Origin of the sequence: Paenibacillus donghaensis (assembly GCF_002192415.1) — a bacterium.
Classification (GTDB): domain Bacteria; phylum Bacillota; class Bacilli; order Paenibacillales; family Paenibacillaceae; genus Paenibacillus_AQ; species Paenibacillus_AQ donghaensis.
In genome coordinates this window covers 57,672-173,014 of sequence record NZ_CP021780.1, presented here as the reverse complement: position 1 = coordinate 173,014, position 115,343 = coordinate 57,672, and the positions used below count along the sequence as shown (strand labels likewise).

Genomic DNA, 115,343 nt, shown 5'->3' with positions numbered 1-115,343 from the left:
GATACTCCAATAGCTGTAATAAGTACGGCGATACGTGATGCCTTGCGCAGTGGCTTGTAAGCCAAACGTTCAATCGAGATGCCAAGCAGCGCACTGACAGTCATGGAAATGGCAAGCGAGAGGATCAGGACGATAACCGGCGGGAAACCCGCGTTGGCCAAATTTCTGGCACTGAACAGTCCGATAAACGAACCGACCATAAAAACATCGCCATGAGCAAAATTGATCAGCTTGATAATTCCATAAACCATGGTGTAACCAAGGGCGATCAGAGCATAAATGCTGCCTACGGAAATTCCGTTAATTAACTGCTGAATGAAGTACTCCATCGCCATCCCCTTTTCCCCATAATAATCAAAATTCCCCTTTCTCCACCTTACATTCTTTTTCTTTCTGTATGATGTTATTTATATTAACACAGCCCTATATTTACGTCACTAATAAAACCCATTATTACATAAAAAATTCATTATTTAGAGTTAGATAATATAACATAATAAGTAATATATATGGGAGTTTAGCGTTACGCGATGCCTAAAACGATGAATTTCGAAGAAAATCGGAGGAAAAACGAGTTGGAGTGTTTTTGAATTTTTTCCTTTTACAATAGAATACTTTATTTTCGCGTAAATAATATAACATTTGTCTCTTCACAGCTTCTGTACGTCAATTAATTAAAGTGGCAGATCGATCCCTCCCAAACCCTCCCTTCCAAGGGAGGGCCCCAAAGGGTTGCACCCTCTGGACACCGGCAAGTTTGGCGAACAAGTCTGGCGGTACGGTGATTAGGATGCTGGCTGCTGGGAACGCTTATCCCTGCGGGACCGCTTGGACGTTGCTGGGGACGGCGCTCTATCCCTGACGGGATGTCCGCCGGGTGATAAGGTCAAAGGCGGGCTGTTCCTGCGGAATGCGCAAGACCTTAAAGGCAAAGGCCGGCTGTTCCTGCGGATTGCGCAAGACCTTTAAGGCAAAGGCGGGCTGTTCCTGCGGAATGCGCAAGAGCTTAAAGACGAAGGTAGGCTGTTCCTGCGGAATGCGCAAGACCTTTAAGGCAAAGGCGGGCTGTTCCTGCGGAATGCGCAAGACCCTTAAGGCGAAAGCGGGCTGTTCCTTCGGAATGCGCAAGACCTTTAAGACGAAGGCAGGCTGTTCCTTCGGAATGCGCAAGACCTTTAAGGCAAAGGCAGGCTGTTCCTGCGGAATGCGCAAGATCTGATTCAGACCCGGATCAAATTCCTGTAAAAATACAGGAATTTCCTCTACTATTCTCCTTATTCGCTGAATTCCTGCAATAGTACAGGTTTTCTGGCTGCTGCTTCTAAAAACCAGTGCTGATGGTATAAATTCCTGCACTTTTGCAGGCTTTGGGTTCCGAAGAGCGTTTTCGCACGAAAAAAACTGTATAATTGCAGGCATTTAGGGCAGCAGGTGACTATAACGGTCCGTTAAGCTTGAACCAACTAGATTATGCCTGCCCTGCTTCGGGACACGCATACACAAAAAAGCCCCCGGCAACGGGAGCTTCACTTGTAAAGATTAATCGAACGGAGAGAGAGGGATTCGAACCCTCGCACCGCTTACGCAGTCTAACCCCTTAGCAGAGGGTCCCCTTATAGCCACTTGGGTATCTCTCCAAAAAATAATGGCTCCCCGAACAGGACTCGAACCTGTGACAACTCGATTAACAGTCGAGTGCTCTACCAACTGAGCTATCAGGGAACAATAATTATGTGAACATGAAATAATTTATCATGATTTCCAGGTCTAGTCAAGCCTGATCACAAGTATTGTGAGATCGGTTACATTCAAGCCGCATTATCCCCCCAGCCTTCAAGGGATTGGGAGGATCTACTGTCTGCTGCCTCTAATCTACGAACAACCCCGGCATGCTCATATAACGCTCGCCAGTGTCGGGAGCAATACACAGCACCCGCTTGCCGGGGCCAAGCTTGCGGGCTATGGACAATGCCGCCCAGACGGATGCTCCCGAAGAAGGTCCTGCGAGAATCCCCTCCATAAGCGCCAAATCGCGTGTTGTCTGGATTGCATCCTCGTCCGCCACCTGAATAATCTCGTCATATACCGCTGTGTTCAGAATTGCCGGAATGAACCCCGGACTGGTTCCGACCAGCTTATGCGGGCCGGGTTGACCCCCGGACAACACCGGGGAACCAAGCGGCTCCACCACCACAACATGCAGCTGCGGCAGATGCTCCCGCAGCGTCTCTCCTGTTCCGGTAATCGTTCCGCCCGTGCCTGCCGTGGCCACAAAAGCATCCAGCTTCCCGCCGGTCTGCTCCAGAATCTCAAGAGCGGTCGTGCGGCGGTGAATATCCGGGTTGGCCTGATTCTCGAACTGCTGCGGCACGAAGCTGCCTTCGATTCCGGCTTGCAGCTCCAGCGCTTTGGTGATCGCGCCCGGCATCCGCTGCGCCGCAGGCGTTAACACAACCTCCGCACCATAAGCCTTCAGCAAATTAATCCGTTCCCGGGTCATATTATCCGGCATGACGAAGATGGCCCGGTAGCCCTTGGCTGCCGCATTCATCGCTAGGCCAATGCCGGTATTGCCGCTTGTCGGCTCGATAATCGTTGCCCCCGGCTTCAGCAGTCCGTGATTCTCTGCTTCTGCGATCAGGTTGAAGGCCGCACGGTCCTTCACGCTTCCGCTGGGATTAAATGATTCCAGCTTGACCCATACTTCAGCCGCCGGCCCGCTGACCATCCGGTTCAGCCGGATTACCGGTGTATCTCCAATCAGCTCATAGATATGATTTACAACTTTGCCCATAGACTCCGGTCACCCTTTCCGAAACTGCGTTGATATTATATGAAGCTTAACACCATTCGCCGTCCAGCGGAAGCTTCACCCGTTCGGTCAGAGATTCCCGTCCCAACCGTGCTGCCAGCATCTCCCGGGTCACCAGGCAATGGTTAATGGCATCCATGTGGACCGCAATCACTGAGGTGTACGGCGCATAAGCGCATAACTTCACTACATCCTCTTCATCCATTGTAATAGGGTCTCCGGTTACAAACCGCGCCCCGCCGGCATTAACCACCGTTACTTCTGGTGCATACTGATCCAGCACCTCTTGCACCTCATCACACCAGATGGTGTCGCCTGCCACATATAATGTAGGTTCGCCTGCTTTTTGAAAAAGAAAACCCGAAACCCGTCCCATCACTGCACCGATATCCCCGGTCCCATGCCGTCCACCTGTGCGGGTGAGTGTAACTCCGCGGAAAGAATAGGTGCCGCTGATTTCGGTCACGTCTGTGAAACCCTGGGCAGCCAGCACCTCTCCATTGCCCTCCTGGCACAACAATGGAAGTTCAGCAGACAGTCTGGCTGCCGCTGCCGCGTCCCAGTGATCCTGATGCAGATGCGTAACCAGTACCACATCAGGCTGCAGCCACTGCTCTACCAGCCCTGGGAGCGGCACCAGCGGATTCCTCCGCTCATTCTCTGTATTGATAATAGGCGGGTTAGCCCCGGCCTCACTGAACATCGGATCGATCAAAAAAGTAACGCCGCCATACTCCACCCACAGCGCTGCGTTGCGAATCAACTGTATTTTCATCCTAACCCCTTCTTCCCTGAATGTATCTTCTGATACAATCAATTATAGACTGGAGAGGAAACTGGTTTATACAAGCCGCAGAAAGAGAACTCCCTGTTCTGCTTTCACCATGAAAGGAATTATGCCCCGATGAACAAAAACCAAATCCAGGTAGATGAAACGGATCTGCAGATTCTGAGCTATCTAATCGAAGATTCCCGGCTCAGCCATAAGGAGCTTGGCGTGCTGGTGCATATGACCGGCCAGGCTGTAGGCGCGCGCATCCGCAGGATGCAGGATAACGGTGTAATTGAAGGCTACACGATTCGCTACAGTCCGGCTGCACTGGGGCAGAACCTTCAGGCTTTTGTCACGGTGTTTCTGGGATCTAATACGGTCCACTCGGCCTTCCAGGAGTTTGCGAGAAATGAGCCGTCTGTACAAGAGGTCTTCCGCATCAGCGGGGAAGGCTGCTATTGGATGCGGGTGCGCAGCGCAGATCAGGAGGAGCTTAATCTGTTGCTGGACAAACTGCTGAAGTATGGGAACTACCAGGTCAATCTGGACATCGGACAAATGAAATAGAAGAGGAGGATCGGATGAGATGAAACCTGCTATAGAACCACCCAAGCTGCCGGAGCCTGACACGCTGCTGCCGCAGCAGATTGATTCCCTGTACACGAAGCAGGAAATCAGCCACTGCCTGATCAGCAATTGCACAATTGAAGCGCAGGAGGCGAGCCGGGTTTCTTTTGACACCGTCGTGTTCAGAAACGTAACGATATGCGAATCCGAGCTAAACGGCATTGAGCTGATCGATGTGATCTTCGAGAATTGCGATCTGTCCAATGTTAGTTTCACGGACGCGATCATTCACCGCACCGAATTCCGCCGTTGCAAAATCGTCGGCACCGACTTCACCCGGGGGCGGTTTCAGAACGTGCGGATAACGGACTGTACGGGGGAGCTGGCTACCTTCCGGTTCGCCCGTCTGAAGCAGGTGGGCTTCGAACAGAGCAGCCTTGAGAGCGCCGACTACTACCAGAGTGATCTGCAGAAGGTCACCTTCTCCGAGTGCAAGCTGGACCAGGCTACCTTCTCGGGCTGCAAGCTGAAGGGCATCGACCTCAGTACCTGCGATTTCAGCGGGCTGCATGTGGAGATTGCCGACCTGCAGGGCTGTGTGATTTCTGCGCAGCAGGCGGCCTCTTTTGCCGGATTGTTGGGGCTTGTTGTGCGTTGAGGTATGGGGAGAAATAGTGTGAGTACAGCGTAGATTAGAGGGAGCAAAATATGAGCACTAAGCACAGCGTAAGAGCAGCGTGAGCACTGAGCACAGCGACGCTTACCCCTCCAACGCCTGCAGCTTCAGCTTGCCGGAACATTTGCCGCAGCGGTATTTCTTGGGGTCCACCTTACGTTTGCGCGGATATTCGGTGCCGCAGGCTATACATACCAGCTTGTAGCGGTAAGGCAACGTACGCCGTGCTTTGGCCCCGGACAGGGTCTGGCAGTAGCGGCTGCCACCGACCTGGGCCAGCAGATTCTTGAAATCGGCGTCCCGGTGCATATACCCTCGCTTGGCCAGATGAAGATGGTAATGGCACAGCTCATGTTTAATGATACGCTCTGTCTCTTCACGGCCGAACTGTGTAAGCTGAAGCGGATTAATCTCAATATTATGGCTTTTGGTAAAATAACGCCCTCCCGTTGTCGACAACCGGCTGTTGAAGCTGGCCTTGTGCCGAAACGGTACACCAAAGCTGTCCTGGGACACCTGTTCAATCCACAGCTGCAGCTCTTCATTGCTCATCATTTGCATAACGGTCGTTCACAAGTCCTTTCCAGGGGGATTCCACTCTCTACTTGAATTGTAACTTGTGCATAGGCTAAACTGTCAAGAAGGAAGACAAGACCGGAGGGAGAATAACGAAATGCCCAAAATGCGTTATGTAATTCTGCAGTACAAGCAAGAACTGCAATTCGTCGAAATGCCGGAGGAATACGCCTACCAGCTAAGCGCGCTGAATCTGCGCCTGAATAAGGAAATCGACAAGCTGACCGCCGACAATGTACCCGATCTGCCGCTCGCCGTGGCCGAGTGTGATGCGCTAGAGCTGCTGCGCGAGGAGCATTCGCTGCAATCGGGGCTGGATTATATCAATCTGCTGGAGGGCGCTTTTGCCGCTGTTCAGGAGGAGCATTATCCGCTGATCTCGCTGCTGACGGAGATCCGCGCCCTTCAGGCCCAGCTCGAGCAATGGTACGAAGAGGAAGAAGAAAACGTCTTGTAAACTGCACCCCTGGGCATCCTTCTCCATATGCTAACTTACGTAAGCATGCCAGAGGAGGGATACCCTTGCCGCAGTGGCTCTGTCATCAAATGATGAAAGCATATTTCAGAAAAGACCGCCGTCAGATCAAGCTTCTGAACGAGTGCTGGTTCTTCTACCGTAATTCCGCCGAATCCCGGAATGAGACCAATTCATAGCAAACGAATGTAGAGCGGCCATCTTCCTGTGGGAGGTGGTTGCTCTTTGGTATGAGGATGGTGGGGGCGAGTTGAATAAGGGATATATCCCTTATTTTTTGCGTGATAGGGACTGTGGAGAGTTTTTTATGGGATTTATCCCTTACTTTTTGCTCGATAGAGCCTGTAGAGAGATTTTTATGGGATATATCCCTTACTTTTTGCTCGATAGGGACTGTGGAGAGTTTTTTATGGGATTTATCCCCTACTTTTTGCTCGATGTGGCTGGGAGAGTTTTTTTAGTGTGTTAAGCTAATATTCCGGCGTCTGCTCGCGTTCCAGCATATTTAGAGGCATTTTTGCCTCTTAGTCCGACGTTTGTCCCACCGCCAACACATTCAGAGGCATTTTTGCCTCTTAGTCCAGCGTTTGCCCCACCGCCAGCACATTCAGAGGCATTTTTGCCTCTTAGTCCAGCGTTTGTCCCACCGCCAGCATATTCAGAGGCATTTTTGCCTCTTAGTCCAGCGTTTGCCCCACCGCTAGCATATTCAGAGGCATTTTTGCCTCATAGACCGACGTTTGCCGGTCACCTTCCGCATGACTCTGCAGCGGCAGCGTGCGACTTCCCACTTCCGCCAGCATATTCACCAAATACAAAACCATCCCGCATTTGCTTTCGCAAGGGATGGTTTTTGCGCGCTTTTGACCAAGTTATGTGTGCAGTATCATTTAGAACATAGGGAAGACATAACGCACCAGGAAGAACAATACTCCAAAAATAATGATGATATAAGCGGCATATTTGATGAAGGTAGCGGCGACAAGGCTGGAATCCGACTTCTTCTGCACCTCTGTATGCTCTACCTCAACGCTGCGGTCTTTGTAACGTGGTTCCATATTTCATCTCTCCCTTCGACTGATCAAGTTAGCATCCATTAACCTGCCGTCCTCCCCGTTGAAACAAAAAGCCACACTTCGCTCTGCCCCCGGAATAGGAACTGCGAAGATGCGGCTTAGACAACATCAGATTATTAACTTCATATCCATGCATTCATTACCAAGAGCTTAATGGTTAGTCAAAAACGCGCTTGGAAGGCCAGGACCCCTGCAGCTTGCGGACCAAAACGATCTGTCCGGTGTGATAAGCATCATGCAGAATCAGGCTCATCACCTCTTCCCCCGGCGCATGGCCGGAGCCTCCCCAATCATAGGCGCCTTCCTCCAGCGCTTCGATTACTTCGCGCAGTGAAGCATGCACGCTTTTTAAATCAGCCACGGCTTTCTCCCACTCTGCCTCACCATGGACTGTCACGGTAAACGTAACATCATTGTTCTCCGCTTCGGGCGGCTTAGCCAAGCCTTTGAGCTTGTGCAGCAAACGTACCTTGTAATAGGTCAGATGGTTAACCGTCTCCCAAATGGAATTGGCGGCTCCCCCTTCGGGCTTCCAAGTAGCCTGCTCACTGCTTACTCCCTCCAGCGCATGGCTTAACGGCGGCGACCAATCCTCGATATCCATCGCATAATCCCAGTTCTCCAGCAGCACTTCACTGATTTTGTTCTGCATAACAACCTCCTGTATGATTGAAATAGGTCTATTCAGAATACAGCTATCTAGTCTATCTAGAATGTAGCATAAACTACCGAGGTGTTCAAGTAACTAGCTAAAACTAATTTTAAAGGTTACAATACACAGATAAGAAACAGGTGCGGAGAGGATGGATGGGACATGCCGTGGGAAGATTTCATTAACAGCTACTGGCGGGATTGGCGGAGCGGCGACCGCAGCAAGGACCAGGACAAGCTCACGGACGCAGACTGGATAACGAATTGGCTGCAAAAAATTCAGCTGGAGGCAGCCGGCATGCCGGACGTGGAGGTGCTGGAGCAGCTGCGGACGCTTCGGGCGCTGATGCTGCGGCTGGTGCAGCAGCTGGTAGAAGGCACTTGGCCCGGGCGGGAGCAGCTGGAGCTGCTTAATCCCTATATGGGCCAAGGACCAGTGGTACGCCAGCTGGCGTGGGCGCCCACTGGCGAGGCTGAACTGCAGCTGCAGCCGCAGCGCAGCGGCTGGGAGCAGGTGATGGCGGAGGTTGCGGCTTCTTTTGCCGCAGCACTGCTGGACAAGGAGTCCTCCCGGTTCCGCATCTGCGATAACCCGGACTGCCTGTGGGTCTACTACGACGATACCCGCAACCGCTCCAAACGCTACTGCGACGACAAGGCCTGCGGCAACCTGATGAAGGTGCGCCGGTTCCGCGCGCGCAAAAAAGCCGAGGCAGACGGAAGCCCCGGCACTACAACAACAAACGCTACAACCGAGCCATAATACGCAGGGGAAGGCTCGCTGGCGCGGTTCAGAGGCATTTATGCCTCTCTTTTCGCCGCATACCGCCATACGGGCGCGGTTCAGAGGCATTTATGCCTCTCTTTTCGCCGCATACCGCCATACGGGCGCGGTTCAGAGGCATTTATGCCTCTCTTTTCGCCGCATGCCGCCTCGCTGACGCGGTTCAGAGGCATTTATGCCTCTCTTTCGCTCGCATGCGGCCGCTGACGTGGCGCCGCACGGTCGCCTCAGGCGCGCCTCTCATCCCAGCTCGACAGTCTGGCGCACATAATCCGCCAGACTGTCGAGCTGATTCCATACCTCGCTGCCGCCGGAAGCGGACACTTCGCGCGCAGCAGGAACCATCGACAGCTGGGCGGCGACCAGCTGTTTGCCGGGATGCTCTCCGGCCAGCCGGAGCAGGCCGCTGGATACGGCCTGGTTGTACTCCTCTTTATGGCCTTGCATAATTAGAGGGAAGGTATCCTCCAGCAGGGCCGCTTCGGCCTGCAGGTCAATCCCCTGCTGCGCGGCGAACCGCTGCAGCTGCTCCATCGTTCCCGCCACGGTTGCGGGATTCGTGAACGCCAGCACCATAGGGCGTGCGGCTGCAGAAGCCAGCTTGCTGAATAGCGGGTCTTCAATCCGGATGACCGGCACTGCCATCCGGTGAAGCTGCTCCTTATATACAGCACTAAAAAAAGTGCAAGTAATCAGGATGGCATCCACATGACTGGAGGCGATCCAGTCCAGCGTCTGCGCCACCTTGCGCTCCGCTACGGCAGGAGTGAAGTCGCTGTCCGCTTTGATCCGGTCAAGCCCGGGATCTACATAATGCACCAGCTCCGCGCCACCAGCGCCAAGCGCCTGCTCAATCAGCTCAATGTTGGTATAATGGGCATGGTAACAGCCAATCGTTGGCAAGTGAATCCCCCCTTTAGAAGTTCAGAGCATTGTAACCGATGGGGAAGCAGGTTGTAAACCTGACGTCAGGAGGAGACAAACAGACTGTGAACAGAACGGTATTACTAGTAGATGATGAAGCTGAGATTGTGGAGCTGCTGCAGATTTTCCTGGAAAAATACGGCTTCCGCACGCTCATTGCCCTGGATGGGGAAGAAGCTTGGGCACTGCTCCAGCAGCATAAGGTAGATCTGGCTGTAGTGGATATTATGATGCCCCGGCTGGGCGGGATGCAGCTGCTCCGGCGGCTCCGCGCGGAATACAAGCTGCCCGTGATCATACTGTCGGCCAAAAATCAGGACAGTGACAAAATCCTCGGCCTGCAGCTGGGCGCCGATGATTTCGTTACCAAGCCGTTTAATCCGCTTGAGGTGGTGGCCCGCATTCAGGCTATGCTGCGGCGGACCTACGAATTCAATGAACCCGCGCCACCGCTCGCGCCGCAGACCCCGCAGCGGGTCAGCATCGGCCCCCTTACGCTGGACCCGGCAGAATTCACCGTCTATAAGGACGGCGAAATGATCCTGCTCACGGCGCTGGAATATAAGCTGCTTAGTCTGCTGATGCTGGCCCCGGGGAGGATTTTTACCAAAAAACAGCTATTCGAACATGCCTGGTCCGAGGATTATTATGAAGATGCGAATACGATTATGGTCCATCTCTCCCGGCTAAGGGCCAAATCGAGGACAATCCCAAACAGCCGGTATATATTCGCTCGATCCGCGGTATCGGCTACAAGTTCGCCCGCAGGGAGGAGTTCCGGTGAAGAAGCGCAGGCTTTTTGTTAAACTCATGCAATCTTATCTTGTGTTTACGTTCGCCATGGCTGTGGTCACTGTTGTGCTGCTGCTGTTCGCCGTCTCCTTCACTTCCGCTACGGTCGAAATCACGCTCGGCGGGCTGCTGCTGTTCCTGCTGCTGCTTGTCATCAACGTCTGGCTCTATGGTCTCTGGACTGCCACAAGAATTACTAAACCACTGGAGCAAATTGCCGGAGCTATGCAGCAGATCACACATGGACGATACGATCAACGTCTCCATTATGAAGCGGACTACGAATTCTCCGTCATTCAGCAGCGTTTCAACGCCTTGGCGGAAGCTCTGGAGCTGGCCGAAGCGGACAACCGCCGCCTGGAGAGCAGCAAGCAGCGGATGCTGGCCGATCTCTCGCATGATCTCAAAACACCGCTGACCACCATCCAGGGCTACACCCAGGCGCTGCAGCTGGGACTTGCGGACAACCCTGAGCAGAGCCGGCGTTACCTACAGCTGATTGAACAGAAAACCAAACGGATGGATTCGCTCATAGATGATATTTCCAGCCTCTCGAGTCTGAACAGTCCCGGTTATCCTCTGCTGATCGCCCCGAATGATCTGGCTGAGCTTCTCCGTGAGCTTGCCGCCGAATATTACGACCTGTTCGAGGACAAGCAGTTTACGTTCATAATGGATGTGCCTGAAGAAGAATTGCTGCTGCCTTGTGACTTCAAGCTCATCCGCAGAGCGGTCTCGAACCTGCTCACCAATGCGCTGAAGCATAATCCTCCCGGCACACAGGTGGAGGTCAAGCTGAGAGCTGCGGGCTATAACGTTATTTTGTCTGTTGCCGACAACGGAATCGGCATTGCTGATTCGCTGGCGGAGAGTTTATTTGAGCCTTTTGTACGCGGAGATGATTCCCGGACCAGCGGCGGCGGCACCGGTCTCGGTCTGGCGATCACCAGCACCACTGCCGTGCTGCACGGCGGAGAGCTGGTGCTGGACCGCACCGGGAGAACCACCTGCTTCCGCTTAACGCTCCCGCGTTACCGTCCGCGCGACCTAGAATAAATGGACCGACAGCATGTTCCAATAGAGCAGATATCCGGTATGAATCAAGGCAACCAGCGCCAGCAGAGAGCGGCCTATCGCCGGCAAACTTCCCTTAGCCAGCCCCCGGCCGTTCAGCACAAGCAAGGCGATGGCTGCCGCTAGCGCGATCAAGGGCAGCGAACAAAGCCCTAACCGGTAGGAGGCCGAGAAGCCGTAGATCATGCGGGTTAGTCCGTAGAGCAGCTGAACTGGCAGATAGATCACAAAAACGGAGGCTATCAGCAGAATCAGGCGAGAGACGGGCGGGCGACTGGTGGTGGTGCTGCTTCTAACCCAACGGATGACATACCGGACGAGCCATGCCAGCAAGACAATGACCCAGAACAGTCCCAGTCCGGCATATACTGCCAGCAGAACAGCCGGGCGTTCCACGAAGGAAGTCGCATCCATCGTTGTCTCGCCGATGCCGGTCATTTGCCATTCGCCGTCCTGGCTGTGAAACCAGACCTTGCGCTGGCCACCCTGCTCCTGGAACACCCCTTCGGCCAAGGGCAGAAATAGCTTCTCTTCCACCCCGCCGCTGCCATCGGGATAATTCCCGCTGATCTTCAGCTGTCCATCCATTGCCTCGACCTCGAACCCCGCTCTCTCAAACAGCCTTAGCCAACGGCCCCAGCCCTGCTGTGAGCTGATCCGGTAGGTGTAGCGGCCTTCATAGGGTTCGAGCGCTCCCGCTGTCTGTTGAATTACAGGCTCGGAGCCTTGCTCTCCGACCGGCAGCAATCCAGTAATCGCGTCTATGGCCTGCTGATGCAGCGGTACGTCAGAGTTCGCCGTGTTCACAACGATAAAGATTCCCAGCTTCTCTGAAGGAATAAGCGCCATCTCGGAGACAAAACCTTCGACTTCCCCCGTATGGTAAATCATCGGCAGCCCATTTTTCAGCTCGCCTCTAAAGAATCCGTAGCCGAACCCGTCCAGCAGCGGATGTGCGGTGAATTGCAGCTCGTGCATCTGCTGGATGGCCGAGGGGCTAAGGATCGATTGATTTTTATAGCGGCCCTCATTCAGATGGGCAATCATATAAGGGGCGAAATCCAGCGGCGTTAGGCTGAGATCCCCTGATCCTTGAATATTGAGATACTGGTAGCTGATTTTCTGATATCCTTTCTCGGTATAATCATACGAAATGGGCATTCCCGGACTATCCTCCGCCAAGCTGAGCGCAGCACTATCCATCTCCAGCGGACGGAAGAGATGCTCCTGCATATAGGCTTCCAGGCTCTCCCCCGCCGATTCCTCAATTAACTTCCCCACTAAGCCATATCCTACATTATTGTAATCAAATTGAACGCCCGGCTCCCGCACCGGAGGCTGACTGTCCACATATTCACGAAAAAAATCATCCGCAGAAATTCTCTCCTGCTCCGTCTCCGCCACTGTATGGTAGGCGCTCTGATCCAGTCCCGACGTATGTGTCAGCAGCTCATGCAATGTGATCGGCTGAGCCTCCTCATAAAGCGGGATCTGAAATGAAGTCAAGCTCTGGTTAATGTCGCTCTTCAGATCAAGCTTGCCCTGCTCCACCAGCTGCATCGCAGCGGTTGCCGTCAGAGATTTGGTAAGTGAACCCACACGTATCTGGGTAACCGCAGGGTCCAGCGGAACCTGGCGCTCTACATCCGCATAGCCATACCCCTTGCTGTAGAGCACCTTATCTCCCTGCGTCACGACAAGCGCCGCGCCCGGAATATGCCCCTGCTCTATGCCTTGGTTCATCACCGTATCTACCTGCTGCGCAATCTGATCCGCAGTGAGTGTGCTACCAGCCGGCACAGCGGCAAGCGCTGTTACAGACCCACCCGTTCCAGTCACCGCATCTACCTGAGGGGTCCAGCCACTTGTGATAAGCCCCGCCGCCAGTATCGCCATTCCTGTAATCCTTCCTAATTTAAACAAACCCGCCACTCCCTTTTTATTTTTGGCAAAACCATAATCATCCTCACTTCAGCATAGCCTGCTACCCTGTCACCTCTATTACACCAATCTTACGTTAACCTTAAGATTTCAGAGCAGTGGGGCAAGGATGGGGAGGGTAACCTTACATTTCTTTAACCCTTTTGACGACACAAAGGAATAATATGGAATATATGACCTATACCTAACAGGAGGATCACTCATGTTTATCATCATTATTTTCACAGAGACGCTGGTTAGCTTTATCACTTATTTGCCGCTGCTGGTTCTGACCCAATGGAGCCTTGCCCGGATCAGCACCCGGCACAACGATACTGCTGCGAAGTGGCATATCACCGGAGTGTATATGTTCTGCTTTTTTCTGATCGCCATGCTGTCCGTGACCGGGATTCCCTCTATCAGTTCCTTGAAGTTGCACGGTTCCATCAATGCAATCCCTTTCGCAGCAATCACCGGCAATGCTATTCAATACCTCCAGAATTTCCTACTCTTTATCCCGTTCGGTGTGCTGCTGCCGTTGTTATGGAGCCGTTTTGCGTCGTTTAGCCGCACATTGCTGGTCGGTTTCCTATTCTCCCTGGCCATCGAGTGCATTCAGCTCTTCAGCTACCGTGCAGCAGATATCGACGATCTGATGATGAACACTTTAGGCGCAATTGCAGGCTATGGCTTATTCAGAGGATTACATAGAAGCTTCCCGAATTTCGTGCAGGCTTGCCGCCGGAAAGATCAACGCAGTGCGCCCTCTCACTGGCTTATGGAGTATGAGGCGTATGTGTATATCGGGGTGGTTTGGTTCGGAATGTTTGTTGTGAGAGGAATCCTGTCTGCGGGGTTTATGTGGTGGTTTGGTTGGTAGGTTATGGATATGAGATAGCGTAGTAAAAAGCCCATTAGCCACGTTTTGTGGGTGGTGGGCTTTTTGGGTGGGGCGGGTATGCGGGCAGGGGTATTCTTTATGCAGAGTTGATGTGAGATGGAATCCGGGCTCCCGTATGGGGGAGCGCCACCTTCATCTGTCCAGCCATGTATTCTTGCGTGGTTCAATCCACGCTCCCCATGCGGGAGCGACCCTTGCCCAATACCTTTGAGATATCCTTGGCATTGTTTCAATCCATGCTCCCTCACGGGGAGCGACCATCAAGTACGGCCAAAGAGCGGACAACACATTTGTTTCAATCCACGCTTCCGTACGGGGAGCGACTACAACTTAACTGCAAGAGTAACGATAATGGCGTGTTTCAATCCACGCTCCCGCACGGGGAGCGACCTTCTCTAGTGTATCAAACCAGATGTTTACTGTTGTCAGAAGAAAATAAAGTATTAGACTAGATATGCTGCTCCAATCGGTTTTTTAATTTTAAAAACCAACAGATTCTATAAAATAAGTATTAGACTGACCCCAACAAAAAAAGACAGCGGCAGCCCGGGACGAGAAAATAAAGTCCTAGACTGCCACAGTTTTATTGAACTAACGGTAGCAATAGGTAAGCCTTTGATACGATCTCCAGCTTTTCCCCTGCTCCACACGGAGCGTGCGAGTTTCCCCGCACTCCGCGTTCCCTCTAACAAAATGTACTAGATCATAAGTTCCTCGTTACTCATAGATTTGGGAAGGTTAGACTGGTTCTAGTCCGTATTTATTACGGTACTGATTGATTTTGATTTTCATCAAGTCAGTGATACCCCGTCTATTTATGAGTACTTCGATCGTCTCTTTGTGAGTATGGTGGATAAGCTCATATACCTCTTTGTGGAGAATGCGCAGATTGTTGAATTTGTCGCTTCCACCGAGATATAATGGCATATAGTGGTGACAGTAGACGTCTGATGCGAAAAGATACATCCCTGTGATTTCGCATTTCCCCATCTTCATACTGTACCGACTTATACGATTATCCATATACTCCACACTCTGGCTCGGGATGCTGGATTCCATCAAAGAAAGTATTTCTTGACGTATATCCGGACGAAGCTTTTTGTATATTTGTTCTCTTCCTGCCGTTGTATAAAGTGAAAGACTTTGACTGAAGTTCATCGTGTTCTTTGTTTTCACGTTGGCAAGAGGATATAAGTATACACCTGCTACTTTGAACGTTCTGTAACCCCTGCTGTAGAATTTGTTGTATGTTGGTGGCGGGTTAGTAGGATGTTCGTATTTCCCGATTTGTTTCAGACGATTATACATGAAGGCTCGCAGGTCATAGGCAAGACGTGAGAACTCAACACTGACATGGGTTGCCCGACTGAAGTAGTTGTGGATTCCCAAAACAAAGCTATTAAAGAGTGCTGCATTTAGGGCAATTGGAGACGATCTCAACTTCTGAATGCGCTTTTTGGCTTCCATCTTGATCTTCTGCTTTTTGTTATTTCTAATGCCTGTATGCGCTACTCTCTTTTCACCCTTTACATTCGCTCGGATCGTGAATCCTAGAAATTCAGATTCTCGCTTTCGTAAATTTACAATTTGCGATTTCTCTGGCGAAACTTCCAGTTTCAGACGATATTTTAAATAGGAAACGACAGCATGATACCACTTGTAGGCAGTCTTGTAGTCTCGACAGATGATTTTGAAGTCATCGGCGTAACGCACCATATATCCTTCTTTGAGGGAAGTGCGATTTTTCGTATACAATTCACCACTTCTTGTCTTGTGAGGTTGAGTCAGGGGGAAGAATTCCCATTGACCAGCCACCCAATGATCCAAGTCATTGAGGACGACATTTGAAAGTAATGTCGACAACAGACCCCCTTGAGGTACACCCTTTGTAGGTATACCTTATCCATCGATTTCTGCTTTCAGCATCTTGGAGATGCACGCTAACACCTTTCTATCCTGAATCCCCATGTTCCATAGCTGCTTCAATAGCAACGTGTGATTCACATTGTCGAAGAACCCCATGATGTCGATATCTACCACATAGTGCATTTGTGCCCGATTCACAAGAAATTGTATTCTTGCCATCGCGTGGTGTGTAGACCGTAGTGGTCTGAAACCATAACTATGTTTGTAGAAATGAGCCTCAGCTATGGGTTCAAGCACTTGCTTGAAGCATTGCTGAATGATTCGATCCAGTATACAAGGAATGCCGAGCGGTCGCCATTTTCCGTTGTCTTTTTCTATAAATTCCCGTCTGACTTTCTTAGGGCGATACCATTTTAGATTGTTTTGGATTTCACTTACTAGTTCATCTTCGGACGATTTTTCAATGTCTGTGATGGTTTTTCCATCTGTTCCTGGCGTCTTTGATCCTTTATTCGATTTCATTGTTCGATAAGCCAGCCGAATATTTTCTCTAGATGTGATTAGATCGTAGAGATGCGAGAAAGATTCATGATTGCCAGCTCTTTCGTGCAAATCTGTGAAAGGTTCCGTCATGCCGTAGTACTCCCAATTTCGCAAAGCTTGCACTGTGGCATCAATCCTTTTGAGGTGATGTTCCCACATTCTTACCCGACCGGCGCAATTCACGTTTGGAAAATGATCGTTCTTATCTGTTAGACTTGGGGCTGTTCTTCCACTCCCATTACAGGAGATTCATCAGTCGTGCCCCTGCCCTCACAAAGCTTAATGCATTTCGGCCCGTGCCTTATTGCAACCGTCTTGGGTAACAGCCCTTGTTGCGACGTGCCTTGCTTTCCAAGTCCCTTACAACCTAGCCTTTTTTTTTTTTTTTGTTCTGGACTTAGGTGCTTCCTCTGGGCCTGTGAGCAGGATGCCTCCTTAGTTTGGCATAGCGTATTTCATAGGGAAAATTTTTACTTTACGCCACTCACCCCATCGTAGGATGGTACATAAGTTTCCTTATGCTCTAACTATAGACCTGTACATTCGGAAGTTCGTCAGTTCTTTTCTATGAACATTCTCACCATATCCAGCTTTTCAGCCACGCGGCATATCCGTCAGCATACCTTTTCTATTCGAATGGCTCTAGCCTTTGTTCTGCCGAATCTACCTGTACTTCAAACCCCATAACCTGTCAGTCATGACGCATGCAGGAGTATTGGTGGGATGGTTTCGGGATACATGGTTCCGTCATTCCCATCCTCGGTTGTAAAGTTAGGATTCTATGAGACTTTGAATCCCCTGTTTTTCGCACTATGTAGTGCTTATACAGAACTTGTCATACTTTCCCGTTAGCCATGCATGCAGCGCAAGCGACGCACCACAGATGAGGGAAGTAATTCCGTTCTTCCATGGGAGCTTAATTAGACAAGTCATTTAAATATTTGAAATTTTTAAGCATTCTTCGACCTGGTCCTTACCCTTTCGACCAGATCAATTATCTAAAGGAAGTCTTGAGGTATATTCCGGGCCCATTCGTTCGAACACTCGATCCAATTGTCTGGTTAGATAAGGCGAAACGACACCAATACCAGCCGTTGCTTCTAACAAGGAAAAGGTTTGTCCACCCCACGGGCCTTGGGGATCAAACACTTGTCTACCGACTTGTAAGCCTTCTGCTATCATAGATGTATTCAAGCGTTCCAATCCTTCTCTAAACAGCCAGACCGGTAGCAGTTTGTTCCTACGCCGGGACCATTCTGCCAAGAATGACATGCCGCGCAAAATATCATATTCAAAAAACCTTGGAAAGCAAGGCTTCAGCCATTCCATATCGATGACGTCCCCATTTTGTTTAGAACATACAAGACGATGTTCAATTAAATAACGTGCACCTTCGTCTAAGAAAACAGCTTCCTGTTCAGTAAATTCACGGTCAGTATGCCATAAGATAGCTTCAAGCGGAGGCAATGTTGAAACAATAGAGCTTTTTTTAGAATGAGTATAAGCTTCAGGATCGCAGTTCAGTCCACCATCAGGTAGCTGATGCTTTAAGAGCCATTCACGAATCCAAGGTAGTTCCTTGTCCAAATCACAACCATACGCCATTAGAATCATATAGTACACGGCAAGTTCACAATGGCAGCAATCCATCTTCATCTTATCACTTTCACTTGTTGGATGGTCATTGGCGGATATAATAAAAGTTGGCCAGACCTGGGTTTTGAGTAGATGTTTAGCTCTTTCAATAGCGGACTGGGGGATCCGTTTCACCTCTCCCATTTCATAAAGAGCAGCCATATGCCACCAAACTCCATCCCATTTTCGACGAGTGCACTCGCCGTGAGCCATCGTAAAATGCGGTGCAAATTCAAGAAACTGTATAGATTCTTCGATTGCCAGTCGAATAGTTTGATTAGTTTCCATCTGGTACCTCCTTTTTAAGTACTTCTACCTCACTCAGTTTAGCAAATACCTCACGTCGTATTCCTTTCCAAGCTTCAACATTCGATATGTTATTAAACTATCCTGCCCGTTAGCTTAATGAGGAGCAACAGTCTAATACTTTATTTTCTCAGTCTACAACTTTATTTTCCGAGTCTAACACTTTATTTTCCAGTCCATTACTTTATTTTCTTTCCACAACTGTAGTGTTTCAATCCACGCTCCCTCACGGGGAGCGACGACCAAACGGCCCTTGTCCACCAGCGGATTACTGGTTTCAATCCACGCTCCCGCACGGGGAGCGACACCAAAGCACACAACCATCTGCATCCGACAGAGCTGTTTCAATCCACGCTCCCGCACGGGGAGCGACGGCTACACCGTCCAAGGCCGTACCACCGGCCGCACAGTTTCAATCCACGCTCCCTCACGGGGAGCGACCCGATCATATCCGCGAATGTGGACGGGTTAATGCTGTTTCAATCCACGCTCCCGCACGGGGAGCGACGGGCGTGAATGTGATCCCCCCGGGACACTGTGGCAGTTTCAATCCACGCTCCCGCACGGGGAGCGACGTTCACGGACGTTGTGACCACCGGCGGCAGGGCGTGTTTCAATCCACGCTCCCGCACGGGGAGCGACATGAACGTAAACGAGATTGGAATTAAAAAGGCCGGTTTCAATCCACGCTCCCGCACGGGGAGCGACTACGAGCTCTTGGATTGATTAACGGATTAGATACGGTTTCAATCCACGCTCCCGCACGGGGAGCGACGGCCACGATTTCGGACTGCTCTGCCGCTACTGCAGTTTCAATCCACGCTCCCGCACGGGGAGCGACGGTTCAAGCTGCGCGCAGAGCTTGGGAAGAAGAAGTTTCAATCCACGCTCCCGCACGGGGAGCGACAGGTACCCAAAACAACCCTTACAGGACAAGGGCTGGAAGAGCCAAAAGTGCGAACCTCACGAATCTCATTGTAACTTGTCTTTACTTTAACGCGCAATATGCCATGAACCCTTGTAACATATAGGGTGCGAACCTCCCGGGGATTTCATGTGCGCTTGAGGTTCGCACTTTTTAGCCCATCTACTTGATTGTGTGACCACATTCGCGCCGTTGGTTCCTCTTCTATTTATGCATTCTCCGCAACATATTCATATTCTTCTATATCAAGCACAAAAAAACAAACTGGCTGCTAGAGAAAGGTTCGAGCTCAACCCCGCTGCAATTGTAAGAAACAGTCCTTTAGCAAGCTCCCGTTTTCAATTCCATTGCTTTGACGTCAATCACAGTCTTTGCTTGTTTCAAGAAGTTAAAGCCAAGAATAGCATCGATATCCATGCCATAATCCATGTTTCCGATTTCGACTTGAAACTCCTTTAACATTGATTCACCCACTATAATAGAGTCCAGACACTTAGTGTACACATATTCTACACCACCTACGCCCCGTATCATATCAACAGTATCATTTTCTTCAGGGACCATGCCTATTGCTTGTACCACATCCGCATTCAAAAGAGTGCTAGCAGAACCAGTGTCAAGCAGCACCTTCTCCAATTGTAACTCTCTTCCCCTAAACACTACTCTCATGCTCACAAAAGGAAGCCCATACTTTTCTGTAATGTTCATCTTGGCCCTCTAATTCCTACATATCGCTCGCGTGCCACGACCACTGGACGAGAGGTATGAAAAAAACAATATTCACGGTGCGGGTCCTTCCGGTGCAATTCACTGTACCGTTTTAAAGCCTCGCTCGAGTCCTCATAGGAATCTATCACAGCCATCTCTTCAATAAAACGTTGGCCTTCTCGGGAATAGGCTCTGGTTGCCTCAAGAACAACCCATTCATTGGGAAATCGTTCCTTAACTTCATCCCATCGCATCTTGGACACCTCCAGTTAAATAATTACCATTATTATAACATGTCGGTTTGTATCTAAAGCCAGACTCAGGCTGATCGCTGAAACTTTTATACAACGGTCCCTCCTTAGGCATCAATCCACGCTCCCACACGGGGAGCGACAGCGATTTTCACCCAAAAAAAGGAGTTAAACCCTATTCTAGGTCTAAAATATCACTTCATTCTCCAAAACCAAATCAACGAATCTCCCGGCGATTTCATGTGAGCTATACATTCGCACCTGTAAATTGCAAGGGTATTAGCTATATATCGCCTGTCCAATTAAACATGTTTTTCTATTTGGACTCCCTTGCCTTCAGCTGTGTTGGCTGTTACACGTATATTCTTTTAAATACGTTTCAATCTAAATTTCATAGCAGATATAATCACAATCGTAATTACGGTAAAGAAGATAAAGTTCTTCAAGGAACCGTGAGTCATGTATGTATTAATCCCAAGAACGAACCAACTTAAGAACACAATCCCTAAAAACATGGTTAACATACTTTTCACGGGATGCTTAGATTTTTTAGAAATCAGAACAACCAAACCAAGGGCAGAAAGAGCAAAAATTCCAAAGAATCCACTAATAATAAGAGTGATTAAGAACGTTGACATTATTCAATAACAACTCCTTCCCCAGGATTTCATGTGCGCTTCACATTCGCACCTGTAATTGCTCCTCTATTACATTCTCCACATCAAACCCAAACCCTTCTGCTTCAAGCGATACGAACCTCCCAATGAAATCCATACACGCTTCTGCCTCTCACTTTTGCTTATTCGTTTAACTATCATATAATATGTACATAATAAGTGTAACGACATATACTAATATTATCTATGAAACATTGATTTATCAGTATTTATTCATGTAAAAGGTGGTGTACTCTTTGACTTATTCATTCTGCTACAAACATTTCGACACTGTGGAGAACAGACTGGTTTTTCAACCGAATCTAAATCCTTTCGATTATGAAATCTACCAGCTCATTCTTGAGGCCGAGAGAAACATAGGTGCACTCGCAAGACTGGGTCTCAAAAGCCACCCCCTAAAGCCCACCATTCTGCGCAACTCGCTCGTGCGAACCGCACATTTCACCACCAAGATTGAACAAAACAAACTGGAATACAAAGAGGTAGAGCAGGTATTTCAGGATTACAAAAAAAATCCGCTCACCATTAAGCAGAAGGCGCAGATTGAGGTCAAAAACGTTTTTGAAGCCTACGGGTACATTTATAGTTTAGACCCTAAGCATGATTTCTCGGATATGGATGAACCCGTGCTTAAGAAAATCCAACAGCTGCTGATGAATGATTTGACCGGCTACCCGGACGGCTACCGAACCATTCCCGTGGCGCTGCATGATGGGGATGGTCATGTGAGCTACCAGCCTCCAGCTTTTACCGAGGTTCCGCGTCTGATGCTGGCGTATTTCAACTGGCTGTACACCAGTGTCACTGGCTACCCTAATCCTTATGAAACTACCGTCTCTAATTCGGACAAAAAAATACACCCGCTGATCATCTCCGGCATTACTCATCATTTGATCGGTTATGTTCATCCTTTTCCGGATGGGAACGGAAGGACGGCCCGCGCGTTTTCTACATTGGTTGGATTGATCCACAAGGATCTGGCTACAATTAAGGATGCTTTTAGTGTGGAAGAGTTCTTCGACAAGAATATTGAGGATTATTACGATACGCTGATGGCGGCGACGCAAGGAGATTTGAAGCCCTTTATCGTGTTCTACCTGGAGTGTGTGAATGCGTCGCTCACTAAAGTTCTGAAGGAGTTGCAGCGGTACGACAGGATCAAACATATTCGCGAGCTGTTGGGCAAAGGCCATGCCAGAACGATGTTCGAGCTGATCAGCACGATGAAGGATGGGGAGATTTTTCACAGAGAGCTGTTCGACAACACCCTCGATGCCTCGCCCTCCAGCATAGCCAAAAACATTGCCAAGCTCAAAGAGCTAGGTGTCATCCAGCCAGCCGACGGGCGCGGGGAATATTCTGTTTGTATTGTGGATTAGTATTAGGGGATTAGGTGGAGGTTGAAAAAAGCACAGTTGCCCCTTGGGTGCACTGTGCTTTTTTGCGTTCGGCGATTCTGCGTGAGAGAGTGGAATCTAGCGTGGCTGCTGACTGTTCCGTGAACAGCGGATGCGAGACATAGCAGGTATTTCATTCCACGCTCCCGTGTAGGGAGCGACTGAGACTGGTCAATTCTTATCTAATTCATTTGGTATTTCAATCCACGCTCCCGCATAGGGAGCGACTGGCGTACATCATTTCATACGGCGTCATGCTGGATATTTCAATCCACGCTCCCGCATAGGGAGCGACTTAATTTGCATCATGCTTGCTGACCATGATTCCGATTTCAATCCACGCTCCCGCATAGGGAGCGACAGGGGACGGGAGGCGGCAAGACACACGCAGATTTATTTCAATCCACGCTCCCGCATAGGGAGCGACCTGAGTTTGTAATTAGTAATGAGGTCATTCAGGTATTTCAATCCACGCTCCCGCATAGGGAGCGACGTATATCTTCCATTATTGGATGCAAACGGTAATATTCAAATCCACGCTCCCGCATAGGGAGCGACAATCTCTATCTAAGCTTATTGCAATCCTACCATCCTCATTTCAATCCACGCTCCCGCATAGGGAGCGACTCCATCTTTAAAGTTAACGATTCTGGAACCTATATTTCAATCCACGCTCCCGCATAGGGAGCGACCAGCCAGCACATGCCGGGCACACCATTAAGTTATTTCAATCCACGCTCCCGCATAGGGAGCGACTTCAACAAACCACTCACAATGGTAAAGATCATCATATTTCAATCCACGCTCCCGCATAGGGAGCGACGTACCACGAAGAGTCATTGCGTGCGGATATCGCAATTTCAATCCACGCTCCCGCATAGGGAGCGACACTTGAAAAGGACTCTTTACTCTTAGCACTTAAATTTCAATCCACGCTCCCGCATAGGGAGCGACGTTCTGCACAATATCTGATGCATAAATGCTATTACCATTTCAATCCACGCTCCCGCATAGGGAGCGACGTAGATGCGGAATATCTGGAGCCGGCTCACAAGGAGATTTCAATCCACGCTCCCGCATAGGGAGCGACGTGCTGGCCTTGGACGATATCAATAACCTAGACAAATTTCAATCCACGCTCCCGCATAGGGAGCGACCCCGTAGTTGTTGGTGTGCCGAACATCGTACTTCCATTTCAATCCACGCTCCCGCATAGGGAGCGACGCAAGAGCTTGATTTTTTCGTGCTCAGTCTTTACATTTCAATCCACGCTCCCGCATAGGGAGCGACGCATGTTCCCACCGGGTAGCAGCGGGTTCGGATAATTTCAATCCACGCTCCCGCATAGGGAGCGACAGGAGCAAACAACGTAAGAACGATGGAGTTTATTGATTTCAATCCACGCTCCCGCATAGGGAGCGACGGAGTTTAGCCTTTAATTCATCCATAACTCAAAATTTCAATCCACGCTCCCGCATAGGGAGCGACGAACATTTTATCGTTCAAATTCGCTTTACATTATTATTTCAATCCACGCTCCCGCATAGGGAGCGACTCCAAGTACACGCGCAACGGCATCCAGGAAGAATTTCAATCCACGCTCCCGCATAGGGAGCGACTATGGCATCATGTTGGATGATGAAGCGATCGGGATTTCAATCCACGCTCCCGCATAGGGAGCGACGGCCTTCGCGGCTATCAAAATCATTGGAAGCATACGATTTCAATCCACGCTCCCGCATAGGGAGCGACTGCGATTTTCGACTAAAAATAGGATAAAAACCCTTTTAATGAGTCGGAAAATCACTTAATTCTTAAATACATAGGCTAACATATCCAACAATCATACAAATAATGTAATAAATCTGGTGCGAAGGACCCGGGGATTTCATGTGCGCTATACATTCGCACCACTTAGTTAAAGCTCGTTCAAGCCAAAATTCTTTTTCTCAATTGCAACAAGCTACACCATCTATTGTACTCCATTTCGTATCAGGCAAATAGTACCCTTCCACTAACAACAGTTTCCTTCTCAAAATTTCTATTGATAGATACTTTTGGAGCAATGTTGCCCAGATATCGCCGATGATCAAGGATGTGATAAAATATCAGGGACGGTCATCCAAAACGAAAGTTATATTCAACCGCTAAACTCGCTCAAAATGTCTATGATAAGCATCGAACTGCTCATGCTGCAAGCCTTGAATCCGGAATCAACAGCAAGTTCCACTTTTCGTCGAGCGTCTGTTCCAAAAAAACACTCCATACCAGTTACGGAGACGAAAAAATTGCCACTTTATTTGTTATAGCATTACACTCAAATCAATACTTCGGCTATATATTAGGGCAAGCAAAAACGACCAAGCCATGGCTCGGTCGTTTTTACTATGTAATTCTTTTTATGAGGAAAGGTGTGCTGGTACGATAGATATCTCATTCAAGCACCTTTGTTATCCCTTGCGCCCTCTCTGCTTTTTCTATAGCTTCAATTAAGTGGTTTGCCATTTACGTCCGAGCGCATCAGTGAGATGATAGTAATGTATTGCATCCTGTGATTCGTCTAATTCCGGCCAGACCAAATTCTTTTTTGTGATATCAAGAATAGCTTGAGTATTAAGTTTGCGAGGGCGACGTTTGGACATATGGCTTCCTCCGTTTGTTTGCTCTCTAGGATATTTGTAAGAGCGTACCAACAAAATTCTCACATCTAAATTGCACGTTTAAAGTTCAACATCTACATCAACAATATACTATATGAACTTTAAAAGTGCAACTAATTCTAATTTCCGGAGGAGCACCATGGAATTTAACGATTACACTCTTTACTGCAACTTGGACACAATATTAAAAGAGCGTGGTATATCTGTATTAAAATTGTCCAAAGAGATTGGGCACAGAAGATCAACGATCATGGAATTAATGCATAACACCAATATGGAAAAGAAGAGAATTTCAGCGGAACTGATAATGAAGTTATGTCTCTACTTTGAAGTCAGTCCTAACGATTTGTTCGATGTACGCCGCAAGGAATAAACTGAGATTGTGAAAAAAAGCACTGAATTTCTGCTGACTAAGCGGAAATTCGGTGCTTTTTATTATCTTGGTCCTCTCGCCTAAAATACTATATAACAATACTTGAAAGTTACACCCTGTCTGTTTCAATCCATGCTCCCACAGGGGGAGCGACAAAACTGGCCCATCCGTCCGAAACTGTCGGCCTGATTTCAATCCACGCTCCCGCATGGGGAGCGAAAGTGATTTTCTACCAAACCACACTCCCGTACGGGGAGTGACAGGGCAGGGGGGCTTATTTTCTTATTGCCAAAAACGATTTCAATCCACACTCCCGTAGGGGGAGCGACTGCTTGATATCCCGACCATTGTTGACACGATAGCAATTTCAATCCACGCTCCCGCACGGGGAGCGACACAACTGCCAAGTGTAATCCACGCCGAACAACGGGTTTCAATCCACGCTCCCGCACGGGGAGCGACTGTCCGTCAAATTCAACAACTGCATATTCTCCTTCATTTCAATCCACACTCCCATACGGGGAGCGACCAGTTCGGGACATTTGCCGCCCACCAGCCCAACTATATTTCAATCCACACTCCCATACGGGGAGCGACACCTTAAGTTTGACGGCAGCGGTAACCCTTATGTATTTCAATCCACACTCCCATACGGGGAGCGACGACGACTATATCAAGGAGCTGCTGCTTGACAGGACATTTCAATCCACACTCCCATACGGGGAGCGACCATCCGGGTTGAAAACGATCAACCCCCCTGTGAGATTTCAATCCACACTCCCATACGGGGAGCGACAAAATCTGTATATTTAACGTTAGCCATAATGATTATTTCAATCCACACTCCCATACGGGGAGCGACACACGGTCTTGGTCGAATTGCTTTTGTACTCTCCATTTCAATCCACACTCCCATACGGGGAGCGACCACATTTCCGACTGACTGACGTAGCCACGGCACGAATTTCAATCCACACTCCCATACGGGGAGCGACAGCGATTCCCGGCCAAAAAATGGTGTTAAATCCTATTTTAGGCCTGAAATATCACTTCATTCTCCAAAATCATATCAACATGCTCATTCAGCAGGCTCATTGAATCCAAATACTGTAATAAATTCGGTGCGAATCTCCCGGGGATTTCATGTGAGCTATACATTCGCACCAGAAAATTGCAAAGGGCATTAGAAATATATCGGTTACCAAATTATACCCAACTAAACGTTACTTTTCTATCTGAACTCAATTACCTTCAACTGTTTTCTACTGATCTCTAAATCTTTACCTTTGTTCACTCCACTTCCCCATAATGATCCAGGATCTCTCCATATTCACTTATTAGGCCATCGTGGAAACCCCAACCATAATTATAAGTATTGTCGACTGCAGCTTTTAGTCTTTTTTGGAATACTTGGTACAGCTCTATGTCATCATAATCAATAAGCTTGCCGATGAGCTGAGAGTACACGGACTCCATACTATTATAGAATCTTTCGTCGATATCGCCATAATCTGTGGTGAACTGCACACCCTGTTCGACGTAAAAGAGCATCAGATCAATCTGCTTGGAAAAATCATCGGTAAGCTTGCTAAATTCAGTGATTGCTTTTTTGGCTTGTGCCAGTCTCATTTTAGGCATGCCACGTTCTGGATAGAACTCATGGGCGATCTTCCGCTTCGCCTCTTCAAAAAGCTGATTCAATGCTTCCTCCGGTCGCAATTTCAGCTGAAAATACTTTTTCACATCATCGTTAAGTTTATAGCAGTCCATAATGATGGAGATTAGCTCCGGCTGGGGAGTTCCTTTTAGGTATTCCTTCAATTCAGGCAACGGCAGTTGTGGTTTCGACATAGCAATCTACCTTCCTATCTACTATTTATAAATGCACCTTACTATTACAACCTCATTCTAATCTATCCTTCGCTCGCTTTAAATAGTTTCAATCTACTGCACAGGGAGTGTCAAGCCTATTGCGAGTTTAGTTGCTACTTAAGTCCCATCCGAGGAGTTAAAATACTGTCATGAAACATTCGAAGCAATTAGATGCGAAAGTGCAACTAATTTCAGCCAGATCGTGAGCCAACAGGTGTTTAAGTGCGAATCTGCAACTAATTTCGAGTAAATCAAGCCTCTTACGCTCAAACGCCCAAATTAGGTGCCTTTTCGCATCTATTTCCTCCAAAATAGGAAAAAACCGTCATTTAGATGCAGTTTCACAACTAATTAATGATTCATACTTATAACGCCACCACAGAGCGAGTTTTCGATGTTTCTCTTCATACCAAGACCCAGGAAGTAAGCTGGTTTTGAACAAAAAATCCTGCTCAATCCACGGCTCCCGCACAGGGAGCGACTAGAGGCGCTAAACTGATTTATAAATGGTTGGCTGTTTCAATCCACGTTCCCGCACAGGGAGCGACAGGTACCCTTGCCAACCCTTACAGGACAAGGGTTGGAGGTGCCGAAAGTGCGAACCTCATGAAACTCATTGTAACTTGTCTGTACTTTAACGTGCAATATGCGATGAACCCTTGTCGCATATAGGGCACGGATCTCCAAGGGATTTCAGGTGCGCTTCTGGTTCGCACTTGTCAGCAGCATCCTTCAGGAATTAAGCCGCACGTTTCAGGTGTTAACTGTCCGTCCTGAGTCCTCTCTGCTACTCACGCCTGCAGCGCATTGCGCACACTGAGGATGTATTTGGCCTGATCGAGCGGGTTCACGCCCCGGCGGGTGCGTTCGGCGATGACGTCGGGTGGGCAAGGCTCGTAGCCGGCAAAAAAAGAAGTGAACGTGCTCCGCCCCTTCGTATAGGAGCTGAGGCTTGTGGGGTAATCGAGCGAGGTGGCCAGCGGCAGCCGGCCCTCGATAACCATCCGCCCGCCCTGCAGCACGGGCGGGTCGAAGGTGCCGCGCATCTGCACCAGGTCGTTCATCACACGGCCGCCGTTCTCCTCGGGCACGACGATGCGCACCTGTAGGATCGGCTCCAGCAGCGTGGTGCCGGTATGTGCCAGCCCGTCCATGATCGCCATCGGTGTGGCCACGGCGAAATCGAGCGGATGGGTATGCCATACATGATGCTGCCCCTCGGTCAGCGTCACCTTCAGGTCGGTGACCTCCCAGCCGCGCAGCCCCTGCTGGAGCGCCTCCGGCACCCGGCGGGCCGTCTCGTTCTGGTACTGCGGCAGCAGGTCCGAGCTTCGCACCTGCGAATCATAGACCAGACCGCTGCCGGGAGGCCCCGGCTCGATCAAGAAACGCAGGATCGCCCAACACGGCTTCGGCATCGTATAAGCCACGAATCCTTCACCTACGCGGCTCGGGGTTTCCTTATAGATCACGGACGGCGCGCCGAAAGTGATCTGCAGGCCGTAACGCTCCTCCAGCACGCTGCCCAGAATCTCCAGCTGGATCGGCCCCATCACCTTGATGTGCAGCTCGCGTTCCTCCGGCAGCCACTGTGTATCCAGCAGCGGATCTTCGTCAGACAGCTCCTGCAAGGCAGTGATCACCCTATGGCTGTCGGTATCCGCCGGCCAGAAGACTCGCACCGTCAGCAGCGGCACGGCAAGCTTGGCCTCCTGCGGCACCGCGCCGGGATGACCGAGCACATCGCCGATCCGCACGCCCGGCAGGCCATACAACACGGCGATGTCTCCCGCCTCCAGCGTTCCGGCATCCTCGGTGCGGCCACCCTCCACCTTGCGGATCTGTGTCACCTTGCCTTGTGCCCCGCTGGTATGGTTCAGTACCGTGTCCCGATTGCGGATGGCTCCCTCATACAGCCGCACGAAAGCCATGCGGCCCATGCTCGGGTCGCGCTGGATATTGTAGACAATACCGGACACTGGCTGTGCCGCATCCCCACCCGCCCGGGGCAGATAATCCAGCATGGCATCCAGCAGCGCGGTGATACCCAGCCCTTTGGCAGCAACGCTGTAGACCAGCGGAAACAGCTCGCCCCGGGCCGCCTTCTGCTGCAGCTGCCTCTTCCAGTCCGGCAACTGCAGCGGATTCCCTGACATATAAAACTCCAGCAGCGCCTCGTCGCGCTCGGCTAGGGCTTCCAGCAGTTCGGTCTGCGCAGCGACATCCGCGCCGTCCGACCACAGATCCTCTGCTCCTCTATAAGCCTGTTCTTCCCCTACAGGATGCTGTACAGGGATGATATCCGCCGACAGGTAATTCCGCGCATCCGCCAGTACGGCGGCGGGGGCGGCGCCGATCCGGTCCATTTTGTTCACCAGAATCAGTGTTGGAATCCCCAGCTTGCGCAGCGCACTCCAGATCATCTCGCTCTGTGCCTGCACGCCCTCCACCGCCGAGAGAATCAGCACCGCACAATCCATCACGCGCAGGGAGCGCTGCACCTCGGACAGGAAATCGACATGCCCCGGCGTATCTACCAGGTTGATCTGCACCCCTTTCCAGCCAAAAGAAGCCAGCGCCGCCCGCACCGAAATCCCCCGTTGCCGCTCCACCTCCATCGAATCGGTCAAGGCTGTGCCGCTATCCACACTGCCCAGGGCGCGGATGCGTCCGCTTTCATACAGAATATGCTCGGTTGTGGTCGTTTTCCCTGCATCCACATGAGCAAAAATACCCACATTCATCCGTTCGATCCCCTGCTGCTGAGTCATCTATCTTCTCCTTAATCGGCTTGATTTTGAAATGGTTACTTCCACTGTTACTACTTAGGCTTCGGTATGATGCGGACATCGAAGACTCTGCTCCTTGGCCGTATTCTAAGTTTGAACCCTTGATTTAGTTGCGCAAACACATCTAATTGGCGGTTATTTTCCTTTGTGGAGGAAATAAATGCGAAAACGCATTCTAATTTGGGCTTCTGAGCGTAATAGGCGTGATTTACTCGAAATTAGTTGCAAATTCGCACGTATTCGCCTCCTGATGGACGATTCCTCGGCTGTAATTAGTTGCAGTTTCGGTTACTACTTAGGACCCGGGTTTTTCCCATATAGATTTGAGCGTCTAAGTCCAAACACGTAGGTGGCTATGGGGAAAATCTACCATTAACTCCCAGCTAGTGTTTGGTTTTCATGACATATAGGGAAAAGTTACCATTAAATTGTCTTTCGAGGGCATTATGAAGCGGATAGCACGTAATTAGCGGTAGAAACTCCCTATACCCCATAGTAGTAACCATCCACTACTCTTCATACTAAGCGATCCTTCGGGGCCGTTCCACCCCTGCCTTTGAATTGATTTATGCAAGGCCGCGCGGGTATGTAGTTACTGGTGACGTTATTTCAGGAAGGTCTATTTGCTAAATCGGAACCTGGACGAGGCCAACGAAACGAAACGCCAGACAGATTGAATCGATCGGGGAGTGCGGTTGTGGCGGCTGTGATGTATCCCGACCGGAGGAGCTCCGGCAGGGCATTGGCGCGTCAGTTTAGGCTTCTTCCAAGGCGAGTCAAGTCGTTTTTATGAAGATGGCCGCACTGGAACTGGCAGGATACGGCATCCGCGTAATGCGGCACGGAGATTTATGTGGATGGGGCGGAATCACTGCTGCGGGGGTAAGCGTATCCGCAAGCCAAGATATTTTCGCAAATGTGTGATTAGCTGCAACATTTCTTGGCAAACTACCATCTATGAAGATAGAGGTGATGCACAATGAAGAAGACAAATCTTACAATGAGCGCTAAAAAAATGACTATAGCGTGCGGAATTCTGGCAGCCAGCTTATCGTTTGGAGCATCGGCATTTGCATTCTCCGACCTGAAAGGCGATCCTGCGGAAGCTAAGATCAACGCTCTGTATGACGCCGGCGTAATCAGTGGAGTAACCAGCGACAAATTCGCTCCGAAAGCCAAAGTCACTATGGCTCAGGGTATACAATTCCTCGTCAAAGGACTGGAGCTGTCCCCGCAGCCAAGCATTGGCAGCAGTTCGGCTACGGCCAGCACTTTTTTTGACAAGGTTAGCGACAACTCGTGGTATGCTTCCTCCTTCCTGATTGCCAAGCAGAACGGCCTGTCCCTGGCGCAGAATGTAGATCCGAATGCTGAGATGACGCGGGCACAATTCGCCCACCTGCTGACTCAGGCCCTGCAGAGCAAAGGGGATTTCCCTGTTACCAGAATGTATGTAGAGGTCGCTGATGGCGGCAAGCTCTCGAACGAAGTGATGAACAGCATGCAGATTCTGCTGAACACGCGGATTATCACACTGGACAACGGGAAGTTCCGTCCGATGGATACCATTACCCGCTCCGAAGCCGCTGTTATGATCCATGATGCCGCCGATTTCGCCGCACGTGTGATCGAACCTTCCGAACCCGAACCGATGCCGGTCAATAACGCCGATACAGACGTTGCACTGGAAAAAGTGGCTGAAGGCGTCAACAAAGCTACGGTTACCGTCAACAATCTGCCCCATCCGGGGTACGGCGTGGCCGTGGAGCGCATTGAATTCACAGGTGCCACAACAGCTGTAATCTATTTCAAGATCACCGATCCGGACCCTGACAAAATGTACCCTCAGGTCATCTCCAAAGGCACGGTAGTAACTTATCTCCCCGAAGGCTATACCGCTACAGCGGTGCCTGTAACCGGCTCCAGCTGGCTGAACTCCTCTGTCAGCACGGAATAATTCAGCGTTGAAGGAGCAAGTAGAATAACAAAATGTTACTACTTAGGTCCAGCGACAAATTAGAGGGATTTCCTACCGCTAGTTGGTCTCAGAATGGGGATTCAAGGTAGTTATAGGGAATTTCCCTATAGCCACCTACGCGGACTCCTTAGAAAGCTAAAACCTATATCAGAGGCAAGAGGCTTAAGTAATAATAGTAAAATAGAATAATAAAAAGGTCACAAGTGCCGGGATTGGCAGCTTGTGACCTTTTTACGTTGGAAAAGAAGATGTCTAAGACTCAAAAACAGCTCAGATGACTCGCATCGGCTCGGTCTGCTCTGCCCCAAGCGCTGCAAGCATCCGGCGCAGCTCAATGCCTGCCAGCAGCACAATGCCGATGCCGTGGGTATCGTTCAGCTGCCAACTCAGCTCCTCCTTATAATACAGTGGATTGAAGGAATACCCGGAGCCGCGGCAGACGCCATAGACATTGCCTTGTTTGTCGATACAGTAGCGGGACAAGGCATCCCAACCCTGAATGGCGGAGGCGATATAGGCTTCTGGCTCAGGGAGCCAGCCGCTGCGCACGCTTCGGGCAAAAGCGTAAATAAACATCGAGGTGCAGGATGCCTCGGCATAGGATTCAGGATCAGTCAGCACCTGATGCCACAATCCCTGCTCATCCTGCAGCCGGAGATACCCTTTGCTGAGCTGACGCAGAAACTCCAGCAGCTGCGGACGCCGGGCATGCGATTCCGGCAGGACGGACAGCAGCTCAGCCAGCGAGAAGATCACCCAGCCGTTGCCCCGGCCCCAAGGCACACCGTTCGGGCGGTCAAACTTATAATCATAGACATGATGCATGATGCCAGGCTCCGGCTGGAACAGCCGCTTTTTATATAGAAGAAACTGCGAAACCGCATCCTCCTGATAAGCGGAATCTCCGCTCAGCTGAGCATATTTGGCCAGAAACGGCGTGCTCATGTACAGATCATCGCACCACATCGTGTCCTGCATGAAATCGACCGTACCTCTGACCCGGTACAAGGCTCCGTCCGGCAGGCGGTCCTGTACTTCGGTAATGTAGGCGGCGATATCGGCAGCAGCTTGCTCGGCTCCCCGCAGGGGCGACAGCTTATGGGCCTCCAGCATGGCCGCTCCGAAGGAGCCGCAGTCGTCCAGCGAATCCATCATCGCCAGCTGGTGGTTGATGCCCGGCGCACCATATTGATCGCGGTCCCAGAGCGCGTATTCATGCAGGGCGGTGCACTGCCCGATATGCCGCTGGGCATATTCGCTATAATGGGGAGCGGACAGCTCCGCGCCTGTTCTCAGCAGTCCGTAGAGCGTTACCCCAAGCGGATAATTCCAGCGGCCGTACATCCCGCTCTCCAGATAAGGCCGCACCCAGCTGTCCGGCTGATCGACCCGCCAGAAGGTCTGTTCGGCCCCGCTGCCGAACAAGCGATCCATAGCCGCCAGCTCGGCAATTGTTGGCGCACCCGCTGCACTGAACGGTCCAAGATACAGCCATGTCCCGGTCATGCCTTCCACCGGATACGGCTGGATCAGCGCAGCCGGCGGGCTGCCGGGCAGCACCTCCAGCTCGAAGCCCCAGCCGCCGTCGCCATCGCCGCAGACCGCTTCGACGATCAGCTCATGGATGCCGTACCCCAGCTGAAGCGGAAGCTGGGTGACTCCGCTTCCCGGCTGCAGCGTAGCGGCCAGTTGCCCGTCCACGTAGACAGTGGCTGGTGCTGCTCCGCGATAGCTGCCGTGCAGGACCGCGCCCTGCGTGCTGCGCACATCCAGCTTGCACCAGGCCAGAGCTTTGGCTCCCGGCACCCTCCCGAAGATCCGGGAGAGGTTGCCGTCCGCCATTTCGCGGGGCGTCCACTGCCCCGCGGGATACCACGCGCAGCGCGCCGCCAGCTCCGCTTCCGCCGCTGCGCCCCGGGCGTCCGCGCCGTAGCCGGCGAGTCCGCCTGCGGCAACCCGCGCCGCGCCAGGCTCCGGCGCGCCTGTGCCCGCTGCCTCGCCGTCCCGGCGGCCCGGCAGCGCCGAGACCGGCCAGCGGGCGGCTTGCGGCCCGCTGTAGATCCAGCCCTCCCCGCCGCTCTGCCTCGCGGGGGCGGGCACAAGCACATGCAGCGGCGATCCCTTCACGCTGCCTGTGCCAACCACGCCGCCGCAGCCGGTGGCGGTGGCGGCGAACTCCAGGACAAGGTGGTTCCACCCCTTGTCCAGCGTGGCCCGGAACGAGGTTCTGCGTTCCGGGAACACATCATCGTTCAAGTTGGAGGCGAAGGCCTGGCGGCCGTTGATGAACAACTTGAGCGGGCCGTAGCAGCTCGCTGCCAGCGGAGCCTCCGTCTCCTGCTCGCTCCACAGCTTGGACCAGCCATAGACGAATTGCCCCGGCTCAAGCTCCGGGAACCGCTCGCCCAGATTCATCTCATAGCGGCAATCGCTCCGCCGCCGGAATCCGCTGCGCGAATGGACCCGGTAGACCGGGGGCTGCGGCGGATTCGCGCCGATATAACGGCCGGCAACCGCAGCCAGCACATTCGCGGAATCACCGCCCGCATAACGTGCGATGCTGTCATGCTCAGGGAAATACTCGGGAATCAGAGCCATTCTGCTCACTTCCTCCCTCACACTGTGATCTCGCCGCCCGGATACAGCGTGGAGCTGTACAACCTTTTAGACTGGGGCAACGGGCCACCTGATCTAGCGGCCAGTTCCAGCGGTTCGCTGGCGTATATCGTAGCTGTCTCATCGGTATAGATCACCGCCTGCTCTGTGCCGCAGCCGAGCAGATCGGCGTGGACAACGTAACCTTCCTCAGGAAATTGGGCCACAATCTGCATATGGCCGTCATAGAGTGCCGGAAGAACACCCCCGCCCCGGCGGTAAGCGAGGATGTAATCCGGCGCGTCCGGCGTCCAGTGGCTGAACGTCTCCACTATGGTCAGCCAGCCGGAAGTGGTGCGTTCCTCCTTCCACAGCTCCCGGCCTTCATTGTCCAGCAGGAACAAGGCGTCCTTGCCCTTCAGCCCTTTGCCGTCATCCTCGCGGACCATCCGGTCCAGCCCCGCGACCTGCAGACCCGGAAGGTCTGGCCTGAACCGGCCCAGCGCCAGGTGCTGCGACTCGATTGAGCCTGCATAACGCCACAGCTCCTGGCCATCCCGGTCATACATCACGGTCACGCTGCCGCCGATTACCAGCTCCGGCAGCCCGTCGCCGTTCACGTCTCCGGCCCAGATGCAGTCCGCATGATCCTCCAGATCACGGCAGCTCCATTGCAGCTTCCCGTTGTGATCCAGCAGATCATACCCGGCCATCACCTCGTCATGATGATCGCCATTCAGATCATGCACCCAGGGGAAATGCCCCACATTGCCTTTATGCGTCCACAGCAGCTTGAAATCCTGGTCCATCGCCCATAGCTGATGATAACGGTCTTTGAGAATGATATCCCTCGCCTGGCTGCCGCCGCTCAGATTGGCAATAATGATGCAGTCATGGGCATGGGGAGCAGGCAGATCGTGCACAGCCTTCAGACTGCCCGTCGCACCGTCGAGAATCTGGAAGCGCCCATCCATGACACACAGCACCTCCAGCCTGCCATCGCCGTCGATGTCACAGAGCTGGGCCGGATAATCCGAGCCTTGGCTGCCCGCTCCTGGATCAGGAGTTCCGGTCTGCCATAACAGCCTGCCGTCCAGATCAAAAGCGGTGAGACACTGCACCTGATGAGGAATATACCGCACATCCTGGCGGTTATCCGGCTGCACCAGCAGCAGCTCTGCCCGGCCGTCTCCGTTCAGGTCGCCCAGCAGCATTTTGCAGCGTGGACCGGCGGCGGAAATATCGATCGCTGCCAAAGGGAAAGGTGATCTCAGTTGATTTTGATTATGCATAAGCTTAAATTATGCCTCCTGTCTACTGACTAATGTCTACAGACCTGCTTAGGACAATTCCACGGTAACGCCACCGGGAATCTCCACCGCGCTGCCGCCAACCTCCATCCAGAGCGTGGCCGCACCCGGATTATAGACGAAATCCCGCGCCGCCGAGAACACCAGCCGCTCGCAAGCCTTCATGTAGTTATAAATTTCGATATTGGTCGCATACCAGATGTCATCCTGACCACCCAGCTGCTCACAGAAACGTTCCATCAGGTCCCAGTTATTATCGTTATCGAATTCATAGCTGTGACCCCAGACGTACATCATATACAGGTACTGCCGCTTATGCAGCCCCTTGAACGTCTCTGCATGCTCCAGCAGGCGGTCATTATGATGGCAGGTGCCCCGCCATTCCAGATAGTCTTCCGGTATGGCGAAGCTGCCGGTGGTCTGCACCGCTCTGGCATATTCAATGCCCAACGAAGGCAGCAGCTGCTTGATCGCCGTGTTGAACGAACCATTCGGATAGGACATGCCGCGCACCGGAACCTTAAGCAGACGTTCCAGCCCTTTGCGGTCCTCCATAATCTCATCGACAATCTGCTCCAGTGGGCAGCGGGCCAATGTAGGGTGATGGCTGGTATGTGCCGACACCTCATGGCCTGCGTAAAGGTCAGCAACCTCCTCAGCTGCAATCCGGTCGCCTTCACCAAGCAGACCGGAATTCAGATGAAAGGTCCCGCGGATTCCATTGCGGTTAAATAGCTGTACCAGCCGTTCGTCTGCTCTTCTGCCGTCGTCATAGCTCATGGTCAGCACCTTGTGCTTGCCTTGCGGGAAACAATAATAAATATTAGGCATATGTGATCTCGCTCCTTCTTCCGACAACCGGCTGCCGCCTGCTGCCCTACTCTCCATATACAACCAAATCCCCATATTCGGCAATCAGCGGCGCCATCTGGCGGAAGCCGATCCGGCCCCCTGCCAGCAGCGGGCCATAACTGCTGCCGTCGTCTTCCCAGGTGAACAACACCAGTCCATTGATGGCGAAGGTAACACGCGCGCCTTGCTTCAGCACCAGCATCCGGTATGGTCCGTTCATATCGGGAACATCGGGCAGCGGGTCCGCTCCTTGGGCGACCAGATGAAAGCCATAGCTTTTGCGCAGATTACAGGTGTGGAATTGACGCTCTTCGGTCCACATCCGGCGGAAATAAGAGATGTGAAAAGCGTCCATCGACCCGTGATGGTACTGCTCATATTCGCCGGTGCGGCGCGGAAGCGAGGGATCGAACAGATCCTTGCCGCCTGCGCCCTGCGCGGCGAAGAACAAAATGGCCAGCCCCGGCTCCTTCAGCGGGCGGAACTCCCAGGAGACCGCAAGGTCGCCGGGGAATGTCTCGGGGCACCAAAGCACCAGATTGGCCTTCTGCCCTTCTTCGGCGCTCCGTGTGCTCTCCAGCCTCAGCCGCTTCATTGGGAACGTAAGCGCGCCTTCCCCCTCCAGCCGGAATCCGGCCACATCTTCTGGAGAAGCCAGCGGATTCTGGTAGAGCTTCCGCAAGCCTTGGGGGATCAGTTGTTCTCTGGCTGGTTCATTCATAAGACCACCTCCTATCGGGGCAAAGCCTCTGGGATCAGCTGCAGCGCGATGATCGTATTCAGCGACCACTGGGATGCTTCATTAGTGTTGATCCAGTCGATCTCATCCAGCTCCGCCACATACGTGACCCTGGAGGCTTCCTGCTGCAGGTTCACCAGCGCAAACGGATTATCAAGCAGAATCGACCAGCAGCGTTCTGCGGTGGCCTGATCCTTGAGGTAATAAGCCCCGTAAGCAGCGATGCCCACACTGAGCACAGGATGCTCAAACCGCAGCTTGCCGGTAATCAATCCGCCGCTCAGCAGATCCTTCTCCTCCTGCGGCAGATTATAGAATACACCGAACTCGGCCAGCATATCGTTCCATTCCGGGTCCTCCAGCATCTCGGCCAGCTCGAACCACACCTGCGGCCCGCCCATGCTGATCGCCAGATGGCGGCCCCAGTTGTCATCCCCCATCCCCGTAAGAATGCCGGTCTGCGGGTCATAGCCATACGTGGGCCCCGACAACAGCCGCAGCTTCGCCGCTTTGATGCAGTTGATGCCTGTGATGATTTTGTCGCGGTAGGCGGTATCCTGCATCCGTTCCCAGCGGGTCAGCCAATTGGAGCTGAACGCCGCCCAGTCCGGTCCCACCCGCACATGCGTAGGGAATTCATCCGGCGGAAAATAAGCGCGCATCGGATCAAGGGTAGCAGTGGCATAATCGGCATCCTTGGCAGCATCCATAATGTCGCCGATCCGCTCGTCCCCGGTTAGATAATAATAGTAGCGGTGCAGACCGGCCATCGCGATACGGGCTTCCTTGCAGCCACAACCCCAGTGCACTACATTGTGCCTGGAGCCCAGCCCGGCATATTCACCGAAATGGTAGGCGTCGACCTCGCTGGTATGCCGGGTCATGGCTTCCGCCATCGCGAACACATCGCTGCGGCCGGTGCGCAGGAAGGTCAGCCACAGCCACATCTGCGGAACCAGCTCACCGTTCTGCCAGGCACAGCCGCCGAGGTCATAATTCCAGACATGGCGGACCGGATCATAGCTGTGCATGAAATCGCCGTAATCCCAGTAGCCGTACCACTTCCGCTGTTCCACCTCCTGCTGGTAGAAGGTGATAATGCCGTCGAGTTTATCTTCCAGTGCAGCTGCGGCTGGATGGCTGCGGTCCGGCAGGCTCCAGATGCCAAAAGCACCCGCCAGATGGTAATATTCCGGCTCACATACCAGCCGGGCAGGCTGCTCTGCTTGTTCCTGCATGGCGAGCAGCAGCTCCGTTCCCGGGGTCTGCGCGGTGCACCATATCATCAGCTCGCTGGTATTGGCGATGCCGTAAGGCGTGGCCCGCAGCTCCTCCGCACCTTCGTAGGAGGACTCCACATGGGTGCGGGTATCGTAATGGCGCAGGTCCATGACAGCCGCGTCCGGCGACCAGAACCAGGCGGTGAACAGCGCCGCTTCCGCAGCCATGAAGTCCACCTCCAGGCCCGACGGGTGCTTGCGCCAGAAATTCGGCATACCCACGGCCAGCCCGCCGCCTGCTGAACCGACATATCCCAGGCCTCCGGCACGCCGTCCCTCCGCCGCTTTAATCCAGGTACAGCCCGCTTCCGTACGCTTATGAATGGCGTAGTGCTCGGACGAATCCTGCACCAGCTTGAAGCTGTTCCAGGTCGCCGAATCTTCGAGCAGTCCGAGGAAATACGCATCCTCTTCCGGGTCGAACTCAACCGTGCGGCCTTCCACCTGATCTTTGAACCATTCACGGTATTTGCCCTGGGTCCGTCGCGTATGCAGCGTCTTCGGCGACTCGCTGAAGATTCCGCTATCTCCGGCGAAGCGCACATGGCGGTTGTATGCAGGACCGCGCTGCGGCACCTCAAAAACAATCCCCAGCCCGCGGATGAAATCCTGCTGCGGATCTCCGTCATAATGAAACGTATGCACGAGCCGGATCGAATCCAGCCCGGCATGGAAATAGAGCCGCAACGTATAAGGAAGCCATTGCGGCTGGTCCTCGCTGGGGAGGTGTTGCTCTTGCTGCTCGATAGTACGGTATTGCTCTTCACGCTTCCCAATGCGGCGCTGCCCTTCGCGCCCGCTCGCATCCAAGCGGTGCAGCCCCTCCAGCTTCACCACGGCCTGCAGCGGTCCGTCCTGCTCCAGCACCGCCTTCATCGTATGGCCTGTGAACGGCTCCTGCCGCACGACCACCGCCTCTGCTCCCTCTACGCGCTGCTCGCGGATGCAGACCAGTTCGCCTCTGCTGCAGATTTCCGTACTTTCCGGTGTAGAAGACGGAGAGGTGCGGACAATGCTGCGGATCAGACCGCTGCCCTGCTTGTTTACTGTGCATACGATGACGCCTGTATTCACAATGAACGCGTCTGCCGTCTCTTCTACAGCTATTTGCCCGTCGGGCAGGCGTTGCTGATGCTTTTGCTCTTTCTCTTGCTCCTTATGTTGCAGTCCATGCTCTAGTTGTTTCTGTCCATGCTCTAGTTGTTGCTGTCGCTGCTCTTGCTGCCCTTGCTGCTCGTTCTGCTCTTGCCGTTGCTGCCCTTGCCGTTGTTGCTCCTGCCCCTTTTCTTGTTCTTGCTCCTGAAGTTGCTGCTCACACTCCGAACGTACCACCCGCCCACCATTTCTGGCGACTCGATAATTCAGCGGGGCTGCAGCTTCACAGACTGCCGTATGCGTGGACCATTTGATACTGCCATCCGGCCAATAGGCTGCGGGTCTGCTCTGCATAGGCTGAGGTATCTCCTGCCCGGGGACCAGCAGCTCCAGTTGGTCCAACTCTCTGCTGCCCAACTCCCCCTTGACCCAGGGAATCCCCCAGGTCACTCCCGCAGCAAGCTGCGGTTTCTGCAGCCAGCGCAAGCTGACCGTTAGGGCTGAGGACATAACAACCATCTCCTTTTTAATCATCTTCTGTATCCATGTAATATAACTGCTGCAAGGTTGGATTTTCTTATAACAGACGCGAGACGCGCCGGGCTCTGATAGTGTTTAAACAAGCTTGCTTGCGAAATAATAGCCAAGGTGGTTACTACTTAGGTTCCAGCGAGAATTTAGGATGTTTCCTGAAATGTTCAGAGCAAATAGATGCGAAACTGCCTTCTGGTAACCCACGTCCTAGCGGACCGTATAGCTCCTGTTATGAACGAAACCTGTCAAGTCACCCGCCTGCATGGTGAACCAGGGCGGATTTAAATAAAGGCTCTTGTTTGGTTGGTTTTACGAGTCCAACAAGAGCCTGTCAAGTGTTCTTCTTTACAGGCGGCTCTATCTTTACCATACTTTCCAGTCGTCCGGCAAGCTTGCTTGCTGGACACGCCTACGGCGTGTATCCGGGGTGCAGGGGGAGAACCTCCCTGCATTTCCCCTAGGGGGACGGAAGGGGCGATCATTTCTTAGCTCAGAGACAAAAGCTATTCGCTGGTTGGCAATCTGTTATCCGTGGGTTCACACACATTCTACATCCGACTGAAGAGCTTTACCGCTAACTATTGACGAGCATACGACCCCGCTTGCTCAGATCGCGCTCAAGGAGCTCTCGCGGGTTTTCTCTTCCCTTGCTGATTTTGCCTCTGAGGTAAAAGATGATCGCTCCCCGATCACCCCCTTTCCTGTATTGGATATCTCCTGAATGGTGCAAGCAGCCTTCTTGGGAGGTTGCCTTATCCTGCTTCTTGGATCTCTACGGACTGCCGCTGCACTTCCTGGGCGATGGCCCACACAAAACCTGCCAATTCCCGGGCCACAGCCACCGCAATACATCCCTTGGTCTTGCCTCTCCACAACAGCGCGTTATATTTCTTGTGCAGCCGGGTCTGCGCGCTCCAGGCCAAGCTTTGTACTTCTGCAGGCAACCCCGTCAGTCGTTCTCTTAACTTTCTGCGGACACCGGGCGTATGCCGATAATGCCAGGCGGCTTCCACCAATACCCTTCGCAGATGGGCATTGCCCGCCTTCGTGATTCGACCTTGTCTACGCGTATCGCCCGAGGAATTCTCACTGGTGACGAGTCCGCAGTAACTCATGAAGTCTGCTGCGCTTGCAAATCGGGAAATGCTGATGATCTCTGTGCTTAGTGTCACCGCCGTCACGAGAGCCACTCCACGCAAGGCCTGAAACGCCTGGATAAGCGGACGCTGGGAATGACTTCCTTTTTCTGCCTGTTGTTCGATTTCTTGTTCGTATCTCAAGATTCGTTCTTTCGTTTCCCAGATGGATTGCCGATACTCCTGGAAGGTCACGCGTTGACATTCGTTTGAGAACCGCAACGTATCCAACCATTCTTCATGGGCAAAGGTGCCGGTTTTTGATTTTTTCGGATTGCTAATTTGATACCGTAACAAAAATTTCCCAAGTCGCTGCATATGACGCGTCAGATCTTCTTTGGCATCTTCCCGGGCTCGAACAAGATCTCGCAGCGCTTCATCTTCAGGGGTTGGCGTGTATACCGCGGTCAGTTCACCTGCGCGAAAGAGTTGCGCGAGTCGTTTGGCATCCCGTTTGTCGGTCTTGATGCGATCTCCGGGACGCTTGGGAATGAGAGAAGGGGCGACCACCGTGCAGGCAATGCCCATCTCTAGTAACCAGCGATACAAGACATACCCGGTAGGACCTGCCTCATAGCAGACATTCAATTGAACTTCTCCGTTCTGTTGCAAGTGTTTCATGAGCTTGCTGACCGCACTTTTTGAATGTTCCAGCATTCCCCAATACCGAGCTTCCCCTCGTTCGCCTTCGTCAGCAAGGGCGACTGCGATCTTGGACTTGGATACGTCTAGACCTACATACTTTGTGGTTATACTCATAGTAAACCGACTCCTTTTTTGTTTAATAGCTCTGCATTGGATACTGAGATCTATTTGCTTTCAGTTTTTCCAAATGTAACCTACGAATAAACAAACTTGGGATGTCGGTTTCGTTCATTATAACTATTTCCTCATTCCTGTGCTGGTTTGGAGTCTAACGGACCGCATAGTCGCTATGTCGGCAAAACAGGCCCTAACTAGTGGGTTTTGGCTTGAATAGGGGCTCCTGAGTCCGTTAAACCTGCAAAACAGCCTTTTTACAGCACATAGGGGCTCCTGAGTCCGTTAGTAGTCTGAAAGTTAAGCGCCGGTTACTGGCGACGGCCTTCATTTGTTATGCTTAGCCTCCATGTCGTGTTGTATGACAGGCTCGGACGAGTAACACATGAAAAAAAAGGGGGTCCTAAGTAGTAACCGTTTTCGCAACTAAATTAATGTCTGCAAACAACTCACCCTTCAAGGGTATCGCCGCTCTGGCTAAGCTCGCGGTAACGCGTAGGGGTTATGCCCTCCTGCTTCTTGAAGATGCGGTTGAAATAGCTGTTCTGATAGCCGACCTGGCTGGCGACATCATTAATCCGCATGCCCGTATCGCGCAGCAGCTCCTTGGCTTTGGCCAGCCGCAGCCCGGTCAGATAATCGATGAAGTTGGTCCCGGTCACCCGCTTAAACGACTTGCTAAGCAGAAATGGGCTTGTTCCAGTATGGCCGGCGCAGCTGTCAAGCGAGATATTGCTGTCTGTATAATGCTCATGAATATAGATCATGGCCAGCTCGATCGTACGTTTGATCCCGGCATTGGAACGTTCGGCCAGCTCCTTCAAGAATGGAGCCACGACCTTCTCGCGGAACCAGGCCAGGATCAGCTTCGGCTCATGAATCTGTGAGAGCGCCGCGTACAGATTATTGCCGCGGAACAGCCGGTTCGGATGGATACCGGAGTCCATCACAGCATGCTGAATGCTGCCAAGCAATTGAAGCATGCCCTGCTGCACATCCATCACCTTGGCACCGCCGGCGCAGAGCGTATCCAGAAACTGCTCCAGCAGCCGGTAGGCCTCCTCCTCCTCCCCGTGCGTAGCGCTTGAATCAGACTGCGCTCCAGGGTGAATGAATATTGGGTTTCGGGGGTGTCCAACCCGTCGCGGTCCAGCAGCTCCAGATCGATGATCTGATTCTCTCCGGCGAATTGGCGGTAGCTGGCCGCCTGCTTGGCGGCTTCATACGCCAGCGGAATCGCCGTAATTCCAGCGACCGGGGCACTGAATGCCACCGTCACCCTCATCTTCAGCATCTTGTTGATCGTCGCTGTCAATTGTTCACTGAAAGCATGCACCTCCGGCAGCGCCGGACGGTCCTTCGGCACCAGCAGCAACAGGCCTAAGGTCAAATCATGGAAGTTAATCGCATCAGCCTGCTCGAAATATTCGGCAGACAGCTCCCCAACAATATTGGCCGCCGCGAAGGAGACCAGACTCTCGTCCCCGTTGCGGAACTTGCCCTCCAGACTGGAGATTCCGGTAAGCTGCACGTACAGCACAATGAAATGATGATCCCGCACCTCCCATTTGAAGCGCTCCATCCGGCTCTGCAGATCCGGCTCGGAATAGACGTATAGATACCCCTGAAACAGCTGGTGCAGAAAGCTCTCCTTCACATGCGGCAGTTGCTCGGCCAGCCGGTACTGCAGCGCATCACTCTCCCAGTGCAGGTTCTGCCAGTGGCGCTCTATCAGAGTGAACTCATCCTCACGGCCGGCTGCAGCCGCCTGTTCGGGCAGAAGCGCCTGAAACAGACGGCCCACCGGCGAATAGATTTTGCGGCTGGCGAACCAGGACAGCAGTGCCGCCAGCAGCAGGGCACATGAGCTTACGGCGAAGATCAGCCTTGAGATAAACACCACCGGTGAGGTGATGCTTGTAATCGGCGACGCTGAGACGAAACGCCAGTCCGCGGCGATCCGCGAGAAGCCTCCATAGGTTACGGCATAAGTTGTATCTTCCCAATTGAAGAGAAACGACGGCTTCTCGCCCGTGTGCCGGCTCTGGATCGCACGATACAGAGCGCTGACGAACGGTGAACTTCGCGTGCTGCCCTCGGCGGATACGAATAAATCACCGGTGGTCTGCACGAGGAAGGTCTCCCCGCTGCTATAGGGGGTCATCGTCCGCAGCATCGCAGCCACCTTCTCCGTGTCCATCCGCAGCAGCAGTGCCCCAAATGGCGCCTGGCTTCCGCCGGGAATATGATGGACCAGCGTCAATTCCTTCTGCTGCGGCTGGGCCGGATTGAAGGCCCACTGGGTCCAGTAAGTGCTCTGCGTAGTGAGCAGCAGCTTATCATACTGGTCCGACACCGCATCTGAGCCAAGTCTGCCGTATTCGGGGTTGAACAACACCGGAGTCTTTCCCGACAGATACAGCTCCATCCGTTTGGTCATCGTGCTTGAGCCCTGCATCACTAGCAGCGTCTTCGTAATATCCCAGGCCCGTTCATAATGAACAGTCAAGTCCAGGGCATCCAGACTGTAATCGAATTTCGGATCGAACGCCCAGTGGGCCAGCATCAGCTCCAGATTGGTCATCTGATCATCAATATTGTCCGCCCTTTGCTCAATCTGGCGGTTATGCAGCTGCAGCAGCTCGCTTTCCAGCCGCCCGCCGGCCATCCAGTACACCAGTGCTCCGATCACAAAACCCGGGATAGCGGAGACGATCAGCACTATGATCAGATTCCGGCGGTAATATCTGCCTTTCCAACCTGACCAGCCGCGCATATAACGTCTCCATCCCGACCGCTTTCCTTGCTCCATGCTCTCACCAGCCGAATCTGATAGTTTGGAATAGCAACCGAACCTTTATTCGTTTTGCTTCTCAGACGCTCCTTCGGCTGGATAACAGCTAGCCGCAAGAGATCTATTGGTTTGCTTTGGCGTACAATTCGTTCATTTCCTTGACCAGCTCATCCCCGCCGGTTTTGGTCCATACTTTGAATGCGTCCATCAGCTCTGCTTCGTCAATATGGCCCACGATAAATTTAATCCGTGCATCGTTGATCACATTATCCAGCTGTGACCCCTTCTGGGAATACACTGAGGAGATGAAGGATTCCACCGGATTGATCACTATACTGGCTTCGTTGGCTTTCTGCACCTCCAGCTGCTTCAACCGCAGCGGTGTTTCCTTGACTTTATTACTTTTATCCTCGGGAATAAAAGCCAACATCTGGTTCAGACCTTCCACCTCTGATTCCAACAGCACCGTGTCCTCCGAACGTTCGATATTGCCGTCTACCACCTTGTAATGGCTGCCCTCCAGACCAAAGGTCAGTAGTGTCTGAATATCGGGATTGTTAATCTGATCTAGGAACCCAAGCACACGTTTCAGCTCAGCTTCGGTCTTTACACTTGATTTCGGAATGGCCAGCACGCCGGCATAACCTGAGGTTGGCAGGGTATGCAGCTGGCCGTCAGGCCCTGTCACCCCTCCGTTTACGTCCATGTAATGCGTATCCGGGTTGTTTTTGCCTTCTTTTTCAAGAGCGGCATGAATCTGGTTGTCGATCCGGGCACCGCCATCCACTACATCAATAATGACTCCGGCCTTATTGTTGACGATGGGATCGGTCCACTTGGCACTGTCCATGACCGCGAAGTCGGAGTTGATCAGCTTCTCGTCGTAGAGCTTCTTCATAAATTTCAGCGCTTCTACATATTCCGGGTATTCATGCTCTGGAACCAGCTTGCCATCCACCACACCCCATTTATTGGGAGATCCGAACCATAGTTTCATGATGTCGAAGCCGCTGGCCCATTGGCCGGTCCATTTCACCAGCACCATACCGTAGCTATCGGCTTTACCGTTGCCGTCAGGGTCCTTTTCTTTGAACGCAGTCAGCATATTGTAGAAATCATCGACCGTCTTCGGCTCCTGCAGCCCTACCTTATCCAGCCAATCCTTGCGGTAGACCATCCCGTTGCGGCCCAAAGAGCGGCCCCGATACAGCCCGTAATTCTTGCCTTCGATAGCCGAGTTCTTCAGAATAACCGGATTCGCCTGGCTCAGGTTCGGATAATCCTTCAGATACGCCCCTACCTCCCAGAACGCCCCCGACTTGGCTGCGCTTACAAAACTGGAGGCCTTAACATCCCCTACATAAATAATCGAGGGCAGCTTGCCCGAAGCCAGCGTAATGTTGAATTTATCGGCATAGGACGCATTCGGCACCCACTCAAAGTGGATTTTGGTATTCGTCAGCTTCTCCAGCTCCGCAGCCACCGGGCTGCCGTCCTTGGGATAATTGGTTTTGAAAATAGGCAGCATCAGCGTCAGCTGTTGCGCAGCTTCCGCGTTGCCCCCTGCTGCTGAGTTGCTATTGCCCGGTTCCGGCGACGATGCAGCTTCATTGCCGCCACAGCCTGAGGTAATACTTACCATCATCATAACAGCTACCCCTAGTATCATCCAGCGCTTTCCTTTGCTTTGTGTGATCATTGTAAACCTCCTAAAAGTTTTGTGAGCGTATACTACTATGAATCACTTCGTTCAAAACTTGCTTCGTAAGCATAGGCCTAAGTTTTGTGAGCGTATGCTACTATGAATCACTTCGTTCAAAACTTGCTTCGTAAGGAATTCCCGGTGGTCAGCCTTTAATGGAGCCGAGCATCACTCCCTTGGCAAAATGCTTCTGCAGGAACGGATAGACGCACATAATCGGCAGGGTTCCCACCACAATTACGGCCATCTTGATCGACTGCTCCGGCGGCTGCACGAAGCTGGGGTCCATGGAGCTGAGATCACCGGCGGCGGATTGCGACAGCATGACGATCTGACGCAACATCACCTGCAGCGGCCATTTGCTCGGATCATTAATATACAGCAGGGCCGAGAAGAAATTGTTCCAGTGGCCCACTGCATAGAACAGCGTAAACGTAGCCAGCACCGGCTTCGACAGCGGCAGCACAATCCGCCACAGCATACCCAGCTCGGCACAACCGTCGATGCGGGCAGCCTCTTCGATTTCCACTGGCAGCTCCTGGAAGAAGTTTTTGACAATAATCAGGTTAAAGGCACTGATCGCAGCCGGAAAAATCAACGCATTCAGCGTATCCAGCAAATGCAACTCGCGGATAATCAGATAGGTTGGAATCATTCCGCCTCCGAACAGCATAGTAAAGATGACCAGATTCAGAATCAGATTGCGCCCCATCAGATTTCTTTTGGACATTGGATAGGCCATCGTCACGGTAAAAAACAAATTCACAATCGTTCCGATTACCGTAACATAAATCGAAACGCCAATACTGCGCATAATCGTATCCGTGGAGAAAATGAACTTATACGAATCGAATGAAATCGTCGACGGAATCAGAAACACCGCCCGTTTGGTGATCTCCGCTTCGGTTGCGAAGGAGCCGGAGACGACGAATAGGAAGGGCAGAATGGCGGCAAGGCCAATCAGTCCCAGAAACAGATAGTTGAACAGGTCAAATGCGGTTTCACCCGCGCTTTTATATCGTTTAGCCACAGCTGGCAGCGCTCCTCTCAATACAGTCCGGATTGTCCGAATTTTTTGGCCAGCCAGTTCGTTCCCAGCACCATCGTCACACCGATCACCGATTTGAACAGCCCGACGGCGGTGCTGTAGCTGAATGCCCCTTGCGTGATCCCGAGTGCATATACATACGTATCGAAGACTTCTGCTACCTCGCGGTTGAGCGCATTCATCATCAGATAAATCTGCTCGAAGCCATTGTCCAGAATTGTACCCATCCGCAGAATCAAGAGAATAATAATCGTGCTGCGGATCGCAGGCAGGGTAATATGCCAGATCTGCCGCCAGCGGCTGGCTCCATCCACAACGGCTGCCTCATATTGCTCCACGTCGACCCCGGCCAGCGCCGCCAGAAAAATAATCGTGCCCCAGCCGCACTCCTTCCAGATCGTCTGCAGGATGATCAGCGGCCGAAACCAGTCCGGACTGGCGAGGAAATCAACCTTGCTCCCCGTAAGCGTATACAACATTTCGTTGACAGCGCCGCCCTCCGTAGTCAGGAATACATAACTCATACTGGCCACGATGACCATGGAAATAAAGTGCGGCACGTAAATCATCGTTTGGACCGTTTTTTTGAAGAAAGAGCGGTGAATCTCGTTCAGCAGCAGAGCCAGAATAATTGGCGCCGGGAAAAAGAACAGCAAATTGTACAGCGTCAGCACCAGCGTATTGCGCAGCAGCATAAAGAAGTCCGGGTTCTGGAAGAACACGCGGAAATGCTCCACGCCTACCCATTCACTTTTCCAGAATCCGATAAAAGGCTGATAATCCTTAAATGCCAGCAGCACGCCCCACATTGGAGCATATTTGAATACAAGAAAATAAAGGAGTCCGGGGAGCAGCAGAATATATAACCATTTATCGCGTTTCAGACGTTTCCATACGCTGGCCCGCCTGTTCAGATTGATCTGCGGCTGTATCCCTGCCTGCCCTTCCAGAACTGTTGCGTGCTTCACCCTGTTCACCTCCAAGTCTGTTTTACAGCTTGGGGTCCGCCGCTGCACTGCTGCCGCTGCCAATCACCCTTACTGCGATTCCTATTATGGTTTAGGGCCATTTTTCCGGCAACCGGACTTTTTTGACAGCGTGATAGGGCTATTGCAGCAGGCTGTATTCCAAAATGTACTAACGGCGCAAAACTTTACTATTGCATGCAAAAAGGCACCACCCTATGATTCCAGTAATAAACGCAGGCCAAGGGAGAGCTGAAATGAATCCTAAATTAGTTCACGGGGCCTCATGGTATCCCGAATGCTGGAGCCGTGCGGTGCTGGAGCAGGACATCCGGCTGATGCGTGAGGTTGGCATCAATGTCGTGCGGATCGGCGAGTTCTGCTGGGCAGCTGTGGAACCGGCGGAGGATGAGATCGACATCAGCCTGTTCGCGGCGATCATTGAGCAGCTGTACGCAAGCGGCATAGAGACGGTAATGTGTACGCCTACCCCTACCCCGCCGGTCTGGCTTACCCACGGACATCCGGAGCGCTGCTATGTGGATCACTCGGGGACGGTGATGGGACATGGCGCGCGCCAGCATATCTGCATGAACCATCCCTATTTCCGCCAGCGGGCGGCGATCCTTACCGAGCGGCTGGCGCAAAAGCTGGCCCCGCTGCCGGGACTGATCGCCTGGCAGTTGGACAACGAATTCAAGGCGCATGTGTCCGAATGCATGTGCGGGACTTGCCGCACTCTCTGGCATAGCTGGCTGGAGCGGCGTTACGGCTCTATCGGCAGGCTGAACGAAGCCTGGGGAACGGCGGTCTGGAGCCAGACCTACCAGCGCTTCGACCAGGTGCCTCAGCCCGGCCCCGCTCCGTTCCTGCATAACTCCTCGCTGGAGACGATGTACCGCCTGTTCTCGATGGAGGCCTTGGCCGAATTTGCCGACGAGCAGGCCGCCATCATCCGGCGTTATTCTGCTGCGCCTATTACGCATAACAGCAGTGTCGCTTTTCATGTCGACAATGAGCGGCTGTTCAAGCATCTCGACTTCGCCTCCTACGATACCTACGCCTCCCAGGAGAACCAGCATGCCTATCTGCTGAACTGTGACCTGTGGCGGAATTTCAAGCCGGGCCAGGATTTCTGGGTGATGGAGACGTCTCCATCCTATGCGGCTTCGCTGCAGAGCTATGCCGTGCCCCATCCGAATGGATACCTCAAGGCGGAGGCCGTTGCCGCTTACGCCCTGGGAGCGGGTGCTTTCTGCTACTGGCTGTGGCGGCAGCAGCGTGCGGGGAGCGAGCAGACGCACGGTTCCATCCTCAGCGCCTGGGGCGAACCGGCGGTCGGCTATGCCAATGTGCTGGAGACGGAGCAGGCGCGGCGGGCGATTGAGCCGGTTATGCTGGCTACCCGGCCGGTCCGGGCTGAGGTGGCCATCACCTATTCCGACCGGGCCAAAGCCTTTCTCGCCACCGAGCCGCACCGCAAATTGAACTACCGGGGACTGCTTGGCGACTTCTACCGGAGAATCCTGCAGCTCGGGCTTCACCGTGACCTGCTGCCGGAAGGTGGCAGCCTTACGGGGTACAAGCTGCTGTTCACCCCTTTTGTGCATTATGTATCTCCGGAATATACCCAGCGTGCGCTGGAGTTCGCCGCCGTAGGCGGGATCTGGATTGTCGGCCCGCTCACCGGCGGCCGGACCGGGGAGCATACCATCCACGAGCAGGCCGGACTCGGCGAGCTGGAGCGGCTCGCGGGCGTCCGCACGAAGTACATCTACCCGATGGAGGGCACCGGCACCGTGGGCAAGGCTTTTGGGGTATCCGCTCCCTTATCATTGTGGAGCGCTGTGTTTGAGCCGCTGCCGGAGGGTGAGGTCGGATTGGAGGCTAGTGGTGTTCGTACGGATGGAGCAAGTGAGCTGGATAGCGGGGGTAGTACAAGTGCAGACGGCGAGAGCGGATTAGATACGATTGGCATTAGTGCGGGTGGCGCAGGTGAGTTGGATAGCAGTGACAGGACAAGTACAGGCGGTGAGAGTGGCGAGGACGGCACTAAGGTAATGGGTGTAATTACAGAGGGCTTGACGCCGGGGTTGGCCTTCGTGACCGAGCGGCCTTATGGCAAGGGTGCAATCGTGATGCTGGGTTCTCTGCCCTCCGGTACAGAGGGGGACCTGCTTCTGCAGAAGTTAATTGACCATTATGCAGCACAGGCTGGCGTTACCCTGCGCAGCGATGTCACTCCAGGTACGGTGGTCTGCCCGAGACGCGGTGCAGAGGGTGATGTCTGGACGATCGTCAATATGGACGGCAACGGGGGAAGCCTGACCTTGCCGCGCAGCGGAGAGGATGCGATTACCGGCCTGCCCGTCTCCGCCGGACCGCTCACACTGGGGGCTTACGAATATAAGCTGATCCGGCTGTAAGGACTTACTCCCAGCCAGTGTCTGCAAGAGAATGAACGTCCAGTTCTTTAACCAGCTACAGGGAAGTTAATCAACAACCGAAGATAATAATCTGCAACGTGCATCTATCAACGCCAATATAGCTCGGCTCACTTTAGCTCCTCATAAGTGATTTGCTTAATGAGTAACGTCCAAGTACAATCCAAGCTAAATTGGAAGGTTTCCTTTCCAGTGCGTTACACTTCCATGCCACCGAAAAATCCACAATTGTTACGTATAAGCACAGCTACAAAGACCAATGAAACGGCGGTCTATGCCCATCTCTTAGGCTTTTAGCAATTGGTGGGTTTTTATGGATATATGTTATATCTGTCTGCTCCATGGTACGATACCACGTCGTCCGATGACGACTCCTGACAGAACGGCGCGCGAGATGAGAGCTAAGGAAGGAACGAATATATTGGGCGGATTGAGTGGTATTGCGGCCTTACAAGATAAATACGCCCCCGATACCGCCGAGAATACCTCCGATAAACTCACCGACCGCCTTCCCAATCCAGACCCCATTCCCAGCCGAACATAAAATAGCTTTTCGCAGGTGGGAAATGTCCGGCACGGCGTCGGCGTTGTTAATTATCGGAAACTCCACCTGCTTGCGCGTCACGTATTCCACATGAGAGCGGAACAAGGCCTGCAGCGTGCTCTCTTCTCGCGCCAGCGTTTCGAAAATGTCTACTTCGTAGATGTGGTGCATATTGTCCGAATACAATAAGCGTGCCCTTCTACCGCGTGTCGCCATCTTTTCTGGGGCGGAAACAACGGAATTTGTCCGTTATTTTGAGCGTGTCCAAACATGATCCGCCCTCGACTAAAAAACAGCCCGCCTTTAATGACGGTGCTGGTTGAGCCTGCTGACGCGATATTTTCTTGCCTCCAATCAGGCCGCCGATTCCGGAATTTCTCTATGGCTGGAGCAAAGCAGGGCCAAAATGCAGTCCAAGGACATTTGTACAACGGTTATTAAATATCTTTGTAATTCGGACGAAACTATAAAATTGAAATTAATTTTCTTTTTGAAGTAAATGCATCTTTTATAGAAAGTACGGTACTAATAAGATATTCAAGGTTCGATTTATCCATGTCCTCGTGAATACTGATTCTGACACTACTTGAAGCAATTTCTTGATTACCGGTAATAGCCATTAACACTCTGCTTAACTTCTCCCCCTTGGAAGAGCAGGCAGATTGAGATGAGGCTATAATATCATAATTTTCTAATAATTTTAGAGTTAGAGCAGAGGGAATTCCCGGGATGGAGAAATTGAATATGTGGGCAGGTGCCTGTGCCGGCATAGGGCTGTTAATTACAATAGAAGGAATACTTGAAAAGGCGGAAAATAATGCTACATACATTTCATTTAATTCGCTTATTCTTTCTTCAATATTCTGTTTTGCTATCTTAATTGCCTCGGCCATGGCCATAACACATGGGAGATTTAATGTGCCTGATCTTAGACCATTTTCTTGACCTCCACCATAAATAATAGGATCAACTTGAACATGTTGTTTAATCATGAGAATACCGATTCCTTTTGGAGCACCAATTTTGTGGCCAGATAACGTATACATATCTATATTATCCAGCTTGAGAGGAACCTTTCCAAAGCCTTGAACTCCGTCTACATGAAAGTAAATATCCTTTCTAAGTTTCTTTATGTTTGCGCTAATCTGCTCTACAGGTTGTATAACACCCGTTTCATTATTAACATGCATTATGCTGATAAGAATTGTTTCCCTTTTAATTAATTTCATCAAACAAGTAATGTCCACAACTCCTTTGGTGTCAACAGGAACATATGAAACTTCTATATTTTCATTTTCCAGGAATCTACAACAAGAATATATAGAAGAGTGTTCAATTGGAGTGGTTATAATATGAATACCTTTTTCTTTCTTTTTTGCAGCCTTGGTTACGCCAAATAATACCAAATTATTGCTTTCAGTTGCACCTGATGTAAACACAATTTCTTTAGAATCCACATTTAACAAGTCCGCTATTCCTTTTCGTGCTTCTTCTGCCAGACTACTCGCTTCTTCTCCCATCTTATGAATCGATGAGGGATTCGCAAATACCTCTTGTGTAGTTTTCATAAAAACTTCATGAACCCTAGGATGGACCGGAGCAGATGCACAATAATCAAAGTATTTTTTCTTCATATCACTTTCTCCTCTTCCTATTTTTCAGACAGCGCCTACGTATCCGGATGACTGTTTTTCAAACATATCAGCATAATACCCTCTTAAGTTCAGCAACTGCTGATGTCCCCCACTCTCTACTACTTCCCCATCCTGAAGAACAAGTATAGAATCAGCCATTCGGCATGAATTAAGTCTGTGGGAGATAAAGATTGTCGTTTTGCCCTCTGTCATATTAATAATTTTTTCTAAAAGAAAGTATTCTGAGACAGGGTCTAAAGCTGACGTAGCCTCATCAAAAATAACAATCTGGGAATTCCTTAGAAAAGCTCGGCTAATAGCAATTTTCTGCCACTGACCGCCTGATATATCTTGTCCCCCTGAAAATAGAGGGCCAAGTTCAGTCTCATATTTATGATCTAACCTATCAATAAATGAGAATACTTCCGCTTTCGATGTAGCCTCACTTAGCGCGAAATCATCATTTAATTTGTGTAAGTTTCCAAAAGCTACATTTTCTCTAAGGGTTAGATTATACTTTACAAAATCTTGAAATATAGCAGTCACATTCTCATATAATGTAGAACGATCAAAATCATTAATATCTACTCCATCAAAAAAAATCATTCCTCTTGGGACAGGGTATAAGCCCATAATGCATTTTATTAAAGTACTTTTCCCCGCACCATTATATCCCACAATAGCCACTCTCTCTCCAACTCCAATAGTGAAACTAACATTTTTTAATACAGGTCTATTTTGCCCTGGATAATTAAACGTTAGGTCTCTCACTTCTAACCCCTTAACAAGCTTTTCTGGAAACATTTTCAGTTGATGATCTTTGTTCTCCTCTGGTAAATCTAAAAAAGAAAATATTTTTGTGGCAAACAAAGCATCTTCAAATATTCTGGAAAAGTTTGATGCTATAGTCTTGGACATTGCATATGATGATGTTATGACAGCAGTCAGTGCTACATATTCTCCAAGGCTTAAACTCTCTTTTGAGACTATAAAGATGAGCATCGCAGATGCAACTAATATTGAAACGACTCCTAAAGCTTCAAGTTTGAAATTAATCCATCCAGCCTTTTTCTCTAATGAGTACTTTTCGTTTGCTTGAACCCAGTATATAGAAGACCATTTGTTTAAAAGATATTCACCCGTCCCATACATTTTAATCTCCTTAATTGAGTCCCTCCCCTTGAAAAGTTGGGTAATATAAGTCGCTTTGCGTGAATCAGGAGATTGAAAAATCATTTGTTCGTACCTTTTCCCGCCCAGCTTAATATTAAAAATGACGACAGGAATAATTAATAAAATGATCAGCAGGGGTAATAACCAGCTATACTTGGCTAAAGTCGCTAAATAACCAACCATAGTGATACAATACATAAAAATAATACCTATGGAACTAAGAACCTGAAACCCTCTCTCACCCGCTCCATTCGTTTGAGCAAGCAAATCATACGATTGCGGTATCTCATAATGAATCAAAGAAAGCTTTTGTGATTTCTCCAAAACTTTTTTTTCAAAAAAGAAGCTGACCTGAAACAGCATTTTTTTCTTTAATAGTTGATCCCACATTAAGGTACTTGCAGTGAGTAAACCTACTCCTCCTTGAATAGACAGCCAAATAAGCGATGTCGAAAACTGAGTGCTTCCCTCGACCAGTTGCTGAATAGAATTAACTAGATGTAAAGTCACTTGAACTTGAACCAGCGGAATAAGAGCTTGAATCAGCAATATAATTAATGAAACCGAAAGTAGTCCAGGAATTATTTTAATTGTAACAGGCATTAAACGGGATATGAGAAAGAGTATCCCATGCATCTTGTTAGCATCCTTCATTCCCTAAATCTCCTCTCCTTTTTGTGGATGAATAAAAAGACGGCCCACGTTTTTAGAGGCGAGATTACTTACAGCCAAAACAATAACCATCAATGCAAAACTCATTCCTGCAACGGATAGCCAAGGAATTTTAATAGGCACCAAAGTTTCGGTTGGTTTAACGTACGATTCAACCAGACGGATCATGATATAACTGCCAGAGATGCCGAACAGCAATCCGTTTATGAGTCCAGTCCAGCCAACAAATATTCCTTCAACAAAAAAGATTTTCCGAATGATTTTTTGTCTGAAACCGATATACCTCAGCATTTTCATCTGCATTTCGCGTTCTTGAATAGCACGTGCCTGAACAAGCGCTAAACCAGCTATCCCAATGACAAGCGAAAGAGACATAAAAGCAATGAACACAGATACCATCTGCTTATTCATCAACTGGTTTACGGTATTGCGTTCTGCTGGAACGGTAAAAGAGTTTGTGTTATTTAGAAGAAAGCGTGTTCTAAGCGCTTGAATATGCTCAAGGTTATCGTTGTCCAAATGAAAAGCGACATACCCCAGTTGTTCATTAGGCCATTTAAAGCCTTCTGTTTTGTAAGCTGAAAAAAAAGCAGGGGGGACAATTGCCAGATTATAAAATGAGTAGTCGGCGTGAGCCGCTACAAAACCTATAATTTTAACTTTCCGGCTGTCAACAACCTCTTTTGGGGTTGTGTCATCGGTTTTTTCAGGCAGGACACTTATGGTTTTTGATTTAGGTAAAATGCTTAACGTTATTTCGTCACCTACCATTAATGGTTCGTGTGGCAGTCCTGCTTTTGACCAGATCCCTGACCACTCGTCCGGGTGTAAGGCGTATTTTTCATCAAGCACAATAACATCATCCTGCTGGACAAGTGCCTTCCATACTTCGCTGTCCTCCTTAAAGGAGGGTAAACGGGATGATAAGGGCAAGTGACCATATCGGACTGACATCTCTTCTTCATTTTGTGCCGACAGCAATGTCAGGACTCCGCCGCTGTGCAACAATTGTGAATCTATGTTTAATTTATAAGATTCCAATGAAACAGGATCTTCCGATATTTCGGATTGGCTGCTGTCTTCCTGTAAAATTTCATAGATGCGATCCCTTTCGTTATCACTTGAATAAGGGACATAGCCAGAATAACCAAGCAGAGACTGATTCTCTTGGGTAACCGCACTTTGAGTAATAAGCTGATTGCTGACAATAAGCGTCGAAATTAAAGCCATAAATAAAACACTAAATAATAAAGCTACAGTAAAGCTTCGCTTAAAATTCAATTGCGGGTATTTGGTTCCCAGAAAAACGACTGATCTTTCAAGCTTAAACCATATCAGCAACTTCGAAAAAAAGTTGGAAAAGCGTGAGAGTACTAAAAAACTCAGATAAACGGCACTTATTGAAGCAGCCAACCATAATAAGATGATCGCCAGCGCTTTTAAAGGAACGCCTCCCATATCTTCCGGCTTTAAAAATTCAAATACCCATCCAAAAATGAATCCTGATGCCAAGATCGAAAGTGTAAATACCGCAAGCACGATAAGAATAAGGGGATGTTTCCCAACCGCCTCATGCTTGCTGCTTCCGTACAACATATCAATAATCCGTCTTTTTTTTATTTTATGGCACACGATTAAGACTATGAAAAGCATGAACAGCATCGCCAGCGAGCCGGTCAATATTATTCCCGGCAAGTTAAAGTAAGGTAAAATTGGAATGGAGAAACCCTCATATCGCTTCATCGTTTCAGAGTAATGACCCGCTACCGACTTCACCAGAATGATACCGATTGCAGTTCCTGCCAGCATTCCGCTTAATGAAGAGAAAGAAAGAATCAGAACAGCTTCCGATTTAAAGACGATTCCGATTTTACTAGAAGAAAAACCAAGCGCCCTCAGCACCCCGTAAAGCTCCTGCCTGTTGTCCGCCAACATGAACAAGATTTGAACAAGCAGCAAACTGCCAGCAATAACTGCAATACAACTTGCAAATAAAAAAGAAACTCCGTATCTAGCTTTCATTCCGGAGATCAAATTAAGCCCTTCAGTTCTTACATCGAGCACGCGGAAGGAATCTGAGGAGGTTATAAACATATCGCTATCAGTGTTCGTGCCCACCCAAATCTTAGAATAACCATCCTCTTCAACGGAAAGCTGATGTTGCAAAGCCGATTCCGCAAAAACGATCGTTCCTGTTGCTTGTTGTTCTCCCCGAAAACCAGTAATGCCGGACTCTTCTACAATTAACTTTACCTCATAAGTTCCCGTATAATCTTTTCCCGTGGACACTTGAACCCTATCTCCCTGTTCAATTGCCAAATGTTCAGCCAAAGGACGAGATACGACGATCTCTGTGTCTGACAATTTTTCACTCCACAACGGCTGGTCAGGCTCGAAATCAGAAGCTTCGTCAAACGAAAAATCGAGACCTATAATATTAGACTCGACTCGCGCCTCACCTCCATTATTATGCGAAACCGTTAAGCTGCTGCTGACATAAGGTAAAATGCTTAAAGGGTAGGGGGCTAACTGGGCTGAAATTTCATCTAGCTGTTCAGGTGCGAATTTAGATTGTTCCAGAGGAGGAACCAGTACCCATTGTATATTTCCAAAATGGGCATTTAACCATGCCCCGCCGCTATAGTTGAAAGAAGAAAAGAAAACAAACGATGATACAATCAATGCCGAGCCAATAGATCCAATAAGCACGGATAGTAAAGTTTGTTTTTTTTGCAAAGCCAAATGACGAAGAGACATTTTCCATAACATACCGCTCTTAATCATCACTGTCCCCCGCCTCTTTTAATATGATCCCGTTCTTCATATACACGGTTCGATCTGTACGAGAGGCAATTTGGCGATCATGCGTAACAATGACGAATGTGGTCCGTCGATTGGAATTCAACTCTCTGAACAAGTCCATGATTTGTTTAGAATTGCCGCTGTCCAGAGCGCCCGTCGGCTCATCTGCCCAGACTATTTTAGCATTTCCTGCGATTGCACGAGCAATCGCTACACGTTGTGCTTGCCCGCCCGACAATTGAGCTGGCATATTAAGTTGCTTGTCTGACAAGCCCACCAATTCAAGTGCCTCCATTGCGGCCTTATGAGCCGCGACCTCCACCATCCCCTTTGCAATTAAAGGCAAAGCGACATTGTCTATGGCACTCAGAACCGGAATCAGATGATATTGTTGGAAAACAAAACCCATTTGTTCCAATCTAAGATCGGATAGTTTTTTATCATTCAACTTATGTAAAGGCACATCATCCAGCCACACTTCTCCGCTATCCGCTGCCTCTATTCCCGACATGACATTAAGCAGTGTAGACTTGCCGCATCCTGAAGGTCCCATAATGCTCAACAATTCCCCATCGTATATTTCTAAGTTTACTCCTGCGAGCGCAAGAGTTGCGACATCCTTGTTTCCAAAGGCCTTAGTTACTTGTTTGACTTTTAACATGGTTTTCTCCATTCAAAGATCATGTTTTAGTAATCGTAACGAATAAAGGATAACTGTACAGCAGTTCATTTTGTGCAAAGAGATTAAAATAATAATTACCTTGAGCATTTATTAAAAAGCGAACACTTGTCGAGAAGTCAATTCCGGCATGCATTCCCTCATCTCTAACATTGGACATCTTCAGTTGTCCTGTATGCAGTACGTTGTCTCCTCCCGGATTCTGTATTTCAATCCAGCTCTCTACTTGTTCGCATTTTTCAAACTTTAATTTCCCCCAGATGTCCACCACCAATATGGAAGGAATATCATCAACGGAGACGGCATTCAGAATTTTATCAATTGAATGATTTTTTTCCTCATAATCGAACGAAACTTTTCGAGCGACTAATATAAAACCTTCCACTTTTCTCCCTATCATAGACAACCTCTTAACTTGTTTTTTTTTCAGAAAGCACGAGTCCTTCTAATTCGAGCACATCAAGCAGATCATTAGCGTCCTTGATATTGCACGCCTTAATAATACTGAACTTAGAGTCCAGTATAAAAACATAGGGAGTTAAATAAACATGATATAACGAAGCAAGTTCTTCTTTCGTATATGAAAGTACCATGAACTCATAATCAAAATGATCTTTAATTTCTAAATTCTCTTCCAATGTTGCATCAGTATATAAAGTTACCTCTCCGTAAAATCGCTTGTTTATTTCAGCAAGATGTGTTAGAAGTTCTACACAGTCGAAGCAGTAGAGAGATAAAAAACAAAATAGATAATGTGTCCCCTCGTTCGAAATATTACCATTAACAGGAAAATTCTCGCCAATAGAAAGAGGTCTTATATTATTTTGATCGCTACTTTTATTTCCGAATATTTCATCCAAGCTTTTCATTTATTCACCTCTTTATAAAAATAAATTCAAATGATTTTTATAACTGGAATAATAATCTTATCAAACCAATATCGGTTATCAAAAGGATATGAACTTAGTATTTGCCCTTTAATGTTTAAGGTAATCCCCCAGGGAACTCCTTGAAAGTAAGACATTAATTTTGTTATCTCCATACGAAACAACTTAGCTTTATCACCAATTAGTTCACTTATATGCTCGAAATCTTCATTGGAGTCTGCACTAAATAATATAACTAAATTCGCATTATAATTTTCAGATAAAAAGTCCAATAACACTTGCATTGCATTTTTACATGGATAGCAAGTTGTTGATAAAGCAACTATGATTAAGTGATCAGAAATTAACTCTTGAATATATTTTCCTTCTTGAATTAAAAAATTCGGAAAATAATCTCCTACTTGTGAAATGTTCCTCGTTGCCTTTTTAAGAAACCTATGATGAGTTTTGGTTGACTGTAAAATGTCCATTTTACACCTCACAAAAATTAGTAAGGATATAATAACCTATTAGTTATTTTCGGTTATTATATCCTTATTTTTAAAAAATGGATTTAAAATAAGCATATCAGCAAGACTTAACATTTTCTGTATGAAAGTGAATTACTTCCCTATTACCAACACTATTTACAAAAACCAAATAAATACGTTGAAATTGAGAATTTCCACACCATAGCCAGATTGGATTGCACTATTCTCCTTCGCAATAATCTGGTTTCGTATACTTCACCAATTGGATATTACAGAATTTAAACAAACTTTAGCAGCAACTAAGCTTTTCAGTATGTGAATAAACATCTGTCGTTTGACCAGCGCTATTTTCACAATGTAAATAAACATGTCTTACGTAAGCGTTTCCGCTAAAAGGCCAAACCGGATTGCACCAGTTTCCGTCACAATACTCTGTTCCGAATGCATTGCCAGCTCCCCAGTAACCTGCAGGACATTGCGCCATGATTTCTCCTCCTTTCTTATTTGAGAATGATTTATTCAATTCTTAGTGCTTATCGGCATAATAATGCCATTGAAACTCACTAAGAAAAGAATACAGAAGTAATACCACAGCATAATCTTTTAAATAGTTGACTCTATTAATATAGACACTCATTGCATACATTTCCTTACGAAAAAAAGAGAAAAAATCTTTTATTGTATTTTTACCCTGAATTTCCAAACCGCAAAGGGAGTTGAATTTTGTTTATTTAAATTTCTCAGGGCTACCTGTAACATCGCAATCAATATTAATTGATTGTCATTACCGATTCGTCCAATCTGTCGTTTTCGTTCGGGGGAGAATACCTTTTATTTAATCCTATTGATCGTCATTTACAATGATTTAGGAATTATTTATAGTTTGAGGACACGCTCTAATATAGATTAATTCAACCACCATTTCATTTTCTTTCTCAAGTTAACTCGGGCACGATACAATCTCTGCTGGGTAACTTCTTCTGAGATACTCATCTTGTTAGCGATCTCTTGATAGGAATATTCCTGCTGCCATCTTTGTTGAATTATGTTACGTTGCTGTGGCTTTAGCTCTTCTAAATAAAGATTAATATTTTCTTTTAGAATACGTACTTCAACTTCTTTTTCAACAAGATCATAGGGTGAAATGATAAAGTCTCTTGCATACATACTATCAATATCAATATACGAGCGTTCTTTTTTGGCTTTTCTTATAAAATTTAATGCAGTATTTCTGGTAGTCTTTTTAATCCAGGCTCCTCGGCAATGATCCTTTAGATCCATAGGCGTGTTCCGAATAAGCTTTAAAAAAGCTTCTTGCAAGACATCCTCAACGGCGGAGTCATCATGAAGCAAAGATAACACAAGATTAAAATTCATACGTGTGTAGTAAGAAAAAACCTCCCTTTGGGTAACATAATCCAGCAAGAGAAATCTAGGAGATATATGACGGATACAAGTATTGTCATGCTTGTTCATAACACTCACCTTTCTTCTCAGACATATATGTATATAATTCCAATTATATAACATTAATTCCCTTTTAGTAACCTGCAATTGTAAATTAAATAGAAAAATAAGCTAGTATTTAATGAACCAAGCCACTAATGCTAACAATCTAGCCGCCACATAGGGTGTTACGACGACTTAACCTAAACCAATCGAGTAGGAGGGGGCGGCTAGCCCAATGTTGTCAGGTTAGTAGATTTTGGTATAGTAGAGGTGAATGGTAGAAACGGATGAAAGCGCATGAAAAAAACGGAAAGAACATTCTACAACGATTGGACACGACGATGAAAGGAGACGAACTCAAAAAGAAATCCAGAAAAAGCGAGAAAGATTTTACGAGAAACCGAAAGATCGGCTTCTTCCCGCTGCTCTGCCTGCTGATTCGAATGGTGAGGAAATCCACACAATTGGAACTGGATGAGTTCCGAGAAATGTTTATGCCGGACTCGGCGAAAACTACTAGTACAGCATCAGATTTAAAATAGTCTATTTATGGTGGATGTGATATAGTCGAGAAAAAAGAGGTATCGACTATGAAAAAACGTGAATACACCGTTCGTTTGGGCCCGGATCAACAGAAAGAATTACAAGGGGTGTGCTCGAAAGGGAAAGTGGCCGCACGCTCACTCCGGCGAGCACAGATTCTGTTGTGGGCAGACGAGAACCGGGTGGGCGGCAAGCTTTCGGACATGACCATTGCGGAGCAATTACACATCCACACCAACACGGTATATCTGGTCCGTAAGACCTTTTCGGAAAAGGGATTACAGGCTGCGGTCGAACGAAAAAAAAGACTGACACCGCCTAATCCTCCAAAGGTTACCGGCGAACTGGAGGCGAAAATCATCGCGCTCAGTTGTAGCACTCCGCCCGCTGGAAGAAGTCGGTGGACACTTCGACTTTTAGCAGACAAGACCGTTGAACTGGGTTACATTGACAGCATTTCGTACGACACGGTGGACCGCATTTTAAAAAAACGAACTCAAACCCCATCTTCGTAAGTGTTGGTGCATTCCACCGAAGCAAAATGCAGCGTTTGTGGCTGCGATGGAAGATGTATTAGAGGTCTATCACTTGCCCTACGACAACGAATGTCCCGTAATATGTATGGATGAGAAACCGTTCCAACTACTGGATGACGCTCGACAACCGATCCCGATGAAGCCAGCCAAGCCCCTGCGCGAAGACTCCGAATACGTACGCCATGGAACCTGTAGTATCTTTATTTTCACCGAAGCACTTGCAGGCTGGAGACATGTTAGTGTTCGTCCTCGGCGCACGAAAATCGAATGGGCAGAACAAGTTCGAGAACTTTTAGACATTCATTATCCGAGTGTGCCCAAAATCCGTTTGGTGATGGACAATTTGAACACCCATTCGATCGCTTCACTATACGAAGCGTTTGAACCTGAAACGGCTTTACGTCTAGCCAAACGGCTTGACATCCACTACACCCCCAAACATGGTAGTTGGCTGAACATTGCTGAAATTGAGCTGAGCGTCATGACGCGCCAATGTTTAGCAAGACGAATTCCGTCCATGGAAGAATTAGCAGGCGAACTGAGCGAATGAGAATCTGCTCGTAACGCTTCTCAAAGGGGTATAGATTGGCAATTCACTACGGAAGATGCGCGGATAAAACTTAAAAGGCTATATCCACAATTTAAAGACTGATGCTGTACTAGCTACACCAAGCAATCTTTTTCCGAGGCTCGACAGAAGCTGTCCCCCGTCGCCTTCACTCTGCTAAATGACGAATTGATTTGCGCATTCTACGAAGATGGCGACTTCAAAACGTATAAGGGATTACGCTTGTTGGCGATGGATGGAAGCGTCATGGAACTGCCGAATACCAAGGAAACTCAAAGGGTGTATGGCTATGCAAGCACATTCAAGGACGGATTTCGAGTTGCCCGTGCGCTGTCTTCGTATCTGTACGATGTGGAGAATCGATTGGTGATCTGTACGGAACTGAGCCGTTATGATGACAATGAGCGCGACATGGCCAAACGAAATGTGGAGAAGTTGCTGAGTTTTGAGCAGCCGGCCATCCGCAATTTGATTCTGTTTGACCGCGGCTATCCGTCCGCAGATTTCATACTGTACCTTCAGGAAAAGGGGATCTCGTATTTGATGCGTGCTCAGGGTTCATTTTACAAGGAAATTCGGAACACAACGACACCCGATGAAGTGGTGAGCACCGAGATCACCAAAGCGCGCGCAAAGGAATTGAAGAAGCAAGGGAAATCGATCCCTGCAGGAACGGTTCTGCATGTCCGAGTGCTGAAGGTGGAACTTCCGACCGGCGAGATCGAAGTGTTACTCACGAATGTCAGTGCGAACGAGCTTAGCTATGAAGAAAGCAAACCGCTATATTTCAAAAGGTGGGGCATTGAAACGCGGTTTGACACACTTAAGTACAAGTTTGAAATTGAGAATTTCTCCGCAGAAACGCCACAATTGATCGAGCAGGATTTTTACGCAACCGTTTTGGTAAGCAACCTCGCGTCCATTTTTGAACAGGAAGCGGAAGAAGAAATGTGTGAAAAGAATCGGACCCAAACGCTGAAGTACAGTGAATATCGCATCAATAAAAACATCTTGGTCGGCAAGCTGAGGAACCGCCTGATTGAAATGGTCTTGGAGGAGGACGATGAGAAAAAAGATGTCCTCCATGCCCAGTTTCTTGAAGAGCTTCAGCGCAATATCGTCCCTGTGATCGACGGGCGAACCTTTAAGCGAGAAAAACAGAGTAAGTCCAATAAGTTCACCAAAACGAAGAGGCGGGGCTTATAATCGCTTAACCTGACAACATTGGCGGCTAGCCCCCGACCTCTCAGTCGAGTAGCCCAAAGGAGTTTCACCTTCAGGCTCTCACAGAACCGTACGTGAACCTCTCGATTCATACGGCTCTTATCATTCAGCCAGTTATGGTTTCATTCCGAGAGCCCAATGTGGAAACATATTGGGCTCTCTTTTTGCAAGTTCTTTCAGCCATTTTTCCGCTCGACTGCGATGTCCCCTGAACCTCTTGTATTTACACATTGCCCATTTGACCAATCTGCGATTTAGACAGTCAATGGTATACTTTACTGCTGATGGATTGAATTTCGTGAAGTAGTTAAGCCAACCTCTGACCATCGGAGATAGCATTTCAGCGATCATTTCAATTTTACTACCGGTATAGCTATGAATTCGCATCGCTTTTATCTTGTCTCTGAATGCTTTGGCTGATTTCACACTCACCGATGGTAGGAAGTTGAACTGCAACCTCCCTAGTCTGTCTTTTATGAACACCCTCCGAAAGGTATATCCCAAAAACTCAAAATCGGTGACTGGAAACTCCTTCACTCTGTCCTTATCCTTGCAGTATACAATCTTGGTTTTCGTTGGATGCAATTCAAGCTTGCATTCCTCTAGTCGTTTCTTGAGTTTTTCCAGAATCTCTTCTGCTTCTGCTTGCGTTCTGCAGTGGATAATGGCATCATCTGCATATCTTTCAAACGGTGCATTTGGATTTGTTCGTTTCATCCACAAGTCAAAAGCGTAATGCATAAACAGATTCGCAAGTACAGGACTGATGACACCACCCTGAGGGGTTCCGCTTTTGCGTTCAATCCATTGACCTTCTGAATTTATGAACGGTGCGTTGAGCCATCTTTCGATATACATCAGTATCCATGATTCGCTTATGTGCTTTCGCACTGCACGCATTAATAATTCATGATCGATATTGTCAAATAGACCTTTGATGTCAAATTCTAAGACATAATCATTTCTCCAGCACCTTTTCCTCGCTTGACCTATTGCATCGATAGCTGACTTGTTTGGACGGTATCCATAAGAGTCTGTATGGAATATAGCCTCTACTCGCGGCTCTATATACATTTTAACTACCATTTGGGCCACTCTATCCCCGACTGTCGGAATGCCGAGTCCTCTTGTTCCACCTGATTTCTTTGGAATCTCGACCAATTTAACCGGTGGAGGGAAATAACTTCCGGAACTCATTCTGTTCCAGATCTTATACAAGTTTCCTTTGAGGTCTTTTTCAAAATCCTTTATGTCCAGACCGTCAATCCCTGCGCTTCCCTTATTCGCTTTGACTCTCTTAAATGCTGTCATAACAACTTGCTTTGAAATGTCAAATGGCTTGCCCTCTTTCATCGAATCCTCCTGTTACAACAGTTGTTCTCTGCTTCGAGCTGAATGATGGTACCCCTTCGCTCCATTGCCATTACAGCAACTTCATTACTATTACGGGTACCTCCGCCCCTGCATCACGCTTTGCTATTTCGACCTCGTCTTTCTGTGACTTGTGTCTTTTCACTTACTATCGTGATGCAGGTTCCTGTGTTTCACATCAGAGCCTGATATGCACTCATGCTGCCTTAATACCGTTTGCCGAGCAGTCAGCCTTCAGGTCTACTTCTGCTCTTATCCCTGTCTAGTGGTGAACAACAGGTTTTGACAAAGCTTTACGTTATCGATACTTCATCGGCAGTTCACTTTCGTTCATCTTTGCATATCCCACATGATTGCTTGTGGCAACCTTTTCCCTAGACGCTCACTACCACAACTCTTAATTGCAGCAGCTTAGGGTTGTTTGACGGGTTCGCCTGACTCGATCCCCGTCGAGGGGCCTTCCTCATCTCTGACGCAACTTTCACAGCACACCACCACCGTACGTACCGTTCGGTATACGGCGGTTCATGAAATATTCCGTAGTGAGTTGTATCTGTCCAATAAGCTCTTGAGTCCATTGGATTCCCAGTATTGGTTATTCAATGCTCGTGACAAAATTGGACTTCCTGCTATTCGCCAATACCCTTTTCGGGTATTTCCCCATTCATAGGCTTTATTCTTAGGCATGCCTAAGGATAGTAGCCTTTTGACTTTGGTTCTCGGGTTCTTCCATTGCTTCCAAAGGCACATTCGTAGCCTTCTTCGTACCCATTTATCCATGTCTTGAAGAACACTTGGTGTATCCGCTAGCGAGAAGTACCCGCACCATCCCATTAGGTATTGGTTTAGTTCCTTGATTCGCTCTTCCATCTTCATCGGTTTCTTTCGAGACGTGATCTCTCGAATTCTGACCTTCGCTTTCTGTAAGGACTGCTTCGCTATTCTCACCTTCGGCTCTTTGTCCACACTAAAACTAAACCCAAGAAATTTCCGTTTCCAGGGTCGGTCTACTGCACTCTTTCCTTGGTTCACCTTGAGTTTTAGCCTTGTCTCGATGAATCGGGTGACGGATGTCTTGACTCGCTCGCCTGCTCTTGACGTTTTCACATAGATATTGCAATCGTCCGCATAGCGGACGAAGCGGTGTCCACGCTTCTCTAGTTCCTTGTCCAATTCGTCCAGTACGATGTTAGATAATAACGGACTGAGCGGACCGCCTTGCGGTGCTCCTTCTAGTGTCGGTTGAACTAACCCGTTCTCCATCACGCCCGATTGTAGGTATTTACGAATAAGTAAAAGGACTTTCTTGTCCTTCACTTTATCCGAAATCTTCATCATGAGACGGTCATGGTTGACACGGTCAAAGAATTTCTCCAAGTCCAGGTCGACTACGAATCGATAGCCTTCTTTCATGAATTCTCTAGCTTTCCTTACGGCGTCATGTCCTCGCCGCTTGGGGCGAAATCCATAACTATGTTCAGAGAACTTTGGATCGAACAATGGAATTAACACCTGGGCGATGGCTTGCTGAAGCATTCGATCGGTCACGGTAGGAATTCCTAACCTTCTGACACCTCCGCCATTCGGTTTCGGGATTTCGACCCGACGCACAGGGCTAGGTTGGTAGGTTCCCTCTTCAATCGCAAGACGAATGGACTGCCAGTTTTGTTTGATGTGTTCTCGTAAGGATTTTACGGACATTCCATCTACGCCGTGCTTCCTTTATTCGCTTCTACACGTTTTAGTGCTACAAGGAGATTTTCCCGCGACAACAGCTGCTCCAACATTTCTCTACAACTCCTTGCGTGATTTGTACCTTCCTCTTGTGCCAGAGATGAATTCTGCTCTGCCGAAGTCCCACACGGGATTCACCGCTTCCTCCTTCAGTCAGGTCCTTTCGGATTTTCTGCTTTCATCACTCATCTTGAACGCATGGATGTACAATTCCTATTTCATGTTCAGCCCTTCCGCAACTGTGGCCACCGTTGCGTACTATGGCGTCTGCTGACTTCTGTACGTTCAGCCTCTCCTCTTGGACAGGGTTACGAAGATCACTTCGCTTGCGTACAGATCTCCCCAGGTAAGAACGCTATCTTCCTCTCCATCTACCCGCCTCATTTACTCCCGCCCGCCTTTGGCAGTATGGACTTTGACTTGTTTGGCAGCCTCATCCAACGAGCGTTAGCCTTATATGTGGTTCGTGTTCCTCGGGCCAGAGATTTGCCGCCAACTTCCTTCAGATTCGACCTCACGATCGACACCCTTGTCTTAGGCTATGGCTACTACTGCCTTCACCATTCGGGACTTCAACCCTAAAGATAGCGCCCATGCTGGGCGCCACAAACAGGCTGTTCCTGGGAATCCCCTTGGAACAGCCTGTTATGGTCTGACACCCATTGCATATCCTGCAATAGACAATACTTACAAAGCCTTGTTACTCCAGCCTGGCGGTTTACTTCACGCTTCCGGCTTCAACACGCGGCGGGCGCATGGTCAGGCTGACCCGGCCTTTCTTCAGGTCCACGCCCAGCACCCAGACCGTTACGTTGTCTCCGACCGAAACAACGTCCATCGGGTGCTTAACGAAGCTACCACTGAGCTGGGAGATATGCACCAGCCCGTCGTTCTTGATGCCGATATCGACGAAAGCACCGAAATCGATGACGTTGCGGACGGTGCCCTGCATCTCCATGCCGGGCACCAGGTCCTCGATCTTCAGCACGTCGGTGCGGAAGATCGGCAGCGGCAACGCCTCGCGCGGGTCGCGGCCCGGACGCTGCAGGCTCTCCAGGATGTCGCGCAGCGTAGGCACGCCGACCTCAAGCGTAGCGGCCAGCTCCTCGGCGCTCTGCGCCGCGAGCTGTGAAGCCACTTCCTTGCTGCCCAGGTGGTCCACCTTCAGGCCCAGCTCGCGGAACAGACGGTCCACCACCGGATACGACTCGGGGTGGATCGGCGTGCGGTCCAGCGTGTTGTCCCCGCCGGGGATGCGCAGGAAGCCGATGCACTGCTCATAGGATTTCGCGCCCAGGCGCGGCACCTTCTGCAGCTGCTTGCGCGTGGTGAACTTGCCGTTCTCCTCGCGGAATTTCACAATATTCTTGGCGATGGTCGCGTTGACCCCCGCCACGTAAGAGAGCAGGGACGGCGATGCTGTGTTCACATCGACGCCCACATGGTTGACGGCCGATTCCACCACGGCCTTAAGGCTCTCCTCCAGATGTTTCTGCGACACATCATGCTGGTACTGCCCGACCCCGATCGCCTTCGGATCGATCTTGACCAGCTCCGCGAGCGGGTCCTGCACGCGGCGGGCAATCGATGCGGCGCTGCGCTCCGCCACATCCAGATCCGGGAACTCCTCCTGCGCCAGCTTGGAGGCGGAATACACACTCGCTCCCGCCTCGTTGACGATCAGATAGGCCAGCTCCGCTTGGCCAATCTCAGCGATCACCTCGGCGGTGAACTGCTCCGTCTCCCGCGAGCCGGTGCCGTTGCCGATGACAATCAGCTGAATGCCGTATTTGGCAATCAGCTCCTTGAACTTCGCCGCCGCCTCACGTTTCTTGTTGTTCGGCGGGGTCGGGTAGGTGACCGCCACCTCCAGCAGCTTGCCGGTGTCGTCCACCACCGCCAGCTTACAGCCGGTGCGGTAAGCCGGGTCAACCCCCAGCACACAGCGCCCCTTGACCGGCGGCTGCAGCAGCAGGCTGCGCAGATTGCCCGAGAAAATCGAGATCGCCTGCAGATCGCCCTTCTCCGTCATCTCGCCGCGCACCTCACGCTCTACCGAAGGCGCAATCAGCCGCTTGTAGGCATCCTCAGTGACGGCTTCCAGCAGTTCCTTCACCGGCGACGGGCCTTTCACCAGCTTGCGCTGGATGAAGGAATGAATCTTGTCAGGCGTAATCTCAATTCCTACCTTCAGCACATTCTCCCGCTCGCCGCGGTTAATCGCAAGGATCCGGTGCGGCGGCATTTTATGTACAGGCTCGCGGTAGCTGTAATAATTCTCATACACACTTTCCTGCGTCGCATCCTTGGCTTCCGAGACCAGCACACCCTGGCTGGCCGTATACTGGCGTACCCAGGAGCGGATCACCGGATCATCGGCGATATTCTCGGCGAGAATATCCATCGCCCCCTGAAGCGCCTGCTCCAAGCTCTCGACACCCTTCTCCGCGTCCACATACTTGGCCGCCTGCTCCTGCGGGCTGCCTTGGCGGTGCTGCGCCATGATCCAGTCCGCGAGCGGCTCCAGACCCTTCTCCTTGGCGACGCTGGCCCGCGTCTTGCGCTTCTGGCGGAACGGACGGTAGAGGTCCTCCACTTCCTGAAGCTTCACAGCCTTCATAATCTGCGAGTGCAGCTCATCAGTCAGCTTGCCCTGCTCCTCGATATTGCGGATAACATCCTTCTTGCGGTCCCCGAGATTACGCAGGTACGCAAGGCGCTCCTCAATATCACGCAGCTGATTCTCGTCCAGCTCACCCGTCATTTCCTTGCGGTATCTGGCAATGAACGGGATCGTATTGCCCTCGTCCAGCAGTCCCACCGTCGTCCGCACCTGCTTCAGAGCGACATTCAGCTCCTTGGCAATGGCAGCGGTAATCAGCTCCTGCTCCTGCCGCGCAGCGGCTTCATCAGCCGCTGCAGATGTGTTGCTGTTGTCTGTACTCAAGTGACATCCCTCTTTCCTTCCACTCACATGCTTTGGTTCAATCCATGCCGGCTTGTCTTCTAAAATAGTATCACAATTCAGCCTTGGACCAAAGCATCCTGAATCTTATCCCCGCTGCCCCATCCCTCTTCTTCCAGAGCTAAGCGAGAGCAAGAAGCATAACGCCAGAACCAGCGCCGCAGCCGCATAAGGGAAGTTGATGTCCAGATCGAACAGATACCCGGCAGCAATGGGTCCGGCGATATTGCCAAGGCTGGTGTAGGCCGAGTTCATGCCTGCGACGAATCCCTGCGCATCCCCGGCCATTTTGGACAGCTGCGTGCTTACCGCCGGACGCAGGATATCCATTGCAAAAAACACAATAAACGTCACAGCGATAATCGCCCAGTAGCTGTTCACGAACAATGTCAGCAGAATGAACGCAGAGGCGAGCAGCAGGCAGGCCGAGATCACTTTATTCTCGCCGAAACGATTCAGAATCCAGCCGAAGGCGGAGACTTGAACGACAGCTCCCGCAATAGAGCCGAAGGTAATGACAAAAGCGATGTCCTTAGGCGAGAAGCCAAATTTATGATCGACGAACAAGCCAAACACCGTCTCGTAATTAGCCAATCCAAATGCCAGTACAAACACAATAATCAGTCCGAAGAAATACGGCTCACGGTAGGAGCGCAACAGCTGCAGCCATAGGTTCTCACCGTTCTTCTGCTGAGATTTTGCTTCCTGGCGTTCTGCCACCGAACGAGATTCCGGCAGAATCGCCAAGGTCACCAGGGAAACCGCCGCCGCCGCACCTGCTGCGAAGAAAAACGGCACACGAATGCCGAATTCAGCCAAATAACCCCCCAGTCCCGGTCCTATGATGAACCCGGTCGAAATCGCCGCGTTGATCAGTCCCATACCCTTGGCCCGTTCTTCCAGTGAAGTGGTATCGGCCACGTAAGCCATCACCGCAGGCATAATCAAGGCCGCCCCGGCCCCGCCCAGCATCCGGGAGAGGAAGAGCGGCAGAGTTGTGGTTGCCAGTCCGAACAGCAGCTCTGAGAATGCGAAGACGATCAGCCCCGCTACAATAATCTTTTTACGGCCCAGACTGTCTGATAATCTGCCTGCAATCGGTGACAGCAGCAGTTGGGTAAGCGAGAATGCCGCCACCAGTAATCCAACCGTACTACCCGTAATGTGAAGCTCGTTCATATAAGTGGGCATAATTGGCACAACCAGCCCAATCCCCGTGAAAGCGAGGAAAATATTCAGCATGAGCAGCAGCATCGCGCCCCGGTTTCTGAATAATAATGTCATCGGTATAACCTCCGTGATTTCCAGGTACTCTGTATTCCAAGTATAGGATAATATAAATTTGCTATTCTTATGCCTTCCGCCACGTCAAGACCGACCATCCAGTCTAATAATTCACAAGTGGAAACGGCTACGCCGTCCTTTTATAGGACGGGGCGTTTCAGCGAGAAAGATAAGGATAATTCATTGCGCGAAGCATATAAATTCTTATCTTTTAAAAAATACCGCAGGGGCCCTTACTTCTCAGGGCCAGCGCGTAAGCCAAGCAGCAATAATCTGATGGCTTCCCGGTGATACCGCTGAATATCCATCGGCTGCTTCGTCAGCAGCGACAGCTCTGACACCTTGCCGACCCCTTCCATTAATCCACAGACAATAATTACATAGTCCTCCAGACTGCCATCCAGCAGATAACCGGCTGCAATTCCCTCACTCAGCAGGCTGCGGAAAGCTTGTAGGGACATATCATATAATTGAGACAGCCTCTCGGTAATTTCATCGGCATGCTCCTTGCTTCTGGAGAATTCCTCCAAGGCCCGGATCAGCGGATTCTGGAAATCATTAGCATAATGCTCCGCCAGCGCATAGAAACGCTGCTCAATATCCGCAATGCCTTGCTGCTTCACTTCCCATTCCTGCAGCCACTGCACCGTATCTGCTTCAACAATATATAGAAACAACTCGTCCTTACTATCAAAATGATGATACAAGCTGCCCTTGCTGACCTTGGCTGCGGCGCACACTTCATTCACGGTCACAGCCCCGTAGCCCTTCTGAACAAATAGCTGTGCGGACTTCAGCGCAATCCGCTTCTTCGTTTCTTCTCCGTCTGAACGTCCTCTAATGCCAAACTCCTCCTAAACCGACCGATAGGTCCAACTATAACAGAATTGCGTAGCAAAGTGAAGTCCTCATTCATAGCTGATTATATATGTACATACAAGTGGAAACGGCTACGCCGTCCTTTTATGGGACGGGGCGTTTCAGCGAGAAAGATAAGGATAATTTATTGCGCGAAGCATATAAATTCTTATCTTATAAAAAAAGACGCCCGGTGACTTACCCGCAGCGCCTAATCCCATGTTCAATATTTATAGCCCTGCCTGATTGTCAGAAATCAATCAGACCCAGGCTGATTTGCAGCGAATCATCCACCTTCTTCATGGTTTCATCATCAAGATGGGTGATCTTATCGGTCAAGCGTTGCTTGTCAATCGTCCGAACCTGCTCCAGCAGGATAACAGAATCTCTGTCGAAACCGTGGGCAGCCGCATCAATTTCCACATGCGTCGGCAGTTTAGCCTTTTGAATCTGGGCAGTAATGGCTGCCACAATCACTGTCGGGCTGAAGCGATTGCCAATATCGTTCTGTATGACCAGTACCGGCCTAACCCCGCCTTGCTCTGAACCTACAACCGGTGAAAGGTCGGCAAAAAAAACGTCGCCGCGTTTAACGATCAATGTCTACACCCCGCTTACTAAGCGGCCAAGAGTGCTGTCTGCATCTTCCTCGGCGAGGAACGCCTCGCATGCCATGGTTAAGTTGATCTTAGCCATTTCCATGTAGCCACGCTGCATTGACTCCCGGATAGAACGTTTCCTCCGTTCACTCAAGTACAGCTTCATGGCCTGCCTGATCAATTCACTCCGGTTGGAATTCTCCAGTTGAACGATTCCATCCACTTCCTGCAAGAGATGATCGGGCAAGCTGATCATGATTCTTTTGGTGTTCTGCAAATTGGCCACCTTCTCTTCCACCCCCACAAACCTTCTGCCCTTGTGTTCCAGTGTTACATTATACAAGGAATTTTATACAAGGAATATATGCCGCCAGTATATCAAGTATGCTGCATCCCATTATAAACTAGAAACGGCGGTTCGTATAGACTATACATCACATCAGCGTATACGACTGAAACCCTGTAAGTCATTCCCTGAATCAATCACTGTCAGGAACATTCCGGTTGCAGCAGGGGATTCACCAGATTCGGAAGTGCACCTTCGCGGATATACACGCGCGGTACGCGGTGAGCCAGCATGCAGATTACCTCGTAGTGAATCGTTCCAAGATGGAGCGCCAGCTCGTCTGCCGTAATGGAGACGCCCGCCTGGCGGCCGATGAGTACAACCTCTTCGCCTGCTTGGATTTGTTCCGCTTCTTGAGCGAAAGATTTGAGCGATACCATACACTGATCCATGCAGATTGTACCGACGACAGGAACGCGGCGTCCGCGTATTAGCACCTCCGCTTTGCCGGTCAGCATGCGGGAATATCCATCTGCGTACCCCACAGGCAGCGTTGCAATGATCTCATCGCTGGCTGTGAAATACCGGGTGCCATAGCTGATGCCCCAATCAGGCGGCAGGCTTTTGACATAGACGGCCTGCGTCTTCAGCGTCATCACCGGGTGTAAAGCTACCTGCTTGCGGTTCACCTCTGTCGAGGGATAGAACCCGTACAAGCTGATGCCTACACGCACCATGTTGCTGGAGAGAAGAGGTGTATCAATGGCCGTAGCGCTATTGCCCGTATGTATGATCGGAATCAGAATGTTCTGCTCCCGAAGCGTATCCGCCACGCTCGTGAACCGTCGGTATTGTTCCAGTGTATAGCTCTTGTCCTGTTCGTCTGCCTTGGCAAAATGAGTAAACATGCCCTCCAGCTCCGCCTGCGCCACGGCATTCACTTCAGCGATGAAAGCAGGTGCGTCCACTGGCATTAGCCCGAGGCGTCCCATCCCGCTGTCAATCTTGATGTGAACCTTAAGCCGGTTCTCCGGATCATCCGGCAGCTGCTTCACAGCTTCCAGCACCTCCGTTGTAAACAATGTCACGGTTACATGGTTCTGCCAGGCAACGGCTATGCCTTCCGGAGAAGTATAGCCAAGCACCAGGATAGGAATTAGTATTCCCGCCTGACGCAGCTCCAATGCTTCGTCCAAAAAGGCTACGCTCACATAATCCGCACCCAGCCGTTCCAGCTCCCGTGAAACCTCTACTGCTCCATGGCCGTACGCATTTCCTTTGACGCATCCCATAAATTTGGTTTCCGCCGGCAAATGACAGCGGAAGGCTTCATAATTGGCACGCAAATCATCCAGATTAATCTCGGCTACTGTCGGTCGATAGCTTGCTTGCACTTCAAGGTCACCTTCTTACATAATAGTAAAACGTTCTGCAGCATAACTTGAGTTATGGGGCTTTGTCTTACTAGCAATGGTAATGCTAACTGAAGGTGACTGTCAATGAAGCTGGGCAAAAAAACGGACACCGCGTGTAGAGGAAAGACTCCCACAAAACGCAGTATCCGCTACTTTTTATTATTTACCCGATTGTCCCTCCATAGAAGCGGCAATTTGCATCATTTCGGTTAACGGCAGGTTTGCACTCGTAATCCGGTACTCGATCCCTTCCGACATCCAGGTTAAGGTCTGCAGCTCATCACCGGTCAGAGCCCCGGCAGTGAAGCCCAGATCAACCAGCGTTCCCGGTGCCAGCGCCGTAGCACGGTCAAGCGGGCGTGCTTCCATCAGCGTGTACTGGTACAGCCCGTCATAGCGGATCAGCACCGCGTGGTCCTTGCTGCCTTCGATCTTGTGATAATCCTTAAATTCAACGCCTGCCGGAATATAGAGCGGCTCAATGACACCGAAGTCACCCAGTTCAGCAGCCAGCTGCGGTTCCGCTGCTTCCTGACCCTCCGGCAGGACTACCGGATTTCCATTCTCATCCACTTCGGCCACTGTGCTTTCGGAAGCGGCTCCGGCCGTCATGTTCTTTTGCATATCGAACGAATCCTTGGTGAAATCCGTGTCGAAGGCGAAGCTGTCAAACTTCACGTCCACCACTACCTTGGCTTCGGAATCGGACACCTGCACCTGCTTCGGCTCATAGGTTTTTTTGTCCAGCCAGATCTTCTGGCGCACCAGTGCGGGGCTCTGGTAATTCGCCGCTACCTCAAATACATAATTGTTGCCCTCTTCCGCCAGTTGGCGGTTGTTGTCAGTCGCAATCCCCCGCAGCAGCGTCTGGTACAGATACACCTGACCTTGTTTGTCCGGCCAGTCGCTCTGGAAGCGGAAGCTTTTATTCAGGCTGGGTGTAAGCACGAATACGCCCTCATCGTTGCGCAGCACAATCTGCGTGATATCCTTCTGCACATTGGCCAGGCTGATCCGGTAATAGGAAGGATTCTTGTACCATACCTCCACCTTGTATTCCTGTGGCTGCTCCCCGGTATACAGAGTCATCAGACCCGTGCCCTGGTAACTTCCATCCTTGCTCTGCAGCTTGTCAGACACATCGTTCAAATCGTTGACCACGGAAGCGGCATCCTTCTTCCCGCACCCCGTCAGACCCAAGGTCACAATCATAATGATTGCGAGTACCCATGTTAACCGGCGCATGACATCATCCCCTTAACCTGTTTTGAATGCATTGATTAGTACATGTCTATGAGGGACTTGGCCGCATTATGCAGACGGGCATGACAAGCTTGGGAAGTCGGAGCAGGTAAAATTAAATCTTCAATTAATCAGATCATTTCAACTCCGATTGTCACCAACAGACGAATCAGCGGCAACTTTTCCTATAAGCTAAGGAAATATAGCCAATTTTGTTATGTTTCAGGTTATTACTTGGGTCCCAGCGAGGAGTAAGGACTTCCTATCGAGTGTTCAGAGCAAATAGATGCGAAAGTGCAACTAATTCCAGTCAAAATGCCCATCATCAGTCGAATAAGTGCGAATCTGCAACTAATCTTGAGTAAATCACGACTTTTACGCTCAGAATAACAAATTAGATGCCTTTTCGCATTTATTTCCCCCAAAACGGAGAAAAATATCCATTTAGATGCGTTTTCGCAACTAAATCGATGCTTCGAACTTAGGGAGCCGCCACTGTGCGTAGTGTTAGATTTTCGCATCATACTGTAGGCGCGGCCTTCTAAATACTTCACTTCAGCTTCTAATTGAAGAGATCGAAATACTCAAAGAGCCAGCAGCGCATCATGCAGCCTCTCCTCCAGCGGCTGAAGCAGCCGGTTCAGACCGACTCTCTCCAACGCTTCCTCGAGTAACCCCTTGTACTTACGGCGCAAGGCTTCCTTGCACGGAACACTGTTGCAATAATGTACAATGCGGTGCAGGGCATACAGCTGCATCGGCACAAATCCGGACATCTCCAGCACCTGAAGACCCTCGTCCAGCAGCTCCTCCGCTTCTTTCCAGGCCCCCCGCCGCACATGCCACATCCCCTTCACCGCATGATAGCTGCCGATCTCACGCAGAAAAGGTTGAGCCAGCAGCAGCCCGTCTATCCGGCGGGCCAACTGCTCCAGCTGTTCATCAGCCGTTCCGGCGATCAGATGGACAAACAGCTCAGAGATCGCCGTCACTGGGATGAAGTTCTCATACCCTGGTCCGGCAATCACCTTATAGGTCAGCTTCAGGCGTTCCAGCGCCTTGTCTGGTTCTCCGGCCAGCGCGTACAAATCGAGAATATTGAGAATCTTCAGCTCTGTGTGCTGGGGGCCAGACAACAGATGTTTCGCCAGCACCTGCTCACATAAAGCGAGCTTCGTGCTGGGGTCTCCGCTAAAAATATAAAACAGCAGCAAATAATACAACCGCTCCCCCAGTCCCACCTCATCTGTATCCAGCAGCCATTGCAAATCCCCACCCACAAAATGGGTGCATACCAAATAAAAAGGGTCCAGCTCATACCCTAGAATATCCTGCTGGCCGGCAAGAGTGAGCATCGAACGCCCTTGCCCGTACAGATGATATTTCCCCAGCACGCCCAACAGCGTCTCCTGCAGCTCCGTGTCCTGCACAGCCGGAATCCTGATATTCACAGGGTTGGCATCCCTTATACTCAAGCTATAGCCGAAACCGCGAATCGTCTTGATCTGCACATGCTTCAACTCGGCCAGCTTCTTGCGCAACCGGTAGATGTGATCATCTACGGTGCGCTCCACCGGATATTCCAGCGGCCACACCTGATCCAGCAGCTGCTCACGGCTGAAGGCCAGCCCCCTGTTGCGGTTGAGGAACTGCAGCAGCGCGAACTCCTTGGGCAGCAGCACCACCGCTGCGTCTCCTTCACTGACCTTATATTCACCTTCGTGTAACTCCAAACGCATGCAGCAACCCTCTTTTCATTCAATCTGACTATAGTATATCAGCTGTTACTGGAAGCGAAGTATTTCGTTCATTAGATATCCTTAATTTAAAACACCATTAACCGATAATATAACGTAACCATCATCTGGATCAGACAGATCAATAGGGGAGAATGAACAACATGAGGAACACAAACAGCTTATCGTACAAAATAAGGAACATTTCACTAAGGGTCAAGCTTCCGATCTTACTTAGCTTGCTTGTTGCTGCAGTTCTTGTAGCTACCACCACTATAGTGTACTTTATCTCGTCAGACATCCTGCTCAAAAAAAGCAAAGACGAAATCATCGCCAACGCCGACCGGATCGGCGAAGGACTGTGGACAGCCATGCAGCTGCAGGAACAGACCTCACATGTGATTTCAGTACATAATACCTTTAAGGAGTTGTTGAAGCTTCGCAGTCAAGGAGCCTTAACCGAACAAGCGCTTCTCTCCAAGGATAATGCTGTGCTCCAGAAAGCCAATAATATCCTGCTTGAGAGCATCGAAGGTTCAACCGGCATCGACTCCTTGCTGGTGCTCGATCCCGAAGGGACGATTGTGGCCGGAACGAATCTGGACACGATTGGGCAATCCCGGACAGACCGTGAATATTTCACCCAATCGTTCCAGGGAGGCCCCTTCATCAGCGATGCCATCCACTCGGCAAGCACGGATCAATTGTTGATCGTTTTTTCACAGCCCATTAAAGATGCGCAGGGCAAGACCCTCGGTGTGTTTGCGATGACGGTGGACAGCCAGTTCTTCCTTAGTAAATTAGGAGACATTAAGATCAATGCTGAGGGCCAAATCCATGTGCTAAGCCGGAGCGGGATTATTCTGTATAATTCAGCTGACCATTCCATGAATGGGCAGGACATCGCGGACAGTCCGCAGATTGCCGCTTTATTGGCCGAACGAACGGAAACAACGCTGGCATCCCGATCGATTGAACAGGATCAAGATTTCCTGAGAATCAGCAAGATTCCGAAAGCGGATCTAACTGTGGTGGTTACCGATTCCTACAAGGACATCAAGCGCCCGGTCCAGGATATGCTGAACCGAATGATGCTGGTTACAGCGCTGGCTCTTCTTGTGGCTGTTGCTTTCGGTATTTTCTTGTCACGCTCCATTACGAATCCTATAGTGAAGCTGACACAGCTGTTCAAGCAATTAGCCAAAGGAGATTTAACGGTTGCTGCAGACGGAGCTTATGACAGTGAGTTCAAGGATTTGGCCGACAGCTTCAATGTGATGGTGCAGCAGAATAAACATCTGATCACCAATATGAACCAATCGATTGCCGTCCTTAAGACCAGCACCAATGAGCTGGAGGAGACCTCGAAGCAGACCGCCCGCTCTATCAGCGAGACTTCCATGACCTCTATGGGGATCGCGCAGGCTATGGAGTCGCAATCCAATGACACGGAGCATATTGTGGACAAATTCTATGGTTTTGGCGAGAAATTCGCCTTGATGAACGGCAATGCCCAATCGGTCAGAGGACGGGCGGAAGAAATCGTCGATGTCTTCCATACCAGCAATCAGGTGGTAGAGGAATTGATTCAGATCAACGAGCGCAATGAACAGGAAGTTCATAAAATATCCGCGATCACGCTAAAGCTTCAAGACAGCTCCAACAGCATCAGCCAGATCACAGGGACCATCAGCCAAATTGCCAAACAAACCAATCTGCTGGCACTGAACGCCTCAATCGAAGCGGCAAGAGCCGGGGAGCATGGCAGAGGGTTTGCAGTGGTGGCCTCCGAGATCCGCAAGCTTGCCGAGCAGAGCTCCAAACAATCGAATGAGATCTATACCATCATCCAGCAGAATCTTGGCTTTGTAGCCGACAACCATACGAGCGTGATGGAGATCAACAGCATTTCTACGCTGCAGGATGGGCTGGTCGGGCAGACGCGGGAAGCGTTCCAGACCATTTTGCACAAAATCACTGAAATTACCGAGCAAATCCAGACGATGGCCGATGAAGTCGCCCGGATGCAGCAAGACAAGGATGATGTGCTGGAATCGGCACAGAGTCTGTCCGCTTCGGGAGAAGAAGTGTCTGCCTCCGTGGAGGAAGTTACCGCTACGATGATGGAGCAGTCCTCGACCGTTCAGCAACTGGCTGGAATGGTAGGAACTATTGAGCGGCTGACCCAGCAGCTTGCAGAAGCAGCCGCTAAGTTTAAGGTCGCTTAAGCCCTTCCAGGACCGGAATAATGGTGTTTATAGCCTATCTATGATAAAGTTAATCCCATATGCAAGTCTTGTTTACAAGAAGAAACGGCTTCGTCGTCCCTCTGCAAGAGGCGGCCTCCGTTTCTGCGAGAAATAGAAGGATAATTTATAGCGTACAACCTATAAATTCTTATCTTTTCAAAAAAAGGGTGGAGAGTGATCTCTAGTCTTTTTTTACTTTATTCCCTGCGATATTGTGTGTAACGGATAGTGTTCAGGAGGCCGAGCCATGGTAATTACGATGAAGGAAGTTGCAGAACGTGCAGGGGTGTCCAAAAGTACGGTTTCGCAGTTTCTCAGCAAAAGATACAATTATATGAGTGTAGATACCAAGCGAAAAATTGAGCAGGCCATTGAGGAGCTTAACTATATTCCCAATGAGGTGGCCCGCAGTCTCAAACAGAAGAAGACGTTCATTGTCGGCGTTATCTCCTCCACGATTCTCTCCAAGTTCACCACAGAGGTTGTGCGCGCTATTGAGGATGAATGTCAGCTTAAGGGGATTCAGGTGATTGTCTGCAATACCGATGATGATCCACTCAAAGAGAAGAAATATGTTCAGTCGATGATTGCGCGGCAGGTGGACGGGCTGATTATTTTTCCTACCGAGGATAATAAAAAGCTGTATGTTTCCCTGATCAAAAACGGGTATCCGTTTGTGTTTGTCGACAGAAAGATAGATGAGCTCAGCGTAGACACTGTGCTGCTGAACAATGAGCAAGCCAGCGAGCTGGCAGTCCAGACCTTCGCTCAGCACAATCACAGCAACATTGCGATCCTCACCTTCCCTTTGGGCAAAAAAGCAATCACCACACGTAGTGAGCGACTCTCCGGCTACCGCAAGACCCTGCTGCAGAATGGGATACCGGTGAATGAAGCCTATATCAAAAGCGGCCGACTGGATGAGATGCCGGAGCTTATTGGATCGTTGTTTCATTTGGATTCGCCTCCAACCGCAATTATCGCCACCAATGACATGATTCTGGAGCAGGTCTTGATATATGCCAAAAACAATCAGCTGACCATCCCCCATGACTTTTCGCTCATCGGGATTGATGATGTCTCTTTTGCCGCGTTCTACAATCCGCCGATCACGACCATTTCCCAGCCCAGCTTCGAGATGGGCAGACGAAGCGCCCGGCTGCTGCTGGACAAGATCGACCAGAATGAACAGGAGAATGAGGACCGTTCGCAAATTGTCCGTTTGAATCCTACGATTAACCACAGGGAATCTGTACATACATTGAGCTGAAGCCTTACCCCATAACGTTTGAGATTCATTCTGCTTACTTTCCTTTTGGGACCAAAAGATGAAAGTAAGTCTTTTTTTTCGGCTTGCAAACGTTTTTATAATTTCTATTGCAAAAAGTAATTAAAGCGCTATAATAATCCTATGATTCGAGTCATGAATACCCTTGCATTACTTTAAGTTCCTTATTTGCCAAGAATGATCGACTCTTTAGAACGTGAAGGGGGTAGGGATTACCGAACGGTAAATCAATTGTAGGTTTGATTGTGATTTTGTTCACAATATTTAAGATGCTTGCCTTATTTTCAGCTTCCCGTTGCCGGGAATAATTTTTTTGATTTTTACTAAATCGATTTAGTAAGACGATAACAACCAAAATATATCATAGAAAGAAGCTACGAGATCCCAATGGAAATGTTTATGAGTATCATCAGAGAACCATCCATTATTATTGCTATCGTGACCCTGCTGGGCCTGATTTTCCAGCGCAAGAAGGTCCCGGAAATTATTACGGGCACTACCCTCTCCTTCATGGGCTTCACGATGATCAAGGTCGGCGGAGGCATCCTCGGAGGCGTGCTCACCAATTTCAGCCAGATTTTCTCCTATGCGTTCAATCTGAAAGGTGTCGTACCGAGCAATGAAGCCATTATGTCATTGACTATCGATCAGATCGGTGCGGATGCGGCACTTATCCTGCTCTTCTCCATGATTCTTAACATTGTGCTTGCCCGGGTGACCAAGTTCAAATACATTTACCTCTCTCTTCACTTGATTCTGTTCATGAGCTTCGCTGCTACAGCCGTGATGAAAGGCCTTGGGCTCAGTTCTCTGGTCACGGTTATCGTCGGTTCCCTGGCGATCGGCAGCTACATGGCGGTATTCCCTTACCTGCTACGCAATGCCAGCCGCAATATCATCAAGTCGGATGAATACACGATTGCCCATGCTTCCATGACCTCTTATATTATTGGTACTTATCTGGGCAAAGTGTTCGGCAACAAGGACAACGATACCGAGAATATCAAAATCAATGACCGGATCAGCTTCCTGCGCGACCCGAACGTTGCGACTACCTTGACCATGCTGGTGCTTCTGCTGGTATCCGGGCTTGTGGCGGGTCCCTCTTATGTAAGCGAATTAGCAGGCGGCAAAGAGTATATTGTCTTCATTCTGGAACAAGCGGCGATTTTTGCTGCCGGGTTGTATATTGCAAAAGCCGGTGTTAAGCTGTTTACTACAGAAATTGTACCTGCTTTCAAAGGGTTCTCCCAAGTGTTTGCTCCCGGAGCCATTCCCGGCGTAGACGTTCTGGTTCTATTCGACAAAGCGCCCAATTCCGCCTTGGTCGGTTTCCTGGTCAGCTTCTTCACTGGTGTGGCGTGTGTCTTCCTGTTCCCGCTGGTTGGATTGCCTGTTATTGTTCCTGGGATCATGGCCTGCTTCCTGGCCGGAGGTGCGGCTGCGATATTCGGCAATTCCAGCGGTGGCTTCAGAGGCGCCGTCATTTCCAGCTGTCTCAACGGATTCCTGCTCTGTCTGCTTCCTGCGCTCACCTTGCCGCTCTTTTCTTTCCTGGGTGTAGAAGGCGTAACCTTTGCCGATCCGGACTTCACTTCCCTTTCCGTCATTCTATGGGGTATTTTTCGCTGGTTTTAACTAAATCGATTTAGTAGGAGGAATTATTTATGTTTTTCAACGATCAAGAGATTCAATCCGTAACCGTCGACAGCAATACTACGCGCAAGGTGCTGGCTCACAGCGACCAGCTTATGTATACCAAAGTGATGTTTGCCAAAGCCGCTGAGGGGGAGATTCCGCTCCACAAGCACGTCCATGAGCAGATCACTTATGTGCTGAAAGGCAGCTTTCAATTCATGATCGACGACGGTGTAACCCAGGAGGTGCAGATCGTCAAAGAGGGCGACAGCATCCATTTCCCATCCAATGCCATGCATGGCTGTATCCCGCTGGAGGATGACGGTATCCTGCTGGACGCCTTCACACCGGCACGCTTGGATTTCCTGTAGATCCCCTGCTCCACAATTGACCTTCGCCCGGCAGGTCTTTATGATGGGATAAACAATACTTACGAAAAGGGAGTACGGAAATGTTTATTCTGCTGGGCATTGCTTTTCTATTGATTTATGGAGTTCTTGTATTCTACATAGGCTGGAGCGGCTGGCGCTGGATGAAGCCCGTTGTGTCGGCCCGCTTTAAGCTGCTCTATATTATTACGCTGGTCTTCCTGGCGCTGTCGCTCATCCTGGGCAGGATGTTCGGCAGTATTTCGCTCTTGTCGATTATCGGCTCCTATTGGCTGGCAGTCTTCTCCTTGCTGCTCCTCCTGCTGCCGATTGTCCATCTGATGGTCTGGCTGACCCGCCTGACTCGGCTGCCGCACCATCAGGTGCAGAAGTGGGCCGGCTTCCTCACGCTTGCGGCTCTGATTTCTCTAATCATCTACGGCTCTTATCAAGCCTACAGTCCGGTTGTCCGGGTCTATGATGTGAAGATCAGCAAGCAAGCCGGGGAGTTGGATACCCTCAACATTGTCATGGCATCTGATATGCATTTCGGGCTGCTCTCGGACGAGGCCCATGCCAAGCGGATGGTCGAGAGGATCAACGCCCTCCGGCCTGATCTGGTGCTATATCCGGGAGACCTGATCGACGACAATCTGGATGCCTATCGCAACCGTGATTTCGCCGAAATCCTCAGCGGGGTTCAGGCCAAATATGGCGTTTATGCTTCCCTTGGCAATCATGACAAGTTCGACGGTCCGATACAGGAGATTATCGATGAACTGGAGCGCAGCAAGATGACGGTCCTCTATGACGAAAGTGTTCAGATTCCCGGCGGGGTGACGCTGGTTGGACGCAAGGACCGTACAGAAACAGACCGCGCTGAACTGGCAACGTTGCTGCAGGACACCGACAGTGCCCATCCGTTATTGCTGCTGGAGCATCAGCCCCACAATGACGACCTGGAGCTTGCCCGCCAGAATGGCATAGATCTGATGGTCTCCGGTCATACCCACCGCGGGCAGATCGCTCCGGCTCATCTGATTACGCAAGCAATATATGAGAATGACTGGGGCCTTCTGCAGAAGGGCTCCTTCCACTCGATAGTGACCTCCGGCTTCGGCTTCTGGGGACCGCCGCTCCGCATCGGCTCACGTGCCGAGATTGTGCAGATTAACGTTACATTTGAGCAAGAATGAACACCTGTATCATCTATTTCTCCCCAAACAAGAGGTGCGACATTTTATGTCGCACCTCTTGTTTTATACTGAACAGGTACCATTCAAATTCTTGAAATGAGGGTTAATACTATGCCAAAAACAAAACGCGGACGCGTTCTCTGGAGCCTTCCATCACGAGGCCGGGGCACCTGTCCCGTCTGCTCGAACACGCGGATCAAGCTGCTCTATACAAGAGTGAAAAGCGATGGAACCGGGGTTAAGGTCTGCAAACGCTGCACCAAAGCCACACAGCCCAGAGTCGATGCAATCACTGGATAAATGCGAGGACAGGCCGACTGTGGTTATAAGCTAAGCTGAATCCCAGCGGGATGGCTGCTCGCTTCATGCCTGCATGAAGCTGACGCACCATCCTTGTTTCATTGCAGCGGCATCACTTATACTCGGAGAATAGCGGGGCACGTGAATCATTTCCGCTATTCCAGAGCGGAATGAAAGGAAGCGTCTTCACATGAGCCATATGCACCGTATTCAATGGTTTGACCAGCAGATCAAGGCGGGACGATACCCGAACAGCAATCATCTGGCGGAGCAATTCGAAATCTCCAAGCGTCAGGCTCAGCGGGATATCGAATATCTGGCCTCCTCTCTCCGGGCTCCGCTGCAATATGTAGCCAAACAACGCGGATATTGTTATGAGGATGACAGCTTCATGCTGCCCCATTTATATATAACCGATGAAGAGAAACAGATCTTGAAATATCTGGCTTACCGTTATAGCCATTATAATTACGAGAACGGACCTGCTGTCCGGCGGATCGGCAAGCTGCTGGAGCGTTTCACCAATCAGGAAGAGCTGGAGATTGCAGGCGGCCATTTGCCACTATTCGAAGTAAATGCCCATGCCTTGCAGATGATTGGATTATTGGAGCAGGCTATCCGGGACCAGCTTATGGTAAGAATCTTCAATAAAGACCAGGCAGGCGAATTGGAGCTCTGCCCGCTTAAGCTGGAATCCCACTATGATGAGGACTATCTGCTCGCCCGCACTAGCGGCCAAGATCATGTTCAATCCTTCCCGCTGTCAGATATCCAGCGGTTGCAGCTGACCGAGCGGCAATTTCATATGGAACGCGAATCGGTACCCCAGCCCATAGGAGCACGCAAGCTTAAACCCTTCACGGCGCTGATCCGCCTGGCGGCTCCGCCGGACGGGGCTTATTGGTACGGGTTTCCCATCCGCAATACCAGGGATGATCTGTACGAGGTCAGCTTCGTGGACCCGGAAACATTCCTTCAGCAGTTGCTGACGACGCAGTGGCAGCAACTGCTCGCCCCTAGATGGCTGATGGACAGATTAAACAGCAGATGCCAAGCGATGCTGAAGCGGCTGCATCCGCAGGAGGACAACGATGATACTCAATGAGATTCATATGAAGCGGGAATCGAAATCTTTTACCGACGCCATGTATGCGGTGTTGACGGCCGCCGGGCGGTTCGACGGACCCAAATTTATGCTCTCCGGGCTAAGTGGTCTGGCGTTCAAATTCTCGGTGCATGACAGACTGCTCCCAATGTCCGTTACAGCCTACGGGCATTGGGGCACCGAACATCAGGCGGCACTGGATAACTTAGGGGTCTTCACGGTCAATGATGGAGGACGCACAAGGCATCCTTCTTTCGAAATCTACCAGCAGGATGCTGTGGAAGGTGTCAAAAAGAGTATAGAAGCCGGTATCGGCGTTGTCTATTGGTTGCCCGAATTCGGCGTCATTCACGGATATGATGAGGAGGACCGGGTGTTCTATGTGCAGGATGGCTGGTCCGGGGAAACCCAAGTTGTGTTGTACGACAACTTCGGGATCAACATGACTCCGTTCTGGTATTATCAGGCTTTCGGGGAGAGGGTGGCTATTCCGCTGAAGGCGGCTGTGCTGGAATCCCTGCGCCTGGCACTGCAGGACTGGGAGATTCCCTACAAAACCAGGCCTGATACCAGTATCGCTTCCGGCCGCCTGGCCTATCAATATGTAATCCAAGCCTTGGAGCAGGGCGATTTCGACCGGCCGGGCGCGGCATATATCATAGATTCTTATATATATTCACGCAGGGAAATTAGGGACTATTTAAGTAAGGTGAAGCAGCTGCTTCCCGGATTGGATGAAGTTCACAGCCTGTATGCAGAGCTGGTATCTATCTTCACGGAGGAATGTGCAGCTTCGCTTCTGCGCAGTCAGGAAGCGCTGCAATTAGCCGAGAATGCGCTGCCTACTCTGAGCGCATTATTTGTGAGGGCTGAAGCCTTGGAGGAACGTGCCATGGGAATCTGCCGGACGATATCGGAACGTTATCCTGATCCTGCGCGCTCCATCCTGCCCCGATGGGGTGCCCATACGGCACGGTGATGGATGCAAGATTTCTATCCCCCCGGCCATAGAAAGGAAGAATCTTAATGAAGCAACCTATCCAGCTCCCACTTCAACTACACGTGGAGTCCCAATCCTTCATTGATGCCATGTATGGCGTATTGTCGGGGAAGGGCTGGTTCTCCCTGCCCAAATATATGTTGTCCGGCATGACCGGTGCCTGCTTCCGGTTGTCCATGGGGCACAGGCTGGAGGCGGACTCGGTCTCCACATACAACTGGATGGCAGAGCATTTTGTCGCCGCTGACTTGATTGGGATCCAGGCCTCGCAGGATGCCGGTTTCCATTTCGCTCCCACCTTTCCGCTCTACCGGCAGCAGGCTGTTGTGGATATCAAGCGCTGTCTGGACCAGGGAACAGGTGCGGTAGCCTGGAAAGACCGGTTTGTAATCGTAAACGGATATGATGAGGAGAAGCAGCTATTCTATTACGCGGACGGGCAGCCGGATATTCATCAGGAATGGCCCTTTGAGCAGTTCGGGCAGAATCTGTCCCCTTATTGGTATTACCAGATCTACGAGCATCACTCCCCGATGGATCTGCTCCAGGTAATTAAGGAATCCTTCCTGCAGGCTGCCTACCGGGCGGAGGTCCATGACCCAATGCTGCCGGAGTCTGATTACAGCTGCGGCCTGAAGTGCTACGACATGATGATGGATGTATTCCGCTCCGGCGCCTACGATGCCCCCGGTGCATATGAAACGTTATCCTCCTATGCCGCCGCCAAAAGGGATGCCAGCCATTACGCCCAGGAAGCGTGCAGCTATTGGCCCGCTTTGGAGCCTGTGGCAGCACATTACATCCAGCTAGCCGAAATCTACAACCGGATGCTCACCCTCCCGCTCGATACGCAGCCGCTCCCGGCTGGCCCGCTGCAGCAGCTGCTGGATTTATTGCAGGAGGCCAAGCAGGCCGAGACGGCTGCCATTCAGGCGATTCGGCTGCTGCTGCGCGAGACGGCCACGAACCGTTCCCACAATATCGGATTGCGCTAAGCGATGTTCTTATGCTCACACTCCCGGCTCTTACCCGAGCGCGCGGACCAGCTGCGGCCAAATCTCCAGCTGCTCCCCGCAGGAAGGGCAACAGGTGCACCCGGATAAATAGGGCAGCTGCTCCAGATGCAAGTGCTCTCCGATTGCAGCTGTATCCCCCCACAGCCGGTAGAGCGCCAGCGGGACGGCTTCGGCCATACCGGAAACCGCAGGTATAATCGGCCGTACCCCTTCCCTGCCGCTGAATACCGGGTCCTCCTTATAGGCAACCAGCGGCTGATGACCCTGTTCCTCAGGCCGGAATAGATATCCAGCTTCACTTCCAGATCAGCTGTCCGGCAGGCGATCTCCGCCAGATAAGGAAACGCCGCATAGGTGGCCGGATACAGTGTATTTTGGTGAAACAAATGCTCCCAGTACAGTTCATCCTTCACCTCTGCAATATAGGAGTGCCCCAGCTGCTTCAGCAGCTCAGGCACTGGCCCGGCCGAGCCAAACGGACCATGCAGCCTGCTCCATACGGGACTGTCCAGCTCCAGCATGATTTCACTCTCCCCGGTTTAGAATCATGTTCGGTTACTGCTTAACTTAGACCAACGTAGGATATAAGCATCACAGACTTAGCTTCTGGACGCCACTTAAGAGGAATCCACCGATTTAGTTGCGAAAGTGGTTACTACACAGGTCCCCTTCTTCCATGTGTTACTCGTCCGGCCTCCCAGAGAACACCGCGTAACAAGGAGGCTAAAGAATAGCCAATGAAGACCGCCCTCCAGTAACTATCGCTTACCTTTTCAGACTGTTGCGGACTCAGGAGCCCCTATTTGCCGTAAAAGGCTGTTTTGCAGGTTTAACGGACTCAGTAGCCCTCCAGCGAAAACCATCTGTTTTGATCCTGTTTTTATGATATAGCGGCTATACAGAGTCCGCAAGAGTTAAAAACATCGTAGGAATGAGCAAATGCGGCTATGCGGTCCGCTAGGACGTGGGTTACCTGAAGTTTAGGGGGAGTATTTGGGTTAAGGACGCGCGTCACATCACATTCCCGGTAACCTTCTATATCCTTGCAGGGTCCTAAGTAGTAACCGGAAATGCATCTAATTAGCCGGATTTGATGTTACTGCTTAGGACCCCGCTATCCCCAAGCAGGTTTGGGCCTTCCGAGTAGTAAAGCAGAGGGGCTATGAGGAAAACTACCGTTAATACTTGGCTCATTTTCGATTCTGATGGCTTATAGGAAAAAGTTACCGCTAAATTGTCCATTTCGGGTCTGGGAGGTGCGATCAGACCTCATTAGGGGTAGAAATCCCCTATAAGCACGCTTGAAACCCGATTTCTGTCCATTTAGGGGTAGAAATTCCCTATACATCCTCACTGGACCTAAGAAAATAGTTGCACATTCAGTTACTACTTAGGACCCAATAGGATAGGAGCATCAAGTCGGATCGCCACATCAGTCCAATCCACCGAATTAGTTGCGAATCTGCATCTAATTAGAGGATTTTTTCTGTTTTAGAGCAAATAAGTGCGAAAACGCATCTAATTTCTGATTCTGAGCCTTAAACAATCGTTTTACTCGAAAATAGTTGCAGATTCGCACTTATTTGCCCAATAACAGGAATTCTAGCTGAAATTAAATGCACTTTTGCATCTAATTTCTCTAAAATCTCTAGTGTAGCAGTCTACAACCTCAGAGGGACCTAAGTAGTAACCTGATTCACACTTATTTGCCAGATATAAGCATTTAAAACTGAAATTTACTGTATATCCACATCTAATTGCTCTGAATACTCTATGACAGCACTCTACATCCTCAGTCGGACCTAAGTTGGAATAATGTTTATAGCATTTTAATTGTACGTGTAGCTTCCGCTAGTAATTCGCCAATGGTTATTCTCTTTCTGCAACGTGAAGGTTAACACCAGTTGGTAGCTCAATACCTCAGTCTCATCTTCCCCGTCTCCCTGAAGCTCTTCTTGGAGCGGATAAGTGACGGTAACATTCGCTTTATTGCCTTGCTGGTCTACAGCAAAGTCTAATCCTCCTTCTTCGAGCTCCATTATGGTGTAATGAACGGGCTCACTCCATTCTGCGGGCAGGGATTCCAGAAACGCTGTTGCTTCAGGACCATACAGCTCCTCGAGGCGTTGATCCACCTCGCTCGATGTTCCGTCACGGAGCGCACCCAGACTCATAAACTGCAGCACTACTTCCTTGATCTCCTGCGGATATTCCGGGATATCCACGGAGGTGCGGCTAAATATAAATTCGCCATCATCCAGCACATACATCCGGCTCACATCATAATAAAGCACCTCATAGCTGAACCTGTTCTGGACATAGCTGTCGAAGCTGCCATTGCCGTCAGAATCCTGCAGCACATCCTCCCCTGCTCCCGAGGCTGAGGCACTGTAGGCCTGGGTCTGGATGGAATCACCAGATATTCCGTAGACGGCGAACCCGACCAAGCCCCCGCCATTGCTCAGCCCGCAATAAATGTAGGTCTGCGGCATATCCTCCAGATGGATCAGTTTGATGTCCCTTACCCCATAACCGCCTGTCGCTATAGTCTCGTCATCCAGACGTGTGATCTCTCCATCGACTTCACGAAGTACATACACACGGGAGATAAAAGCCATCTTCGGGTCTGGGTCGTCATTGCCGTAAGCGAGCACAATCTCCATATTCCCGTCCAGATCGAGGTCCTCCTTCTGGCTGAAGACCAGCGGATCACCCGAGTCGTCCTGGACATATTGCTCATATTGCTTATAATCGGCTTCTTCTACCGTTCCCGTCTGTTCGGGCGATGGACTTGGCTCCGCTGCTACGGGCTCGCTCGGGGCAACACTCTGCATAGCAGTTGGCGCAGGTGAATGTGTAACAACAGGTGTTGCCTGCGGCCCGGCTTCCGTGCTTCCTGCACAGGAACTGAGCAGCATACTGATACAGGTCACAGCCATCAGCTTTTTGCCTAGTTGAACGTTCATAAGAATCCCCTTTCGACGAACACGCAATCCACAAATTCCCATTCCAAAAAATGATTTGTTAATTGTACTATGTACCAGCTGACTTGGGAAGACAGACGGCTTATAGACGGTGCAGCGTCTAAGCGCAATAAGAGCCCGCGCAGCGCGCGGACTCCTCTGAGGTCTGTTATTCGATTGGAAAATAAAGATCCATCACAACCGCATCCTGAAGCTCAAGCTTCTCCTCCAGCCAATACCGTTCTTTGCCGCAATCGGTATGATATCCCCTGCTGTTCACCCAGGCGGCCAGTTGCTGCCAGCCCCGCGGAATCCGCTCGAACGGGTCTACAAAAGGTTCGGTAATACGCAGCATCGCATATTTGCAGCCTTCCACTTGTTTCAGCACTACATCTTCCGGCAGAACAACCGCTGTCTCCTTAAGCTCGACCCAATATTCATATCCTCTCAGCCCTTCCTGCTGCTGCTCCTCGGATATCGCAGCATCGAAACCAAATCTTCTTGTACCCGCTCCAATCCCCGTCCGTTCCGACCAATCGGTCAGATAAGTAATGACATCATCTTCAGGCTCGTCGCTGACCCTCACTGCACTTGCAACTGTAAACGCTGGCAGAGTGCTTATCGTTACCTCGCTTAAGTAATTCATTTGAACGCCACCAATCCTTTGGTTTAAGGTATCCGCCAACACCGGTATGGGAGGGACAGCGTATACCGCTTCCCTGCATCTGCTTGGAATCTGGCCGAATTCCTGCAGAAATGCCCTGCTGAATGCCCGCTCGGAGCTATAGCCGTAATCCAGGGCAATATCCAGTATTCTGCGTCCGTTGATCACATCCAGCATCGCATGACTGAGCCTGCGTTTGCGGATATATTCCATCATCGTGAGGCCGAGATGAATACTGAAGACCCTATGGAAATGAAACTTGGAGTACCCGGAGACACGGGCGCAATCCTCCAGTGTCATCGGCTTTTTCAGGTTGTCTTCAATGTAATCGATAGTCCTCTGCACATCCTCTGTATAACCCAAACCACTCACATCCTCGTTGCAACGATTAAGATCATTATAATCAAGCCGCGAGCAGCCGACAGGACATTTATTGCGCTCTCAGTGTGGTAAAAAGAAACGGCTTCGCTGTCCTCTAAAAGAGGCGGCATCCGTTTCTGCGGACAATAGAAGGAGAAAGGATCAGATGAAGCTTATACTTTCTTCTATTTCAAAAAAGGCGGATTGGATAACCCTCACTAAGAGTTATCCAATCCGCCTGCTGTGTGATATGAAAGGTTTTCCGAGCCGGGATCATTCGTTCGCCTTAGCACCCAATACAGCAGCCAGCAGTCCCGGGAACCGGCTGTTGATGTCTTCAGTTCGCAGTGCCACAATATGCTGCGTCCCCTGCACCGTAACCTGAACCAACCCGGCTTCGCGGAGGGTGCGGATATGGTGGGTTAGGGTTGACTTGGCAACAGGTACATCGAAGGTATTGCAGGCCTGCCCGCTACCGGCAGCAATCTCGCTGACAATCTGTAGGCGGACCGGGTCGCTTAAGGCATGAAGCACAGAGCTGATGTCCATATCGGCGGCATGGGGATGGTGTAGTTTTTTCAAAGCGCTTACATCTCCTTATTATCGGACTGCTGTAGAACAGGGAAACTTAGATGATTGAATTTTAACATATCTCATGGTATATTACTAATGTTCTATGATTTTAGTACAATGAAATCTTAAAGAGCAGTTTCCAAGCACAATTACACTCATAAAACGTGAACATAACAATGTTTTAAGTTCATCTTATTAGGAGGATTTATGAGTCAGTCTACTGCTTATCGGGCAACCGCCGGGAAACCTTACGTATTCCGCGAAAGCCTTGTTGTTTCCATGCTGGGGTTCGTCATTGTACTCGTAGTTATGAACACGATGATGTTCAACCTGGCTTTGCCGCAAATCACCAAGGAATTTGCATTATCCACCATTGCCTCCTCCTGGATCGTTACCGGCTATTCCATTGTGTTCGCCATTATGTCGATCACCTTCTCCCGGCTGTCCGATTTCGTGCCGATCCGCACGCTGTTTATCGTGGGGCTGAGCCTGTTCGGCGCCGCTTCCCTGATCGGCCTGTTCAGCGAAAGCTTCGCTGTGCTGCTCTCCGCACGCCTGCTGCAGGCAGCGGGTGCCGCCTCGGTGCCAGGCCTAGCCATCGTGCTGATCACCCGATATGTCCCGGCGGAGCGCCGCGGCAACTCGATGGCTGTGATCATCTCCGCCAGCTCGCTGGGCCTGGGCCTCGGCCCGGTGATCGGCGGTACCGTCACCCAGTTCCTCGGCTGGCACAACCTGTTCATCATCACAGGCATATCGCTGCTGCTGATTCCCCTCTTCCTGCTGCTGATTCCGAAGGAAGCGCCGCAGAAGGGCAGCTTCGATCTGCTGGGTGCCGCCTGTATCGGGATCGGAACCACCGGCGTGCTGTTGTTCCTGACCAGCCGCTCCTGGGTCACGCTCGCCGTTGGCGTGATCGCACTGCTCTTGTTCTGGCTGCGGATTCACCGTGCCCATGAGCCTTTTGTGCAGCCGGAGCTGTTCCGCAACCGCAAATATCTGTCGCTGATCGCCCTTGGGATCGTGTCTTACATCAACAATTTCGCCACCCTGTATTTGCTTCCACAGGTGCTGGCTCATCTGTATGGTCTGACTCCGGCCCAGTCCGGTCTGATCATCTTCCCTGGTGCGATTGTCTCCATGCTGCTCTCCAACCGGGTGGGACGAATCATCAACCGTTACGGGAATGGCCTATTCATCCGTTACTCCCCTTGGCTGCTTATCGTGGCTGCCGCACTGTTCGCCCTGCTGGCCGGCACAACCTTCTACGCTATTGCCGCAGTCTACATTCTGCTCAGTATCGGATTCTCTACGCTGACCACCAGTGTCTCCAATGAGGTCTCCGAGATTCTGCCGGTAGATGAAATTGGTGCAGGCATGGGCTTCTTCCAACTGGTCCAATTCTTCGGCGGCGCATTCAGTGTTGCCATGACCAGCATTGCACTGAGCTTCCAGCAATCCAGACCGCTGGGTATGGCTTACTCCAATATCTTCTGGGGGATGACGGTTACCGCTGCCCTAGCGATCGCCTGCTCGCTGATTTACGCTTCATATCAGCGCCGAGCTGGCCGGCAATCATAGTTCTAAGAAGAAACGGCTTCGCCGTCCTCTGAAAGAGGCGGCATCCGTTTCTGCGAGAAATAGAAGGATATAGGATAAAGGATCAAGTGAAACTTATACTTTCTTATATTTTGAATAAGAGGCTGTACAAGAGATTTCGTTCTCTTGCACAGCCTCTTTTGGTATATCCACCTACTTGCCGGTTATATATGGATCAAGTGTGCTTACAGTAGTGATGAACTCCACCCCACGGGTCGGGTCTGTCGTCAGTCTGGACCCGTATTATTGAATCCATCCTTTGAATTTTATGACAAATCTACTTGTAACAGGCTTGTCTCTGGATTGTTAACAGAAAGTTTCCTACAACGGTGGAATCTATTCTATACTTTAGGAGACTGACAATTTCATCTGGAGGTATTACATGAGAAAAATCATTATGATCGGTGCTATCGTCCTCTCCTTAACTACAAACGGAGCAGTGGCTTCCATACATACAGGCACGGCACATGCGGCCGCCTCTTCTCTAAAGCTTGAAGTGGACGGACAAACCGTTCTTCCGGCGATTCCACCCTTCTATTCCGGCGAGCTTGCCTATGTTCCCGCAAGAGTGCTGCTGGAGTATTATCCCGGCGACCTCAAATGGAACAACACCTTGAAGACATTAACCTTCTCCACTCATGACGATATGCCCGACTCCACACTGAAGCCTGGGGATTCTTATATGAAGTCTTATTTTGCGCAAAATCAAAAACTGCAGCTTGACGGTCCTGCGATCCTGCGGAACGGGCACATGTATATTCCCGTCAATACGCTGACCAGTCTCACCGGAGCTACAGTCAAGCTGGACACTGCACGAACAAGCGTAACTGTTATTCCCGGCAGTCTGAGCACCACAGTAAGGACTCCAACCGAGCCGCTGGCCGTGGCTGAGGACAATCCCAAGGTCAAGCTGTATGCCGTCCTCAAAGACGGTCATACCTACAAAGGGCATATTCTTGAAGTGAATGGCAAGAAGCACACTTACAACTGGCAGACCCCTCGTCTGCTCAGCCATCCGCCGCAGCTGTTCTATGCAGATATCGACAAGGACGGGAAGCCGGAAGTGGTCGTAGTCATGACACTGGGCACTGGAACCGGTATGGTAGAACAGCGGATTCACGTCGTTAATCCAGAGGATTGGACAGAGCTGGCCGTTCCGGAAGCCTACAAGGCTGCCGGAGATTGGCTCTCTTCCTCAGTTAGTGCAGTTGGGAAGGATATGCTGGTCAAACTTCAGGTGAAGGGCGATTCAGCCTCTGCGGTAACCCTGCGGTTTCCCGACCGGATGAGCTATGAAGGCGAGGATGGCACCTATAATAAGCATGCGGGAATAGGCGCAGTTACTTATTACAGCGTGGAATCCGGCAAGCTGAAGGCGGTAACCAACGTCACGATCGGTTTTGTGGAGAGTATCGGCAACTTAACGGTGCTGTATCAAGCAGGGGGCAGCGGAATGGAAGCGGGGTCTGTAAAGTTTGAGCTGCATGATGAATATGCACAGTATGTTGTGAAGCCATGATTGATGCCCATATCCATCTTGAGCAATACACCGCGGAGGTTGTGGCGCAGATGATGAGAGAGCTTCCGGCTGCTGATGTGGAGGCTGTGGTGGCCGTCTCGATGAATCTGGAGTCGTGCGAGCGCACCCGGCAGCTGGCCGCAGCTTATCCAGCGCAGGTCCGGCCAGCTTATGGCTTCCACCCTGAGCAGCCGCTGCCTGCGGCGGCTGAACTGGAGACTCTGCTGGCCTGGATCAGTAGCCATGCTGCGGAATGTGTAGCGGTCGGCGAGATCGGACTGCCTTATTACACTAGGGCTGAAGCGCTGGAGCGCGGCGAGCCCTTCGAGATGGCGCCTTATATAGCGCTGCTGGACCGTCTCCTTGGACTTGCCGCACGTCTGGACAAGCCCGTTGTCCTTCACGCGGTCTATGAGGACGCGATGCTGGCCTGCGACCTGCTGGAGAAACACGGCATCCGCCGCGCTCATTTCCATTGGTTCAAAGGCTCGGAGGAGGCAGTCTCCCGCATGGCGAAGCGGGGCTATTACATCTCCTTCACGCCCGATATCCTCTATGAGGACGAAATCCGCCAGCTGGCGTGTGTTTATCCGCCGCAGCTGGTAATGGCCGAAACCGATGGACCCTGGCCGTTTGAGGGCGTTTTTGCGGGCCAGGACACCCACCCTCGGATGATCCGCGAGGTAGCTGCGGCCTGGGGCGGACTGCATGGCTATGCTCCGTCTCATGCCGAGGAGCTACTCACCGCCAATACCCGGCGTTTCTATGGGATGTAGAGCGAGCGCAGGGAAACGTCGCGCAAGGGGGACGCTCGCGCGACTGCGCACGGCCCATTCAGAGGCCTTTTTGACTCTGATTCTGCTCGCGCAGCTGCGCACGGGCGGGTTTCTCCACTGTTCTAGGAACGTTTCCAACATTTAGTTGCGTACATGCACCTAATTTAGCCGGATAGCCCAACCAACGGGTAAATAAGTGCGAATCTGCAACTAATCTCGAGTAAATCAATCCATTTATGCTCAGAAGCTCCGATTAGATGCCTTTTTGGTTACTACTTAGGTCCCTCTGAGGATGTAGAATGCTAGACTAGAAATTTCAGCTGGAATTCCTGGTATTGGGCAAATAAGTGCGAATCTGCAACTATTTTCGAGTAAAACGATTGTTTAAGGCTCAGAATCCGAAATTAGATGCGTTTTCGCACTTATTTGCTCTAAAACAGAAAAAATCATCTAATTAGATGCAGATTCGCAACTAATTCAAACTAATCAATAATTCGAAATGGTTCCAACTTAGGAGGCCGGCAAAACGATTCGCTCCACCTGAAGCAGTTGCTCCTCGCGGAATTCCAGTTTGTAAATATCCGGCTTTGAGGTTTGCCTTACGAAATCCAGCCCATACTGCTCATCCCAGTACCTCATCATCAGCGTCATTACTGCCCCATGAGTACCAACGGCAATCCGCTCTCCCCGGTGATTGACCAGAATCTGCCGCAGCACACGAACCGCCCGCTCCGTCCACATCCGGGCCGACTCCCCGCCGGTCAGCGCGAAGTCGGGGTCCGCGAACATGTGCTGCAGCGGACGATTCCCCTCCATAAACCGCATTTCCCGCAAATCCTCTTCCAGCACCAGACTGGAACCCATCGCCTCAGCCAGCGCTTCAATCGTCTGGACGGCCCGGATATACGGACTGCTGTAAAAGTAACTGATCCCCTCCTGAGCTAATACATCCATTACCTTGTGGGCATCCGCCATCCCTTTCGTCGACAGCTCACGCGTCCGTTCTTCCAGGCCCACTCCCTTAGGGGAGTCTCCGTGCCTCACCATATAAATATAAGTTTTCACTCCTCTACCTCCTTAGGGCATCTCAGATATCGATATATCAGAGACAATATCCCTTTTCTTGCAAAATCACATAGGAAATGGTGCCGATAATTAGAATATGACATGATGTAGTCACCTTTACCCACTATAATAGTGACAAATATATGAAAGAGAGGCGACTCTATGAATACCTATATTACCCATAAACCAAAAATGAAATTAGTCGGTGTAAGTACCCGCACTACGAACACTCAGGAGGCAGGGCCGGAGCGGGTACTGCAGAAGCTCTGGGAAACTTACTTCCAAAGCGGCATTGCAGCAGAAGCAGGTATTACCAACCCTCAACTAATCTATGCTCTATACACGGATTATGTAACGGATGCAACCGGAGAGTATTCCGTTGTGATTGGACATGAAATAAACCTCGATGGGATACCAACCGATAGCGGTAAAAAACATGCGCTAATTCCGGAGAGTAAATACTTGGTCTTCACTAGCAAGAAAGGGCCGATACATGAGGTAGTACCCCAAGCATGGGAAACCATTTGGGATTACTTCCGGGATTCGCCTGAGATAAGAACCTACACCGGGGATTTTGAAGTGTATGATGCCCACCATTTTGATTCGGGGAATGTTGAACTGCAGATCTATATTGCCATACAATAGCTGGTATCTTGGTTACTACTTAGGACCCGGGTTTTTCCCATATAGATTTGAGCGTTCTAATTCCAAACACGTAGGTGGCTATGGGGAAAATCTACCGTTAACTCCCAGCTAGTGTTTGATTTTCATGACATATAGGCATAAGTTACCACTAAATTGTCTTTCGAGGGCATTATGAAGCGGATAGCACGTAATTAGCGGTAGAAACTCCCTATCCCCCCATCGAATCCCCATTCTGAGACCAACTAGCGATACATTTTCCCTATAATTCTTCGTTGGACCTAAGTAGTAACGTATCTTGCCGTTACAGCCAGCACAGAGAAGCGCACACAAGTCATTACACTAACAGGATACGATAGTGCTATACAACAGCGGCAGTCTAGGACTTTATCTTTTCGTCCATGGCTGCCGCTGTTTCTTTTATTGAGGGTCGCCTGCGCCGCTCCCAACCTTCACCCGCGAATCATTGACCCTAGCTGAATGCTCTGCCACCTGCGCTTCAGCGCCCAGTTCCCGCGCTACAGGCCACAGCACACGCCCAAGCCCTATTCCCAGCAGGCCAAGCAGCGCAATTACCGCTCCGAAACTGACAAAGATCACGCCCGGACCGGCAAACTCCACCAATAGGCCACCCAGCAGCGGAGCCACGATCATCACGGTGCTGAGCACGGTATTCTGGATGCCGAAGATGCGGCCTGTCATGGAAGGCGGGGTTTCTTTTTGCAGACAATAATTAAAGGTAATTAAAAATATCCCGTTCCCCGCACCCAGCACAAAACCCAGCAGCAGCACCGGCAGTACGGAGACTCCTGGCTGCAGCAGCCCAAGTCCTACCACTGCCGCTCCAATCAGCGCATACCCTGTTCCCAGCTTCCAGCCGTAGCCGGTGCCCTGGTTCAGCTTACCCATGAGCATAATCATCAGAATGGCTCCGGCTCCCGAAGCCGCCACCATCCACCCCAGCATCGCTTCTTCGGCAGGCGCAATGTCGCGGAACAGACTGGTGAACTGAAAATCAATCATCTGGATGGCAAGCGCGCCGGTTAGTCCAAACAGCATGGTGCTCAGCAGCAGACGGCTGCTGAGGAGGAAACTCCAGCCCTCACGCCACAGGGTACGTAGTGGAACACGCGGCTCCTGAGCCTCGCCACCGGCTGTATCGGGAATGGCGGTCTCTAGTGTGCCCGCTGCTGCAAACCCTGCAGCTTCTCCTCGCTCCACGCCGCCTGCCTGCCTCGCTCCTGCCTCCTTGTTGATAGTCAACAGCAGCAGAAACGAGCACAGCCGCAGCCCGGCATTCAGCACAATACACCAATGCGGCGACAGGAGCGATAGCGCGAGACCGCCGAGCAGGGGTCCGGCGATTTTGGAGCCTTGGTTCACCAGTCCGTTGAGCGATGTCGCCTGAAGCAGCTGGTCCTCCCGCACAATGCTGCGGGTCATCGACTGCTGTGCTGGTACGTTCAAGGTGGACACTGCCGCCCGCAGCATAAGGACTGGAAGCAGCCAAACCATCGACGGCGCAAGCAGCACAACCAGCGTAAGCAGTGCTGTCAGCAAATCGCACAGCCGCATCAGCTGCAGCTTATTCAGACGGTCGGCAGCCACCCCGGCTATGGAGCCAAGGATGATTCCCGGCAACGCCATGGAGATAGGAATCAGCGCCAGCATCAGCGGGCTGGCCTGCCAGCGGTAGCCCACCATGACCTGAATAGCCAGCGCATCAAACCAGTCGCCGAAAGTCGCCGTGGCAAAAGCGGTGTACATCCGCACATATACCTTGTTCCGCAGCAGGCTGGTTCCTGCTTGTTTAGAATTCTTCATTTCTTCATCCTCCATCTTAAGCTTCAGGTTCTGCTCCTGCACTTAAGATAGCGGATGTATGTCAGAGCAAGATCAGAGGACTTTCAGAAGTTATAGTTCTATAATTATTCTTTAGGTGTGCAACCGGAAGACGCCAGGCAGCATCTTAGTAGTATAAGGGGGAGCTTGATCTGAATATTATCACAAGAATTCAATCCGGGGATGAGACGGCTCTCCGCCTGCTGATGGACGAATATGGGAATCTGCTGCTGCGTACAGCCTGCTTGCTGCTGAAGGACCGGCAAACTGCGGAAGAAGCCGTTCAGGATACCTTCATTCAAGCCTATGCCAAAATCGGCCAGCTTCACGATCCCGCGAAGCTGAAGCCCTGGCTGCTGCGCATTGTCCTCAACCGCTGCCGGATGCGGCAGCGCACCTGGAGCTGGCGCCACATCTTCCCTGGCGGCGATGCCCTACTACGGGCAGACGAAGAATCCGCCTCTAGCGCCGGGGCGGAGGAACGGGTAATTGCCCAGTGGAACAACCTCAGGCTGACTGAAGCCGTGCAAAGTCTGAAATACCTCTACCGCGAGTGCGTGACTTTATATTATTTTCATGAGCTGAGTGTGCAAGAGATTTCGGCACAGCTGGAGATCCCGGAGAATACGATCAAATCGCGGCTCGCCCGCGGGCGGGCTTTATTGAAAAAGGAACTGGAGAAGGAGGACGTCTACGATGGTTAAGGATCCGAATGAGCAGGAACGCGCACAGATGAAACGCAAGCTGGACGAAGAGCTGGGGCCGGTCCGCTTCACCGGTCAGGACCGTGTCCTCCGGCAGACACATCCCCGCAGCCTGGGAAGCCGGCTGCACGCCTTATGGAACAAAGAGCTGGAGATCCCGCTCCGGCCAGTCGGTGCGCTTGGCGCGGTGCTGCTGGTCGCAGCTTTTGCGCTGAATCCGCTGCGCAGCTCGGAGACTCCGCAGCCCGCACAGCAGCCGGTGCAGCAGTCCGCACACCGCGAACTGATTGAAGCCGGGGGCAGTACCTACTGGAAAGACGTGTACGAACAGGCGGTGATGAAGGATGCGAATTAAGCTGAAGGTGAAACATCTGGTGCTGTTTGGATGTGTTCCGGTTATGCTGCTGATTGTTCTGCTTAGCGCCCTTCCCTCCCTTACCAATCGGGGAGAGCCTGCCCCGGCGGCTCCACCCGAGGTCACAAGAGCAGACTTCCTGCGGAAACTGGAGGCTTCCACCGGCAGCAAACGAATCGAGCTCATCCGTAAAAACATTGTATTGCCGGGAACAAGCGACTACTCCATCGGCTTCGACGTATATATCGGTTCCTCCATGAGCCACTGGAGTCATAATGAGAGCGACCCTCTCCCGCTTGAGCTGCCGACGGAGCAGGAAGCGGCCTTGCTGGAAGAATATGTAGATCAAGGTCAGGCCGATGATTCGATGCTGCAGGCCGTCCGGCAGCTGGCCTATGCCTATGATGCGCTCGGCCGGAGGGAATTGGCCGATGAAGCCCTGGTGCGGGCTGCGGACAGAATAAGCAGTTCCTCCTATATAAGCGAGCAGATCAGACTTACCCGGGCAGAACGGACGCTGAAGCGGCAGGACTGGGCGGAAGCGGAGGTTCTGCTTAAGGCGCAGGATACAACAGGAGGCGTGGCGTATGACGGGCAGACGGACGGGCAGCGCAGCTGGCTGCAGGCCCAGCTGCTGTTTGCCACCGGCCGGTCCGGGCAAGCGCTGGAGGAACTAAACAGAGCGCTGACAGCGTACCGCGAGCATGGGAAGCCACAGCCGGAAGGGGAAACGTCCGGCATTACGGATACAGAGATGAAGCTGACTGCACTCAGCAAGGCTATGAAAACCGCAGTGAGCATGGGCTATACAGCCCCCGCTGCTGTACAAGGGACATTGAAGCGCAGCGACGGGACTCCTGTCGCACACGCAGGTGTTTTTCTCCGTGCAGAAAGTGAGCTTAACCACAACCTTACCTCAGCCGAGCCTTACCAGACGGTTACCGATGCCGAAGGGCGTTTCCGGTTCAACGGGGTGATTCCCGGCTTCTATCAGCTCCAACTGGGGCTGAGCTTCGAGCAGATTGACGGGTGGACCTGGCCGGTGCAGGCGGATAACGATTGGCTTGAACTGAAGCCTGGCGATGAGGCTGCTGAAGAGCTGACCCTCCAGCCGCTGCTGGAGCTGCAGGCCCCTGTCAATCAGGTTCGGCTTGACGGGCCGAGCGTTGATTTTGGCTGGGAGGCTGTAGAAGGAGCCGCTTATTATACCTTGAACGGCACCTACTTCTCCGGTGACAGCTCCTTCAGCTCGCCCATTCGGGAGCGGATTCCCGGCAATCAGGCTTCGATCCCGGTAGAAGAAATTTACTACAATACCAACGGCTTCTCCTACAGCAGCGGCGACAATACGTGGGACACGCTGGAACCGGCCTCGATATTGGCCTACACCAACCCGGACAGCCGCTTGTCCTGGAGCATTGACGCTTTTGATAAGAAGGGACGCCTGCTTACCAGCAGCAAAGGCTACAGGCTGAACGAGGCAACGGTTGGCAATCTGCCGTTCTTCTATCTGCAGAATCGGCAGCTTACCCCCGCCGACCGGCTGCTGCTGGACCATAAGCTGGAGGAAGCCCTGGAGGCTTACCGCCAGGCTTACGCCGCTGATCCCCAGGATCTGCATGCTCTGCATATGCTTGTCCACCTGATGATCGCCAAAGCTTCGATGACGGGCGACAGTGCGTTGGAGGAGGAGACTATTCCCCTGCTGGAGAAGCTGGCAACCCTCTATCCTAGCAGCAACTATGTCTCTACCCTGGCCGATTATTATAGCCGTAAGGGCGATTGGAAGCCGTATAACCGTTACTATGCATTATTGCAGCAACTGAAGCCACATGAGCTGAACCCGTATGAGAAGTCGATCCATGCCCAGGCGCTTCTGCGCCAGGGACAGCTGGAAGAAGCCCGCAAGCTATTAGCCACTGCCCTGCAGGAAGATGGCAGCCACAGGTATGTCGGCAGCTATCTGGCAGCCGAGCTGTATGCAGGTGAACCCTTGTCTGACGTGATTCAGCTGGCGGAACGATACCCGGAGCATAGCTATGGTCATACCGGCTACCGTTGGACGCTCCTGCTGAAGCAGCTGGACGCGGAACGCGGAGCAGGCCAGCAGCCAGCCTATGACAAGCAATGGATGGAGAAGCTCGGCTGGTATATCCACGGGCAGAATGAGCCGCTGGAGAAGTGGCTGGAAGGCAGCAGCGAATCTCCCGCGCTGAAGGCTCTCATGACAGCTCTGCAGGAGATCCGCTGGGCAGCCAAGCGTTGATTAGAGCGGAAATCCATCCATCCTGAACCTTAGGGCATATCGAAGGGCAATAGCGTCAGAATACCCGGAGCAAGTGACATCCGTGGCTGTTCTGACGCTTTTTGCGCGGAATCTTAAGTTGTACATGGGGCAGCTTATCTCCGATCCTCTACCGCCTCTGCATACTCCAGCCCTGCCTTATAAACTACATAAGTCCCGGCAACGAGATCATGCAACGCCCGCTTGCGGACCGTGAACAGAATAGCCAGCACATCAGCCAGCACGACCCCACCCATCAGAAAATTAGTCACAGCGATCGGTCCTTGCCAGCTGCGGGCAAACTCGGACAAAACCGTATAATCATATTCAACCATTATCAGCAGCAGGGCCAGCGTACTATTAATGATATAGAACCCATGTCTGAGCAGCGCTTGCAGCACGCCGGGATACTTACCCTCCGCATTCACAATTCTTGTTCCCAGAATCAGCCTGCCCGGAGTCCCGCCGAACAAGGGAACACAAACCACATAATAAGCGACAATCAAAATCCAGGGGAGTGCCAGCGGCAGCTCATTTTGCAGGGAATCGGCCCATGAAGGGACCCACCTGTCGAGCAAATAGGAAGGTACCGCAAGAATAAGGGCATCGATCAAGCTGATCAGAACCCGCATTCCGAAACCTACAAAATCATCCTCCAGAAGCCGCTCTACCCTTGTGCTGCCCGTCTGCTTCATTGTGCCCGGCAGTTTCTGTCCGGCGCTGTTGCCAAAACGGTCCGTTTCCAAAATCATCCCTCCTATGAATGGTGCCTATCCTTGGTATTCATCCTTTACTCAGGCGCCCCCATAACCTCCCGCGCAACCTGAAGCGCCGCTTCACGACTGCTGGCCGGCCCGGAAATGTATCCTTCTACCAGCTGGTATTTATCGTTCACCTCATCCAGCTTCAGCCAGGCCTTATCAAGCTCCTCAGAGAGCATGACCGTTCCTATCGTATGGGTAGACGCCTGCTCACCAAGCGCAATCAAGATGATAGCCCCGAAATAATGATCATCCTGCTTCTCCAGCGTCACCTTATAGGAGAACTCATCGTCTGCGGTCAGCTCAGCCTGGATACGTCCTCCGCCTACGATTTTTTGGTATAAATCACCTTTGAGCCTCATGGTCGTCCTCTTGGTGAAGTCGTTATCATTCGAATAAATCATACTGTTGTATTCCTGCTCAATAGGCCGAGGCTGAAGGTATGCATAACCCGAATAGAGGATACCCAGCAGCGCCACACCTGTTATTATCCACAGTTTGTTTCTCATTAAGAATCGTCCCGGCTCCGCCACAAGTAGAAATGGCTTCGCCGTCCTCTGCAAAGCGTATGCTTCCGAAGCAGCGATACTACGTATCGCTTTCAGGCATCCGTTTCTGCGAGAAATAGAAGGATAAATTATAGCGTGGAACCTATAAATTCTTATATTTTGAAAAAAACGCAGCTTCAGCACGCCTCCTCCTTTCTTCTATACATATTTACTACGGCCAACCGCCGGGATATGCCAGATGGAGCCATCCCTTCTTTACTTTTTCGCCAAAAGACATCCATTATCCTCCAAATGGACCAATTCAGCGGCGCGGCTTGGCTTCCGTTTCGGCTGGGGCGGGGAAAACATGCGGGATCTTCCCCGCGATTTACGCCCGACAGCCGCTTCTGGCGTAATTTATGGGATTTATCCCTTATTTTCACGCCCGACAGCCGCTTCTGGCGTAATTTATGGGATTTTTATCCCTTATCTTCACGCCCGACAGCCGCTTCTGGCGTAATTTATGGGATTTATCCCTTATTTTCACGCCCGACAGCCGCTTCTGGCGCATTTTATGGGATTTATCCCTTATTTTCTTGCCCACTAGCTACCTCCGGCGTAATTTATGGGATTTATCCCTTATTTTCACGCCTGCCAGCCGCTTTTGGCGTAATTTATGGGATTTATGCTACTACTTAGGTCCCTCTGAGGATGTAGAATGCTACACTAGAGATTTCAGAGAAATTAGATGCAAAAGTGCATTTAATTTCAGCTGGAATTCCTGTGATTGGGCAAATAAGTGCGAATCTGCAACTATTTTCGAGTAAAACGATTGTTTAAGGCTCAAAATCCGAAATTAGATGCGTTTTCGCACTTATTTGCTCTAAAACAGAAAAAATCTTCTAATTAGATGCAGATTCGCAACTAATTCAGTGGATTGGACTTATGTGGCGATCAGACTGTGATGCTCCTATCCTATTGGGTCCTAAGTAGTAACGGATTTATCCCTTATTTTCACGCCCGACAGCCGCTTCCGGCGGCGCCTCGGCCACGCCAAACAGCCCGTCCCGGGCCAGATATCCGGCCTGGGACGAGCTGCCGCCAGGCTACTCCGTCAGCTCGCTAATCTGCCGGCGCAGACTCACCACCTCGGCCATCAGCCGGCGGTCCTCCTCCTCCGAGCGGGCGATGCCGCTCTGAATGAGCTGGGTCAGCCGCAGCTGCAGCAGCCCCAGCTCATTCTCCCGTGCCTGCTGCGCGGAGTCCGGCACCCCGGCGTGCGCCTGCTGCGCATACTCGGCATACGTTCCCTCATACTGCCTCGGCTTATGCCCAGGGGCAAGCAGGAGCAGCCGATTGGCGACTTTATCATGCAGATACCGGTCATGCGAGACCACCACCAGCGCGCCGGGGTAATCCCTCAACGCCTCCTCCACCCGCTCCCGGGTGTCAATGTCGAGATAGTTGGTCGGCTCATCGAGCACCAGCAGATTGAACCTGCCGAAATACAGCCGCAGAAAAGCAACACGGCATTTCTCCCCCAAGCTTAGATCCCCGATGGTCTTAAACACCTCATCTTTACGGAACAGGAAGCACCCCAGAATATTGCGCGCTTCGCTCTGCGTCATCCCCGGCAGTGTAAGCAGGCTGTCCAGGAGCGTAACAGACCCATCCAGATGCTCCAGCTCCTGGGCAAAATAACCGATCCGCGTCTGCGGATGCACACGGACTTCCCCTTCCACCGGCGGATGCAGTCCAGCGAGCAGCTTCAGCAGCGTGGACTTGCCAACACCGCTCGGACCCAGCACGGCCAGGCGGTCCCCCCGCCGCAGTGCAAGATTAAAGTCCGCGAGCAGCGGGGCACTCTGCCCTGCGTAACCGAAGCTGACGCCGCTTAGGGACAGCAGCGTATGGGCAGCGAATTCGCCGCCTGCAAGCTTCATCCGCAGCGAAGCGGCTTCGCGCGGCAGCTCCACGCGGTTCTGCTCCAGCCGCTCCAGGGCCGCCTCCTTGGCATGGAGCCGGGAGACATTCTTCTTGGCCTTGGCCCGCAAAAAATCATGCTGCCCCGCCGCCCGATGCGCCTGCTGAAACCACTCGGCGTAACGCCGGATGCTCTCCTGCAGCCGCTGCTTCTCCTGCACCTGGCTTCGGTATTGTGCTTCCAGCGTGCGCGCTTCCAGCTCCTTCTGCTCTTGGTAACGCGTGTATCCACCTGGATAACGGCGGCAGCCGTCCGGGTTCAGCTCCAGAATGGCCATAGCCGTCCGGTCAATAAAAGCCCGGTCATGGGAGACATAGAGGATGGTACCCGGATAGTCCCGTACCCATTCCTCAAGCCATTCCATCGTCTCCTTATCCAGATGGTTGGTCGGCTCATCCAGCATAAGCAGCTTCGGCTGGCGGAGCAGCAGCGCTGCCAGCTGGACACGCGTCTTCTGCCCCCCGCTCAGCGCGCGGTACGGCAGATCCCACACCTCCGGCGCAAGCCTTAGCTGCTTCAGGCAGCGCTCCGCCGCCGCTTCCCAGCCGTACCCGTCCAGCTGCAGATAACGTTCGTACACTACTGCATATTCGGCCAGAAATGCCTTATTTCTTCTGTCCTCCCGGAGCAGGAGGCCAAGCTGCTCCAGGCGCTGCTTCAGCCGGGGCAGTCCCTCGATCCCAGATAGCACATACGCCAGTGCTCCCATCTCCGCGGGAATCTCCAGCTGCTGGTCCAGCAGCCCCCATTCCTCCGGCTGCAGGCTGCAGTTAACGTCGCCCTCCTCGAAGGCGAGCCGCCCGGCCAGCCCCTTCAGCAGCGTCGTTTTGCCAGTACCATTACGCCCGAACAGCAGCAGCCTCTCGCCTGCCCTGATCTCAAATGACACCTTCTGAAACAACGGCACACCGTTCCATTCCTTGCATAAGTTTCTTGCTCTAATAATGGTCATCTATTGATCTCCCGCTTCCATCGTCATATTAAAAAACCGCAGCCAGCGGCAGCGGTGAAATAACGTATGAGCGGGAAACGCCTGGAGTGGATGAAATCAAGCAGCACATCAAAGAAACACAGCAAACGATGAGTTTTTCCGCTGCCACGGCTGTATCTCTCTATACTAAAAGATGCAGCAACACAGCTTCAGCTTGCCTTTTTCCCTTATGCGTCCAGGCCTTGCAGAGTCCCCGACTGACACACGTATCCCTGACCGTACACACCCTAAACGGGTGTACCGCTAACTTGTGCTTATGCACTTGGTTAATAGGCTGGTCTGTTAAGGAAACGTATTAGTTATTCATCAGTCGCTAAGTCCTCCGTAAGTGTCCGTAGTTTGAATAGGTTAAGTATAGGCAGCCCTAGCCTGCAACTGCAAGCTTACAAACGATTATAATTATTCTCTACCGGTTGCTGCGCTTGCGCCAGATAGCTGAGAATCTGCCGATTATGCGTCACTACTATTCTTTTATGCGCAAGATGTTCGGTCTGTTCCATAATTCTGGGGAAATCCACCTGATCAAAACGCTGGTTGTACTCCATAATCATCTGCATTACATTATGCAGCGTCTGGGTATAATTCCATTGCTCACGGCCCAGCCGTGTGCGGACAAATCTGCGCACTACCCTGTAATCCCGCAGCCACCGTCTGGTTCGTAGCACAAAAATATAATCAGCCTGCTCAAAGCTTGCCTGGCCCCATTTATAATGCACACCTTCGATAATCCAGGCCTCCGGCGACTCTACCACCGCCATAAGCTGGACATCCCTGATTTCGTGGGAATATCTCAGGTTGTCTTCACTGCGGTCCCAGACAAAGTTATCTGTTTCATAATGCCGGATCCCATATTGCTCCGACAGCTGCCTGGCAGCATAGGACTTGCCGCTTCCACAGCCGCCGATGATACGGATCTTCATAGGTATAACCACTCCTCTCACATATCCAAGAAAAGTATTATACCGCAAAGACTTAGCTTCTGGAGCATCATATTAGTCCAAGCCAGCAATTTAAGTGCGAAAACGCATCTAATTTGACGATTTTTTCCTTTTTGGAGCAAATAAGTGCGAAAGCGCATCTAATTTCGAGTTTTGAGAGTTACAGAACCGATTTTCTCCAGAATAGTTGCAGATTCGCACTTATTTGCCCGATAACAGGAGCTTCCACTGAAATTAGATGCAGTTTCGCATCTAAATCTGTAAATTCGTCTTATGAGGCCAACCTGGAGCTAAATCTTTGATACTCATATCCTCTACAGAGGCCTAAGTAGCAGTCAAATATATTTTATTTCGTGATAGCCACCGACTTGGCGGAACCATTCCACTTGACCTGCAAACCAAACATCTTGGTCACGTTGGCAAGCGGCAGCATCATCCGGTTGTTCTCATTGCGTGAAGCCGTGACGGCAACGGATTTGCCATTAACAACAGCCTTCTCCGACAGCGCCTTGTACTTCACAGTGTTTTTGCCTACAGTGATCGTCCATTCTCCCGTTGCCGGATTGCTCTGCAGCCTGCCTCCCAGCAGGACCACCGATTCACGCAGCGGAATATATACTCGCGATTGGTCCAGCACCATCGGATCTTTTAATTTAGTCGCAACTCCGTTAACGACCAGCGTGCCTGCAAACGTCTTATCCTTTGTCTCCTTTGTCGCCACAGCATAGCCGTATTTGACCGCAATGCTCTCCATATCCTGCGTAGATGAAGTAATCACTACCTTCGTCTTGCGGGCGACCTGCGGGTACAGCCAATGAATGTCTTCATTATGCATACGAATGCAGCCTGCACTTACATATTTGCCAATGGAGGATTCATTATTATTGCCGTGGATCGCGTAAGTCGTGCCGTAGGTGTTGCCCACTTCCAGCCCCAGCCAGCGGTCACCCAGCGGATTGGCCGGATCGCCTCCGGGGATTTTCTCTTTGTAGTAAGGTCTGTTCTTGACCTTGACCACAATGTCGAAGCTGCCCTCAGGGGTCAGGCTCTGCGTCTTGCCAGTAGCCACCGGGAACGTCTTGACCAGCTTCCCGCCGCTGAAGTAGGCCAGCTTATTGGTTTTTTTGTTCACGACCAGCATGTCGGAACCTGCCGCCTGAGCTGTAAAGGCACCGCCGCTCAAAAAGGCAGTGAACAGTAAAGTCAGTACGAGCAGCAGTTTGAGGGGCAGATTCCCTCTAGTCTTGCTGTCTGCCGGGTTTACATAAGTCATCATGTGGCACCACCTCCATGTTGTGGATGTTTCTGGAATTTCTAATCTATATAGACGAAAAGCAGGCGCAATTGTTGCACCTGGGGTTGTACCTAAATCATTCAACTTGTCCGCCCTCCTTTGACGCATAGATGTCAAAACCGTAACCAGATGCCGGTATCCCGCAAGTGGAAACGGCTACCCCGTCCTTTTAAAGGACGGGGTGTTTCAGCGAGAAATAGAAGGATAATGGATAGCGTGAAACCTATAAATTCTTATATTTGCAGCAAAAAGGACGGCCGGGACACCTCTGGCCGCCTTCCTTTGAACCTATGCCGTGGATGGAACCCGCCCTTGCTCAGACCACCAGCCGGCCCCGCTTCTCCGCGAGACCGATGGACGCCTCCACACCGGAGTTAAATTCCAGAAAATCGCTCTCCACCCCATCGCTAAATATTACACCGTTCTCCGGCATCTGCGATGTAATCCGCAGCCGCTGCTCATCGCTGATCATCCCGAAGACCAGATCAGCAGTCGTTGTCCGGCTCGGGAACGGTTCCCTGACTGTGAAATACAAATGCGGTGCGCCCCAAGCCTGCCGCTCCTGCTCCTCTGCGGCCTTGCTCTGCGGCTGCTGGCTGGAATCCCGCGCAGCCCTCGCCCCAGGCTGCTGTTCCCCCGCACCCTGTTCCGCCTGCCCGGCCGGGACCGCGCCGCGCAGCTGCGCGGCGCCTCTGGCAATCCCGGCTGCGCCCGCCAGCACACTCTTCAGCCAGCCTGTCGAGCCCATGCCGGTGGAGACAATAATACCGCTGGAGGACTGCTGCTCGGCTACTCCGTTCAACTCCAGCTGGTAGCGGGCCGACACATGGGTCTTGCGGCCGATGAACAGATCGTTCACACCATACAGGCTCTGCCCGTCGTTCAGCTCAGCCTTGGCAAGCGTCACTTCGCGCACCTGACGCCGCCCCTTGAAGACATCGGCCACCACCAGGCGCAAATCCTGCACCTGGAAGGGCAGCAGCACCCCATCCCAGCGCCGGGGATCAGGGTTGACACCAATCAGCGGCTGATGCTTCAAATATTTGAGCGTATTGGCGACCAGTCCATCCTGGCCCAGCACGACCACCGTATCGTCATCACCAAAAATAAAGTTAGGCACATGCTCCCGCTCCAGCACCTGAACCATCCCAACCGCACCAAGCTCTATCACTGCCGTTTCCACGGCGCTCCGGTAGGTTATATCCTCCTGAATATAATCGCTGAAATCCGCGCCCAGCCGCTGGATATAGAACTCGGCCTGCTGGATCGTGTTATAGCGGACCACCAGCTCCTCCAGGCGGGTCTTGCGCTTGATCAGCACAAGCTTGTTCTCTGTTGTCCGGCTGCTCATCGTGCCCCCCCGCCTCTCCCCGACTGGGCGGTCGAACCGTTCAGCAGACCCTGCAGCAGGTCCGGCGTAATGTTCAGCTGGCCGATCTTTCCGGCATTCAGCGCCAGGTCCTGGAAGGCGATCGCGATCAGCTTATCCGGATTCATGCCTACATTCGTCAGCGTCTGCAGCACAGCCGGCGAGACATCCTGCAAGGCGTTCATTACGGCAAGCAGCTCATAGGCCTTGGCATCCGCTTCGGCTTTTTTGTTGGCGACCGCAAGCTCAACCAGCCCCTGCTTCTTCTCCTCCAGCTCGGTATCGAAGCTCAGCTGCTCCTGCTTCATCTCATTCTGCTTCTGCTTCACCGAACGCTCCGCATCCAGCTGTGTCTCACGGATCTGCCGCTTCTTCGTTTCCACGGCAATCTCTGTATTCAATTCATTCTCCTTGACCCGCCGCTCCTGCTCTATGGAGGCGTTGCGCCGTTCGTACAGCGCATTGTCGGCATTGCGCAGAATCTCTTCCCGGGCCTGCGCCTCCAGTGCCCGCAGCGTTTCCTTATTCGGGACGATAGCCAGAATCGACAAGCCCATCAGCTCGATCCCCAGCTTCCCGATCTCCTCATTCTTGGCTATTTCCTGGGTAATGCTGCGTGCCAGCCGTTCACTCGACTGGATCGCATCGCGCAGCGGAAGCTGCTCCAGCTGACGTTTGGTCAGCACCTTGGCAATATTGATCACCCGCTGAGCCAGCTTGCCGGGATCGTCGGAGAGATACGTATTTTTGCGTAAATTATAGGTATAGTTGAGGATCTGGGTTGTCTTGCGGTAATCCACAATCCGGTAGGTCAGCTGCCCCTGCACCGTCACCGTCTGATAGTCATTCGTGATCTCTTCAAACATGAACGGAACATCAATCGAAGAGACCGGCACAACAACAACAGAGGTGGTCGGAGCATAATAAGTAAACGCCAAGCCCACACCCTCGCGGATAACCTTCCCGTTCTTGACCTTCAGCACATAATCACTCGGTTGGAATTTAACAAATCGGAATCCGAACATAGCCATAACCTCCTAAGAATTTATAAAAGCTCCTGTTATTATTAATCTGTTATTAACAACATGTTAACATGTATTTCTGATCTTATCAAGTTGTTATTACGAGTTAATCCGCTTTGTACAAACTCTATGTAGCGCTTGAAATTTGTCCATTGAGTCTGAACAGGTTATCCCTTATGATTAGTTCCATTACACCGATAATGATTATCATTATTACTCAGGAGGAAATATGATGACCCGTTTGAAGCAACCTTTCAATATACTCTGTATGCTTGTGCTTATGAGCGTGCTGCTGCTCGCTTGCAGTAGTAGCAACGAACCCTCTGCTGCCGACCAGACTTCTACTCCAGCCCCGGCAGCCTCAACTGATCCGGCCGCCACAACTGACCCGGCCGCCGGAAACAACACAACAGCTGGTGCAGAAACCCGCTCCTATACCGATTATATGAACCACACTGTACAAATTCCCACTGCCCCTAAACGGATTGTGTTCGTGGGCGAAACCTATGGAGACTTGCTGGCCTTGGGTCTTCAGGCTGTAGGCACCGCTACTATGATGACTGCGAATCAGATCTATGAGGATCAGCTTCAAGGCGTGGAGGATGTTGGCTTCCCTATCAATCTGGAGAAGACATTGACGCTCCAGCCTGACCTGATCATCTATGCTGATACGGATGAGGCGGATTTCGAGGCCTTGTCCAAAATTGCGCCAACCGTCATCTTCAACACGTTCGCCCCACTGAAGGAGCGGATGCAGAAGCTTGGCGACATTACGGGCACAACCAAAGAAGCGGAAGCTTGGCTGGCAGACTACACTATCAAGGAAGCCGCCATGTGGGCGCAGCTTAAGAGCTCCGGGATGAAGCCGGGCGAAACCGCCTCTGTCTTCACTTATTATCCGGGAGACCGGCTGTTCGTAATGGCTATTACCGGACTATCTCAGGTATTATATGAAGAGAATGGCTTCAAGCCCACTCCCGGGGTTCAGGCGGTACTGGATCAGAACAAGGGCTTCGCGGAAATCTCCTTGGAGGTGCTTAGTGACTATGCTGGAGACCGCATCTTCATTCTTAACCCCACACACGACGAGGCCAAAGCCTCCACGGATCAGCTGTTGAAGACCGAAATATGGAAGAACCTGCCTGCCGTAAAGAACGGTCAAGTCTATTTCCAAGATATCGAGAAGACCTCTGCCGATGCCACCACCCGCTTATGGCTGCTCCAGCGGCTGCCGGAGCTATTGGCTGCACAATAGCCCTAGCTGAGATGTGCCCATTGCGTCTGCGTTACTTCTCACACTTACAGCTTATCAACCCCGGTTGATAAGCTGTTTTAATTTATATAGAATGATAGAATTGATAATAATTCTCATCATTGAAGGGAGAGCTGTATGATGCAGCCTGAAGCAGCGTCCCCTGTCCCGCTCCATTCCCTGGCTTTTCAGCTGATGGACATTGCACTGTTCATCCAGCCTGAAGAACCACAGGCACAACAACAAGCCGCAGACTCCCTACAGCACTATCGGCTGCTGGTTGTTACAGGCGGTTCAGGATCACTGTCAATCGAGAACGAGGTTCTAGCCATTAGCGCCGATAAATGCTGCCTGTTATCCCCTGGTGAATCCTTCCGTCTTCAATCGGACGGAACTACGCTTTATTACTATATGCTGGCATTTACCGCCGTCTCGCTGCAGGAACGCCCCGAATGGCATACAGCTCCGCTGCTGCCTGGAAGACGGGAGCTGATCGCCTACCCCTTTACCCGTCTGCTCAGCCTTACCGAAGAGCTGTTCCACAGCAAACAAGCGGATGATCCAATCCGGCTGTTCCGGCAGCAATTGAAATTCCAGGAGCTGCTGCTGTTTCTGCTGGAGCATAATCTGCCTTCCACACGGGTGTTCAGTCCGGCTCAATCAGTAGAAGCGACTGTACACTATATCCGCGGGCATTATGATCAAGACATTACGGTGAAGCAGCTGGCGCGGCTGGCCAATGTTCCTTCCTGGCAATACTCGGCCATCTTTCAGAAGCTGACCGGCATTAAACCGCTCGACTTCGTCACAACGCTGCGCATTGAGCATGCCAAGCCGCTGCTGCTGCATTCCGGGGAACCGCTGCGGGAGATTGCCCGCAAGGTTGGCTACGCGGATGAATACTATTTCAGCCGCCGCTTCCGCCAGAAGACCGGCGAATCACCGGGACAATACGCGCTCTCGCGGCGGCAGAAGCTCCGGGTAACCGATTGGATGGGCCATGCGGTTGATATCCCCGAACGGCCGAAACGTATTGTCTATCATGGAGAAACCCTTGGTGACCTGCTGGCCCTGGGTGTGAGGCCTGTCGGCAGCGATGAAGCCTTCTCCCGCAACAGCGTCTATAAGCACCGGATCAAGAAGCTGGCAAATGTCGGCTTCCCGCTTGATATCCACAGAACAGGAAAGCTCCACCCTGATCTGATCATTATCGCCACCCCCGATGAGCAGGCTTATGAACAGGTGGCTGCCCTCGCGCCGACGCTCAGCTTCAACTCCTTCGCTCCGCTGGATGAGCGGCTGCAGGTGCTGGGGCGCTGGCTGGGCAAGGAGCAGGAAGCCGCCGCCTGGCTGGACAGCTTCGCTGCCAAAAACACACTCATGTGGCAGCGCTTGTCTCCCGGCCAGCTGCTTCCCGGAGAAACGGCCACCGCGCTGACCTGTGAACACGGCAGCCGACTGTATGCCATGGGCGCAAGCGGTCTTGCTCCTGCCCTTTATGCCGACGGCGGATTTCAGCCGCCGGACAAGATAAAGCCGCTGCTGAAGCAGGGGCTTGGGTTCATCGAGGTCAGCTTGATCGAGCTGCCGCTGTATGCCGGAGACCGGCTGTTTGTCCTCCTCCCCGAGCGCGAGGATTCGAAAGTGGCGCTAGAGCAGCTGATGGCTGGCCCATTATGGCGCAGTCTGCCGGCGGTGCAGAGTGGCCGGGTCCACCTGCTGGACGGTGCCCGCTGGAATTGCGGGGATGCCTTAACCCGCGAGAAATTCCTTGGCTACCTGCCGAAGCTGCTTACCGCTGCCCCGGCCCAATGACCAATTCTGGAGACACGAC

91 protein-coding genes, 2 tRNA genes, 4 pseudogenes and 2 CRISPR repeat arrays (1 of these 99 only partly in view) are annotated in these 115,343 nt (G+C 51.0%); of the genes and pseudogenes, 35 read left to right on the top strand and 62 right to left on the bottom strand.

From position 1 onward, the window contains the following. The 6 genes from B9T62_RS00750 to B9T62_RS00725 all read right to left on the bottom strand — a co-directional run. Window positions 1–329, bottom strand: the 5' end (the start) of a protein-coding gene (locus B9T62_RS00750) for a branched-chain amino acid ABC transporter permease (protein WP_087920069.1). It extends 577 nt beyond the left edge of the window; only the first 329 of its 906 coding nucleotides appear in the window; its start codon is at window positions 327–329; the stop codon falls past the left edge of the window. Window positions 330–852: 523 nt separating this feature from the next. Then, on the bottom strand, window positions 853–1,419 hold the full coding sequence (locus tag B9T62_RS39840; RefSeq protein ID WP_169834302.1) for a hypothetical protein: 567 nt from the start codon (window positions 1,417–1,419) through the stop codon (window positions 853–855). Window positions 1,420–1,548: 129 nt separating this feature from the next. Then, window positions 1,549–1,637 (bottom strand) — tRNA-Ser (locus tag B9T62_RS00740). A gap of 9 nt (window positions 1,638–1,646) precedes the next feature. After that, window positions 1,647–1,722: transfer RNA gene (locus B9T62_RS00735), tRNA-Asn, on the bottom strand. Between the two features lie 145 nt (window positions 1,723–1,867). After that, window positions 1,868–2,794 carry a cysteine synthase A gene (cysK, locus tag B9T62_RS00730; RefSeq protein ID WP_087913526.1) on the bottom strand — a complete coding sequence of 309 codons (927 nt, stop codon included), beginning with the start codon at window positions 2,792–2,794 and terminating at the stop codon, window positions 1,868–1,870. Between the two features lie 46 nt (window positions 2,795–2,840). Then, complete coding sequence (locus B9T62_RS00725; RefSeq protein ID WP_087913525.1) at window positions 2,841–3,587, bottom strand: MBL fold metallo-hydrolase; 747 nt, start codon at window positions 3,585–3,587, stop codon at window positions 2,841–2,843. Window positions 3,588–3,716: 129 nt separating this feature from the next. Between B9T62_RS00725 and B9T62_RS00720 the strand changes: the two genes are divergently transcribed. Next, window positions 3,717–4,151, top strand: a complete 435-nt coding sequence (locus tag B9T62_RS00720) for an Lrp/AsnC family transcriptional regulator (protein WP_087913524.1) — start codon at window positions 3,717–3,719, stop codon at window positions 4,149–4,151. Window positions 4,152–4,170: 19 nt separating this feature from the next. Next, the gene (locus tag B9T62_RS00715; RefSeq protein WP_087913523.1) at window positions 4,171–4,809 is read left to right on the top strand and encodes a pentapeptide repeat-containing protein; all 639 of its coding nucleotides are present in this window, start codon (window positions 4,171–4,173) and stop codon (window positions 4,807–4,809) included. 102 nt (window positions 4,810–4,911) lie between these two features. On the opposite strand, the gene B9T62_RS00710 is transcribed toward B9T62_RS00715, so the two are convergent. Further along, window positions 4,912–5,379 carry a SprT family protein gene (locus tag B9T62_RS00710; RefSeq protein WP_087913522.1) on the bottom strand — a complete coding sequence of 156 codons (468 nt, stop codon included), beginning with the start codon at window positions 5,377–5,379 and terminating at the stop codon, window positions 4,912–4,914. Between the two features lie 121 nt (window positions 5,380–5,500). On the opposite strand from B9T62_RS00710, the gene B9T62_RS00705 reads away from it, so the two are divergent. Together B9T62_RS00705 and cmpA are read left to right on the top strand one after the other, a co-directional pair. Then, window positions 5,501–5,860, top strand: a complete 360-nt coding sequence (locus tag B9T62_RS00705; protein WP_087913521.1) for a hydrolase/acyltransferase — start codon at window positions 5,501–5,503, stop codon at window positions 5,858–5,860. Window positions 5,861–5,925: 65 nt separating this feature from the next. Continuing rightward, the gene (gene cmpA, locus B9T62_RS00700; protein ID WP_087913520.1) at window positions 5,926–6,057 is read left to right on the top strand and encodes a cortex morphogenetic protein CmpA; all 132 of its coding nucleotides are present in this window, start codon (window positions 5,926–5,928) and stop codon (window positions 6,055–6,057) included. A 498-nt stretch (window positions 6,058–6,555) separates the two neighbouring features. Here cmpA and B9T62_RS38540 read toward each other — a convergent pair whose 3' ends face one another. The 3 genes from B9T62_RS38540 to B9T62_RS00695 form a co-directional block, all read right to left on the bottom strand. Continuing rightward, entirely contained in the window at window positions 6,556–6,696 is a 141-nt protein-coding gene (locus tag B9T62_RS38540; RefSeq protein ID WP_169834301.1) for a hypothetical protein, read from the bottom strand. Window positions 6,697–6,768: 72 nt separating this feature from the next. Continuing rightward, the gene (locus B9T62_RS39835; RefSeq protein WP_169834300.1) at window positions 6,769–6,936 is read right to left on the bottom strand and encodes a hypothetical protein; all 168 of its coding nucleotides are present in this window, start codon (window positions 6,934–6,936) and stop codon (window positions 6,769–6,771) included. A 175-nt stretch (window positions 6,937–7,111) separates the two neighbouring features. After that, window positions 7,112–7,606: a DinB family protein gene (locus tag B9T62_RS00695; protein WP_087913519.1), complete on the bottom strand. Its 495-nt coding sequence runs from the start codon at window positions 7,604–7,606 to the stop codon at window positions 7,112–7,114. A 162-nt stretch (window positions 7,607–7,768) separates the two neighbouring features. On the opposite strand from B9T62_RS00695, the gene B9T62_RS00690 reads away from it, so the two are divergent. Further along, window positions 7,769–8,368: a CGNR zinc finger domain-containing protein gene (locus tag B9T62_RS00690; protein ID WP_087913518.1), complete on the top strand. Its 600-nt coding sequence runs from the start codon at window positions 7,769–7,771 to the stop codon at window positions 8,366–8,368. A 261-nt stretch (window positions 8,369–8,629) separates the two neighbouring features. Here the strand turns inward: B9T62_RS00690 and B9T62_RS00685 are convergent, their stop codons facing one another. Next, complete coding sequence (locus B9T62_RS00685) at window positions 8,630–9,292, bottom strand: hypothetical protein (protein WP_087913517.1); 663 nt, start codon at window positions 9,290–9,292, stop codon at window positions 8,630–8,632. Window positions 9,293–9,378: 86 nt separating this feature from the next. On the opposite strand from B9T62_RS00685, the pseudogene B9T62_RS00680 reads away from it, so the two are divergent. Together B9T62_RS00680 and B9T62_RS00675 are read left to right on the top strand one after the other, a co-directional pair. Beyond that, a pseudogene (locus B9T62_RS00680) lies at window positions 9,379–10,097 on the top strand (response regulator transcription factor). After that, window positions 10,094–11,161 (top strand): sensor histidine kinase, encoded by a 1,068-nt coding sequence (locus tag B9T62_RS00675; RefSeq protein WP_245864290.1) that lies wholly within the window; start codon window positions 10,094–10,096, stop codon window positions 11,159–11,161. The pseudogene B9T62_RS00680 and the gene B9T62_RS00675 overlap by 4 nt, the downstream one beginning before the upstream one ends. Here the strand turns inward: B9T62_RS00675 and B9T62_RS00670 are convergent. Next, entirely contained in the window at window positions 11,153–13,102 is a 1,950-nt protein-coding gene (locus B9T62_RS00670) for a serine hydrolase domain-containing protein (protein ID WP_157685387.1), read from the bottom strand. The genes B9T62_RS00675 and B9T62_RS00670 overlap by 9 nt on opposite strands. Before the next feature lie 220 nt (window positions 13,103–13,322). Here B9T62_RS00670 and B9T62_RS00665 point away from each other — a divergent pair, with 220 nt between their 5' ends. Continuing rightward, window positions 13,323–13,979, top strand: coding sequence for a VanZ family protein (locus B9T62_RS00665; protein WP_087913515.1), 657 nt, complete (start codon window positions 13,323–13,325; stop codon window positions 13,977–13,979). A 759-nt stretch (window positions 13,980–14,738) separates the two neighbouring features. On the opposite strand, the pseudogene ltrA (B9T62_RS00660) reads toward B9T62_RS00665, so the two are convergent. From ltrA (B9T62_RS00660) to B9T62_RS00645, 4 genes and pseudogenes are all read right to left on the bottom strand, one after another. Beyond that, window positions 14,739–16,568 (bottom strand): annotated as a pseudogene (gene ltrA / locus B9T62_RS00660) (group II intron reverse transcriptase/maturase). Window positions 16,569–17,399: 831 nt separating this feature from the next. After that, window positions 17,400–18,332 (bottom strand): prenyltransferase/squalene oxidase repeat-containing protein, encoded by a 933-nt coding sequence (locus B9T62_RS00655; protein WP_087913514.1) that lies wholly within the window; start codon window positions 18,330–18,332, stop codon window positions 17,400–17,402. A 226-nt stretch (window positions 18,333–18,558) separates the two neighbouring features. Beyond that, window positions 18,559–19,257: a CRISPR direct-repeat array (repeat unit 32 nt; unit sequence GTTTCAATCCACGCTCCCGCACGGGGAGCGAC). Window positions 19,258–19,596: 339 nt separating this feature from the next. Continuing rightward, a complete protein-coding gene (locus B9T62_RS00650; protein ID WP_087913513.1) occupies window positions 19,597–19,983 on the bottom strand; it encodes a retropepsin-like aspartic protease in 387 nt (128 codons plus the stop codon). Beyond that, the gene (locus B9T62_RS00645) at window positions 19,980–20,237 is read right to left on the bottom strand and encodes a hypothetical protein (RefSeq protein WP_087913512.1); all 258 of its coding nucleotides are present in this window, start codon (window positions 20,235–20,237) and stop codon (window positions 19,980–19,982) included. Before B9T62_RS00645 ends, B9T62_RS00650 begins: the two co-directional genes overlap by 4 nt. A 910-nt stretch (window positions 20,238–21,147) precedes the next feature. On the opposite strand from B9T62_RS00645, the gene B9T62_RS00635 reads away from it, so the two are divergent. Further along, a complete protein-coding gene (locus B9T62_RS00635) occupies window positions 21,148–22,290 on the top strand; it encodes a Fic family protein (RefSeq protein WP_087913510.1) in 1,143 nt (380 codons plus the stop codon). 148 nt (window positions 22,291–22,438) lie between these two features. Next, a CRISPR array of direct repeats spans window positions 22,439–24,060; the repeat unit is 32 nt; unit sequence ATTTCAATCCACGCTCCCGCATAGGGAGCGAC. A 737-nt stretch (window positions 24,061–24,797) separates the two neighbouring features. On the opposite strand, the gene B9T62_RS38535 is transcribed toward B9T62_RS00635, so the two are convergent. Next, window positions 24,798–24,950 (bottom strand): hypothetical protein, encoded by a 153-nt coding sequence (locus tag B9T62_RS38535; RefSeq protein WP_157685386.1) that lies wholly within the window; start codon window positions 24,948–24,950, stop codon window positions 24,798–24,800. A gap of 157 nt (window positions 24,951–25,107) precedes the next feature. On the opposite strand from B9T62_RS38535, the gene B9T62_RS00630 reads away from it, so the two are divergent. Continuing rightward, window positions 25,108–25,341, top strand: a complete 234-nt coding sequence (locus B9T62_RS00630) for a helix-turn-helix domain-containing protein (protein ID WP_087913509.1) — start codon at window positions 25,108–25,110, stop codon at window positions 25,339–25,341. 1,290 nt (window positions 25,342–26,631) lie between these two features. Here B9T62_RS00630 and B9T62_RS00625 read toward each other — a convergent pair. Beyond that, entirely contained in the window at window positions 26,632–27,192 is a 561-nt protein-coding gene (locus B9T62_RS00625; protein ID WP_087913508.1) for a DUF6155 family protein, read from the bottom strand. A gap of 812 nt (window positions 27,193–28,004) precedes the next feature. Further along, window positions 28,005–29,984 (bottom strand): GTP-binding protein, encoded by a 1,980-nt coding sequence (locus B9T62_RS00620; RefSeq protein WP_087913507.1) that lies wholly within the window; start codon window positions 29,982–29,984, stop codon window positions 28,005–28,007. Window positions 29,985–30,981: 997 nt separating this feature from the next. On the opposite strand from B9T62_RS00620, the gene B9T62_RS00615 reads away from it, so the two are divergent. Further along, the gene (locus B9T62_RS00615; RefSeq protein ID WP_087913506.1) at window positions 30,982–31,959 is read left to right on the top strand and encodes an S-layer homology domain-containing protein; all 978 of its coding nucleotides are present in this window, start codon (window positions 30,982–30,984) and stop codon (window positions 31,957–31,959) included. A 291-nt stretch (window positions 31,960–32,250) separates the two neighbouring features. Here B9T62_RS00615 and B9T62_RS00610 read toward each other — a convergent pair whose 3' ends face one another. The 11 genes from B9T62_RS00610 to B9T62_RS00565 all read right to left on the bottom strand — a co-directional run bounded on the left by B9T62_RS00610 (window position 32,251) and on the right by B9T62_RS00565 (window position 48,756). Then, window positions 32,251–34,578: a glycoside hydrolase family 88/105 protein gene (locus B9T62_RS00610; protein ID WP_087913505.1), complete on the bottom strand. Its 2,328-nt coding sequence runs from the start codon at window positions 34,576–34,578 to the stop codon at window positions 32,251–32,253. 17 nt (window positions 34,579–34,595) lie between these two features. Continuing rightward, the gene (locus B9T62_RS00605; protein WP_087913504.1) at window positions 34,596–35,867 is read right to left on the bottom strand and encodes an FG-GAP-like repeat-containing protein; all 1,272 of its coding nucleotides are present in this window, start codon (window positions 35,865–35,867) and stop codon (window positions 34,596–34,598) included. A gap of 48 nt (window positions 35,868–35,915) precedes the next feature. Further along, the gene (locus B9T62_RS00600; RefSeq protein WP_087913503.1) at window positions 35,916–36,716 is read right to left on the bottom strand and encodes a polysaccharide deacetylase family protein; all 801 of its coding nucleotides are present in this window, start codon (window positions 36,714–36,716) and stop codon (window positions 35,916–35,918) included. 46 nt (window positions 36,717–36,762) lie between these two features. Then, window positions 36,763–37,458 carry a DUF1961 family protein gene (locus B9T62_RS00595; RefSeq protein WP_087913502.1) on the bottom strand — a complete coding sequence of 232 codons (696 nt, stop codon included), beginning with the start codon at window positions 37,456–37,458 and terminating at the stop codon, window positions 36,763–36,765. 11 nt (window positions 37,459–37,469) lie between these two features. After that, window positions 37,470–40,361, bottom strand: a complete 2,892-nt coding sequence (locus B9T62_RS00590; protein WP_245864289.1) for an exo-rhamnogalacturonan lyase family protein — start codon at window positions 40,359–40,361, stop codon at window positions 37,470–37,472. Between the two features lie 776 nt (window positions 40,362–41,137). Further along, on the bottom strand, window positions 41,138–42,280 hold the full coding sequence (locus B9T62_RS00585; RefSeq protein WP_087913501.1) for an IS110 family RNA-guided transposase: 1,143 nt from the start codon (window positions 42,278–42,280) through the stop codon (window positions 41,138–41,140). A gap of 449 nt (window positions 42,281–42,729) precedes the next feature. Beyond that, window positions 42,730–43,281 carry a helix-turn-helix transcriptional regulator gene (locus tag B9T62_RS40370; RefSeq protein WP_245864744.1) on the bottom strand — a complete coding sequence of 184 codons (552 nt, stop codon included), beginning with the start codon at window positions 43,279–43,281 and terminating at the stop codon, window positions 42,730–42,732. Further along, window positions 43,281–45,092 carry a cache domain-containing protein gene (locus tag B9T62_RS00580; protein WP_245864288.1) on the bottom strand — a complete coding sequence of 604 codons (1,812 nt, stop codon included), beginning with the start codon at window positions 45,090–45,092 and terminating at the stop codon, window positions 43,281–43,283. Before B9T62_RS00580 ends, B9T62_RS40370 begins: the two co-directional genes overlap by 1 nt. A 103-nt stretch (window positions 45,093–45,195) precedes the next feature. Then, window positions 45,196–46,773 carry an extracellular solute-binding protein gene (locus B9T62_RS00575; RefSeq protein ID WP_087913500.1) on the bottom strand — a complete coding sequence of 526 codons (1,578 nt, stop codon included), beginning with the start codon at window positions 46,771–46,773 and terminating at the stop codon, window positions 45,196–45,198. Between the two features lie 148 nt (window positions 46,774–46,921). Next, on the bottom strand, window positions 46,922–47,806 hold the full coding sequence (locus tag B9T62_RS00570) for a carbohydrate ABC transporter permease (protein WP_087913499.1): 885 nt from the start codon (window positions 47,804–47,806) through the stop codon (window positions 46,922–46,924). 17 nt (window positions 47,807–47,823) lie between these two features. After that, window positions 47,824–48,756 (bottom strand): ABC transporter permease, encoded by a 933-nt coding sequence (locus tag B9T62_RS00565; RefSeq protein ID WP_245864742.1) that lies wholly within the window; start codon window positions 48,754–48,756, stop codon window positions 47,824–47,826. 290 nt (window positions 48,757–49,046) lie between these two features. Between B9T62_RS00565 and B9T62_RS00560 the strand changes: the two genes are divergently transcribed. Next, window positions 49,047–51,215, top strand: coding sequence for a beta-galactosidase (locus B9T62_RS00560; RefSeq protein WP_087913498.1), 2,169 nt, complete (start codon window positions 49,047–49,049; stop codon window positions 51,213–51,215). Window positions 51,216–51,681: 466 nt separating this feature from the next. Here the strand turns inward: B9T62_RS00560 and B9T62_RS00555 are convergent, their stop codons facing one another. The 9 genes from B9T62_RS00555 to B9T62_RS00515 all read right to left on the bottom strand — a co-directional run bounded on the left by B9T62_RS00555 (window position 51,682) and on the right by B9T62_RS00515 (window position 61,570). Beyond that, the gene (locus B9T62_RS00555) at window positions 51,682–51,963 is read right to left on the bottom strand and encodes a hypothetical protein (protein WP_087913497.1); all 282 of its coding nucleotides are present in this window, start codon (window positions 51,961–51,963) and stop codon (window positions 51,682–51,684) included. Between the two features lie 278 nt (window positions 51,964–52,241). After that, window positions 52,242–53,411, bottom strand: coding sequence for a cysteine desulfurase family protein (locus B9T62_RS00550; protein ID WP_087913496.1), 1,170 nt, complete (start codon window positions 53,409–53,411; stop codon window positions 52,242–52,244). Window positions 53,412–53,435: 24 nt separating this feature from the next. Then, entirely contained in the window at window positions 53,436–55,238 is a 1,803-nt protein-coding gene (locus B9T62_RS00545) for an ABC transporter ATP-binding protein (protein WP_087913495.1), read from the bottom strand. A gap of 3 nt (window positions 55,239–55,241) precedes the next feature. Next, window positions 55,242–58,040 (bottom strand): ABC transporter permease, encoded by a 2,799-nt coding sequence (locus B9T62_RS00540; RefSeq protein ID WP_087913494.1) that lies wholly within the window; start codon window positions 58,038–58,040, stop codon window positions 55,242–55,244. Then, window positions 58,033–58,719: an ABC transporter ATP-binding protein gene (locus B9T62_RS00535; protein WP_087913493.1), complete on the bottom strand. Its 687-nt coding sequence runs from the start codon at window positions 58,717–58,719 to the stop codon at window positions 58,033–58,035. The genes B9T62_RS00540 and B9T62_RS00535 overlap by 8 nt, the downstream gene beginning before the upstream one ends. A gap of 19 nt (window positions 58,720–58,738) precedes the next feature. Further along, complete coding sequence (locus B9T62_RS00530) at window positions 58,739–59,137, bottom strand: hypothetical protein (RefSeq protein WP_087913492.1); 399 nt, start codon at window positions 59,135–59,137, stop codon at window positions 58,739–58,741. 10 nt (window positions 59,138–59,147) lie between these two features. Beyond that, entirely contained in the window at window positions 59,148–59,606 is a 459-nt protein-coding gene (locus B9T62_RS00525; protein ID WP_087913491.1) for a hypothetical protein, read from the bottom strand. Window positions 59,607–59,632: 26 nt separating this feature from the next. Continuing rightward, complete coding sequence (locus B9T62_RS00520) at window positions 59,633–60,094, bottom strand: hypothetical protein (RefSeq protein WP_087913490.1); 462 nt, start codon at window positions 60,092–60,094, stop codon at window positions 59,633–59,635. Window positions 60,095–61,000: 906 nt separating this feature from the next. Further along, window positions 61,001–61,570, bottom strand: a complete 570-nt coding sequence (locus B9T62_RS00515) for an RNA polymerase sigma factor (protein ID WP_157685384.1) — start codon at window positions 61,568–61,570, stop codon at window positions 61,001–61,003. A gap of 260 nt (window positions 61,571–61,830) precedes the next feature. Between B9T62_RS00515 and B9T62_RS00510 the strand changes: the two genes are divergently transcribed. The 4 genes and pseudogenes from B9T62_RS00510 to B9T62_RS00495 all read left to right on the top strand — a co-directional run. Then, window positions 61,831–62,085, top strand: a complete 255-nt coding sequence (locus tag B9T62_RS00510) for a hypothetical protein (RefSeq protein WP_087913488.1) — start codon at window positions 61,831–61,833, stop codon at window positions 62,083–62,085. Window positions 62,086–62,133: 48 nt separating this feature from the next. After that, window positions 62,134–62,601 carry a helix-turn-helix domain-containing protein gene (locus B9T62_RS00505; RefSeq protein ID WP_087913487.1) on the top strand — a complete coding sequence of 156 codons (468 nt, stop codon included), beginning with the start codon at window positions 62,134–62,136 and terminating at the stop codon, window positions 62,599–62,601. 10 nt (window positions 62,602–62,611) lie between these two features. After that, on the top strand, window positions 62,612–63,172 hold the full coding sequence (locus B9T62_RS00500; protein ID WP_157794183.1) for an IS630 family transposase: 561 nt from the start codon (window positions 62,612–62,614) through the stop codon (window positions 63,170–63,172). 120 nt (window positions 63,173–63,292) lie between these two features. After that, window positions 63,293–64,396 (top strand): annotated as a pseudogene (locus B9T62_RS00495) (IS4 family transposase); the annotation flags it as partial. A gap of 132 nt (window positions 64,397–64,528) precedes the next feature. On the opposite strand, the gene ltrA (B9T62_RS00490) reads toward B9T62_RS00495, so the two are convergent. The 10 genes and pseudogenes from ltrA (B9T62_RS00490) to B9T62_RS41130 all read right to left on the bottom strand — a co-directional run bounded on the left by ltrA (B9T62_RS00490) (window position 64,529) and on the right by B9T62_RS41130 (window position 77,907). Beyond that, window positions 64,529–65,767 carry a group II intron reverse transcriptase/maturase gene (gene ltrA / locus B9T62_RS00490; protein WP_087913485.1) on the bottom strand — a complete coding sequence of 413 codons (1,239 nt, stop codon included), beginning with the start codon at window positions 65,765–65,767 and terminating at the stop codon, window positions 64,529–64,531. A gap of 543 nt (window positions 65,768–66,310) precedes the next feature. Then, window positions 66,311–67,572 (bottom strand): annotated as a pseudogene (gene ltrA / locus B9T62_RS00485) (group II intron reverse transcriptase/maturase). 665 nt (window positions 67,573–68,237) lie between these two features. Then, a complete protein-coding gene (locus tag B9T62_RS00475) occupies window positions 68,238–70,400 on the bottom strand; it encodes a Tex family protein (protein WP_211296482.1) in 2,163 nt (720 codons plus the stop codon). A gap of 171 nt (window positions 70,401–70,571) precedes the next feature. Next, a complete protein-coding gene (locus B9T62_RS00470) occupies window positions 70,572–71,768 on the bottom strand; it encodes an MFS transporter (protein WP_087913483.1) in 1,197 nt (398 codons plus the stop codon). A 233-nt stretch (window positions 71,769–72,001) separates the two neighbouring features. Then, on the bottom strand, window positions 72,002–72,565 hold the full coding sequence (locus B9T62_RS00465; protein ID WP_281257783.1) for a TetR/AcrR family transcriptional regulator: 564 nt from the start codon (window positions 72,563–72,565) through the stop codon (window positions 72,002–72,004). A gap of 310 nt (window positions 72,566–72,875) precedes the next feature. Next, complete coding sequence (locus B9T62_RS00460; RefSeq protein ID WP_042124727.1) at window positions 72,876–73,226, bottom strand: type II toxin-antitoxin system PemK/MazF family toxin; 351 nt, start codon at window positions 73,224–73,226, stop codon at window positions 72,876–72,878. Between the two features lie 3 nt (window positions 73,227–73,229). Next, window positions 73,230–73,511 (bottom strand): CopG family ribbon-helix-helix protein, encoded by a 282-nt coding sequence (locus B9T62_RS00455; protein ID WP_025698676.1) that lies wholly within the window; start codon window positions 73,509–73,511, stop codon window positions 73,230–73,232. A gap of 203 nt (window positions 73,512–73,714) precedes the next feature. Next, on the bottom strand, window positions 73,715–74,905 hold the full coding sequence (alr, locus tag B9T62_RS00450) for an alanine racemase (RefSeq protein WP_087913482.1): 1,191 nt from the start codon (window positions 74,903–74,905) through the stop codon (window positions 73,715–73,717). A 180-nt stretch (window positions 74,906–75,085) separates the two neighbouring features. Further along, window positions 75,086–76,171, bottom strand: coding sequence for a LolA family protein (locus B9T62_RS00445; RefSeq protein ID WP_087913481.1), 1,086 nt, complete (start codon window positions 76,169–76,171; stop codon window positions 75,086–75,088). A 581-nt stretch (window positions 76,172–76,752) separates the two neighbouring features. Continuing rightward, window positions 76,753–77,907: a winged helix-turn-helix domain-containing protein gene (locus B9T62_RS41130; protein WP_087913480.1), complete on the bottom strand. Its 1,155-nt coding sequence runs from the start codon at window positions 77,905–77,907 to the stop codon at window positions 76,753–76,755. Window positions 77,908–78,068: 161 nt separating this feature from the next. On the opposite strand from B9T62_RS41130, the gene B9T62_RS00435 reads away from it, so the two are divergent. The 9 genes from B9T62_RS00435 (at window position 78,069) to B9T62_RS00395 (ending at window position 88,043) form a co-directional block, all read left to right on the top strand. Then, on the top strand, window positions 78,069–80,132 hold the full coding sequence (locus tag B9T62_RS00435) for a methyl-accepting chemotaxis protein (protein ID WP_087913479.1): 2,064 nt from the start codon (window positions 78,069–78,071) through the stop codon (window positions 80,130–80,132). A gap of 268 nt (window positions 80,133–80,400) precedes the next feature. After that, window positions 80,401–81,423, top strand: coding sequence for a LacI family DNA-binding transcriptional regulator (locus B9T62_RS00430; protein ID WP_087913478.1), 1,023 nt, complete (start codon window positions 80,401–80,403; stop codon window positions 81,421–81,423). A gap of 417 nt (window positions 81,424–81,840) precedes the next feature. After that, window positions 81,841–83,079 (top strand): PTS ascorbate transporter subunit IIC, encoded by a 1,239-nt coding sequence (locus B9T62_RS00425; RefSeq protein WP_245864286.1) that lies wholly within the window; start codon window positions 81,841–81,843, stop codon window positions 83,077–83,079. A gap of 29 nt (window positions 83,080–83,108) precedes the next feature. Then, window positions 83,109–83,450 (top strand): cupin domain-containing protein, encoded by a 342-nt coding sequence (locus B9T62_RS00420; protein ID WP_087913476.1) that lies wholly within the window; start codon window positions 83,109–83,111, stop codon window positions 83,448–83,450. 80 nt (window positions 83,451–83,530) lie between these two features. Continuing rightward, on the top strand, window positions 83,531–84,643 hold the full coding sequence (locus B9T62_RS00415) for a metallophosphoesterase (protein ID WP_087913475.1): 1,113 nt from the start codon (window positions 83,531–83,533) through the stop codon (window positions 84,641–84,643). 111 nt (window positions 84,644–84,754) lie between these two features. Continuing rightward, window positions 84,755–84,943: a hypothetical protein gene (locus B9T62_RS00410; protein ID WP_087913474.1), complete on the top strand. Its 189-nt coding sequence runs from the start codon at window positions 84,755–84,757 to the stop codon at window positions 84,941–84,943. Between the two features lie 190 nt (window positions 84,944–85,133). Beyond that, window positions 85,134–86,048, top strand: a complete 915-nt coding sequence (locus B9T62_RS00405) for a helix-turn-helix transcriptional regulator (protein ID WP_087913473.1) — start codon at window positions 85,134–85,136, stop codon at window positions 86,046–86,048. Next, window positions 86,035–87,027, top strand: coding sequence for a cysteine peptidase family C39 domain-containing protein (locus tag B9T62_RS00400; RefSeq protein ID WP_087913472.1), 993 nt, complete (start codon window positions 86,035–86,037; stop codon window positions 87,025–87,027). The genes B9T62_RS00405 and B9T62_RS00400 overlap by 14 nt, the downstream gene beginning before the upstream one ends. 47 nt (window positions 87,028–87,074) lie before the next feature. Continuing rightward, the gene (locus tag B9T62_RS00395) at window positions 87,075–88,043 is read left to right on the top strand and encodes a hypothetical protein (protein ID WP_087913471.1); all 969 of its coding nucleotides are present in this window, start codon (window positions 87,075–87,077) and stop codon (window positions 88,041–88,043) included. Here the strand turns inward: B9T62_RS00395 and B9T62_RS00390 are convergent. The 4 genes from B9T62_RS00390 to B9T62_RS00375 form a co-directional block, all read right to left on the bottom strand. Then, window positions 88,040–88,585 carry a hypothetical protein gene (locus B9T62_RS00390; protein WP_087913470.1) on the bottom strand — a complete coding sequence of 182 codons (546 nt, stop codon included), beginning with the start codon at window positions 88,583–88,585 and terminating at the stop codon, window positions 88,040–88,042. The two genes, B9T62_RS00395 and B9T62_RS00390, sit on opposite strands and share 4 nt — an antisense overlap. Before the next feature lie 1,308 nt (window positions 88,586–89,893). Then, the gene (locus tag B9T62_RS00385) at window positions 89,894–91,030 is read right to left on the bottom strand and encodes a hypothetical protein (RefSeq protein ID WP_087913469.1); all 1,137 of its coding nucleotides are present in this window, start codon (window positions 91,028–91,030) and stop codon (window positions 89,894–89,896) included. Between the two features lie 166 nt (window positions 91,031–91,196). Further along, window positions 91,197–92,054: an AraC family transcriptional regulator gene (locus tag B9T62_RS00380; RefSeq protein ID WP_087913468.1), complete on the bottom strand. Its 858-nt coding sequence runs from the start codon at window positions 92,052–92,054 to the stop codon at window positions 91,197–91,199. 270 nt (window positions 92,055–92,324) lie between these two features. Beyond that, a complete protein-coding gene (locus B9T62_RS00375) occupies window positions 92,325–92,633 on the bottom strand; it encodes an ArsR/SmtB family transcription factor (protein WP_087913467.1) in 309 nt (102 codons plus the stop codon). A 198-nt stretch (window positions 92,634–92,831) separates the two neighbouring features. Between B9T62_RS00375 and B9T62_RS00370 the strand changes: the two genes are divergently transcribed. From B9T62_RS00370 to B9T62_RS00360, 3 genes are all read left to right on the top strand, one after another. Continuing rightward, entirely contained in the window at window positions 92,832–94,205 is a 1,374-nt protein-coding gene (locus tag B9T62_RS00370; protein WP_087913466.1) for an MFS transporter, read from the top strand. A 400-nt stretch (window positions 94,206–94,605) separates the two neighbouring features. Beyond that, window positions 94,606–95,742: a stalk domain-containing protein gene (locus tag B9T62_RS00365; protein WP_087913465.1), complete on the top strand. Its 1,137-nt coding sequence runs from the start codon at window positions 94,606–94,608 to the stop codon at window positions 95,740–95,742. After that, window positions 95,739–96,518 (top strand): TatD family hydrolase, encoded by a 780-nt coding sequence (locus B9T62_RS00360; RefSeq protein ID WP_087913464.1) that lies wholly within the window; start codon window positions 95,739–95,741, stop codon window positions 96,516–96,518. Before B9T62_RS00365 ends, B9T62_RS00360 begins: the two co-directional genes overlap by 4 nt. A gap of 510 nt (window positions 96,519–97,028) precedes the next feature. Here the strand turns inward: B9T62_RS00360 and B9T62_RS00355 are convergent. Then, window positions 97,029–97,583 (bottom strand): histidine phosphatase family protein, encoded by a 555-nt coding sequence (locus tag B9T62_RS00355; RefSeq protein WP_087913463.1) that lies wholly within the window; start codon window positions 97,581–97,583, stop codon window positions 97,029–97,031. A gap of 162 nt (window positions 97,584–97,745) precedes the next feature. On the opposite strand from B9T62_RS00355, the gene B9T62_RS00350 reads away from it, so the two are divergent. Further along, the gene (locus B9T62_RS00350) at window positions 97,746–98,228 is read left to right on the top strand and encodes a GyrI-like domain-containing protein (RefSeq protein ID WP_087913462.1); all 483 of its coding nucleotides are present in this window, start codon (window positions 97,746–97,748) and stop codon (window positions 98,226–98,228) included. Window positions 98,229–98,645: 417 nt separating this feature from the next. On the opposite strand, the gene B9T62_RS00345 is transcribed toward B9T62_RS00350, so the two are convergent. After that, window positions 98,646–100,049, bottom strand: coding sequence for an MFS transporter (locus B9T62_RS00345; RefSeq protein ID WP_087913461.1), 1,404 nt, complete (start codon window positions 100,047–100,049; stop codon window positions 98,646–98,648). A gap of 170 nt (window positions 100,050–100,219) precedes the next feature. On the opposite strand from B9T62_RS00345, the gene B9T62_RS00340 reads away from it, so the two are divergent. From B9T62_RS00340 to B9T62_RS00330, 3 genes are read left to right on the top strand one after another with little or no spacing between them, the layout of a single operon-like run. After that, on the top strand, window positions 100,220–100,771 hold the full coding sequence (locus B9T62_RS00340) for a sigma-70 family RNA polymerase sigma factor (RefSeq protein WP_087913460.1): 552 nt from the start codon (window positions 100,220–100,222) through the stop codon (window positions 100,769–100,771). Next, a complete protein-coding gene (locus B9T62_RS00335) occupies window positions 100,764–101,126 on the top strand; it encodes a hypothetical protein (protein ID WP_087913459.1) in 363 nt (120 codons plus the stop codon). The genes B9T62_RS00340 and B9T62_RS00335 overlap by 8 nt, the downstream gene beginning before the upstream one ends. Next, window positions 101,116–103,392 carry a hypothetical protein gene (locus B9T62_RS00330; protein WP_087913458.1) on the top strand — a complete coding sequence of 759 codons (2,277 nt, stop codon included), beginning with the start codon at window positions 101,116–101,118 and terminating at the stop codon, window positions 103,390–103,392. The genes B9T62_RS00335 and B9T62_RS00330 overlap by 11 nt, the downstream gene beginning before the upstream one ends. A 134-nt stretch (window positions 103,393–103,526) precedes the next feature. Here the strand turns inward: B9T62_RS00330 and B9T62_RS00325 are convergent, their stop codons facing one another. Together B9T62_RS00325 and B9T62_RS00320 are read right to left on the bottom strand one after the other, a co-directional pair. After that, window positions 103,527–104,156 (bottom strand): RDD family protein, encoded by a 630-nt coding sequence (locus tag B9T62_RS00325; RefSeq protein WP_157685383.1) that lies wholly within the window; start codon window positions 104,154–104,156, stop codon window positions 103,527–103,529. Between the two features lie 44 nt (window positions 104,157–104,200). Then, window positions 104,201–104,680, bottom strand: a complete 480-nt coding sequence (locus tag B9T62_RS00320; protein WP_087913456.1) for a hypothetical protein — start codon at window positions 104,678–104,680, stop codon at window positions 104,201–104,203. Window positions 104,681–104,815: 135 nt separating this feature from the next. Here B9T62_RS00320 and B9T62_RS38525 point away from each other — a divergent pair, with 135 nt between their 5' ends. Next, a complete protein-coding gene (locus tag B9T62_RS38525) occupies window positions 104,816–105,358 on the top strand; it encodes a hypothetical protein (protein ID WP_157685382.1) in 543 nt (180 codons plus the stop codon). Window positions 105,359–105,765: 407 nt separating this feature from the next. On the opposite strand, the gene abc-f is transcribed toward B9T62_RS38525, so the two are convergent. From abc-f to B9T62_RS00295, 5 genes are all read right to left on the bottom strand, one after another. Further along, complete coding sequence (gene abc-f / locus B9T62_RS00315) at window positions 105,766–107,595, bottom strand: ribosomal protection-like ABC-F family protein (RefSeq protein ID WP_087913455.1); 1,830 nt, start codon at window positions 107,593–107,595, stop codon at window positions 105,766–105,768. A 422-nt stretch (window positions 107,596–108,017) separates the two neighbouring features. Then, entirely contained in the window at window positions 108,018–108,554 is a 537-nt protein-coding gene (locus tag B9T62_RS00310) for a P-loop NTPase family protein (protein WP_245864283.1), read from the bottom strand. A 364-nt stretch (window positions 108,555–108,918) separates the two neighbouring features. Beyond that, on the bottom strand, window positions 108,919–109,848 hold the full coding sequence (locus B9T62_RS00305) for a L,D-transpeptidase family protein (RefSeq protein ID WP_245864282.1): 930 nt from the start codon (window positions 109,846–109,848) through the stop codon (window positions 108,919–108,921). 334 nt (window positions 109,849–110,182) lie between these two features. Next, window positions 110,183–111,217, bottom strand: a complete 1,035-nt coding sequence (locus B9T62_RS00300) for an NAD(+)/NADH kinase (RefSeq protein WP_087913454.1) — start codon at window positions 111,215–111,217, stop codon at window positions 110,183–110,185. Then, complete coding sequence (locus B9T62_RS00295; RefSeq protein ID WP_087913453.1) at window positions 111,214–112,260, bottom strand: SPFH domain-containing protein; 1,047 nt, start codon at window positions 112,258–112,260, stop codon at window positions 111,214–111,216. Before B9T62_RS00295 ends, B9T62_RS00300 begins: the two co-directional genes overlap by 4 nt. A 229-nt stretch (window positions 112,261–112,489) precedes the next feature. Here B9T62_RS00295 and B9T62_RS00290 point away from each other — a divergent pair, with 229 nt between their 5' ends. Both B9T62_RS00290 and B9T62_RS00285 read left to right on the top strand, forming a co-directional pair. Next, window positions 112,490–113,512, top strand: coding sequence for an ABC transporter substrate-binding protein (locus B9T62_RS00290; protein ID WP_087913452.1), 1,023 nt, complete (start codon window positions 112,490–112,492; stop codon window positions 113,510–113,512). Window positions 113,513–113,647: 135 nt separating this feature from the next. Next, a complete protein-coding gene (locus B9T62_RS00285; protein ID WP_245864281.1) occupies window positions 113,648–115,324 on the top strand; it encodes a helix-turn-helix domain-containing protein in 1,677 nt (558 codons plus the stop codon). The last annotated feature ends 19 nt before the right edge of the window (window positions 115,325–115,343 follow it).

Excerpts from the sequence above, each read along its gene's own strand:
- B9T62_RS00345 (WP_087913461.1), bottom strand. The coding sequence starts at position 100,049 with ATGAAGAATTCTAAACAAGCAGGAACCAGCCTGCTGCGGAACAAGGTA.
- B9T62_RS00530 (WP_087913492.1), bottom strand. The coding sequence starts at position 59,137 with ATGATAGGGAGAAAAGTGGAAGGTTTTATATTAGTCGCTCGAAAAGTT.
- B9T62_RS00335 (WP_087913459.1), top strand. The coding sequence starts at position 100,764 with ATGGTTAAGGATCCGAATGAGCAGGAACGCGCACAGATGAAACGCAAG.
- B9T62_RS00415 (WP_087913475.1), top strand. The coding sequence starts at position 83,531 with ATGTTTATTCTGCTGGGCATTGCTTTTCTATTGATTTATGGAGTTCTT.
- B9T62_RS00330 (WP_087913458.1), top strand. The coding sequence starts at position 101,116 with ATGCGAATTAAGCTGAAGGTGAAACATCTGGTGCTGTTTGGATGTGTT.
- B9T62_RS00545 (WP_087913495.1), bottom strand. The coding sequence starts at position 55,238 with ATGAAGGATGCTAACAAGATGCATGGGATACTCTTTCTCATATCCCGT.
- B9T62_RS00285 (WP_245864281.1), top strand. The coding sequence starts at position 113,648 with ATGATGCAGCCTGAAGCAGCGTCCCCTGTCCCGCTCCATTCCCTGGCT.
- B9T62_RS00705 (WP_087913521.1), top strand. The coding sequence starts at position 5,501 with ATGCCCAAAATGCGTTATGTAATTCTGCAGTACAAGCAAGAACTGCAA.
- B9T62_RS00695 (WP_087913519.1), bottom strand. The coding sequence starts at position 7,606 with ATGCAGAACAAAATCAGTGAAGTGCTGCTGGAGAACTGGGATTATGCG.
- B9T62_RS00320 (WP_087913456.1), bottom strand. The coding sequence starts at position 104,680 with ATGAGAAACAAACTGTGGATAATAACAGGTGTGGCGCTGCTGGGTATC.
- B9T62_RS00720 (WP_087913524.1), top strand. The coding sequence starts at position 3,717 with ATGAACAAAAACCAAATCCAGGTAGATGAAACGGATCTGCAGATTCTG.
- B9T62_RS00360 (WP_087913464.1), top strand. The coding sequence starts at position 95,739 with ATGATTGATGCCCATATCCATCTTGAGCAATACACCGCGGAGGTTGTG.
- B9T62_RS00690 (WP_087913518.1), top strand. The coding sequence starts at position 7,769 with ATGCCGTGGGAAGATTTCATTAACAGCTACTGGCGGGATTGGCGGAGC.
- B9T62_RS00585 (WP_087913501.1), bottom strand. The coding sequence starts at position 42,280 with ATGAGTATAACCACAAAGTATGTAGGTCTAGACGTATCCAAGTCCAAG.
- B9T62_RS00430 (WP_087913478.1), top strand. The coding sequence starts at position 80,401 with ATGGTAATTACGATGAAGGAAGTTGCAGAACGTGCAGGGGTGTCCAAA.
- cysK (WP_087913526.1), bottom strand. The coding sequence starts at position 2,794 with ATGGGCAAAGTTGTAAATCATATCTATGAGCTGATTGGAGATACACCG.
- B9T62_RS00590 (WP_245864289.1), bottom strand. The coding sequence starts at position 40,361 with ATGTCCTCAGCCCTAACGGTCAGCTTGCGCTGGCTGCAGAAACCGCAG.
- B9T62_RS00420 (WP_087913476.1), top strand. The coding sequence starts at position 83,109 with ATGTTTTTCAACGATCAAGAGATTCAATCCGTAACCGTCGACAGCAAT.
- B9T62_RS38535 (WP_157685386.1), bottom strand. The coding sequence starts at position 24,950 with ATGTCCAAACGTCGCCCTCGCAAACTTAATACTCAAGCTATTCTTGAT.
- B9T62_RS00505 (WP_087913487.1), top strand. The coding sequence starts at position 62,134 with ATGAAAAAACGTGAATACACCGTTCGTTTGGGCCCGGATCAACAGAAA.
- B9T62_RS00525 (WP_087913491.1), bottom strand. The coding sequence starts at position 59,606 with ATGAAAAGCTTGGATGAAATATTCGGAAATAAAAGTAGCGATCAAAAT.
- B9T62_RS00290 (WP_087913452.1), top strand. The coding sequence starts at position 112,490 with ATGACCCGTTTGAAGCAACCTTTCAATATACTCTGTATGCTTGTGCTT.
- B9T62_RS41130 (WP_087913480.1), bottom strand. The coding sequence starts at position 77,907 with ATGCGTTTGGAGTTACACGAAGGTGAATATAAGGTCAGTGAAGGAGAC.
- B9T62_RS00510 (WP_087913488.1), top strand. The coding sequence starts at position 61,831 with ATGAAAGCGCATGAAAAAAACGGAAAGAACATTCTACAACGATTGGAC.
- B9T62_RS39835 (WP_169834300.1), bottom strand. The coding sequence starts at position 6,936 with ATGGAACCACGTTACAAAGACCGCAGCGTTGAGGTAGAGCATACAGAG.
- B9T62_RS00600 (WP_087913503.1), bottom strand. The coding sequence starts at position 36,716 with ATGCCTAATATTTATTATTGTTTCCCGCAAGGCAAGCACAAGGTGCTG.
- B9T62_RS00540 (WP_087913494.1), bottom strand. The coding sequence starts at position 58,040 with ATGATTAAGAGCGGTATGTTATGGAAAATGTCTCTTCGTCATTTGGCT.
- B9T62_RS00400 (WP_087913472.1), top strand. The coding sequence starts at position 86,035 with ATGATACTCAATGAGATTCATATGAAGCGGGAATCGAAATCTTTTACC.
- B9T62_RS00410 (WP_087913474.1), top strand. The coding sequence starts at position 84,755 with ATGCCAAAAACAAAACGCGGACGCGTTCTCTGGAGCCTTCCATCACGA.
- B9T62_RS00715 (WP_087913523.1), top strand. The coding sequence starts at position 4,171 with ATGAAACCTGCTATAGAACCACCCAAGCTGCCGGAGCCTGACACGCTG.
- B9T62_RS00535 (WP_087913493.1), bottom strand. The coding sequence starts at position 58,719 with ATGTTAAAAGTCAAACAAGTAACTAAGGCCTTTGGAAACAAGGATGTC.
- B9T62_RS00650 (WP_087913513.1), bottom strand. The coding sequence starts at position 19,983 with ATGAACATTACAGAAAAGTATGGGCTTCCTTTTGTGAGCATGAGAGTA.
- B9T62_RS00605 (WP_087913504.1), bottom strand. The coding sequence starts at position 35,867 with ATGCATAATCAAAATCAACTGAGATCACCTTTCCCTTTGGCAGCGATC.
- B9T62_RS00625 (WP_087913508.1), bottom strand. The coding sequence starts at position 27,192 with ATGTCGAAACCACAACTGCCGTTGCCTGAATTGAAGGAATACCTAAAA.
- B9T62_RS00405 (WP_087913473.1), top strand. The coding sequence starts at position 85,134 with ATGAGCCATATGCACCGTATTCAATGGTTTGACCAGCAGATCAAGGCG.
- B9T62_RS00710 (WP_087913522.1), bottom strand. The coding sequence starts at position 5,379 with ATGAGCAATGAAGAGCTGCAGCTGTGGATTGAACAGGTGTCCCAGGAC.
- B9T62_RS00470 (WP_087913483.1), bottom strand. The coding sequence starts at position 71,768 with ATGACATTATTATTCAGAAACCGGGGCGCGATGCTGCTGCTCATGCTG.
- B9T62_RS00305 (WP_245864282.1), bottom strand. The coding sequence starts at position 109,848 with ATGATGACTTATGTAAACCCGGCAGACAGCAAGACTAGAGGGAATCTG.
- B9T62_RS00595 (WP_087913502.1), bottom strand. The coding sequence starts at position 37,458 with ATGAATGAACCAGCCAGAGAACAACTGATCCCCCAAGGCTTGCGGAAG.
- B9T62_RS00445 (WP_087913481.1), bottom strand. The coding sequence starts at position 76,171 with ATGCGCCGGTTAACATGGGTACTCGCAATCATTATGATTGTGACCTTG.
- B9T62_RS00575 (WP_087913500.1), bottom strand. The coding sequence starts at position 46,773 with ATGATCACACAAAGCAAAGGAAAGCGCTGGATGATACTAGGGGTAGCT.
- B9T62_RS00620 (WP_087913507.1), bottom strand. The coding sequence starts at position 29,984 with ATGACTCAGCAGCAGGGGATCGAACGGATGAATGTGGGTATTTTTGCT.
- B9T62_RS00395 (WP_087913471.1), top strand. The coding sequence starts at position 87,075 with ATGAAGCAACCTATCCAGCTCCCACTTCAACTACACGTGGAGTCCCAA.
- B9T62_RS00370 (WP_087913466.1), top strand. The coding sequence starts at position 92,832 with ATGAGTCAGTCTACTGCTTATCGGGCAACCGCCGGGAAACCTTACGTA.
- B9T62_RS00560 (WP_087913498.1), top strand. The coding sequence starts at position 49,047 with ATGAATCCTAAATTAGTTCACGGGGCCTCATGGTATCCCGAATGCTGG.
- B9T62_RS00385 (WP_087913469.1), bottom strand. The coding sequence starts at position 91,030 with ATGAACGTTCAACTAGGCAAAAAGCTGATGGCTGTGACCTGTATCAGT.
- B9T62_RS00295 (WP_087913453.1), bottom strand. The coding sequence starts at position 112,260 with ATGTTCGGATTCCGATTTGTTAAATTCCAACCGAGTGATTATGTGCTG.
- B9T62_RS00390 (WP_087913470.1), bottom strand. The coding sequence starts at position 88,585 with ATGCTGGAGCTGGACAGTCCCGTATGGAGCAGGCTGCATGGTCCGTTT.
- B9T62_RS00300 (WP_087913454.1), bottom strand. The coding sequence starts at position 111,217 with ATGAGCAGCCGGACAACAGAGAACAAGCTTGTGCTGATCAAGCGCAAG.
- B9T62_RS00520 (WP_087913490.1), bottom strand. The coding sequence starts at position 60,094 with ATGGACATTTTACAGTCAACCAAAACTCATCATAGGTTTCTTAAAAAG.
- B9T62_RS00615 (WP_087913506.1), top strand. The coding sequence starts at position 30,982 with ATGAAGAAGACAAATCTTACAATGAGCGCTAAAAAAATGACTATAGCG.
- B9T62_RS00630 (WP_087913509.1), top strand. The coding sequence starts at position 25,108 with ATGGAATTTAACGATTACACTCTTTACTGCAACTTGGACACAATATTA.
- B9T62_RS00645 (WP_087913512.1), bottom strand. The coding sequence starts at position 20,237 with ATGCGATGGGATGAAGTTAAGGAACGATTTCCCAATGAATGGGTTGTT.
- B9T62_RS00365 (WP_087913465.1), top strand. The coding sequence starts at position 94,606 with ATGAGAAAAATCATTATGATCGGTGCTATCGTCCTCTCCTTAACTACA.
- ltrA (WP_087913485.1), bottom strand. The coding sequence starts at position 65,767 with ATGAAAGAGGGCAAGCCATTTGACATTTCAAAGCAAGTTGTTATGACA.
- B9T62_RS39840 (WP_169834302.1), bottom strand. The coding sequence starts at position 1,419 with ATGCCTGCAATTATACAGTTTTTTTCGTGCGAAAACGCTCTTCGGAAC.
- abc-f (WP_087913455.1), bottom strand. The coding sequence starts at position 107,595 with ATGACCATTATTAGAGCAAGAAACTTATGCAAGGAATGGAACGGTGTG.
- B9T62_RS00435 (WP_087913479.1), top strand. The coding sequence starts at position 78,069 with ATGAGGAACACAAACAGCTTATCGTACAAAATAAGGAACATTTCACTA.
- B9T62_RS00350 (WP_087913462.1), top strand. The coding sequence starts at position 97,746 with ATGAATACCTATATTACCCATAAACCAAAAATGAAATTAGTCGGTGTA.
- B9T62_RS00550 (WP_087913496.1), bottom strand. The coding sequence starts at position 53,411 with ATGAAGAAAAAATACTTTGATTATTGTGCATCTGCTCCGGTCCATCCT.
- B9T62_RS00655 (WP_087913514.1), bottom strand. The coding sequence starts at position 18,332 with ATGGAAACTAATCAAACTATTCGACTGGCAATCGAAGAATCTATACAG.
- B9T62_RS40370 (WP_245864744.1), bottom strand. The coding sequence starts at position 43,281 with ATGGATGTGCAGCAGGGCATGCTTCAATTGCTTGGCAGCATTCAGCAT.
- B9T62_RS00665 (WP_087913515.1), top strand. The coding sequence starts at position 13,323 with ATGTTTATCATCATTATTTTCACAGAGACGCTGGTTAGCTTTATCACT.
- B9T62_RS00610 (WP_087913505.1), bottom strand. The coding sequence starts at position 34,578 with ATGGCTCTGATTCCCGAGTATTTCCCTGAGCATGACAGCATCGCACGT.
- B9T62_RS00725 (WP_087913525.1), bottom strand. The coding sequence starts at position 3,587 with ATGAAAATACAGTTGATTCGCAACGCAGCGCTGTGGGTGGAGTATGGC.
- B9T62_RS00580 (WP_245864288.1), bottom strand. The coding sequence starts at position 45,092 with ATGGAGCAAGGAAAGCGGTCGGGATGGAGACGTTATATGCGCGGCTGG.
- B9T62_RS00310 (WP_245864283.1), bottom strand. The coding sequence starts at position 108,554 with ATGAAGATCCGTATCATCGGCGGCTGTGGAAGCGGCAAGTCCTATGCT.
- B9T62_RS00515 (WP_157685384.1), bottom strand. The coding sequence starts at position 61,570 with ATGAACAAGCATGACAATACTTGTATCCGTCATATATCTCCTAGATTT.
- B9T62_RS00425 (WP_245864286.1), top strand. The coding sequence starts at position 81,841 with ATGAGTATCATCAGAGAACCATCCATTATTATTGCTATCGTGACCCTG.